This window comes from Paenibacillus nuruki (assembly GCF_963311185.1).
Lineage (GTDB): Bacteria > Bacillota > Bacilli > Paenibacillales > Paenibacillaceae > Saccharibacillus > Saccharibacillus nuruki.
Genome location: NZ_OY725677.1, coordinates 2,290,660 through 2,406,002, shown reverse-complemented (window position 1 = coordinate 2,406,002; position 115,343 = coordinate 2,290,660). Strand labels below are relative to the sequence as shown.

Genomic DNA, 115,343 nt, shown 5'->3' with positions numbered 1-115,343 from the left:
GGTCACACAGATGCAATATCGTCAGCAACCTGATTTGATACAACGATTCGGACCGAACGGCAGAATACGAACCAAACAAGATTCTTTATATACCCTTAGTTATTTAGCTGAAAGTGTATTGATGAAGAGTCCAAGTTTGTTTATGAATTATATTTCATGGCTTAAAGTGCTTTTAAATGGATATCGAGTATCCGAACAAGATTTATTAGTGAACTTGAATGCTATCAAAAAAGCGCTTCAAAAAAGTTTTGATCATCCCCATAAGTCCAATGTGATTGACTATTTGGATATGGGTATACAGCATGTTCAAACAACTGAATTTCAATCATCGTATATTGTGGAAACCTCGTTATTAGGAAAAGAAGCTAAGCAATATTTAGATTGCTTACTACGTACAGAACGCAAAGAAGCCTACACGCTGATCGTACACCTTCTTGAAAACGATACTCCTATCAAAGACATATACATTCATATATTCCAGACTGTACAATATGAGATCGGTCGTTTATGGCAGACTAGCCAAATCAATATTGCACAAGAACATTTCTGCACAGCTGCGACTCAAAGCATTATTTCGCGTCTGTATCCTTATTGGATCAGTGCGGGACAAGAGCGATATCGCCTGGTTGCGGCTTGTGTAGGAGAAGAACAACATGAGATCGGAATTCGCATGTTGGCTGATTTTTTTGAAATGGAAGGCTGGGATACTTACTATCTAGGTGCTAATGTTCCAGATCACAGTCTTTTACAATCGATAGTGCAACATCAAGCGGATATTATCGCTATCTCTGCAACAATGACCTTTCACGTTCATTTAGTGCAAGACTTGATCGAAAAAATTCGCGCTGAAGAATCAACCAGACATGTCAAAATCATTGTCGGCGGATTGCCGTTTAATATTGACAGGGAACTGTGGAAGCGAGTTGGGGCAGATGGTTTTGCACCTGATGCAAATAAAGCTGTTGAAGTAGCGACAAGCTTAGTAGCCCTGAACCAATCAGGCAGCCAGCCCTCGGTAAAAGGTTAAATAGCCTTTAGAAGGGAAGATGAACGCAATGACGAATGCTGAACAAGAAATCACGATTTTGCGTAAAACGATCGAAGATCTTTCCCATAAGATGATCAAAAGCAAATATCAAGAAGAACAAATTCTGTCTGAATTTTCGGCAATGAATAATGAAATGGTTACGTTACAACGTCAACTAGCCAAGACCAATGCTGAATTAAATGCAGCCAAAGAAGAAGCGATTCATGCGAATCAAGCTCGCTCTCGTTTTTTGGCAATTATGACTCATGAGATACGCACACCGATGAATGGAATGATAGGAATGTCAGAAATTTTGATGACTTCTGAATTATCGGATGAGCAAAAACAATCGGTGATGTTGATTCAAGAATCTGCCGAGTTACTGCTCAGTATGATTAACAATATGCTTGATCTTTCCAAAATGGAAGCAGGCAAAATGAGACTGCAAGAAGAGCCGATTGATCTACGATTGTTATTGGATCATATTATTCGACTAAGCCAGCCGAAAGCGCAAAAAAATCAAAACATCATTTCTGCTTTTATCGATTATCGAGTAGAAAATGAATTGATCGGTGATGGAGGTAGAATAAGACAAATTTTGCTTAATCTACTGAGTAACGCTAATAAATTTACCAATCAAGGAACCATCGAAGTGAGTATACAACTCAAACACAATAGTGCAAATTCACAGATTCTTCACATTGAAGTTACAGACACCGGAATCGGCATTTCAGAAGAGAATCAAAAAAATATGTTTCAGCCTTATGCACAAGCCGATCAACCTGGAAAAAATAATGTAGAAGGAACAGGGCTGGGGCTCTCCATATGCAAGTCATTTGTAGAGCTGATGGAAGGAACGATTGATTTGAAAAGTGAAGAAAATAAGGGATCAACTTTTTGGTTCGATATTCCGCTCAAAAAAGTTCAAACTTCTTCGGATACTCCAGAATTGATCTCTAATCATTTGGGTGGACAACAAAGCGAACATCTGAAATTGCCTTCAAGTCTGCATCACAAGCAGACAGATAAATCGATATTGATTGTAGAAGACAATCCGATCAATCGTCAGGTTATTCAATTGCAGTTGAAAAAAATGGGTATGGAACAGGTGCATACGGTAAGTAATGGACAAGAAGCGATATCCAAGTATTTGGGCCATACGTATCATCTGATCTTAATGGATAATCGTATGCCTATTATGGATGGTCTGCAAGCCACTCATAAGATACGTGAGTTGGAAACAGCAGAAATGCGTTCTCCTGTACCTATCATTGCGTTAACAGGAAATACAAGTCAGGAAGATCGTCAGAAATGCTTGGATGCAGGTATGAATGATATTTTGACAAAGCCTGTTAATCTGGAAAGTCTAACGATAATGATGCGTAAATGGCTGCCTGATATTGTTCATGAAAAAGCATTAGATATGAGTGTTATTCAGGAAATATTAGATCTCAATGATGATGGAGATCCAGAAATATTACGGACACTGATCGAAATGTACAAAAGTGAGACACCTAACAAGCTAGAACGATTACAAAAGTTAGTGCTTTGTAAAGATGCAACTGCACTGTCTGAAGCAGCACACGAATTGAAATCAGGTAGCTTGAGTATAGGTATTCAATATATGGCACAATTACTGCATGAGATTGAAAGTCTTGCTAAAGAAAACGACTTGCGAGGTGTTCAGGAGCTTGTACAGTTACTGGTACCTGCTTATGAGAAAGCATGTCGGGAACTAGAGCATCTAATCAAATAAAAACGATAGAACGGAGTCTGCACAAAGCAGGTTCCGTTTTTTGTTTTGATTGGAGGTTTTTCTTTTACATATATGTCTATACAAATAAATTGAATGCTTCCTTTAGAAAGGATAAATAATTGGGTAATGGTATATATACAAATTCGAAATAAGGGGCGATATGGATGTGCGCAGCATTTGATACAGCTAGAGAATCAGAGTCCGATTACCATGAAAAGTTTTACGAAGAAAATAAATTATTTGAACCGGGTACATGGATGGCAGGGCCTACACCGATTGTAATGGAGTTATTAGAGCGACTGCAAAAATATACACCGGCTCCTAAAGTGCTTGATATGGCTTGTGGGGTGGGTAGACATACGATTCCAGTAGCGCAACAACTCACTCAAGGCGGTGTGGTCGTTGGAGTCGATTTGTTAGATTCTGCGATAGATCAATTGAAAAAATATGCAGAAGAATATAAAGTGGCTGATCGAATTGAAGCGGTAACCAGTGATGTGGAAAGTTACGAGATTGCCAAAGAAGAATACGATTATATGATCGCTACTGGATGCTTAGAACATGTATCTTCTGAAGAATCTTTGCAAAAAGTGATTGCGAATATGCAAGCAGGTACTCGTACAGGTGGTATTCATCTGATTTCGATGACTTCTTCCGTCCAACAGGTCGATCAACAGACAGGAGAAGCAGAAGAAGGTAATATTGAATTGAATTTGACCACAGAGCAATTGGTAAGTCTATTACATCAATATTATGAAGGTTGGAATATTATCGAGCGCAAAGCGGTAGCACAAGCGATCGAAGAAACGAAAGACAATAAAGAAATCGAACTTCAAGGCAATTGGATCACATTTGCTGCTTGTAAAGAAGATCCACAACCTCACCCTGAAGTGTTAGAACAAGTCGGAAAAGATACAGATCTATAAGGATATGAAATGAAATCGTGTAGCGGTTTGACACATCATGTAAAATAGAGAAGTAGTCAAGCAAACCGTACAGGAGGAATACAGTGTGTTAGAACGGATCGATGGAAGATTAGAACAACCTCAATTACAAGAATTATTATCGTATGCAGTGTTTCCTGATCCTCAAGTGTTGGAAGCAGTGATACACCAATATAGTACACAGGATCATATGCATTTATACGGATACCAAGAAGAAGGCGAATGGATCGGTGTTATTGGTTGCGCAGAAGAAGGCGAAGCACCATACACATTGCGTGTACGTCATTTGGCGATTACACCAGCCGAACGTGGTAAAGGCTATGGACGTGGCATTTTACTAGAATTATTAGAAACAGCAGAGCCTGCTGTCCTATTGGCTGAAGCTGATGATGAAGGTGCAGAATTTTACCGCAATATTGGATTTACTGTTATTGGCAATGGTGAATTGAATGCAGCTTCAGAACGCTATATCTGTCGTTATGATGTTGAAGAGGACGATGAGTAAGTACAGTCGTTAAAGTCGTAATAAGGATCATCATATGATCTTGAACTGAACTAATATCGTTTGATTTATTTCACGCAATAGAAGATTATTGTATCTGAATACACTCTTTTGTCCTTATTAAGTTGGATCTTGCCCTATGCAGATCGAAGTTATAGTGGATAAAAGAGTGTATTTTTTGTTTAGATCGAGTCATAAGAGAAAAGGTATAAATAATCGTTATACTAATGCAAATGATTTGTATGTTATAATACATCACAATATTATTTGGAATTTCGTAGAGATGTTAGCGGAATAGGAGGTACTCGTATGCAATTAACAGTTCAAGAAGCGCTCGCAGTGTACCCTCTATCTGAAGCGCGCCTTGTTGCGGGTGCCCGGGGAACATCACGACTGATGAAGTCAGTGAATGTTATGGACGCGCCAGATATCGCCGACTGGATCAAAAGTGGAGAAATGTTATTTACAACTGCTTTTATTATGAAAGACAGTGAAGAAGAAGCGATCAAGCTGATGCGTAAATTGAATGAGCGTGGTTGTGCAGGTCTAGGAGTCAAGTTAGGACGATTCTGGGAAGTGATTCCACAAGCGATCATTGATGAAGCCGATCGTTTACAATTTCCACTGCTTGAGCTTCCTTTTCAATTTACCTTTTCTGATCAGATGAATGCTCTTTTTCAAGCGGAACATGAACGGAGTACGAAACTGTTGCAATCGGTTTTACATAAGCAAAAGCGTCTTATGCAGTTTGCGCTTAATCAGGATCAACAGGGAAATGTTTTTGCTGTACTGGAAGATATTTTGAAATATCCGATTGCGATTATTGGCTCCCGCGGACATATTCTCTATAATGGTGGCGAAGGCGGAGACAATGTACTGCAAGGATGGCCGTGGAAAATGTCACCTACCCGTGTGAAATGGAACCTTGGTAGCTGTTACCGTGTACCGATTATGAAGCGTAGTGAGCAATATGGATTTTTGCTTGTTTTCACAGATAGCTCGATGCCTCTGAAAGAAGAAGAGGAGTTATTTCAGCAAGCGGCAGAAGTGTTAGCCTTCCATATGGATACTACTTACCGTGAACATGTGAATCCAGGTGTGCAAGATAAGATGCGTACACTGATTACACAATATCTATCCAAGCGAATGTCTTTGGATGATCTTACCGAGGGTACAGGACGATTAGGTGTTCAGTTATTTACAGGTCCTTATCAATGTGTATTAACGACCCTTGAACCTCAAGCTTTTTCTTCTGAAAAGCGTCTTGCACAGATTCATCAAGAGTTACAATATAATCCGCTCATGCAGTTATTTCCTTCTCAGCATTTTCGGATTGAAGAAGGTATATTGTCGATCTATGCTTGTCCATCCGAGCGTGATTATGGTGAAGAGTTGTCTACGTTTTTGATGAATCGGTTTGAAGATATGGAATCACTTAGTCATGATGGAGGCAGTCCACGCTTTTGGATTAGTAAAATTAAGACGGAACCCAGTTCATTGCGTGAAGCGTATCAAGAAACATTGGAGACACGTAAGTTAGCGAAGCGCTTTGGGATGACGCATATTGCTTTGCAATTTCAGACATTAGAATTTGCGTATGTATTTCAACATGTACCGGAGAATATTATGGAGACGTATTGTCATAAGATACTCGAACCGTTACTGATCAAAGATAGCGATCCCAATCAGGTACTTATGAATACCCTTGAAGCTTTTGTTGAAAATGATGGATTGATTAATGAAGCGGCTAAGCAGTTGTATGTGCATCGCAATACAGTAACGTATCGAATGGATAAGATTGGTGGATTATTGCAGATGGATTTCAAAAAAACAAATGATCTACTCAAGCTTAAAATGGTATTTACGTTCCGCAAATTTTTGAAAGATAAACAGCAGTCTTAGCCGATAGCAGATTAGGGTAGTATTGGATAAAGGTTACCGATTTCTTTGGATGGCTATCTGGTTGCTATACGTAAAGAATAGACTTTTTCTGTTTGCTGATTATATCTAGGTTTGCTCATTATATGTAGATGAACCCTTGCCTTCTGGTAAGGGTTTTTTTATATTATTCACAAAACACCACTTCAATGTTATGTTATATAACAAATTTACAGGTGTTTAGTTGATATGTTCAATAACCTTACGTAAAATGATAAAAAAGAACGAACGAAAAGAGGAATAATAATGGAAATGACACAGAAACCATGGCAGTTATGGTCAAAAGAAGAATTTTTACAGCAATTTGGCGGATTATATGAACATTCTGCTTGGATTACAGAGCAAGCATGGGAGCATCAACCGTTCAATACTTTACAAGACATGTTAAATACGATGAAAAATATAGTGGCTGAATCCAGTCAAGAAACACAGTTAACGTTATTAAGACAGCATCCAGATCTGGGAACCAAAATAGAAATGAGTGAACATTCACAATCGGAACAAGCAGGAGCAGGATTGACTGGACTATCAGCAGAACAATTTGAACAGCTAGCTGAACTCAATCGCAATTATACCGAGCAATATCAATTTCCATTTATTTTAGCTGTCAAAGGAAAAAGTACAGATCAAATTCTAGAATCCATGCGTCAACGAACCGGTAGATCAGCTACAGAAGAATTTCAAACTGCTCTTGGACAAGTACATACGATAGCAGGATTAAGACTTCGAATGTGGGCAGAGGAGCAAGGATTAACTCTTTGATGGGAAATGTTCTTATAAGCATTATCATATCCCATAACGTAACCTCGTAAACAAAGCGTAATCTATACAGAAAGCAGGTGGAGTGAGTGAACGGTAAAATAACAACGCATGTATTAAATTTGGCACAAGGTATACCCGCACAAGGGGTCAAAGTGGAACTTTATGATAGTGCAAAGCAAATATTATTAGCTACCGCAATCACCAATGCAGACGGACGTGTCGATCAACCATTGTTATCAGGGGAAGATATACAAGCAGGAGTGTACGAATTAATTTTTTATGTAGGCGATTATCATCGAGATATCGGTATAAGCACAGAAGAAACATTACTGTGGGAACAGGTTCCTTTACGTTTCCATATTGTAGATACCGAACAAAATTATCATATTCCATTATTGGTCGCTCCCGGTGGATATAGTACATATCGCGGAAGTTGATCTATTTGAAATAAGCTGGATAGCAGAGACATACATGATGTTAGCCCATGGGAAGTGAAAAGGAGTGTAGAGCATGCAACCAGAACTGGATTTGATTATTGCTGGAGGAACAGTCGTATTATCAGATCGTGTAGCGAAGCTAGATATTGGTATTCGAAATGGAACTATACAATCGCTCACTCCTCCTATGACATATGGAAATGAGATTACTGTTATCCAAGCAGAAGGATTGCATATTTTACCAGGAACTGTTGATATTCATGTTCATTTTAATGAGCCCGGATTAGGTAGCTGGGAAGGATTCCAGACAGGTTCGGCTGCCCTTGCCGCAGGTGGAATGACAACTTATGTCGATATGCCACTGAATGGAGTACCTCCAACTGTAAATGCAGAACATCTTGCTACCAAAAAGACAGCGGCAGAACATCATTCTTATGTTGATTATGCGCTCTGGGGTGGTCTGGTCGAAGGCAATGTAGCGCAACTAGAAGAGCTATCTGTAGGCGGTATAGTCGGGTTCAAAGCATTTATGTCAGAACCGGGCGGCGAAGGGGAAGAGATTTTCACAAGAGCAGATGATGATACGTTATTAGCAGGGATGAAAGAAATCGCACGCTTAGGTCATGTGCTTGCATTACATGCAGAAGATGAATCGACGGTATCTACACTTGCACATCAAGCGATAGCCCAAGGGAAAACAGGGGTTAGAGATTATCTGGATTCCAGACCGATTGTTGCGGAAGTCATCGCTGTACAACGTGCGCTAGATTATAGCCGTCAGACAGGTTGTGCTTTGCATTTTGTGCATATCAGTAGTCGTGAAGCTGTTGATATCATTACAGCCGCTAAGCAAGAAGGACTGAATGTGACGGTAGAGATGTGCCCTCATTATTTAGTGTTAACAGATCAAGATATGGTGAATCAAGGTGTACTTGCGAAGTGTGCTCCACCTTTACGGAGTGCTGAAGAACAATCTGCTCTCTGGGATGCTGTATCTCTGGGACTAATTGATATTATTGCTTCTGATCATTCGCCTTGTCCTCCAGAAATGAAGCAATCCACTAATTTTTTTGAAGCATGGGGCGGTATTTCGGGAGCACAAAGCACATTATTATTAATGTTAGAAGAAGGATATCACCAGCGACAGATTCCTTTGCCAGCGATAACGAATATGTTGTCGAAGAATCCGGCACAACGGTTAGGCTTGGCACAGTCTAAAGGTCAGATTGAAATAGGTTTAGATGCTGATCTAGTGCTTGTTGATCTGAATCAACCGAATACGTTAGACAAAGAGGATCTTTATGATAAGCATCGTCAAAGTCCGTATATCGGATATTCTTTTTCTTCGACAGTGCAAAAAACCATTGTACGCGGACATATTGTTTATGACCAATCTTCAGGATTAACAGATACATGTGTAGGGCAGTTTGTCGCTTATCAGACAGGAGGAGTGATTCATGGCTAAGCAAGCAGCGCCTATGATCGAAAATTACAGTGTAAAGTTACACCATATGTTAGAGTGGCTGGCTCAATTCGGAGCTGACGAGCAAGGCGGAGTCACACGTTTACTTTATACTCCTGCATGGTTAGAAGCACAACAGTCTTTATTTACTTATATGGAAGCACAAGGATTAGAACCCTTTTACGATCAAGTCGGAAATCTAAGCGGTCGATTAGTAGGACAACAAGCTGAACAATTACCGATTGTAACGGGTTCTCATATCGATACGGTTGTTTTTGGAGGCAAATACGATGGTGCACTTGGCGTTGTAGCCGGTGTGCTGGCACTTTCTTATTTAAAAGAAACATATGGACAGCCTTTACGAACGATTGAAGTCATATCACTGGCAGAAGAAGAAGGTAGCCGATTTCCTTTAACCTATTGGGGTTCAGGTAATATAACAGGATCTTATCAAGCGGATCAAGTTCCTATGGTGCAAGATCGGGAAGGGATCAGTCTCGAACAAGCAATGAAACAAGCCGGATTTGGAGCTGATTCGAACTATCCAACGTGTAAACGAGAATTTGCTGCTTATATCGAACTTCATATTGAACAAGGATTTGTACTGGAGCGGACAGACCATCAGATCGGTGTGGTGACAGGCATTGTAGGACAACGCCGGATCGAAGTGAAGGTACTCGGTGAAAGCAATCATGCAGGAACAACACCAATGCAGTGGCGTAGAGATACTTTGGCAGGAGCAGCATTAATGATTAGTCATGTGAAACGTTCGGCACTGGAGTGGGGTGATCCTCTGGTAGCTACAGTAGGTAGTCTACATGTTTCACCAAATGTACCAAATGTGATTGCAGGCGAGACTACATTTACATTGGATATTCGTCATCTGGATCATCGTATATTGAATGATTATACAGATGCTTTATATGAAGAGATTTCCGCGATTGCTCAGCAAGAAGGATTAACATTATCGTGGAAAGAACATCTACGTGCTGAACCTGTGCCAATGCATCAAGCGATGATTGATGATTTGCAACATGTATGTGATCAAGCAGGCATATCATCGATGTTACTTCCGAGTGGGGCAGGGCATGATGCTCAGATTTTCGGCGTAGAATGTCCTTCTGCTATGATTTTTGTACCTAGTCGGGAAGGAATTAGTCATAATCCATTGGAATATACAGCCGAAGCTGATATCGTACAGGGCTTCAAAGTGCTAACCGAATTGCTATATCAATATGCTTATCGAGGTGAAGACCATGAAGCGTTATAAAGACTTATCTCCGCCCCCGCGCACCATTATGACACCCGGTCCTGTCGAAGTCGATCCGCGTGTATTGCGAGCAATGTCGATGCCTATTTTGGGACAATTTGACCCGGCTTTTACCGATATCATGAATGAGACAATGGAGATGTTACGTGAATTATATATAACGGATAATCAGTGGGCTTTTCCTGTAGATGGTACTTCACGCTCAGGTCTCGAAGCCGTTATGGTTAGTTTGATTGAACCGGGTGATAAAGTATTGGTTCCGATCTATGGACGATTTGGTCATTTATTAACGGAAATTGCTGAGCGTTGCGGTGCAGACGTTGTGACAATTGAGACCGAATGGGGAACGGTATTTAATCCTCAAACCGTACAGCAAGCCATTTTACAACATCGTCCTACAATTGTAGCGATGGTCCATGGGGAAACGTCTACAGGATGTATGCAACCTTTAGCAGAGATCGGTCACTTTTGCCGTGAGCATGATGTGTTATTTATTGTCGATGCGGTTGCAACCATCGGAGGTGTTCCTTTTTATACCGATGAGTGGAAAGTGGATGCGGTTATGGGGGGAACACAGAAGTGTCTGTCTGTCCCTTCAGGTATGGCACCGATTACGTACAATGATCGAGTGGAACGTAAGATTCAGAATCGTAAAAGTATTGAGCGTGGACTTCGTCCTGTAGGCGATATTCCTTCAGCCGTCCTATCCGGTCATCATCGTATTGCTAGCAATTACTTTGACCTTGCTCAACTGCAAGATTATTGGAGTCCTAAGCGACTTAATCATCATACTGAAGCGACTTCGATGTTGTACGGGTTACGTGAAGGATTACGGATTTTATTAGAAGAAGGGCTTGAAGCACGCTTTGCACGTCATGCGGAAAATGGAGCTGCGATCGTAGCCGGTATTCGTGGTATGGGCTTAGAATTATTCGGTGATGATGCTGCGCGATTGCCTGTAGTAACATGTATTTACATTCCAGCAGGTGTAGACGGAGAAAGTGTACGTTCGATGTTATTGCATGATTTTGGGATTGAGATCGCCAGTTCATTTGGCCCATTACAAGGTAAAATCTGGCGGATTGGGAGTATGGGATATAGCAGTAGTCGCAAAAATGTACTCCATGTCTTGGGCGCTCTAGAAGCAGTATTGATTCATCATGGTGTATCATTGCCAGCGGGACAAGGAGTACAAGCGGCGCTTGGTATCTATGCCGGTCAGAAAGAGGTGACGTACCAGTGAACATTATGCCCCAATCGCGTAGAGGAATGGTTGCAACACCGCATTATTTAGCAAGTCAGACAGGTGCATTTATTTTGCAGTCCGGTGGTAATGCATTCGATGCTGCGGTTGCGGTAAGTGCTGTACTGGGTGTCGTTTACCCACATATGACAGGACCTGGTGGAGATGCTTTTTTTCTGATTCATGATGGGCGTACAGGCAAGATTGAAGGGTATAATGGAAGTGGGCGTTCCGCCTCTAAAGCAACTCCTGAATGGTACACCAAGCAAGGGTATACTTCTATTCCAAGCCGTGGTCCTTTGGCTGCTGTAACGGTACCGGGTATGGTAGATGCTTGGGAGAATGTCTGGAAAAAGTATGGACGATTATCGTGGGCTGAGATTATGGCTCCTGCGGTACGTTATGCCGAAGAAGGCTTTCCTGCTTCACCTAGTCTAGCACGCTGGATTATACGTGATCTGGAATGGATACAACAAGATTCTCATCTTCAATCCGTATTTTGCCCTCAGGGTATTCCACTTGTAGAAGGCGATATTGTTGTTCAGTATAAGCTTGCTCAGACACTGCGATTGATTAGTGAGCAAGGAAGTGAATGCTTTTATCGTGGCAGTATCGGACAGATGATCGGGGAAGCGACAGAACGAGACGGTAGTGTGCTCACAACCGCTGATCTAGCAGCCCATCAAGGCGAATGGGTAGAACCTGTTTCGACCACTTATCGAGGGCATGAAGTCTATCAAATGCCACCGAACACACAGGGATTCTCGGTATTGATGATGCTCAATATTTTGGAAAATGTAGAACTATCGTCGATTGCTCGTTTTTCGCCTGAATTTTATCATCTTGTAGTTGAGACCGTCAAAAAAGCATTTCAAGATCGTGATCGTTATTTGACTGACCCTGCGTTTAGAGAGATTCCGCTAGAGCAATTACTTTCCAAAGACTATGCTCGTAAATTATGGTATGACATGCAGTATCGTCCACAAGCGTCTCCACATCTGTCTCCAGCGATGGGTCAAGATACAGCCTATGCGGCTGTCACAGATAATGAAGGAAATACCGTTTCGTTTATTCAAAGTCTTTATTTTGATTTTGGATCGGCTTATGTACCGGGAGATAGCGGAGTCATTTTACAAAATCGTGGATCATTCTTTTCACTGGATGATCGTGCGCCTAATGTCTTGGAGCCACGTAAACAAACGTTCCATACGTTAATGCCCGGGATGGTTACCAAAAATGGTAAGCCTTATCTGCTGTTAGGTACACAAGGTGGAGAAGGGCAACCACAGACACAGTTGTCTATTTTGACCGGGGTGATTGATTATCAGCTTAATATCCAACAAGCCATAGGATTACCTCGCTGGCTTTATGGACGAACATGGGGCGATATGAGCGATACGTTGAAGATCGAAAGTCGTTCGTATGAAGATATTTATTCACGTTTAGAAGCATATGGTCATATCGTTGAACCGATCCGTGATTATGATGCGGTAATGGGCGAAGCACAGGGGATTATGATTAGTGAACAAGGCGTATTTAGCGGTGCGGCTGACCCTCGTAGTGATGGGATCGCGATTGGCATATAACGTGGTATAGAGACAGAGAGGGGTAAGCAGCATGGGAAGCATCATGATAAGACAAGCACAGATGGTCACAATGAATGCCACTGAAGAAGTATTTATCGGAGATTTATTGATCGAAAATAATAAAATTGTCAAAATGGCTCCTCATTTGGACGATCATGCGGATCAAGAAATAGATGGACAAGGCAAAACATTGCTTCCCGGATTTATTCAGACTCATATTCATTTGTGTCAGACATTGTTCCGTGGACGAGCGGATGATATGGAGCTAATGGACTGGTTGCGTAAGCGTATCTGGCCACTGGAAGCGGCTCATGATGAAGAATCCATTTTCTATTCGGCTTTGCTTGGTATTGGAGAACTTATTTCCAGTGGAACGACTACCATTTGTGATATGGAAACCGTCCATCATACCGATTCGGCTTTTCAAGCGATGGCGCAGAGTGGTCTACGTGTGATCTCGGGCAAAGTGATGATGGATCATGGAACCGATGTACCTGAACCTTTACAAGAAGATACCGATGAATCTCTACAAAAAAGTGTAGATTTACTGGAAAAATGGAATGGATTCGGCGGTGGACGTATTCAATATGCATTTTGTCCACGATTCGTTGTTTCTTGTACTGAACGATTGTTGACCGAAGTTCGTGATCTTTCAGCACAATATCATGTTAAAGTGCATACCCATGCTTCTGAAAATCGTGGCGAAATTTCACTGGTTGAACAAGAGCGAGGCATGCGCAATATTGTCTATCTCGATCATATCGGTCTAGCGAATCCACGTCTCATTCTGGCACACTGTGTCTGGCTAAGCGAAGAAGAAAAGCAGATTTTATACAAGCGTGGAGTTAAAGTAACGCATTGTCCGGGTTCCAATCTGAAGTTATCTTCAGGAATTGCCGAGATTCCAGACTTAATGAATCGTCATATTCATGTCGGTCTTGGCGCTGATGGAGCACCTTGTAACAACAATCTAGATATGTTCCAAGAAATGCGACTGGCGGCTTTGATCCAAAAGGTTCCTCATGGGCCTACAGTGATGGATGCTAGAACGGTGCTACGTATGGCAACGATGGGTGGCGCAGAAGTACTCGGTATGGCCAAAGAAATCGGTAGTCTAGAAGTCGGTAAAAAAGCAGATATGGTACTACTGGATCTGGAAGATTATCATACATTTCCTTCATATGATGTGGATGTCTATTCCAGAGTGGTCTATTCTGCGACACGTAGCAATGTAGATACTGTGATTATCGATGGTAGCGTAGTATTAGCGAATCGCCGTGTCAAAACAATTGATCGTAGTATTGTATTACGTGAGTCTGATCGTTCGATTAAACGTTTAATGACACGGATTTAAAATTCATATTTACATTCAAAGGAGATGGAGACTCATGGATATGAAAGACCTGTGCACAATTGCATTATCGCAACATCAACAACACATACGTACAGTTCTGGCTACTGTTGTCCATGTAGAAGGACATGCGTACCGCAAAGAAGGAGTCTCCATGATTCTGACGGCTGATGGACAGCAATTTGGAAGTATTAGCCCGGGTTGCTTAGAGAGCGATCTTGTAGCTCGCGTCGATGCTGTCTGGAACAGTTTACAAGTCTGTGTTGTCGAATATGATATGCGACCAGCAGATGATCTATCCTGGGGCGAAAATATTGGCTGTGGCGGATTATTGAATATTTTGTTAGAGCCAGTCAGAGGTTCCTTTTTGAATGTGATTACTGAATTGCATACTCGCTTAGATCAAGGTGAGAACGTCGTATTAACTCGTTCTTTTCAAAACAATGGCGACCAGATTGATTACCAGTTATCTCATCAACCGTTGATGCTTGCTCATAATGCAGATTTGAGTACAGTACAAGTTCCTTCTTCGCAAAAAGAGCAGTATACATTCGTACGCACGTATCGACCTAAGCCACGTCTAATTCTGATCGGTGCTGGAGATGACAGTAAACTTGTTCATTCTTTGGCACAGGTAGCTGGATTTGACGTAGTGATTGGAGACTGGCGTGAAGGATTATGTACAAATGAACGTTTTCCCGGAGCGACCTGTGTTGTCGGATTTCCACAATCATTGTATGAACAAATCCAGCCAGGTGAACAAGATTATGTGATATTAATGAGTCATAATTTCCCACGTGAACGAGAATGGATTGAGTTAATGATAGACCAAGATTGTGCTTATCTAGGAATCATGGGTTCTAAAGAGCGGACACGTCGTCTGATGGATCAATTACCTGCTTATGCTAATCTCCATTCGCCTGTGGGCTTATCGATTGGAGCAGATGGCCCTGATGAAATAGCGATTAGTATTGTAGCCGAGTTGATTGCTGTCAAACGCGGGCGTGTGCTTGTACCGAGAAAGGAAGTTATGAATGAACATTACCGCATTAGTGCTTACGGCGGGTAAAAGCAGTCGTATGGGCAAAGACAAATTAAGTCTACCGTTAGAATCTATACCCTCTAATCAAAATGCAACGCCTGTCATGACGATTGGAGGGAAGGTACTGTCTACTGTGCTCCATACCGAGCAGATTCAGCAGGTTATCACTGTCACAGCACCTTATTCTTCATCACAATGGCAACAGGAGATTCAAGATTGGATACAGCAATACCCTTCTAAAATGCAAAATGTAGTATGTGAACAAGCACATTTAGGAATGTCGTATTCGATTCGTTGTGGAATGAAGCAAGTACGGTTATCTTCAGCAGATGCCGTACTTATTTTACTTGGTGATCAACCTTTAATTACATCGACTATGTTGACTGAACTAATGACTATTTATCAGCATCAGCCGGATGTAGATTTTATTGCTTGTGCCGATCATGAAGGAATAAAGCCTCCTGTTATTTTTCCTGAACATATGTGGATGTATCTAGAAGAACTGGAAGGTGATCAAGGCGCTCGTAAGTTACTAACAAATCCTTATTTTTATAGCAATATCGTGAGATATCCCGATCATTTCTTCTGGGATGCAGATACACCTGAAGCATGGCTACAGATCCAACAGCATCTAGCTCAATATTAATATTTTCATTTAATGTTATATTATATTACATATAAGATCGTATTTTATTTATTTAAAGGGCGTAAAGCACAAAATAATGCCTTTAATTTAGGTATAACACAAATATAGGTTAGAATAATTGACATAAATCTATGATTTCATTAAAATTTGTTCAACGGATAGATGATAAAGGCTCACATATCATCATCGAAAGTAAGGTTTGAACAAGTGGAGGTGACATCATGGAAATGAATATAGAGACAAGCAGGATTCCTGATCCTTTTCCATGTCAGGTGTGGGAACCGGCAGATATGGAAGAAGCCATGATGATCAAACGTCAATATGGAGCCAATGCCGCTTTTGTAGCAGGTGGAACCTTATTGCGTACTCAGTGGGAAGGCGGCATCGTAAGTAAACATGAGCATTTGATAAGGCTCGATACGATTGCCGATCTCCGTGGCATTGATGAGAGTGATCAGCATATACACATTGGAGCGTTAACAAGACTACGCGAATGCGGAGCAGATATGTATATAGCGAATCATGGAGCCACTCTATATGAAGCTTGTCGTCATATTGCCGCTCCTTCTATTCGTAATCAAGCAACAATCGGGGGCAATATAGCTTCAGCAGTGGGCGATGCTATTCCCGCTTTGTTAGTGCACAATGCTTCACTTCATTGGGCAGATATCGGAAGCAAAGTCGACTTGATCCAACAAGATATCGTCGATTGGTTAGATGTAGTGAAAAGCGGTCGTAGAAGTCTACATGCTATTTTAATCGGCATTGTATTAGAAAAACAGTCTACTGAACATCAACAAGAAATCACTTTTTTTCGCAAAATTGGACGGAGAGAAGCATTTACGCCATCGCTGGTTACGGTGGCTTTTCGTGCCATGGTCGATCCGTTAGGGTACTTCTCACAAGTTAGAATAGCCGCAGGTGGTGGTTCAGGTATTGCGATGCGATTATCAAGATGTGAACAGTTATTAGAAGGAAATCGGTATCATGCAGAAATGATCACTTCGATAGCTCTATTAGCAAGTGAAGACTTTGTAACGTACAGTGATCCTTTTGCTAGTGAACAGTATCGTCAACAAACAGCAGGAAATCTGCTAGCAGCTGGATTATGGGAAAGTATTCATTCACAGATCGAAAGGAGATGACAGAGTATGCTATTGAATCGGGAGAGTAGTGGGGAACGCTGGCGCAAACGACGGGATGGTAAAGAAAAAGTAACCGGTGAATTGCGATATTTAACCGATATGACCGCAGAAGGCATGTTATATGGACGTGTTCTACGCAGTATTCATCCGCATGCACGTATTTTGTCATTGGATGTGTCTGGAGCCGAAGCCTATGAAGGCGTTATCGCAGTGATTACTCATCAAGATGTCCCCGGACTGAATCGATTTGGTATAGCTACACCCGATCAACCTGCTTTATGTGAAGATACGGTTCGTTATATTGGAGATGCAATCGCAGCTGTAGCCGCAACGTCATTAGAGATTGCTGAACATGCGCTGTCTTTGATCCATGTAGAATATGAAGTGTTAGAGACGATTACCGATCCGACTAGAGCACTGGAAGAATCAGCTCCAAGGCTTCATCCCCAAGGCAATGTTCTTCATCGTACGCAAGTGAAGCGTGGAAGTACAGATACGGCTCTAGCGGATTGTGCGTATGTGGTGCATCAAGTCTACAGTACACCCAGACAAATGCATGCGTATATGGAAACAGAAGGCGGTTTATTTGTCCCTGAAAGCGATGGTCGTCTGACGGTCTATGCTCCAACGCAACATGGTTATAAAGATCGGATGCAAATTGCGCGTATTCTAGGTTGGGATGAAGAACGTATTCGTGTGATATCCAGTCCAATTGGGGGTTCATTTGGCGGTAAAGATGAATTAAATGTACAGCCGTATGGTTCATTATTAGCATTGAAAAGTGGTCGTCCGATCAAAATGCATAATTCACGTCAGGAATCGGTTCGGGCTGGACTCAAGCGTCATCCAATGAAGATTGAAATGAAAACAGGCATGGACGAACAAGGTCGCCTTATCGCTCATTATGTTCGTATTGTGGCAGATACAGGAGCATATGCGACACTGGGAGCACCTGTACTTAATTTTGCAACAGAACACTCTATGGGGCCTTATCGTATGGAGCATGTGGATGTAGAAGGCGTATCGGTCTATACCAACAACGGACTATCTGGTGAATTTCGTGGATTTGGTGGCAATCAGGCGATATTTGCAATGGAAGGGCAAATGGATCGGTTGGCTGAAATGATACATTTGGACCCGTGGGAATTCCGAATGATGAATCGTCGTCTACAACATGATCCTGGGCCATTAGAACAACGTATTTTACAGACCAATGGTCTTGAACAAGTGATGCAAGCATTGGCTGAATGCAAGCTATGGCAACGTAAGTTACAGTTAGCTAGCTCAGCAGATTCTGAATGGCATGATAACGTTGAAGTGATGAGCGGACTAAGTGAAGAGTCATCCACGTTCCAGCCTCCATGGATTAAGCGTGGGATAGGGGCGGCACTCGCTATGCATGGTGCAGGCTTAGGATATGGGATTGATGACCCCGCTGGCGGGCGTCTTGCACTCAATGAACAAGGCAAAATTGAAGTTTCATTTAGCTATGAAGAATTCGGACAAGGATTAATTGCTACATTAGAGATGATGTTGATGGATCTCTTCCAGTGTGAACCTGATGATCTTAGTATCGTTATAGGAGATACGGATCGTGTACCTCATAGCGGCTCAAGTACAGCTTCCCGTTCGACGACGATGGCATGGATGGCTTTGCAACGACTGAAGACTCCTTTTCTTCAAACGATCTTAAAAATAGCTACGCAAATCACAGGTGTACCGTCGGAGCAGTTAACCACAGGGATTAAAGGGATACGGTTATTGACTGATGACCCGATTCTTTTAGAAGAATCTGAACCTGTTATCACGTATCTTGAAATTGCAGAATATATGAGTCAATCCGGTCAACAAGAACAATTGATTTTTGATACCGAATTCGCTTATCCAACTACGCCAGATGCTGTAGTCGGTGGACATTATTTATATACGTATGCCGCTGTTGCCGCCGAAGTGGAAGTTAATACATTAACAGGACATGTGAAATTGTTAGCGAATTATCATACGGTTGCCGCAGGACCGGTCATTAATCCGATGGGATTTTTGGGACAAATTGAAGGCGGTAGTGTGATGGCATTAGGATTCACACTTACTGAAGATGCAGTGATGGATCAAGGGCATTATTTGACTAAAAATATGGATACGTATCTGATTCCTACAATCAAAGATATGCATACCTCTCTTGAAGTAGAAGCGATCGAAGATTTGCCAGAAGGAGACACCTTTGGTCCACGAGGAATAGGCGAGATAGGTTCAGTGGCGCTTGCACCAGCGATTACAGCTGCGATTCGGGATGCTGTCGGTGTATGGGTTCCTCATTTACCTGTTGCTCGTGAATTACTGATTCAACCAATCGAAACATGGCAAGAAGAAGGAGTGAGTCCACGATGAAAACAACAAATACAACCTGGCAAGCGACTGTGAATAGAGAACATCGTGAACTACAAATTGATCCTTCGCGTCGTCTATTAGATATCATCCGTGGTGACCTCGATCTGACTGGAACCAAAGTCTCTTGTGAAATCGGTCGTTGTGGTGCTTGTATGGTCTTGATTGATGGAGAACCTGTTAATTCGTGTCTCACAATGGCTTATCAATGTGCAGGCAAAGAAATTACGACTATTGAAGGATTACATGGTGAACACGAAGATCAATTACATCCGATTCAGGAAGCTTTTTTAGAAGAAGGTGGATTTCAATGTGGATATTGTACACCCGGTATGATTATTTCAACCAAAGCTTTACTGGATCAGAATCCTCTTCCGAGCGATCATGAGATCAAAGAAGGACTATGTGGTAATTTATGTCGATGCACTGGATACGGAGGAATTATGCGAGCTGTCCAAAGTGCCGCTACCAAATGCCAGCAACAAGATACCCAACTGCCGACTCAACAACAAATTATTCGTTAACGCTAACCATACCAACAATGATACTGACCCACTTCCTATCCTATAGAAGATCAATCCTTTTCTTGAAGCAGATCACTGCGAACAGGAAAAGGATTTTTGGTGTATACCCTTATATCTTTTACGCATACAAAGATAGGATATAGAAGCTACCTAGCTATTTATAAGGGAAGAATTACAAGAATCAGTGCTGTTTAAGTAAACGTATTCCTGAACTTTTGCAATCCGTTAAAATTTGGATTGGTAAGGACACCTGAATTGTTATATTATTAACAAACAGGTAAAAGGTTAGAGGTTAGCTTTCATCGAAAATAAGATGCAATAGGCTGATAAGATTGCTGAATAGTATACAGACAACGTAATAGATGAAGCATGGTCGTGTTGCATTTCTATTGCTCACATATTTTGGCTTGAAAAAAGTCAGTGTCTGCACCTAGAGTTTTCAACGATATGGACTCAATCAGCTTCTCCATTACCCGCATTATAAAAGGCAGCAAGGAGGGGAACCCTTGGAAAGCGAATATATAGATTCCATGGAACAACTGGCAGATCATTATTTTCCATCTGGAAATTGGCATATGGTTGAAGGTAAAGGCGGTATGAATAATACCACGATGTTTATCGATCACGCGTCTAGTCGTTATGTGCTAAGACGTTATGAGACACACAACGAACCTGAGAAAGTTCGTTATGAGCATGAAGTATTATCTGCACTTCCTGCTGTTTTGGTTGGGCTAAATACACCAAAGCCTGTCAAAGATACCAAAGGGCAGACAATCTATGTTACACAACCAGTCAATGAAGATGATTCTCGTAGCGCTGGTAGAATAGCAGCGTTATTTCATTATATGGATGGGCGTACACCTCAACTTAGAACAACAGAAGAGATTTTCCACTTTGGACAGGTCACCGGTCAATTATCAGCGGCATTGGCACAGATTGATATTGATCTGCATCCGGTGTATCCGCCTTATTATCGTTTAGGTCAATCGTATCCTTTGTGCAGTCCGGGTCGATTGGAAGCGTTCTGCGCTCATCCACCAGAAGATTTTAACAGTATTGCAGATATTCTTTATCGGATTGGAGAACGCCTTGGAGAGCAGTTGATGCGGATTACACGTCTGGTATCATTACCACATCAATTAATTCATGGTGATCTAAATGCATCGAATATGCTTGAATCCGCTGATGGAGAGATTACCGCTATATTGGATTTTGAATTTGTTACACGTGATCTACGGGCTATGGAGCCAGCGGTATGCTTATCAGATATGTTGCAGACTGTAGAATGGAATGGAGCAGACGAAAAGCAATGTACTGCTTTTTTACAAGGATATGCTACTCATGTTCAGTTATCAGATCAGGAGACTGAAGTGATCCCATTGCTTATTTTATTACGTCGTATTGATGTATTTATGCACTTTTTAAGCCGGTATTTCGAAGGGATCGACGATGCTGATGTAGTGATTGCTCAAGCCAAGCGTCTTGATGCTGGACTACAATGGTATGAGAAAAGTGGACCGCTTTTACAATTATTATGTCGTCGTATATTTAAGTAATGCATTGAGACTTGATGACTACTTCGTCCAAAGTGAACACAGAAATAACGAATGTTGAGAATACTCTCGATGTTCGTTATTTTTTTATAGCCAATGACTACAGAATACGTCCCGATCGTAGTTGAAATAAAAAAAGGATCATAATAAATATATTTTAGTTGACTATTTTTATAGATTTGATGCTACAATAGGAAGCAAATAAGAGTCATATTTTGTAAAATGTTAACGTGAACAATATTGATGCAATCATTTAATCGAAAATATAATCATCATATATAAATCAGGATGGAGGCGTATCATGTCGATCGGAAAATATATTGCACCTTTGCGGTTAGAAATGAATAGTCAGGATGAGCGTCGTAAAATCGAAACTATTCGTCAGCTTCCGATTAAAATATTGCAGATAGGCGGAGGTAACTTTTTAAGAGGATTTTTTGATTGGATGATCTATGAAAGTATTAATCAAGGGAAATACCATGGCAGTATTGCTCTGACTCCGCCTACACCAAATGGAGCTATCAAATTAAAACAATTAGCAGAGCAAGATGGGCTGTATACATTGATCACGCGGGGATTACAACAGGGAGAAGTGATTGAAGAAAAGTCTATTATTCCTGTGTTCAAAACGTTTATCGACCCTTATACCGAATGGGAACAATTTCTACAATTAGCGGAATTGGAGTCTTTGGATATCATTATCTCCAATACGACAGAAGCAGGATTAGCCTATGAACCGATCCACTATACAGAAGGAGAACCGTTACTTAATTATCCTGCACGATTAACCGTATTTTTGTATCGCAGATTTCAACATTTTGCAGGGAGCTTGGAACACGGGTTGTTAATTTTACCTTGCGAATTAATAGAACATAATGGTGATCTACTCAAGCAATATGTACTTCGTTATGCGAAAGAATTTGGATTGGGTGCTGATTTTGTGACATGGATCGAGCAGTCCCAGCGTTTTCTCAACAATCTGGTGGATCGAATTGTACCCGGTATGCCACCTGAAGAAGAATATCAACGTCTGGCAAATCAATATGGTTATGAAGATCCATTTATCAATACAGCAGAACCTTATCATCTATGGGCGATTCAAGGGGAGCCAGAATTGGATAAACGTTTACCATTGGCACAGATTGGACTGAATGTGCACTGGGTGAAAGACCTTCAACCTTTTCATGAACGCAAAGTACGTATTCTTAACGGAGCACATACTTTAATGACTCCTGTAGGATTATGGTATAGCAAAGTCACTGTTCGTGATGTGATGGAAGATACAAAGCTTAGCGATTGGGTGATGTCTACGATCACTGAAGAAGTGATTCCAGCATTAACATTAGATGAAAAAGAACTACATGCTTATGCAACAGCAACATTCGAGCGTTTCCGTAATCCGTATCTGGAACATCGTCTGCAAGATATTGCACTGAACAGTCTAAGCAAATTTAAGACTCGAATCTTACCAACATTGAAAGCGTATTCAGAAAAATATAACCAGTTGCCTGCTGAGATCGTGTACTCCTTTGCAGCTTTGATTTTATTGTATCGGACACAATCAGTGGAAGATGGACAAAGGTATCAGACGAAGATTCCATCAGGCACACTGATTACTATAAAAGATAATGAACGCTATCTACAGCGCCTTGCAGAACACTGGCAACAACCACAATTAGCAAATGTTGTTACGTCTATTCTGGCAGATCAACAGATCTGGGATGAAGATTTGACTGAAATTGAAGGATTAGCGAAAGCCATCGTATCGAATATCCAGTTATTGGAGGAACCACAGCTATGAATACTATAATCAAAGATTGCATCACTATCCAAAAGCAAGATGATGTCGTGATTGCGCTTCGAGATGTGTCTCCCGGCGAACTCATTATGCTGGAAAATGGAACCATCCTGTCTGTTAGCGATCATGTTCCACGTGGTCACAAAATAGCAGTACATGAGATTGCTCCTGATCAAGATGTAATGAAATACGGATTTTCAATCGGCAAAGCCAAAGAGCGAATTCAGCCGGGACAATGGATTCATACGCATAACCTACGTACAGGTCTATCAGGAACATTAGATTATCGTTATGAACCTACACCGACATGGATGCCTACAATTGTTCCTGAACATTTACAGACATTTGAAGGATATGTACGTGAGAATGGCGAAGTCGGTATTCGTAATGAAATCTGGATTATTAATACTGTAGGTTGTATTAATAAAGTCTGTGAAGCGCTCGCTCGTATTGCTCATGCAGATATGCAAGGACGGGTTGAAGGGGTCTATCATTTTCCGCATCCATTTGGCTGTTCCCAATTAGGTGATGATCTGGAATACACGAAGCAATTATTAGCTTCACTTGTACTTCATCCCAATGCAGCGGGTGTACTAGTTATCGGACTAGGTTGTGAAAATAATCAGATTGAACAATTTGCCGAAGCGATCCCATCAGAATATGCGCACAAAGTCCGTTATCTCAAAGCACAAGAAGAAGATGACGAGATGGAAGTAGGATTAAACTTACTGGAAGAACTGGTCATGCAGGCAGAGCAAGTACAGCGCCAGCCGGTTCCTTTATCCAAATTAAAAATAGGCTTAAAATGTGGTGGCTCAGATGGCTTATCAGGCATTACAGCTAATCCGTTAGTCGGTTCTATTGCAGATCTTATTGTCTCTGCTGGAGGAACAGCAATCCTAACAGAAGTACCGGAGATGTTTGGTGCAGAGACAATATTGATGAATCGTGCGCAGACACCGCAAGTGTTTGACGAACTGGTTGAATTGATCAACGGTTTTAAGCAATACTTTGTGAATCATGGGCAAAATATTTATGAAAATCCGTCGCCGGGAAACAAAGCAGGAGGCATCACTACACTGGAAGAAAAGTCTCTGGGTTGTACGCAAAAAGGTGGACATTCTCAAGTCATGGATGTACTCAGATACGGTATGCGTGTACAACAATCCGGACTAAATATTATCGAAGCACCCGGTAATGATCTGGTATCTGTCACAGCCCTATCTGCGGCAGGGGCACACATTGTGTTATTTACGACAGGAAGAGGAACGCCATTTGGTGGACCTGTACCTACACTCAAAATCGCTACACAATCAGATCTGGCTTATCGAAAAAAACATTGGATTGATTATAATGCAGGGCAACTATTAGAAGGTAAAACGATGGAAGAAGTATCTCTAGATCTATTAACATCGATTGTAGATATTGCTTCAGGACGGCAACAAACGAACAGTGAAAAACATGGTTTCCGCGAAATAGCTATTTTTAAAGATGGCGTTATTTTATAAGCAAATGACGGTTTAAATATAGATATAGCCTAGAAATACGAACGAAAAAAAGCGATACGTAAATGTAATTAAATACATTTTACGTATCGCTTCATTCGTGGTAAAATAAGGATGTTAATCGATTATCATGTCATATATTACCAATTGAGATTAATATTACACTGAAATGGATTTAACTGCTATAGGAAGCACTAAGAATAACAGAACCACGCGCAGGAATTTCGATAGAAGAACCTGTGTGATGAGGATCTAGCAAATTAGTCGTTTGTAGATCGTGTAGTTCTACTGTAGCAGCTTCCGCATTATGGTTGAGCAAGAAAATGAATTGTTCGCCGTTTTTAACACGTCGCCCAGCTTCAACACCTGCTGGAGTATCAAGCACAGGTTGAATGCCTTTTTGATCGGCAATAAATTTCATGAGACCATCAATAAAAGCTTCTTCTCCATCAGAAGCGATATACCATGCTTCACCTTTACCATACGTATTACGGGTAAGCACAGGCATTCCTTTGTAAAAGTCATCACCATAGTGGGCAAGAACTTCGGCACCTTCGGTATGAAGCAGATCGCAGAGCATACCACATTCATAATCGCCGTTAAGATCACCTAAAGGAGTATCCATTACGATTTGGTTACGCATCGTAGGAAGCAGAGCATCTGTTTCTTCTACCCAGATACCAAGCAACTTACGTAGTTCGCCAGGATAACCACCCAGAGCAACCAAATCAGTCTCGCCTACAATGCCGCTAAAGAATGTCGTGACAAATGTGCCACCATTTTGCGTAAATTGTTCTAATTTATCAGCTAGACCTGGTTTGACCATATAAAGAACAGGCGCGATAACTAATTCGTAGGCGCTAAGATCAGAATCTACACCCACTACATCGACCTGAACATTACGATCATAAAAGGCTTTGTAGTATTTATGTATCTGATCTACATATTTGAGCGCAATCGTAGGACCGCTTGATTTTTCGATGGCCCACCAGTTGTCCCAATCAAATAGTATAGCAACTTTGGATTCAATACGCGAATCAAGTAATGTGTCACCCAAAGTCTGTAATTCGCTTCCAAGTGATGCGGTTTCACGGAATACACGTGTATTGGAATGTCCAACATGTTCAATGACAGCACCATGGAATTTCTCACATGCGCCTGCTGAACGACGAAGTTGGAAAAACATAATCGTATCTGCACCATGAGCGACAGCTTGGTAACTCCATAAGCGCATCACACCCGGGCGTTTAAGTGAATTGTAAGCTTGCCAGTTCTGTTGACTAGGCGTCTGTTCCATCAGGATAAATGGATCACCATTTTTGATACCGCGCATCAGATCATGAGCTAAAGCGGTATAACTAACCGGTGTGTCCAATCCTGGATAGTTATCCCATGAGATAATGTCCATCTGTTTCGCCCATTTAAAATAATCTAAAGGTTTGAAAAAGCCCATAAGGTTCGTAGTAATTAATGCTTCTGGAACAATAGTTTTAATCGCATCATATTCCAATTGATAACACTCTAGCATGCTGTCCGAGTTGAAACGGGAATAGTCAAGAGACATACCTTGGAAGTTCGTATTATCGTCTCCCCATTCTTCGCTCAAATTACTTGGCAGCACAATTTCATCCCAGTCATAAAAAGTATGACCCCAGAATGAAGTGTTCCATGCGGTATTCAGTGCATCTAATGTCTCATAGCGCTTTTTGAGCCATACACGGAAAGCACGTTCACAATTGTCACAATAACAATCGCCACCATATTCATTAGAGACATGCCATACTACAATTGCAGGATGATCTTTATAACGTTCGGCAAGTCGACTAGCAATTTCTGTGGAGTATTTACGATACGTCGGGCTATTGGGGCAAGAGTTATGACGACCGCCGAATTTACGCTTACGACCATCTTTATCCGTACGAAGAACATCAGGATATTTTTTCGCCATCCATGCCGGATGCGCAGCAGTACTGGTTGCAAGACAAGTATAGATACCGCTTTCATAAAGGCTATCGATCAATTGGTCTAACCATTCAAATTGATAATGAACTTCATCGGGCTGATTACGTGCCCAAGAGAATACATTCACTGTAGCGATATCGATTCCAGCTTGTTTGAATAGTTGTAGATCTTCTTGGTGTGTCTGTTGATCCCATTGTTCAGGATTATAATCGCCACCGTAAAAAATTTTGGGAAGTTTACTGCTAATCATGACTGTCACTCCTTGTATAAGAATAACTCTATAGTAAAGCAACTCGTTCCCTTATAGAATATAATAAAATGTGCTTAGTGTATAATAATATGGAGATTGGAAGTGAAAAATATGTATGTAACTATACCGGATCGTCGCTTTTTTACAGAGCTTAGAGACTTGCAGTTACCTATTCATATGGAGAGTATCGGGTACAACGCCGATCAGGAATCTATTGATCGTCCAGATGGCTATCCTTGTTATCATTGGATTCAAGCTGTTAATGGAGAAGGCGAACTTTATTTTGGTGGAACTAGCTATACAGTCAAAGCAGGATCAGGTGTATTATTGGCACCCAGAGATGCTCATGGGTATCGTCCGATCAGCGGGGTATGGGAGACCGCGTATTTAACATTTGGAGGACCTCAGTCTCTCGCTATCGTATCGACGCTTGGATTATCACATTCGGCTTATTATGAATGGGATCGTGGATGTGAATTAGAGACATTTACCAGTGGACTACTGGGTCAGATTCGCAGTGATCGTGACTTATCAGGGCTAGATACCAGTTCGGATCTATACCGCTTTTTAACATTGCTCAAAAAGCATGGTCGTGTGAATAATCTGCCTTCGTTATCCCATACAGTAGAACGATTGAAGCCACTGATGTCCTTTATGGAATCCCATTATGACGATCCTAATATTGGTCTTGAAGATATGGCAGATCAAGTCGGTGTAAGTGCGAGACATTTGAATACCTTATTCCGCCAGACATTTGGTATGACGGCGTATGCTTATTTTATTTTACTCCGTATTCGCAAAGCCAAAGAATTGATGACACTGTATCCTCGCATGACGATTAAAGAAGTAGCAGGTCAAGTTGGATTTAGAGATTCCAGTCATTTTGTAGCTACATTCCGTCGATTAGAAGATGTTACACCGGAACAATTCCGTAATTTGTATTGAATAATACATTAGATTATCAATGAATCATGAAGCGGATAGGTCCGATCTGCTTCAATTATTGAGTTGATTTTATTAAGCGCTTACAATATATTGATAACCAGTGATAGTTCAGAAAGGGGATCAAAATGTGAGTGTAGAAAAGATATGGATCGATGGAAAAGAAGATACAGCTACCACAGAAGAAAGAGCTTATTTAGTACCGTTTATTGTAGAAAATTCGGATAAAGTGGTCATTGTATTGCCCGGCGGAGGGTATGAACATCGGGCAGACCATGAAGGTGCGCCTGTTGCAGAGTGGCTCAATCAAAATGGTATTTCTGCTTTTGTACTTCATTATCGTTTATCACCCAAACAGCAACGTATTCCATTAGAAGATGGTCAACGTGCTATTTGTTATGTACGCGCACATGCCGCGCATTATGGCATTCATCCGTCCAAAATCGCGATATTAGGATTTTCCGCAGGGGGTCATTTAGCAGCGATGACAGGTACTGTGTACGAAGAACAATCGGTGACGGTAGCAGGAGTTACTCAATCGATTAGTTCGAGACCGGATGCTATGATTTTGTGCTATCCAGTTATTACGATGGAGCTCTATGGACATGAGGGTTCTCGATTATCTTTATTGGGAGCAGAAGCATCTCCTGAACAGATTCGTGCTCATAGTGCAGAGCAATGTGTTACAGCACAGACACCGCCTACTTTTATCTGGCATAATACAGATGATGATGTTGTACCCGTCCAAAATAGCTTGCAGATGGCAATGGCTTTAGAGCAACATCATGTTCCATTTGAATTACATATTTATGAGAGTGGTGGACATGGACAGGGGCTTGCTTTGGAGCACCCAGTTATGGGAAACTGGACCAAGCAATGTATGATTTGGCTTCATCGTCAAGGATGGTAATAACTGTACTTGTAGATGACCCTATTTTTGTCAGTCTAGAGGAGATGGATAGAGATGAAAATTGAAAAAAATAGCACCTTATTGATGATTGGTGACTCGGTTACTGATTGTGGACGTGGACGACCTGTAGGACAATATTGGGAGATCGGTGATGGTTATGTTTCTTTAGTCGATTCTCTTTTGCAAACGGTTTATCCTGATTATAATATTCGTGTACTCAATACAGGTACAAGTGGAGATCAGGTCAAACATCTCAAAGCTCGCTGGGAAGAAGATGTGTTCAAACACAATCCAGATTGGGTATCTATTATGATCGGGATCAATGATGTATGGCGGCAGTTCAGCCATCCACTTGAAACGGATTGGCATGTATACTTAGAAGAATATGAACAGACATTGCGTGAATTGGTACAGCAGACGTTGCCTAAAGTCAAAGGGTTAATCTTAATGACACCTTATTACTTATCAACGACTACTGAAGATCCTATGCGTGCGACGATGGATATTTACGGAGAAGCTGTGAAACGTATTGCACAAGAAACAGGGGTGATCGTTGTAGATACTCAAGCGGCTTTTGACGCATTGTCTGCTTATGTGTATCCAGCTTCATTATCGAATGGATGGGATCATGTTCATCCGAATCAAAATGGACATTTAGTGCTTGCTCGTTCATTTTTGCAAGCTGTTCAATATGATTGGAGCCGTTCTACACCATAATTGAAAAGCAAGGAGGGTTACGTATCAAAACATATACAGCAAATATCGTTATCGATGCCAAAGCCAAATTAGGTGAAGGACCCAGCTGGGATCAACAATCTCAACGCTTACTCTGGGTGGATATTGAAGGTTATCAATTGCATATGTATTATCCTTCTACCCATGAAGATCGTACTATAGATATTGGAGAGCATGTTAGCGCAGTAGTTCCGTATCTGGAAAATGAAGTGATTGTCGCACTTATTAGTGGGCTATATCGCTTAAATCTGACCACAGGTGAGAAATTCATAATTCACGATCCTGAAGAAGGCAGACCGGGTAACCGATTCAATGATGGTAAATGCGATCCAGCAGGGCGTTTCCTTGCAGGAACAATGAGTTTGAATGGAGAATCCGAGCAAGGTGCTTTTTATAGCTTAAATACCGAAGGCAATGTTTCTTTGCTAATAGATGAAGTTTCTACATCGAATGGATTAGCATGGAGCGCAGATCATAGTACGTTGTATTATATTGATACGCCAACACTTGAAATTGTGTCTTTTGATTATGATATCAATGAAGGTACCATTTCGAATAAACAAGTCGTTGCTACGGTAGACAAAAGTGAAGGATATCCGGATGGAATGACGATCGATGCAGAAGGCATGTTGTGGGTCGCTCGCTGGGGAGGTCAACGTGTCTCACGTATTGATCCAACCAGTGGCAAAGTGATTGCAGAAGTCTCCTTGCCTGTTAACTGTGTCACGTCTTGTGCTTTTGGTGGTGAGCATCTGGATGAGCTTTATATCACAACAGCACAAGATGATGATAGTGCAGATCAACCGCTAGCAGGTGGTTTGTTTATGGTTAAGCCAGGAGTGAAAGGGATGCCAACCGCTTACTTTAATCAAGGGAAGCGTGCAGTAAATCTTGAGCAATCTGTGACTTCAAAAGAATAGAAGATATTTTATACAATAGAGCACAAATATAACGTAAAACAGAGCAAAAAGCTTCAATCGATCTAGATTGAAGCTTTTTGCTCTGTTCCCAAGTCTGCTGATGACAGACAAGGCTACATATTCGGCATTATAAAAGATAAGAAAAGTGATCTTATACAGAATTACGCGCGAATATCTAGTGATCCTCCCAAATTCGGGTGAGGTGCTTGTTTAAGCATTTCTGCCATTTGTTGACCTTGTTGCTCAGCCATGTCTTTAGATAACGAAAGTACTTTGATACCAACAGCTTGCGAAAGCGAACTTTGGCTCATTGCCGTGGATAATGAAGCGATATCCATGATAGGACCTCCTTTCGTTGCCTGTATTGGAAATGAAGGCATACCTAATCTATATCGGACAATCCCTATAAAATATAAATCCAAACAAAATAAAATTAATCTTATTTTCAGCTAATCATCAGATTAATTTCATATCAAGCGTTTAATATACAGACATACCCCTTTTGAAATAAATATAAATATAGACCCTGTCGATAATCGATGGGGTTATTTTTTTGGGATTTTATGTTAGGTATTTGTTAACTTTATATAAAATGTAATCGCAGATAAAGGCAATGATTAAATATTACTCACAATTTATGTTTGTTAAATTTACATAAACCTATTTTAAAAATCACAAATTGCAGTTAAAATAATCTCATATCCTATATTATTTAAATAAAAAATGGAAGGAAGTTGATGTATGAAAAAGATTTTGTTTACAGCTATGACGTTTATGATGTTAGTAACGGTGTCATTTTTAGTGCAAGGTGAGGGCAAAATACATAATACGATATACGCAGCAGCAGCCTATGATTACACACTTACTTTTCCAACCAGTCGTTACCCTGAGACAGCAGATCATATCAAAGACGCAATTGCAGATGGACATTCTGAAGTCTGTACGATTGATCGGGATGGCGCAGATCAAAGACGTGAAGATTCATTAAAAGGAGTACCTACCAAATCCGGTTATGATCGTGATGAGTGGCCGATGGCGATGTGTCTTGAAGGCGGTACAGGAGCTGATATCCGTTATGTCACACCTTCAGACAACCGCGGAGCAGGATCATGGGTGGGTAACCAATTGACTAAATATCCGGATGGAACCAAAGTGAAATTTATATTGCAATAATGAACTTTATAGCTCGTAGTTCAATCGATTTTAAAATACAGAAGGCCCCTACATTGCTTGTAGGGGCTTTTTGATATATACATCATCATATCTATATCTAGCATGCTAATCTAAGCTGAGGATACATTCCTTTTGAACCATAGACATGATATGATACGATAGCTTTGTACATCGTAGAACTGACATATGAAGCCAAATAGATGGTGATACGAAATATCATAAAGACAGGTGAACACAAGATGAGAGTCATATCAGGCAGTGCCAAAGGGCGTCCATTAAAAGCTGTACCCGGTAATGGAACACGTCCGACAACAGACAAAGTAAAAGAATCGATTTTTAGTATTATTGGACCTTATTTTGATGGTGGAAAAGTATTAGATCTTTTTGCAGGTACAGGCGGTCTGGGGATCGAAGCACTCAGTCGTGGTATCCAGCAAGGGGTATTTATAGATTTGGAACATAAAAGTATAGAAGTGATTCGTGGTAATCTACAAGTGGCTGGCTTGACCGAACAAGCTGAAGTGTACCGTAATGAAGCAGGACGTGCACTGAAAGTATTAGCCAAACGTGAAGCCCTATTTGATCTTGTATTTCTTGATCCTCCTTACAAAATGAAAAATGGGATCGAACTGATGAACGAAATGCATGAACGAGGATTGTTAGCTCCAGCAGCAACGATTGTTCTAGAGTATGAATCAGGACATGATTATCCAGAAGAACTAGAACATTTCGTGTGTATTCGTCATGTGGTTTATGGAGAAACAGCGATTAATGTATACGAATATGAACCACAACAACAGGGAGGACAATTATCCAATGAGTGAACATGGAACCAAATCACATCTAGCGGTTTATCCAGGGAGCTTTGACCCTGTAACGATGGGGCATATGGATATTATTCATCGTGCTGCCAAGCAGTTCGATCATCTGGTGGTGGCTGTTTTGAATAATATGAGCAAAAAGCCTTTATTTAGCGTGGAAGAACGGGTTGAATTGTTAAAAGAAGTCACCGCAGATTTGCCAAATGTAACCATTGAAAGTTTTCGCGATCTGTTAGCGAATTACATACGTGAACGCCAAGCGCAGGTGATTGTGCGTGGTATTCGTTCAGTGACTGATTTTGAGTATGAATTACAAATGGCTTCGATCAATCGTGAACTGAATCCAGATGCAGAGACTATTTTTATGATGACCAATCCGAAATATTCTTATTTAAGCTCGAGCGTGGTTAAAGAAATCGCTCGTTTTAATGGCAACGTATCTGAATTTGTACCACCTATTATAGAAAAACATTTAAAACAAAAGTTCAGTGAAGGTCCGGATAGCGAGTAGTAAGATCGCGAATATGGAATTGAGGACATAAGCGTGGGATAATAAGAGTAGCCGCCAAGTGAGGCTGTAAAAGAATCAAAGGAGAGAAAAACATGCCTGGCCGATTATTAAAATCCCCGATGAGCCGCAAACAATCTTTTTTGTATATTATTTGTGTTGTTATTCTGGTCTATGTACTGGTATATATGCCAACTCCTTATATGATCAATGGACCTGGTAGTGCCGATGAATTGAAGCCAATCGTAAGTGTGGCTGGTGGCCAGAAGGATGAAAAAGGAACATTTATGCTAACCACTATATCGGTCACTTACGCCAATACAGCCATGTTGATCGCTTCTTTATTTGATTCCAATGAAGAAATTGTTCGCAAAACAATTCAAAGTAATCGTGCTGAATATGAAGCAGAACAATTGTATTATATGAGCAGTTCACAATCGTATGCGATCGCTGCTGCTTACAAAAAAGCAGGTATTCCTTACGGTGTAGAACCTCAGTATGTATTTGTGGTTAGTGTACCGGATGCTCGTACTTCTATTCATGCCGGGGACAAATTTATTTCTATAGATCAGCAACCGATTACATCGTTTAAACAACTGGAACAAGTATTACAAAGCAAAAAAAATGGCGATCAAGTGCAAGTGGTGCTTGAACGTGCAGGTACTCAGATTACTCTGCCTGTAAGCTTAACTCAATTTAAAGATAGCAACGGACAAGAACGTGTCGGATTTGGCGTATCGATCGGTGAAGTCCAAAAAATCGCCCCTAAAGATGCGGATCATGAAGTTCATTTTGCCAATACTAATATTGGTGGCCCTTCGGCTGGATTGATGTTTACATTAGAAATCTATAATCAATTAACGTCAGGAGACTTAACCCGAGGACATCGTATTGCAGGTACAGGAACGATTAATCCTCAAGGTCAAGTTGGAGAAATTGGTGGTGTTCAGCACAAAGTGGTCGCAGCTCAGCAAGCAGGAGCAACTATTTTCTTAGTGCCTAAAGGCAATTATGCCGATGCCAAAGCACAATTAGCCAAAATGAAATCTTCGATGCAATTGATCTCGGTAAGTACGTTAGATGATGCACTTAACGCATTGAATACATTATCAACTTCGTAATGGTTTTGTTTATTTTGAAATCATTATATTCTAATCGGAGAGCGTCTATAATCCGAATATAAAGTAGAAGATTGCTGTACAGCAAAACAAGAAGCTTGAATAGCAGAAGCGCGAATATCTAGCTCCATATGAACATGATCGGTATCTGTCGGTTTGGTAATCACCGGTAGAGAAGCGGTCTTTTTCATTTGTCGTAATAATTCTCTGCCTGTGTCTGTAAAGCCAAGTACACGAATATACCCGGGACCTTGTTCCAACTGTTCGATACTCAATACCGACTTCGTATGACCTAATAATAGATGTGCAATAAGCCGTTGTAGACGTGTATAAGTATAACGTTTGGTTTTGAGTGCTGTCATCAGATCAGTAATACTGTAATTTTGTAAAGTAGGTAATATTTTTTTGAAACGATATTCCAACCCTTCACTCATATCATAATACTGTGCAAGTTGTTGTGGTGAATGCGTGGTAATCTGCTGAAATAAAGATTGCCATAACTGATCAAGCTTTACAGGGCCACGACCTGCGGCTATTTCGCGCTCAATAATAGACATCGTACTTGCGGGCAGATACGGTGTTGCTTGCTGAACATCGCTAAATAGAAGCCTGCGTACTGCTGTAGCGCTTGCAATCTGTTCATGAGTCGGTTGAAGATCATGATATTGCGATTGTTCTCGCTGGATCGTCTCCGGCAGTATAGAACTATTTAACCGATTCAGCGCAATCATATATTGAAGTCCAAGTGTATTATTAGGTTGATCTAACAAAGATGTGGCTTGATCTGGTATACTATAGAGACTGGCTACTGCTTGACCAAGGGCCGCAGGGTAGCTTATCCCTTCTTTAAGATGATTCTGGATAAGTAGACGCAGTTCAGGTGATTCGTTCGTTAGCAGGTCTGCTAAAGCTTTTAATGGGGACAGAGAACCAGACTCACTACCGAACACTAATGAATCTACAAGACCCGTCGCTTCAAGAAGTGAAACTGCGCCATAAGCGAACCACTCAGCAGGTTGTACAGTATAAGCAGAAGGTAACTCGATAACCAGATCACATCCAGCATGTAGTGCCATTTCAGTACGTGCCCATTTGCTAAAAATAGCCGGTTCGCCACGTTGTGTGAAGCCACCACTCATCACAGCAACGATAGCATCACATTCTGTTTTTTCGCGTGTCCGTTGTAAATGAAGTAGATGTCCATAGTGAAGTGGATTATATTCGACGATTATTCCTGCGACTTTCATAGATAGGCTCCTTTTTAAAACTCAAGCATTGATATTGAATATAGGTATCAGTATAAACGAAAATAGGTGTTAACCAAAATACCTTAACAAATATTCATTGACAAAGCTTGCGTATAATCGGTATAATAATTTTTGTTTGTTTGGAGTGATAATGATGCAATTTCAATTTAGAAAATTGGCGCAAAGCGATCAACCGATAGAGTTTCATGACACGCTTGACATGAGTTCCATTTTAAAGGAACATAGCGATGTTCTGTCTTATACACCTCTCCAAGTAGATGTGAAAGCGGCGCAAAGAGTCAATGAAGTGGTTGATGTACAAGGAACACTGAAACTTGACTTACAGATGGCGTGTGTACGTTGTCTGAAGCCTGTGGATTTGAACTTACAGTTCGAGATTCAGGAAGAATTCAAGCATGGTGAAGAACCAGAAGATGTAGCTGAAGATAATGATACACTGTATGTGAATACAGATACCGTTGATTTAGCTCCATATATGGAACAAGCTGCTGTACTTGAACTTCCGCCTGGAGTATTATGCAGTGAAGACTGCAAAGGTCTTTGCCCGACATGCGGAGTCAACCTGAACGAGCAGGATTGCGGTTGTGACAACACACCTATCGATCCGAGAATGGCAGGACTCAAAGATTTCTTTAAGTGATTTAATGATCATGTAATATGTTCATTGGATAAGATTGATTAGATGAAGGAGGTGGGAACAATGGCAGTACCTCAACGGAGAACTTCCAAAACACGTCGTGACAAACGTCGTACACATTTTAAATTGGCAGTACCTGGTTTGGTGAAATGCGAGCAATGCGGAGAAATGAAATTGGCTCACCGCGTTTGCAAAGTATGCGGAACATACAAATCAAGAGAGATTATCAAACAATAGTCTTTCACAAAGGTAGTACTTCATCATTTGGTGAAGTACTATTTTTTTGTATATTTATAATTTGGTATATCAAACACAATGTTCACAGAAAAATCGTGTTTAGCGGATAACCTAGACCAGACACTTTCTTTTTAGTTCAATATGCTTTATACTACATTCTTAGTACCAGGTTCTAAAAAATGAACGGCAACATGAAATCAAACTAAAACCGAATAGGTTTACATATATTTTTGAATACAGTAGTACCCGGATAGAACTTTTCAAGTTGTATCTTTAATTTTAAAATCTGTGTGCGATTTACGTAACACGAAGGAGGTGCGTAGCCATCGAACGTTTGCCCAAACGGCAGCGCCAACAACGGCTCGTGAAGATTATCGAAGAGAATCCGTTTGTGACTGATCAAGAATTAACCAGACAATTAAAAGTCAGTATTCAGACGATTCGTCTAGATCGAATGGAACTTGGAATACCGGAGTTGCGTGAGCGAATGAAATTGATGGCTGAGCGCTCCTACGATCAGGTGAAATCACTTCCTCTAGATGAAGTGATCGGAGATGTTGTTGATCTGCAACTCGACAAAAGTGGAATCTCTATTTTTGAGATTCGTGAAGAACATATATTTTCTCGTACACAGATTGCACGTGGACATCACATTTTTGCACAGGCGAATTCATTAGCGGTCGCTGTGATCAATGATGCGATTGCTTTGACAGCATCGGCAGATATCAGATTTGTCCGCTCGGTTCATCTGGGTGAGAAGTGTATTGCCAAAGCATATGTGCAGTCTAATCCTGCACGTAAAGGAAAAGCCAAAGTAGAAGTACTGACGTATGTTGGTGAAGAAATGGTATTCCAAGGAAACTTTACAATCTATCGTTCAGATGGTGAAGAACAGCATGAAGGAGGAGTAGATCATGATAATCGCCATTGATGCGATGGGCGGAGATCACGCTCCAGACAGCAATGTATTAGGTGGACTCGAAGCCGCTAAAGAATGGAAAGATACCGAGATCATTTTAGTTGGAGACGAGACTCGTATTCGAGCACTACTGACAGAGATTCCATCCAACTTAAAAATAGTACACACGACTGAAATTATTGAAGCAGAAGATGAGCCGGTCAAAGCTGTTCGTCGTAAAAAAGACGCTTCAATGGTTGTAGCAGGTCGCATGGTTAAAGAAGGCAATGCTCAAGCGATGATCTCAGCAGGGAATACAGGCGCACTGATGACAACAGGCTTACTCGTTGTTGGTCGTATCAAAGGCATTGAGCGCCCTGCGCTGGCGCCTATGATTCCAACGATTGACGATGGCGGAACACTTGCGCTTGATCTTGGAGCTAATATGGATGCAAAACCAGAACATCTAGCACAGTATGCACTGATGGGTAGCATTTATAGAGACAAAGTTCATGGTATTACTAACCCGCGTGTAGGATTATTGAATGTAGGTACAGAAGCCAACAAAGGCAATGAATTAACCAAAGAAGCTTACCCGTTACTAGAAGCATTGCCTATTAATTTTGTAGGAAATGTAGAAGCACGCGATGTACTTAATGGAGTCTGTGATGTGTTGGTCTGCGATGGTTTTGCAGGCAACATTATGTTAAAGTCACTTGAGGGTACAGCATCAGCGATGTTTTCACTGCTCAAACAACAATTTAGCAAATCGCTCAAGACCAAGATTGGGGCCGCATTATTAATGCCCGAACTTCGCAGTCTCAAAGGCAAGCTAGATTACAAAGAGCATGGAGGTGCTCCTTTACTTGGATTGAACGGACTTGTTCTCAAAAGTCATGGTTCATCTGACGCTGGAGCCATTAAGCATGCTGTTCGTCAGGCAAGAATAGCGATCAGCAATCAGTTGGTTGAAAATATATCTAAAGAAGTTATACAATAAGCATCTTGCGTCATGTTTTATCCATCCCCACCGTAATGACGTGGAACGAAAACGATGAGGAAATTAGTGGGAAGAGAGTGACACCAATGATTAATGTTTTACCTATCGGTATTATCGGAACAGGAAAATATGTTCCTGAAAAAATATTAACAAATGCAGATCTTGAAAAAATGGTTGAAACGAATGACGAATGGATTGTCAGTCGTACAGGTATTCGTGAGCGTCATATTGCAGCTCCAGAGCAAGCAACTTCTGATTTAGCCTATGAAGCAGCACTCAAAGCATTGGAATCAGCAGGTATGGATGCAACAGAATTGGATTTAATTGTAGTAGCTACGATTACACCAGATACCTTTTTCCCTTCAACCGCTTGTATTTTGCAAGATAAATTAGGTGCAAAAAATGCAGCGGCTTTCGATTTATCAGCAGCGTGTTCTGGATTTGTCTATTCACTAGCATCTGCAACAAGTATGTTGCAAATGGGTTTATATAAAAATGCTTTGGTTATTGGAGCAGATACGTTATCACGTATTACAGACTATACTGATCGTAACACTTGTGTGTTGTTCGGTGATGGTGCTGGAGCAGTAATTATCGGTGAAGTGGGCGAAGGTCGTGGATTTAAATCATTTGATCTTGGTGCTGAAGGTTCTGGTGGCGAATTATTAACAATGCCAGCAGGCGGTTCAAGATTGCCAGCTTCCGCAGAAACCCTAAGCAACAATCAACATTATATTCGTATGGGTGGACGTGAAGTTTTCAAATTTGCCGTTCGTGTGATGGGTTCAGCAACAGATGAAGTTCTTCGCAAAGCAGGAATGACTAAAGATGATATCGATATTTTGATTCCTCACCAAGCGAATATCCGTATTATTCAATCCGCAATGAACCGTCTAGAGTTGTCAGAAGATCGAGTGATGATCAATGTTGATCGATATGCGAATACTTCTGCGGCATCTATTCCACTAGCATTAGTAGAAGCTGTGGAACAAGGACGAATCAAAGAAGGCGATCGTGTCGTTATGGTTGGTTTTGGCGGCGGTCTAACTTGGGGCGCATCTGTATTAGTATGGTAATCCAACGAATCTGATTGGTAACAGATAATAGGGAGGAGATGATTCCTATGGGTAAAATAGCATTTGTATTTCCAGGTCAAGGCGCTCAAAAAGTAGGTATGGCAAAAGACGTTTACGATGCATTACCTCAAGCAGCAGAGTTGTTCAAAACAGCTGATGAAGTATTAGGTTTTAGCATCAGTGAACTTGCTTTTGAAGGGCCTGAAGAGCAATTGAAACAAACAGCGAATACACAGCCTGCTTTGTTAACGGCAAGTATCGCTTTGTTTGAAGCTTTAAAATCCAAAAATATTACACCTGATTATGTAGCAGGTCATAGTCTTGGAGAATATAGTGCTCTTGTAGCCGCTAATGCTTTGGATTTTGATCAAGCTGTAGCGATTGTACGTGCACGTGGTCAATATATGGAGCAAGCTGTCCCATCCGGTCAAGGAGCTATGGCTGCTGTACTTGGAGCAGAACGTGAACCTTTAGCGGCATTGTGTGCTGAGATTTCAGCTACAGGACATGCAGTGGAACTGGCTAATGTGAACTGTCCCGGACAGATTGTAGTATCAGGTTCGGTGGAAGGCGTAAATGCTGTAGCAGCAAGAGTGAAAGAAATCGGTGGCAAACGTGCGATTATGCTTGAAGTGAGTGGGCCTTTCCATTCTTCTTTGATGAAATCAGCAGCAGATCAATTATCTGAGCGTTTACAAACGGTATCTTTCCGTGATGCGACTGTACCGGTTGTGGCGAACGTAACAGCCAAAACAGTGACTCAGGGAAGCGATATTCAAGCGTTACTGGTAGAACAGGTATACTCTCCTGTATTATGGGAAGATAGTGTTCGTTTTCTGATTCATGAAGGTGTAGATACTTTTATCGAAATTGGCCCTGGTAATGTATTAACAGGATTAATTAAAAAAATAGATAAAAATGTACGCTTGATTAATATAAGCAGTCTGGAAAGTATAGAAGCACTTCAAGTGGAAGTTTAATCTTCCCTCCAGAAGCCGGATCAGATGATTCATTTGAAAAGGAGATGCGTATGTTATGAGTAAGCCACTTCAAGGACAAGCTGCTTTGGTTACAGGAGCTTCACGAGGCATAGGTCGTAGTATTGCGATTGCACTAGCAGAAGCTGGAGCAGATATCGCAGTTAACTATGCGGGTAGTGAAGATGCTGCTAACGAAACCGTACGTCTGATCGAAGAGTTAGGCGTCAAAGCTTTTGCTGTTCGTGCTAATGTAGGAATAGCTACAGAAGCCGAAGCTATGGTCAAACAAGTTAACGAAACTTTTGGTAAAATCGACATTTTGATTAATAATGCAGGAATTACCCGTGATAACCTGATCATGCGAATGAAAGAAGACGAATTTGATCAAGTCATTGAGACGAACCTCAAAGGTGTGTTTAATTGCCTCAAAGCGGTTACACGTCCGATGATGAAACAACGTTACGGTCGTATTATTAATATTTCTTCTGTAGTAGGTGTACTGGGTAACCCTGGACAAGCCAACTATGTCGCAGCCAAAGCAGGTGTAATTGGTTTAACCAAAGCATCCGCAAAAGAATTAGCTTCACGTGGCATCACAGTGAATTGTGTGGCGCCCGGATTTATTGCAACAGATATGACGGATGAACTGAGTGAAGAACTGCGTAACAAAATGCTAGAAGGTATTCCGCTTGCACGTCTCGGTCAACCCGAAGAAATTGCATCGGTTGTTTCTTTCTTAGTATCACCAGCAGCTTCTTACATGACAGGACAGACGCTTCATGTGGATGGCGGTATGTACATGTAAAAGAAGTACAATATCTCTTTTAGGGATATGTGGCTTTTTACGTGTGATTTTCGTATAATACTTTGGAAGAGGAGGTGAAACGGATGTCTGATGTTTTGGATCGTGTAAAACGCATCGTTATTGACCGTTTGGGAGCTGACGAAGCTGAAATTAAATTGGAATCATCTTTTAAAGATGATCTTGGCGCAGATTCGCTTGATGTAGTGGAACTTGTTATGGAATTGGAAGATGAGTTTGACTTGGAAATTTCTGACGAAGATGCGGAGAAAATTACGACCGTAGGTGAAGTTGTAACTTACATACAATCTCATACCTAAGGCTTAACTAAAGTCCCGTTACCTGCTTGTTAGCGGGCCGGGACTTCTCCTCATTTTGGCGTCTTTTGGATGGAACACAAAATATACACATGCAGTCGATATAGAGGTGAATGTGTTTGAAGCATAGAGTAGTAATTACAGGCTTGGGAGTTATGACTTCCCTTGGTAAAGACAAAGATACATTTTGGAATAATATCATTACCGGTCAATCCGGTGTAAGTACCATTGAAAGTTTTGATGTCAGTGGTTATCCTACGCAAATTGCTGCTGAAGTGAAAGACTTCAATGCAGAAGATTATATGGAACGTAAAGAAGCTCGCAAAATGGACCGTTTTGTTCAATTTGCAGAAGCAGCAACGGTTGAAGCTTTGAAAGACAGTAAGCTTAATATTGCAGAAGATACAGATCCTGAGCGTGTTGGGGTTATTATCGGATCAGGTATTGGTGGTCTGGGTACATTTGAAGATCAGCATGCTATTTTGATGCAAAAAGGACCAAAGCGAGTAAGTCCATTCTTTATTCCTATGATGATTGCGAATATGGCTTCTGGTCATGTATCTATTCTTCACGGCGCTAAAGGACCTAACTTGGCTCCTGTCAGTGCGTGTGCAAGTGGTAGTCATGCCATAGGAGATTCATTCAAATTTATCCGTGATGGTGAAGCAGACGTTATGATTACCGGTGGTGCTGAAGCAACGATTCGTCCTTCGGGATTGGGTGGTTTCTGTGCGATGCGTGCGATGTCTACACGTAACGATGATGCAACAACCGCAAGTCGTCCGTTTGATACCGGTCGTGATGGATTTGTAATGGGTGAAGGTTCAGGAATTATGATTCTTGAATCACTGGAACATGCTCAAAAACGTGGAGCTCATATTTACGCTGAAGTGATTGGTTATGGACTAAGCGCAGATGCTCACCATATGACAGAGCCTGATCCTGATGGTCCAGCTCGTTGTATGAAAATGGCGATTCGTAGTGCAGGTATTGCACCGGAAGATATTGATTATATCAATGCTCACGGTACATCGACTCCTGTAGGCGATAAGTCTGAAACCAAAGCAATCAAATTAGCATTAGGCGATCATGCGTATAACATTGCTGTAAGTTCGACCAAGTCGATGACAGGTCACCTTTTAGGAGCAGCTGGTGGTATTGAAGCTGTAATCTGTGCACTATCTTTAGAAAATCAGATTATCGCTCCTACGATCAATTTGCACAATCAAGATCCTGAATGTGATTTAGACTATGTGCCGAATGAAGCGCGCAAAGCAGATTTGAATGTAGTAATGTCCAACTCTTTTGGATTTGGGGGGCATAATGCCTCAGTCATCCTGAAGAAATTTGAAGTGTAAGGAGTCAGTTTCTTGAACGGAGATGTGAAACAGCTACAACAGCAAATTCAAATCCAATTTCAAAACCGTCAATTACTCAAACAGGCATTCACACATGCTTCGTATGTGAACGAACATCGTTTTAGTCAACATCAAGACAATGAACGTTTGGAATTTCTGGGTGATGCGGTTTTGGAATTGACAGTGTCGGAGTACCTGTACAATGCATATCCTGAGCGTCCTGAAGGTGAACTTACGAAGTTGCGTGCAGCGATTGTATGCGAGCCTTCGTTGGTGAAGTTTGCGGAAGCGCTCGACTTTGGCAGATACGTTTTGCTTGGCAAGGGAGAAGAATTGACAGGCGGACGTCAGCGTCCAGCACTGCTCGCTGATGTTTTTGAATCTTTTATTGGAGCATTATATCTGGACCAAGGCTTAGAAGCTGTGAAGTCTTTTCTAAACGCACATGTATTCTCAGGCATTTCTCCAGGTGGGCAGTTCCAGATGATGGACTTCAAGACCGAGCTTCAGGAGTTAACTCAGCATCACAATATGGGAGTACTGGAGTATCGCATTATTGAAGAGAAAGGCCCTGCACATGAGCGGGAGTTTGTCTCGGAAGTATGTATGGGAGAAGAGAGTTTAGGTCAGGGAGCCGGGCGTTCTAAAAAAGAAGCAGAGCAACGGGCAGCTGCCGCGGCATTGAATCGGTTGAAGTTGAAATAAACCGTTCTCTTTTCTGACAATTACAGGACAAACAAAGAGCAAAGAGCAGTCACAGCCAGCTTGCGTGAATCAAGAGGCATCGACCGCTTTTTGCTCTTTTTCCATTGATGAAGCAGCAGGTAATTATGCTACAATAGCAGTAGAGGTGAACAACGAACTATGTTCCTGAAAAGAATAGAATTAGCAGGATTTAAATCTTTTGCGGATAAGACAGAAATGGAATTTGTGAAAGGTATTACCGCCGTTGTCGGACCAAACGGTAGCGGTAAAAGCAATATATCTGACGGGATCCGCTGGGTGCTTGGTGAGCAAAGTGCCAAGTCTCTTCGTGGTGGCAAAATGGAAGATATTATTTTTGCAGGTAGTGATAGTCGGAAGGCAGTAAGTTATTCAGAAGTGTCGCTTACACTTGATAATGAAGATCAGACGCTACCACTCGATTTTGGCGAAGTTACGATTACGCGCCGTGTACACCGTAGTGGAGATAGCGAATATTTGATCAACAAACAATCTTGTCGTCTAAAAGATATTACTGAGCTGTTTATGGATACAGGGATAGGGAAAGAAGCTTATTCGATTATCGGGCAAGGACGTATCGAAGAAATACTAAGTACTCGTTCGGAAGATCGTCGGGGTATTTTTGAAGAAGCATCTGGAATTGTGAAATACAAGTCTCGTAAAAAAGATGCGGTTCGTAAATTAGATGATACCGAGCAGAATTTGTTACGTATCTATGATCTTGTACATGAATTAGAAGATCAGATTGAACCCCTAAAAGAACAATCTACCAAAGCGATTCATTTCAAAGAACTCAAAGAAGAGCTTAAACATAAAGAAATATCGCTCTATGTTCATGGTATCGAACGGATTCATACCGCATGGAGTACAGCAAGTGCCAAAATGGCTGAACTGGAAAAAGTACAGCAAAAGTTAGCAAGTGTTGTATCCGGTCATGATGAGAAGCTTGAAAGTGAACGTGGTGCTCTTCGTGAAGCAGAAGAAGCTGTAGAGCAACTACAAGGATTACTGCTTCAATATAGCGAGCAGACGGAGAAATCAGAAGGTCTGGGTGAATTACTCAAAGAACGCCGTCTAAATTTAGAGCAAAATCAAAAGCAATTAGGTGTAGCTTTAGAGCGTAGTGAAGAACGTACCAGTCAGCGTACAGGAGAAAGCCAACAATTACAGACCAAGTTCGCTACCTTAACGAAGCAATTGCAAGAGCTACAACAAAATATCACTCAAGAAGAAAATAGCCTGATCCAGATTAATGGTGGTATCGGACAACATCAGGAAGAAAGCTTGAAAGGCGAATTGCTAGAACTGATGAATACGATGGCACAAGCTCGTAATGAAATTCGGTACGCAGATCAGCAGACCGAGAATACACAACGCCGTATGGTACGAGCAGAAAGTGAATCTGGTAAATGGAAAGCCGAGAAAAAACGTCTCGAAGATAGCAAAGCTGCTTCTGCCCTACAGACTGATAAGTTAGCCAAAGAAATTGCTAAAGTGCGTGTTGATTATATTCAACATAGTGAGCAATTGCATAAGTTACAGAAGTCTGGCGAAGAAATGCAGACAGCTATTCGCAAATGGGAGCAACGTCGTGAAGCATTAGTGTCTCGCCGGGATACGATGCAGGAAATGCAAGAAGACTTTGAAGGCTTTATGCTGGGCGTTAAAGAAGTGCTCAAAGCTTCACGCAACTCACAACTGCACGGAGTACATGGGGCTGTAGCCGAACTCATCACCGTGCCTGAGAAATTAGAACTGGCAATGGAAACGGCGCTGGGTGCTTCAGTACAGCATGTGGTGATGGAAAATGAAGAAGTATCGCGTAAAGCGATAGCATTTTTGAAGCAACGTCAATTAGGTAGAGCTACATTTTTACCTCTTGATGTTATTCGTCCACGCAAAATGCAGGATAATGACAAACGACTTGCTGAAAGTGCAGAAGGTTTTGTCGGGATTGGTGCTGAACTGGTCGGCTATGATGAGCGTTATGCATCGATAGTCGGTAGTCTGATCGGCAGTGTAGTCATTGCAGAGACATTAGAGCAAGCCAACCGTATCGCAGGCAAATTAGGATACCGTTACCGGATCGTGACGCTTGAGGGCGATGTTGTCAACGCAGGTGGATCGATGACCGGGGGTAGTCAGCACAAAAAGAATAATAATTTACTTGGACGTAAACGCCAATTGGATCAGTTGGGGAATGAGATCACTGAAAGCGAGTCTCAAGTGAAACGTCTGCAAAAAGAAATTATTGATGTGCAGAAGCGTCTGCAAGATCATGAACATCGACTGGATCAATTGCGAGCGGATGGGGATCGTAAGCGTACAGAAGAACAACAGGTCGCAAGCGAACTCAAACAAATCGAGCATGAGTTACGTCATGTGAATGAACAATATGAATTGTATGGACAAGAGACAAGTAGCTATACTGAAGAACTTGCAGGGATTGCCAAAGCACGCAAAGATGCAGAACAGAAACTGATTGAATTGCAAAAGCAAGAGCAAGCGATTCAAGATAGTATCCAAAATGCAGAAAAAATGCGTAAATCGAATGAGTCTGCTAAAGAACAGTTGCAAGAAAAAGTAACTGATCTCAAAATTCGTGAAGGTAAACTGAGTCAAGAAATCTTCTCACTAGAAGAACAATTATCCCGTTCACAGGAAGAATCACAAGATTATGGTCAAGAGTTGGAGAGCAATCGAGAACAACTGGCTGTTATTCTTAAAGATTTGGAAAAAAATGAGCGTGAACAAACGAAGCAACGTACTGATTTGGAACGTCTACGCCGTAAACGTACAGAAACCAGTGAACAACTTGAATTGAAACGTGCAGAACGAATACGACTTCAACAAAAGTTAGAACTGGAAGAAAACGAAACACGCGAACAGCGTAACGAACTCAAAACCGTTGAAGATGAATTGCGCAAAATAGAAATTCAAGTCAATCGCTTGGATGTAGAACTTGAAAATATTTTAGCCAAATTGCGTGAAGATTACGAACTCACTTACGAAATGGCAAAAAGAGATTATGAATTACCAGAAGATATTGAAGTGGCTGAAAAAGAAGTGCGTCATCTGAAATCCAAAATCATGGATCTGGGTGAAGTAAATCTAGGAGCGATCGAAGAATATCAACGTGTAAATGAACGTTATGAATTTTTGACGCTTCAACAAAACGATCTGGTCGAAGCCAAAACAACACTATATCAAGTCATTCGCGAAATGGATGAAGAAATGTCCAAACGCTTCAAAGTCACATTTGATGCGATTCGTGGTCAATTTGGTACGGTATTTAGTAAGTTATTTGGTGGAGGTCGTGCAGACTTAGTATTGATCGATCCTGAACGTATGCTTGAAACAGGAATTGATATTGTCGCCCAACCACCGGGTAAAAAGTTGCAAAATCTACAATTACTTTCTGGTGGCGAACGAGCATTAACAGCGATGGCATTGTTATTTGCCATTTTACAAGTTAAACCTGTACCGTTCTGTGTACTCGATGAAGTAGAAGCGGCACTGGATGAAGCGAACGTAGTGCGGTTTGCACAGTATCTAAGAGAGTTTTCAGGATTAACACAGTTTATCGTAGTGACTCATCGCAAAGGCACTATGGAAGAAGCTGATGTGCTATATGGAGTCACGATGGAAGAAGGCGGCGTCTCGAAGCTGGTTTCTGTTAAATTGGACGATGAAGAAGCAGATATCGCTTAATCTATTTACATTTTGATAGGCTTATTATGGACTATATATAATTGATCATCTGGAGGAATCTCATGAGCTTTTTAAAAAGTTAAAAGACAGCATTTCTACAAAAACAGAAACAGTAACTAAACAGTTCCGCGATGGTTTAGAAAAAACACGTAAAGGGTTTGTTGAAAAAGTATCAGACCTTGTAATTCGTCGCAAAAAAATTGATGAAGAGTTCTATGAAGAATTAGAAGAAATTCTTATCGGCGCTGATGTAGGCGTAAATACAGTGATGGAGCTTATTGATGATCTTCGTGAAGAAGTTCGTATTCGCCGAATCGAAGATGCTGCTGAACTACAACCTGTATTATCTGAGAAGTTAACGGGCTTACTTCGTGGAAACGAAAATACAGGCTTAAATATGCAACCAGGTGGAATTACAGTTATTTTATTTGTAGGTGTCAATGGTGTAGGTAAAACAACAACAATTGGTAAAATGGCACACCGTTTCAAACAAGAAGGTAAAAAAGTGTTGCTTGCCGCAGGAGATACATTCCGTGCGGGAGCTATTGAGCAATTAGAAGTATGGGGCCAACGTGCAGGCGTAGAAGTGATTAAGCAACAATCAGGCTCCGACCCAGCAGCAGTGATGTATGATGCTGTACGCGCAGCTAAGCAGCGTGGAGCAGACGTATTGTTATGCGACACCGCAGGACGTTTACAGAATAAAAGCAATCTAATGGATGAGTTGAACAAAATCTTCCGTGTAATTCAACGTGAAATTCCAGATGCTCCGCACGAAGTACTGATGGTACTTGATGCGACAACAGGTCAAAATGCACTAAGCCAAGCCAAACTATTCGGTGAGAAAAGTGGCGTAACGGGTCTGGTATTGACCAAATTAGATGGAACCGCTAAAGGTGGAATCGTGGTAGCCATTCGTCAAGAATTAGACTTACCGGTTAAATTTGTAGGTCTAGGCGAGAAGATTGATGACTTACAACCGTTTGATAGTGAACAGTTTGTTCATGCTTTATTTGCAGGATTGATTCAAGAAGAGGAAGAAGCTGAAAAGACGGATTCCAAAGAGTAGAGCCAGATTGCCAAAGTAGCATCTTCATACAGAACTGAGTTATAATAGCAGTAGAAATCAAACGGAAATGAGATAACTCTTATCCGATTTCTACTGCTTTTTATTTTCGTTATCAGATACGATCTAGAGTTATTTACATAACATTTAAGCATCAAGTAGATCATATAGCATGGGGATAAGATTGGATCGAAGAAAGGAAGTGACTTATGGCTCTCACACATACGTATAGCCGTAAAGAAGAAGTAGCAAATGCAGTAACTCATGGTATAGGAGCTGCTCTTAGTATTGCTGCATTAGTTATTTTAATTGTTTTTGCTGTACTTAAAGGTACACCCTGGCATGTAGTAAGCTTTACGATTTATGGAGTCAGCATGCTGTTGTTGTATACCAGTTCTACCTTAGTACATGGATTCAGAGATGGCAAAGCCAAAGATTTATTTGAGATTTTTGATCATTCAGCCATTTACCTATTTATTGCAGGGACATATACACCTTTGATGTTAATTGTTGTTAAAGGGGCACTGGGTTGGAGTATATTTGGAATCGTATGGGGCATCGCCATTTTAGGATGTGCGTTTAAAGCATACTTCGTCAAACGTTTTCTATTTATGTCGACGATTTTCTATATCTTAATGGGATGGTTAATTGTTATCGCATGGGAACCATTGACAACGAATATGGCAAGCGGTGGAATTATTCTACTTGCTATTGGTGGATTAATGTATACTCTGGGTACGATCTTTTACGTCTGGCGTGGATTTCCTTTCCATCATGCGGTTTGGCATCTATTTGTACTAGCAGGTAGCATTTTGCATTTCTTTATGATTTTATTTTATGTGTTGCCGATTCATTTGTAATAGATAAATAGACGTAAAAAGTTCATATTTTGGGCTTGAATGATCGATATTTGAAGCTCATTTATAAAAGTAATAAGATGTTAAGTAATTATGCTTGACATCTTATTTTATTTTTTGCTATGATATAGAACGTTGATGAGGTGTAAAGTGTTTTTCCTTGACGGAGGGAGTGCCCCATATGAGTCAAGAGAATCGGCTCGATAAAACGACCCGAATTAATTCATTATTTGATTTCTACGAGCTTCTACTTACAGACAAACAGCAAATGTTCCTTAAATACTATTTTCATGATGATTACTCTCTAGGAGAGATCGCCGCAGAGTTCAGTATTAGTCGACAAGCGGTGTATGAGCATATTAAGCGTGCAGAGCAAGTATTAGAAATGTACGAAGAAAAGCTTGGTCTGATGGAAAAGCATTATCGCCGTGTGCGTGATTTAGAAGAGCTCAAATCGACATTGTCTTCAAGTGGAATGACACATGAATATCAATCGCAAATGATGGATATTGTAGAGCGCTTGGAAGCCAACGATTAATTCATATATACTTATACATGTAAAGAAGTACGATATAGATATACAGACCATATATTATTTAACGTGAAATAAACGGAGGTGAAGACACATGGCATTTGAAAGCTTAACAACACGACTGCAAAACGTATTTAGCAAACTTCGTGGTAAAGGTAAAGTATCTGAAGAAGATGTAAACGAAGCAATGCGCGAAGTGCGGTTAGCGTTACTTGAAGCAGACGTTAATTTCAAAGTCGTAAAAGAATTCATTTCCAAAGTGAAAGAAAAAGCGGTCGGTAAAGATGTGATGGAAAGCTTCACACCAGGCATGGTTATTATCGACATTGTTAATAAAGAGCTTACCGAGTTGATGGGTGGAACACAGTCCAAACTTGCCAAAGCAGCGAAGTCACCAACCGTTATTATGATGGTCGGTTTGCAAGGTGCTGGTAAAACAACAACCTCTGGTAAACTAGCCAAAATGCTTCAAAAGCAAAATCATCGTCCTTTACTGGTTGCAGGCGATATTTATCGTCCGGCAGCGATCAAACAGTTGCAAGTACTGGGAGAGCAAATCAATACACCGGTATTTACAATGGGAGATCAGACAAGTCCAGTTGAGATTGCTCGTCAAGCTTTGCAAGAAGCTAAAAATAACAATAATGATTACGTGATTATTGATACAGCAGGTCGCTTGCATATTGATGAAGAATTGATGGATGAATTGCGCCAGATTCATGAATTAGTGAATCCGGATGAAGTTCTGTTAGTTGTAGATGCGATGACAGGTCAGGATGCAGTCAATGTAGCCGAGAACTTTAACACTCAATTGCAATTAACAGGTGTAGTCTTAACTAAGCTTGATGGAGATACTCGTGGTGGTGCAGCATTGTCTGTCAAAGCCGTAACAGGGTGTCCGATCAAATTCACCACTCTTGGTGAAAAGCTAGATGCAATGGAAGCTTTCCATCCAGAGCGTATGGCTTCACGTATTCTAGGTATGGGTGATATGTTATCCTTGATCGAAAAAGCTCAAATGAATATCGATGAAGATAAGGCAAAAGAAATGGAACGCAAAATGCGTAATGCCGAATTTACATTCGAAGATTTCTTAGAGCAAATGGATCAAGTGAAAAAGCTTGGACCGCTTGATCAGATTATGGACATGATTCCGGGTATGGGAAAAATGAAAAACCAAAATCTTCAAGTTGATGATAAGCAAGTTGGACGTATTGAAGCAATTGTTCAGTCGATGACTGTTCAGGAGAAACAACATCCAGAAGTGATTAATCATAGTCGTCGTAAACGGATTGCTACAGGTAGCGGAACTTCTGTTGCAGAAGTAAACCGTCTGATCAAGCAGTTCGATGAAATGCGCCGTATGATGAAGCAGTTCTCGGATATGATGGATCCTAAGGGCGGCGGCAAGAACAATAAAATGATGAAACAAATGCAAAAAATGGGTGGCAAGGGAATGAAGTTTCCTTTCCGTTAAACTCAGGAAATGCAATGTATATATTATTGAATTAATTTGAAGGAGGTGAATTTTCGTGGCAGTACGTATTCGTCTAAAACGCATCGGTGCTCATAAAGCGCCTTTCTATCGTATCGTGGTTTCCGATTCTCGGTCCCCTCGTGATGGCCGTTTCATCGAAGAAATCGGTACTTATAATCCAGTTGCAGAACCTTCTGTAACTAAGATTGATGAGGAAAAAGCTCTTCAATGGCTTCAACAAGGAGCACAAGCTTCTGATACCGTTCGCAACTTGCTTAGCAAAGCGGGCGTTATGAAAAAGTTTCATGAGCTTAAACAGCAAAAATAATTGCTGATTCGGAGGAGTATCTATGGAACAATTAGTAATGGTTATTGCTAAAGCTCTCGTGGATCATCCCGATGATGTAAAAGTGAACGTTGTGGAAAAAGAGAACTTGATCGTATACGAACTTAGCGTCCATCCGGACGATGCTGGTAAAGTGATCGGCAAGCAAGGACGTATCGCCAAGGCTCTCCGCACGGTCGTTACATCAGCAGCAGTCAAGACTAATAAACGGGTGACCGTTGATATAATGTCTTAAAAATATACGAAAGAGGGTTAGGATGATGTCCTAGCCCTTTTTCGTACATTTTCAATCAAAATACGATCAAATATAGATTACAGGTTAGAGGAGAATAACATGACTGAACAATTTTTAACTGTAGGTAAAGTAGCAAATACACATGGTATCCGCGGAGAACTCAAAATATATCCGAATACCGATTTTGCTGAAATTCGTTTTGCTGAAGGCAAAAAGCTCTGGATGATTAATGAAGAAAACGGGAATAAACTTGAAGTTGAAATCGTAAGTTCTCGTTTGCAAAAAAATATGTATGTGGTTCGTTTTAAAGGATTTGGCAATATTAACGAAGTAGAGAAATATAAAGGCTGGACATTAAAAGTTTCTAAAGATGATATCATCGAGCTAGAAGAAGATGAATTTTATTTTCATGAAATTCTAGATTGTGAAGTCTTTACAGAAGAAGGCATCAAAATCGGTAAGATTGTAGATATTTTAAAACCGGGTGCTAATGATGTATGGGTCGTTCGTCCAGATAAAGGCGAAGAAGTATTGATTCCTTATATTCATGATGTGGTGCTTGATATTAATGTTGAAGAGAAAAAGGTACTGATTCATGTGATGGAAGGTCTTTTGGAATGATGAAGATCGATGTGCTAACCTTATTTCCGGAAATGTTTACCGGTGTATTTGGTTCTAGCATTCTGGGTAAAGCCGCAGCCAAAGGTATTGTAGAATTAAATGCGATTAATTTTCGTACGTATTCTAAAAGTAAACATGGTACGGTAGACGATACACCTTATGGTGGAGGCGGGGGAATGGTGCTCAAGCCTGAGCCTATTTTTGATGCTGTGGAAGATTTGGCACCTGCATCAACATTTGTATCTCCACGTATTATTTTGATGTGTCCACAGGGGGAGCCTTTTTCCCAACGCAAAGCTGAAGAATTGGCTGAGGAAGAACATTTGATATTGATCTGCGGTCATTATGAAGGATATGATGAACGTATTCGTGAGCATCTGGTAACCGATGAGATATCAATAGGTGATTATGTGCTTACTGGCGGTGAAATACCGGCTATGGCGGCTGTAGACAGCATTGTACGCCTTTTACCAGGGGTATTAGGGAATGCCAACAGTGCGGTAACCGATTCGTTTAGCACAGGCTTGCTAGAATATCCACATTATACACGTCCAGTCGAATATAGAGGGATGAAAGTACCTGATATTTTATTATCCGGTCACCATGCTAATGTAGAAAAGTGGCGCCGTGAACAATCCTTACTTCGTACATTAGAACGTCGTCCAGAATTGTTAGAACAAGCTGATTTGACAACCAAAGAACGCCAATGGCTTAACAATCAGCGTAGTTAACTGAATATACCTAAGAATTTCGCTGTATGAAGATCTGTAGAGGTCGATTATGGGGAAATTCTTTTTTGTATCTCTAGGTACATATTGGAATTGGATAAGCCTAAAGAATAGGAGTTTGGACACCATGAATGATTTGCAACAAGAATACGTGCAATGGTTGGATCGATTAAGTAGTGACTTGCGTAGTCAGGGATATGCTTCAGTTTTAAATAAAGAATTTGTAGAACAGGATGCTACGATTGTGATCAATCGTTTGCTACCGGAATTTGCCTATCTTATGTATATCGAAGTCGAATCGTACAAAAAGTATTTTATCGCTGATTACAGTGGACGTAATACAGTCGTGAAATTAATTGATCGTAGTATCGATCACAAAAAGACAGCAAGAATCCGAGCGTTAGAAAATAGTCGATTAACAGATCATCTTACTTTTGAAGAAGAAATCAATCGCTTGAAAAGTCTACAACATCTACTAGAACAAAGTGATTTTGAATAGTTAACCATATAGATAATGAATCAAAGATGATCTAAAGTGGATATATCTTTTAACTTTTTTTGAAAAAGTATTGTTATTCTATAAGGATCTATGATAATATTAGACTGTTGTGTGAATCTGATGGTCCTCTACGATCAATGATGAGGAATTATTCCCTGAGACGTATGAACATCTGTGTGGAAGGAGGAAGTTATTAATGAATATCATTCAAGAAATTACTCAAGATCAACTTCGTAAAGATATCCCTAATTTCCGTGCAGGCGACACTTTAAAAGTGCATGTTAAGGTAATCGAGGGTACTCGCGAACGTGTTCAGTTGTTCGAGGGAGTTGTAATCAAACGCCAAGGTGGCGGCATCGGTGAAACTTTTACAGTACGTAAAATTTCTTACGGTGTAGGTGTGGAAAGAACTTTCCCAGTAAATTCACCTAAAATCGATAAACTAGAAGTAGCTCGTCGTGGTAAAGTTCGCCGTGCGAAATTGTACTATCTTCGTGAGCTTCGCGGTAAAGCAGCTAGAATTAAAGAATTGCGTCGTTAATCCTTTTGGATACGCGATTGAGAAGGGCTTGGTGAAACAAGCCCTTTTCGTTATTTTTACGCTGTTATTTAAGATAATGATTCACATCCGATTCCGCCGGACAGCCTTTATACACGGCTGTAGACGGGATTTTTGTATTTCTTGACGAATAGAATCCTTCAAAATTTGGTTTTTACAAAATTGTGTGTAAAATAGATAGAGTGAAATCGTATAGGTACTTGGTATACGTAGCATAAGGATTAGTCCTAGTATGTTAGTCGGTACATATACAAAGCGCCAATTAAACCAGGAAAGAAGGCATGGCCTATGGAGCAAGACACAAAACCATCTAACAATGAAGTACATGCAGCAAATACGACAGAAGTACAAGAACCTCTCAACACAGGTAATCCAGATTCAGGAACGATACAACCTGAGAAGAAAAAGAAAAGCGAAACGAAAGAGTGGATTAAAGCGATTGTGGTTGCTTTGTTACTTGTTGTCGTTATCCGCTGGTTCTTGTTTGAACCGTTTATTGTAGACGGTCCATCCATGCAACCGAATTTTCATACGGGTGAACGTGTGATCGTGAACAAAATTCTATACGATATTCGTACTCCGCAACCTGGAGAAGTAGTTGTACTGAAAGTTCCTTCACAAAATCGTGACTTTATCAAACGTGTTATCGCTGTTGCTGGAGACACTGTTAAAGTTGAAGGTGATAAAGTTACTGTCAATGGTAAAGAAATCAGTGAGCCTTATATCCAATCGGCATTGGATAATGCACATGCACAAGGTAGCGATTATAATATTAACAATTTCCCAACAGAGAATTTCCCGGATGGAACTGTACCTGCGGGTCATGTATTCGTAATGGGAGATAATCGTTCCAACAGTCAAGACAGTCGTATGATCGGTTATATACCGCTTGGAGATATTATTGGACGTGCAGATGTTATTTTCTGGCCGTTTAGTGATGCGAAGTGGGTTGAACAATAAAGCTGCCTAACATATACGGACAGCTAATTTAAAGAAGTAAGGGGGAAAACCGATGGCTATTCAATGGTTTCCCGGACATATGACAAGAGCACGTCGCCAGATCGAGGCAAAGCTTAAATTAATCGATATGGTTATTGAACTCGTGGATGCACGTCTGCCACTCTCCAGTCGTAATCCAATGATTGATGAGATTTTGCAGGGCAAACCGAGAATGATTATTTTGAACAAATCCGATTTGGCTGATCCCAAAGTGACAGCAGAATGGGTTGAATATTTTAAAGAAGAAGGACATGCTGTTCTTCCTTTAGACTCTGCAAGTGGACAAGGGATCAAAGAGATCGCTGAACGTTCTAAAGTCTTGTTGAAAGACAAGCGTGACAAACGTGCTGCTAAAGGCATGAATCAACGTCCTATGCGCGGATTGATTGTAGGGATTCCAAACGTAGGTAAATCGACTTTGATCAACCGTCTTGCAGGAAAGAGTATTGCCTTGACTGGTGACCGTCCAGGTGTAACCAAAGGGCAACAGTGGATCAAAGTCGGTACAGAAATGGAACTGTTAGATACACCGGGTATTTTGTGGCCTAAATTTGAAGATCAAATTATCGGTTATAAGCTAGCAGTAACAGGCGCTATTCGTGAAGAAATTCTGAACGTAGAAGATGTAGCTTATTTCGGAATGAAATACATCTGCAAGCACTATTGGGATAATATCGCTGAACGTTTTGAATTATCTGAACAACCACAAGATTTCGAAAACCCGAATGAAATCGTAGAAATTATGGAAGAAATCGGTCGTAAACGTGGTTGCTTAATGAGTGGTGGACGCATTGATTTAGAAAAAGCGTCTAAAGTTATTTTGCGTGAGTTGCGTGCAGGTAAAATGGGACGAATCTCCATGGAGACTCCTTAAGTATTGGAGGAATCATCATGTCAGAATTGTTAAAATATGAACGTGAATGTATTACAGAAGGATATCACCATATTGCAGGTGTAGATGAAGTAGGACGAGGTTGTCTATTTGGAGATGTGATTGCGGCAGCTGTAATTATGCCTGAAGGTGTAATCATTGAAGGCGTGAATGACTCCAAAAAGCTGTCTGAGAAAAAGCGTGAGCAACTCTATGATCAGATTATGGAGCAAGCACTCGCTGTAGGTGTTGGTTATGTAGACGCAGCAACGATTGATGAGATTAATATCAAGCAAGCTGCCAGGCTAGCGATGAAGATCGCTTTGCAACAATTAAGCGTATCTCCTGATTACATTCTCGTTGATGCTGAAAAGGTAGATCTTGATATTCCGCAACGCTCGATTATCAAAGGTGATGCGAATAGTCATAGTATTGCGGCTGCGTCGATTATTGCCAAAGTCACTCGTGATCGTCTGTGTGTGGGTGAATGGGAAGAACAATATCCAGGCTATGGTATTGCTGGTCATAAAGGATACGCGACCAAAGTTCATCGTGCTCAGATTATTGCGCAGGGGATTACACCATTACATCGCAAAAGCTTTTTAGGCAATTTATTACTCGAACAACCCACTTTATTTTAGACATCAAGGTATTGAATTCTAAGATAGAATGATTTATTATGCATCTATATTACTTTATGTGAAGATATCAATAGATATGCTATGGGAAGAACCCGCATCTTACAATAAAGAGCGGGTTCTTTTTTGTATAGACATATCCTCATCATTAGACACTTTTTAACCGATAAATAAGATAACCAAGAGGACGAATCGTAAATCAAAATATACATAAGCATCGACTACAAATAGTCTTCATAATGTTGAAGTTATTTATAGTCTACTTGTTAGTGATACAAAAATAGAGATCATGATGAACTAGAAAAGATGATAGGAGGGATGACTATGAATATTGGATCACTATTCCGTGGGCTTATAGGCGATAGCAAGCCAGGTGAAGCACGGCAAATGGAGTTGAAAGAAGGTCAAGTCGTCCGCGGAGTGGTGACAAGCGTATCGGAAGATGGGCAAGAAGCAGTTGTCCAGATTCAAGGTGTGAAGGTCAGAGCCAAATTAGAGACACCTTTACAACAAGGAGCAACTACATTATTACAAGTACAAGCTCCTGATTCAGATGGGTTACCTGTTTTAAAACCTGTAACAGGCAATCCATCGAATCCTTTATCTAATGCGTCGATGGGAGAAGTATTAGAATCTTTTAATTTACCAGATACCAAAGAAAATCGTGAAATGATTACTCAGATGAGAGCGTCGGGTATAACGCTTAATGCCGATAACGTCAAAAATATACAATCAACACTGTCTCAAAAGCCAGCTGGTGTACCTGTAGGTGAATGGGTACAATCTGCGGCTGTAGCGGTTCAGCGGGGTCTACCTGTGACAGTACAGAGTGTGAGCGGTCTACAGCAAGCGATATTTGGACCTCCTCTTCATGATCTGTTAAGCAATCTGGATAATCTGGTTCGTGCTACCGTGACACAAGTACAAGAAAATGCAGCGAATCTAGGTAAAGGTACAACTAGCGATCAAGCGCCAGAGAATGTAGCATCGAATCCATCGACACCTAATCAGGCAGTTCAAGGAAATGCTAATCCAGCACAAAATAATAATCCCACATCTGTGTTACTGGGTAAATTACAAACGGTACTGGATCAATTGGGAAGTATCGTTGCACAATCTGCCAATCCAGATACAGATGTTAATAGTGGCAAAATGACTTTACCATCTGTACCTAATCCAAATGGTCCTCAATCGCCAACAGCACCTGTGACCACAACAGCCAATAATCCAACACAGCAAGCACAAGGGACAACGACAAATGCTTCTACAACGATTAGTCCGTCAAACACTGCGGAGGATGCTCCATCAGTTCTGGCTAATTCTACAAATACAGCAGCAACAGGTAGTCCCAAAGCTCAAGCAACAGAACCGTGGTTGGGTCGTGTGTTGAAATTGCTTGGAGCAGAGCATGAACAACAAGTAGCACGTGCAAGTGTAAATAATACAGCCCCTGAAGCTGTAGCTACACGCTCTGAGCAGACAACCACATCTTTGGGAGCTAATGGACTTACACAAGCATCAACAGACCCTGCAACGGCTCGTAATGCTAATCCAGCTCTTCAGTCTAATATGAATATGGTTAATGGTATGCCAAATCCTACATTAGAAGAACTATTGCCTGCACCTACAGCTCGTGTGGCTAATCCGAATGGACTCCAACAAATCGTAACAAATCCAGATCAGATAGCTCCAGATGCCGAATTGCAAAACACCATGAATCCGAAACAAGTGACTGCCAATGCACAGGCGCAAGCAGCAATTAATGCGCAGAATACACCAACAGAAGCAGATCCTTTACTGAATCCTGCACTTCTAAATAACCGTAATAGTGTAGATGCGACAAATCCAGCTCATATTGCACAACAAATGGCTTCGAATACAGATGATGCTGTCAGCAAAGTTCAAGATACATTAAAAGGAATCTTACTTCAATTGACAGCCGCAGATGATGTTCCTCCAGCGTTGAAAGAAGCCGCCCAACAGCTGGTTCAGCAATTAACAGGTCAGCAATTATTGCTAAATACAGATCGTACTGCTCCTTTTGCACAGGTCACGATGTTTGTTCCATTTAAAGGTCCAGATGGACAGGAAACAGCTTCTGTACAGATTCAATCTCGCCGTGGCCCTAAAGGGGAATTAGACGCTTCTAATTGCCGTCTATGGTTTGATCTAGATATGCATTCATTAGGACCTACTCTTGTCGATGTGCATGTCGTAGACAAAATCGTTACTCTTAAAGTGCATAATGATCTGGAACAACTCGCATCTCTTGTTGAAAGTAAACGTGAAGAAATGGCTACAGCGATGAGTGCATTAGGTTATCAATTGTTATCTCTTAAAGTAGATGCCATGCCTGTTCGATCCAGTGCTACTAATGAAAACAGTACAGGTATGTCAGATCATGATCTTTTACAACGTTATGCACCGCCTGATTACAAAGGGGTGGATATGAAAATATGAATAAACCCAAAGACGATATGGCAATGAGAGCCAAAAGAGCCGTTGCTCTTAAATACGATCCAAATCAAAATTCAGCTCCGATAGTAGTAGCCAAAGGTAAAGGAAGAATTGCCGAAAGTATTCTGGAAAAAGCGCAAGAAGCAGGAGTAGCTGTGCAACAAGATGCGGCGTTAGTCGAAGTATTGTCGAAGCTTGATCTTGATCAACAAATTCCGGGTGAATTATTTGAACTAGTTGCTGAAGTGCTTAGCTTTATTTATCGAGCAGATAAGAATTTGAATCGAGGCGGTCATGATTGGTGAAAACAGATGATCGCAAATACAAAGGACGTATTGCCGAAGATACCGCTGCTTATTATTTAGAACAACAAGGCTATCAGATTGGTTATCGCAACTGGAGCTGTCGTAGTGGTGAGTTGGATATTATTGCTTTTTACGAAGGCACGATTGTAATTGTAGAAGTACGAAGTCGTACAAGTGATGTGTACGGAACGCCCGCTGAATCTGTCGACTGGCGCAAACAAAAACAAATTCGGGAAACCGCAGAAGTATATGCTCATCACAAAGGGCAGTCACATTTTCCTTTTCGCTATGATGTGATAACGATTCAGATGAATCATTCCTATCAAGTGGTAGAGTTGGAGCATATCGTAGCTGCTTTTGTATAATGAGTTGTAAATAAAATCTATTGAAAATAGAGGAAGCACCCTTTTTCAATAAACCGGTAGTTCTATCCGCACTATAATCAGTTGCGAGATTAACAAGGTTTTTGGAGAAAGGGTGTTTTTTTATTATGTATGGTAAATTATTTAGTGCTTGTTTACATGGAATCAATGGAGTTATGGTGGAAGTCGAGACAGACTTATCGAATGGTCTGCCCATGGTTGCGATTATTGGATTACCCGATTCAGCGATTCGAGAATCGATCGAAAGAGTGCGTTCTGCGATTAAAAATTGCGGATTTACTTTTCCTAATCAACGAGTGACGATCAATCTGGCACCCGCAGATTTACGCAAAGAAGGTTCAGCCTTTGATCTTGCGATTGCGATGGGTATTTTGACAACAAGTGATCAGATTGTTTTGCCGGATCAAGATCAAATCTTGTTAATTGGAGAATTAGCATTAGATGGGACTTTGCGACCTGTTCCGGGGGTGTTGTCTATGGTCGATACCGCTCGTCAGCATGGGTTAAAAGCAGTATTGGTTCCTCAAGAAAATGCAACAGAAGCTGCGTTAGTAGAAGGTATAGAGGTATATGCTATTCATCATCTAAATGATTTGTTTGCTGGTTCACAACATGATTCCGATAGGAAAGCAAATCAGCCTGTATCGCAAGATCATATTGAATCTTTCCACATGTCTTTACCCGGTCAGCCTGAGATTAAAGTAAAACAGATTCATGCTCATTCTTCTCCCAATGAACAGAAACTTGCTACAGCGATAGATGATTCGATGAATGGATCGAAAAAGAAATCAGATCCACGCAAAGTGGTCATTCTGTCCCCATTACGTGTACAAAAGGTCAAAAAAGAACATATCCAGCATCTCACGTCATCGATGCAAGAAGATTATGGAGATGTATTCGGACAGCAACATGTGAAGCGAGCATTAATGATTGCTGCCGCAGGAATGCATAATATCTTATTATTAGGTCCTCCCGGTACAGGAAAGACGATGTTGATTAAACGTCTACCTACTATTTTGCCTGTCTTAACTGATGCTGAAGCACTGGAAGTGACTAAAATTTTTAGTGTATCAGGACGATTCAAAGACTCTAATGCTGGCTTAATCTCTGTGCGTCCTTTTCGCGCCCCTCATCACAGTACAACAGTTACAGGATTGATTGGAGGGGGAAGTATACCTAAGCCGGGAGAAGTCAGCCTGGCGCATCAAGGAATATTATTTTTAGATGAATTGCCAGAGTTTCCAAGATCGGTATTAGAAGTATTACGACAGCCGCTTGAAGATCATCAAGTAACAATCAGTAGAGCACGAGCTGTATTTTCATTTCCCGCTAATTTCTTATTAGCAGGTTCGATGAATCCTTGTCCTTGTGGATATCTAGGGAGTACACATGCTGCTCATCCTTGCACATGTAGTCATAGCCAGATTGCTCGCTATCGTTCCAAGATCTCAGGTCCATTATTGGATCGAATAGATCTACAAATAGAAGTGCCTCGTCCTACCGAACAAGATTGGCAACGAGCCAAAGAAGGAACAGAAGATACAGGCTATGATTCGGCAAGTATGCGTGCTATCGTAGAGCAAGCACACCAGATTCAATTGAATCGCTATCAGCATTTGGATATTCATTGGAATAGTGAATTATCAGGTAAATGGTTACGTGAATATACCTTCTTATCTGATTCTGCTAATCAACTATTAGAAACAGCTTTTGAACAATTAGGAATGAGTATGCGAGCGAGAGATCGAATTTTGAAATTAGCTCGAACGATTGCTGATCTGGAAAATATGGAGCAGATTGAAGCGGTTCATATTGCAGAAGCGATTCAATATCGTCAATTAGACCTGAGTAATCCGATGCATGGATAAGTAGTAACATATATTAATGTAAGATAGATAAAAAAAGTGAACAGGAGGAATGACTTATCTCATTCCTTCTGTTCACTTTCTTGTTAATTGGGATAAGACAGTCTATTTAACTTGAGTAATAGATAGCATTTAAATATTGTAAAATAGATCGTGACTCTTCTATAGAAGTACGTAGTGCAATATAGCCATCTGGACGAATCAATAGTAGTTCTTCATTTGATATATTGTAAATTCGATAAGCATTTCCTGCTTTATCAATGATATGATCTGTTCTCTCTGTGTGTGATGGAAGTATAGAATATAAGCGAAGCTGGTCATGAGTAAGGTTTTCCAATATAGAAGAATCGGTATGATTTACAAAAGCTAAAACTGTCCAGTGTGTACCACGTAGCAGATCAAGAATAGTTCCGGAAAATTTTTCACTTTGCAGAATATCAGCATTAGGAGCACGATCTCCAGGTAGTAAAAGAGGAGTGTTTTTTCCAGTAAATGAACGAGTAAGAGAACTGGAGCGATAGGAAATAGAAAGCCCGCTTGTTAGATCATCGGATATTGTACTTAGAGATTGAGATAATGACCCACTTTCAGTTACTGTTGCAGTAACTGCTTTTATTTTCTTAGAACTATCTTGAAGAACAGCTTGAGCAATTGGACGGCGCTCCTCATCATACGTATGGAGTAAATGAGTATCAGCTCCTTGAAGTACAGCGGCTAGTTTCCATCCAAGATTATACGCATCTTGCATCCCTGTGTTCATACCCTGACCTCCTGCTGGAGAATGAACATGTGCCGCATCACCAGCAAGGAAAACTCTATGGCTATGATAACATTCAACCATCCGCACATTGATTCGGTAAATAGAAAGCCAGGATGCATGAGTGAGCTTAACACGTCCAGTACCAGCTCGTTGATCCAACATAGTCTGATACAATTCTAAAGATGGTTCTGCTGGGTTTTGAATTTCTGCTGAAATAGTGGCTTGCAGTTGCCAAATATTCGATTTGGGTAGTGGAGTTATCCCTAACATTCCTTCTGAAGATGTCCAAATATGAATACGATCACGATCCAGACCTTCTAATTGTATATCTCCCAGATACCACCGCTCATCATCGTATGTCTCGCCAACTAATGGCAATTGAATAAACTTGCGAATATTACTTTTACCTCCATCTGCACCGACTACATAACGAGCATGAATTTGCTCTTCGCCTTGCGATGTCTTGACAGTTACTGTTACTCCATCCAAATCTTGAACAAGCTTTACAGCTTCTATCCCTAACTCGACTTGACCTCCAAGAATAGCATAGCAATCACGTAATGCTTTTTCTACATCAAATTGAGCAATCCAGACTGGATGACGATAGGGTGTCTCAAACTTGCTGCTAGCGGCAACAGTAATAGATGGCTTATCTATACTTTTACCATCAGCAGTATAATAACGAACAGGCAAATCGACAACACCTGTATCTAAAATGTAGTCAATAGCTTCCAAATCATCAACGACCTCAAGGGAACGAGGTTGAATAGCTTTGGATCGAGATGCTACGTTATATACAGTGTTTTTATCAATAATGCGATGGCTAATATTTCGACGGGCAAGATCGCAAGCAAGTGTAAGTCCTGTAGGTCCAGCTCCAACAATAAGAACATCAACAGAAGAAAAGATCGTTTCCATGTATAGAATCCTCCTTGGGATATAGCAGATAATAAATTATACTACACCGTGCAGTGTAATAAGTAAAGTGGAACTTTAATCAATTTTTGATAATATACTTATAAGGGGGAATTTGAGAATGAATACGATAGAAAATAAAAAAGTACGTAAAGGTTCTTTAGATAAACGAACTAAAATTATTGCAGCAGCACGAGAACTTTTTCTATCTGAGGGATTTAACCAATCCAGTGTTGATGCTGTTGCTCATAGAGCAGGAGTTTCTAAACGGACAGTGTATGATTATTATGGGGATAAACAACACTTATTACTTACGGTTATGGAAGAAACCAGTGCAACGGTTCTAAATATGATTGAACAAGGAATTTCAGATCATCTTTTGGAATTTGATGATTTGGAGCAAGCTCTTATTTTATTTTGTGAACAAATAGTTGTCTTTGCCAATGGTTCGTCTGATTATAAAGCTTTGATCCGTCTAGCTATGGTAGAGGTTGCTAATTTGCCAGAATCTTTTTATGAAGATATGGATCGTGCAACAGAAGAAGGCATTATCAAGAGGTTTATAGCGTTTGGAGAAAATAAGTTACTGAATATCCCTGATCCTCATATGGCTACCAAGCACTTTGCTGCGCTAACGATTCTGCTGGTATTTAATCAACCCAACCCTAAGGATTTGGATCAAAAGCAAGTGAAGCATATCATTACTGAAGGCGTACGCGTTTTTCTTCGCGCTTATGCACCGATGATGTAATGATGTCATAAAAAAGAGAAGTGGCTATTATAGCTACTTCTCTTTTTTTAAGCTTTTGTGATGTCTAGCATAAATACATCAAATGTATAATCACTAAAGTATTTTTTATTGAGATATTGTCTGAAGTAACCACCAGACATCAATTGTGGATCACGAACATCTGTGATAATAATTTCGATATCTTTGTCAGCTACACTATGTAACATCGCTTGAACTTCTATATTTAGCTGTTCTTCACTCATAGCAATAATGTACTGATTCAACTTTTCAGCAACAGTCGCATAATATTGTTGTTGTAACTGCGATTTTTGTTCTTTTTCTAATTTCAATGTGTGCTGTCGCTCTAACTCGATATCGAGTTCTGTTTTCTTTTTGCGATAGTCATTTTTCAGCGCAGCGACAGTATAAGCTGGAATATCATGTACACGTCCACTCAGTACATCGATTTTGACGATATCTAGAATTTCAGTAATATAGTCTTTTTCATAGGCTTTTAAAATCGTTTGGATCGTTATCGTCGTTAATCCAAATTCTTTTTTTAAACGATCGCTTAAACGATGAGCCGTGTGGGATTGTACTGAGGATAACGCTTCAGTAGCTGGAAGAATCGTGACATTTTGTTTAGCTTTTGTTTTGATCGTAAATACAATTTCATCTACTTTACGACCGCTTTTACGTTCCACATAACTGAATTCGATATCTGTACTTTTGTTGATTTCTTGCTGTGCTTTGGTGATCACACGCTTTTTAAAGTCCGAGTAAACGGGATATTGATCTTCGATACCTAGTAGTTCTTTTAAACGTTGAACTTTGAGAGTACGCTGACCTAGTTTCTCATATTGTTTTAAAAGCTCATAGATGCGCATAGAATAAGCACTTTTAAGCTTTAGAATATCGTTTAGACGAAATGAAGTGAATTTTTCCTTCAACTGAAGAAGATAAGGTTTTAACTTGGGCGAAAATTCGACTTCAATTATGCCCTCATTCGGAAAGTATTCCGCAGATGCCAACCAGTTTACTTGTAAGTTTTCATTTATGTAAAAAGGATGGGACATTAGATTTAGTGTGTATTCTTTTACTTGTGCATAAATATTTTTATTTTTCACACCTGCTAATTTGGCAAATTCACTAATCTTAAATCGGTAACGTTGAAATTCTTGATCTTCCGGCGAAATAATGCTGATCAGTACATAAATAATGCGTAGTTCAACTACACTCATTTTTAAAGGCATTTCAATAAGATCATTAGACTTTGTAACCAGATTATTTTTCTTCATATGTTATATAACCTCCAAGACGTTCCTTCATTATAATAGATAATCTATGATAAAAGTAGCTTAAGCAGCACAATATCTTGCTTTGAGTTGTTTATCTTATTTTACATATCTTGTTTTTATTGTTTTAAATATTTTACTTGTTTAGAGCCGATGATATCTGTTGATAGTCCTAGCTTGCCAGCCTTAATATCGGACAAAAATAGGGTGAATTATGGACAGTTTTAGGGTCATTTGTAGACGGAAATAGGGCAGAAGTCAGACAGATTTAGGTTCAAACTATAGACAACTTTAGGGTAGAGTGCGACAAAAATAGGACGAACTATAGACAATTGTAGGGCATACTATGGACAAAATTAGGGTCTGAATCAGCAATAATCACAGTGATTATTAGCGTTATTTTGAAATGAAATGCGACAAAAATAGGGTCATTGATCAAAAGTATTATTTTATTATGGACAAAAATAGGGCAAATAAATAGGAACCCAAGTATTGACCCTATTTTTGTCCATAGTAAAGCAAAATATGTACTGATTTTGCTCAATATAGTTAAAAGATAGACAATAACTCAAATATTCACCCTATATATGTCCGATTTCATCAAAGATTAAAGCGATAGTGAATAGTTACTGAAGTCTTTTATAAAGAGTTCATGATTGTAGTATAGATCTATGGATACTAGACTTTATTGAACCAGTACTCAGATGAATTGCTATAAATACGCAAAAATTAATGTTAAAATATAGAATATGAATACAAAAAGACAGGAGGGGCAATGATGCAGAATAAAGCAGATCGTCTAAAAGGCGCTAAAGTTCCGCAAACGCCTATATTAGAGCAAGATTTACAACGTCGCTTACCTCCGGGACAGACACTTACTGAAAGTTTTCCGATTTTGCATGAAGGTAGTGTACCTGAATATGATATGAATTTTTGGAATTTGCGTATTTTTGGCGAAGTTGAAGAAGAGCAATTATTTACATTTGAAGATTTGCAAAAGTTACCAGTCACTCGTACTGTCAGTGATATTCATTGTGTGACTCGCTGGTCTAAATTTGATACAGCATGGGAAGGTGTCAAATTTTCTGATCTAATGAATGTATTGAAAGTCAAATCAGAAGCAAAATATGTAATGATTCATGCAGATCCTGATTATGAAACCAATGTAGCTTTGAAAGATCTGATGGACGAAGATGTATTATTAGCTTGGAATTATGATGATCAACCGATTACTGCCAAACACGGGGGGCCATTACGGATGGTTGTTCCGAAATTTTATTTTTGGAAAAGTGCCAAATGGGTGCGTGGTATTGAATTTATGAAAGAAGATCGACGTGGATTCTGGGAAGATCATGGCTTTCATAATGTAGCTGATCCTTTCCAAGAACAACGTTTTTCTTCCGACGAATATGAAATGCCAGAAGATGAATGGAAATATTGTGAAGCTGACTAATATTTAGGAGCTGATAAATATGGTTATAGTATGGTATTTGTTATTTATGGTATTGCTTTCTGCCCCAGGAATTTGGTATCACATAGCGATTGGTAAACGTATAGCGCATGAAGAAAAAAAAGCAGGTCGAGATCTGACGTATGAGATCAATCCTTTTACAGGTGGAAGAGAGTAATTATCCGGATAAGGGTGAGCAGCAAAACAGAGCACTCTTAGAATGCTGGTAATACTAAGTACAGCAAAAAGAACCGTTTATAAAAAACGGTTCTTTTTGTTTAGCTCATTTAATATTATAGTCTGTTTTTAAACAGTATAATAAAGATTTTGGATCAAATACTCAAAAGGAACTAGGTTCAAAAGGCTGAATCTAACTTACAAGCTATCTACAGCTTTTTGAAGTTTAGCGTCTAACATTCCTTTTTCTTTGCTACCTTTGTTTAAAGAAGGCTCAAACCAGTATACCACTACAGCATTACCTTTAGTGTAAGTGGATTTGTTAAGCAAATCGTAAGGGGTTTTGCTTGTTTGAGTTTTCAAATCTTCCAATCCTTTTTTAGCATCGTCAGCTGATTTGAAGCTATAAATAGAAACAGTTTCCTGTTTATTCAAGTCTTTATCTGTTACATAACGAGTAGCTTTTACATCATTCAATACCCAGCTATTTTGCTCATCTGGAGCAGAGATCAAATCGATCTTTTGCGCTTTGATGGCACTTGCTACTTTCTCAGCAGAAACATCTGTTGCAGTGCTATCAGTAGTAGCATCTGTAGTTGCTTTGTCTGTGCTTTCTGTAGCAGGGTCTGTCGTAGTTGCGTCTTCAGTTGTAGCCATTTCATTGTCAGTTACAGCGGAACCTTCATCTGTTGTTGCTGTAGAATCAGTGGCTGTAGATTCATTGGTTGTTGTTGGGGTTGTCGTGCTAGCTGGTGTTTCTGTGTTGCCATTAGAACAGCCGGCGGTCGCAGCTACGACGGTGAGTGCAAGTAGAAAAGTACTGATTTTGAGTTTCATAAATTGGACCTCCTGTGTGTTAAGTTCATCTGTAAGGCGATGAATCTTTTGAATATGAAAAATAAATAACGTTTTTCACTATAACATACATACACACAACAGTCGATTTTGACACGAATCTTACATTTTGTAAGAACTGTGAATCCATAATCATAATTAGAAAGTATCAGTCATAGCAACGTTTTGGAAGGTTTGTAATAACATCATATTTTCTGAAAATAAATCAAAATAGAACAAAAATGTTTTATTTGCATAGAAAAAAGAAGCAGTTAGGGGACTGCTTCTTTTGTAATATTCTCAAAATCGATATTCTAAACTCTATATTAAGGGGGTAGAGTTAGAAAGGGTTTATAGGGATAAAGTACAAGTTGGACAATCTAATATTAGATAACGTTTAATTCTACAGCGATATTACCACGTGTTGCGCGAGAGTAAGGACATACGTTATGAGCTTCTTCTACTAATTTCATAGCTACATCACGCTCTACACCTTTAACCAAAACATCCATTTTAACAGCAAGCGCAAATCCGCCATCTTCAGCTTTACCGAAGCTTACAGTAGCATTTACTTCTGTACCTTCGTGTTTGATTTTTTGCATACGAGCAACCATATTTAGAGCACTATCAAAACAAGCAGAATATCCTGCTGCAAATAATTGTTCAGGGTTAGTACCAGCACCGCCAGCGCCGCCCATTTCTTTTGGTGTTGCAATATCTAAACGAAGTTCAGGGCTAGAAGATTCAACATAACCTGCACGACCTCCAACTGCTTTTACTGTAGTTTCATACATTTTTTGTTGGATAGTTAACATGAATAACTCCACCTTTTTATATAATTTATTTTACAAAATTAAATTTAACACAATTAATATGAAAAGTAAAATATTTTTCGCTATCTTTATGTAAATCAGTAGATTTTATGATATAATCATATCTATAAAGTAGATTTCGCACACTCTTGTTAGTCGTTCATTTTTTTGTATTTGGGTAAAATATTAGTTAAAGAAAAATATATTTTATAATAATTATAGGTAGGTGATATAGCATGACTACAGATTCTAATGAGTATCCACATCCGCAGTTAAAGCTTGAAAATCAACTTTGTTTTGCTATTTATGCTTCTTCTCGTGAAATGACTAAAATGTATCAACCGCTATTGGATCGCTTGGGAGTAACTTATTCTCAATATCTCGTAATGATCGTGTTATGGGAGCAACAAGAGTGTACAGTTAAAGAATTAGGAAATGCTTTGTATTTGGATTCAGGTACATTGACTCCTTTGCTTAAACGTTTAGAAGCCGCTGGCTTAATTATTCGTAAACGTTCTACAGAAGACGAGCGTAAAGTGCATATTACATTGACTGAAGCAGGGCAGCAGTTGCAGGAACAAGCAGTTAATATTCCACAAGATGTTATGGATGGAACATGTATGAATACGAAGAAACTCGAAGAATTGCTAGGTGAATTTAAACAGTTGCTTCATAATGTGCACCAAACGAATATCGAAATGGCGAATAACAAGTCTTAATGTATACAAAATACAGGTATCTTGTGTAACAACATATCGGTCGAAATAAAGCCCTTTTATCGAATTTTGGTAAAAGGGCTTTTGTTTTTTTACTTTGATAGCGTATACATGATATATTAAGTAAGAGCTAGCTTACTCAAGATAACTTCCAGTAAATGGAGTAAATTGGCGAAATTTTTAAGGAAAGCGTTTTAAAAACATGTTACAATATTGAAGGTTATTGATTTGCCGGGGGCTCTTGCCGGAATGCATTCATGTTGATAGGAGGATTTATTGAATGAATATCCATGAATATCAGGGAAAACAAGTACTTAAACAGTACGGAGTAGTTGTACCGGAAGGTAAAGTTGCTTTCACGGTAGAAGAAGCTGTAGAAGCAGCTCAATCACTGGGCAGCCCAGTGTGTGTGGTCAAAGCTCAAATTCATGCTGGTGGTCGTGGTAAAGCTGGCGGAGTTAAAGTAGCTAAAAGTCTGGACGAAGTACGTACTTATGCTCAAGAGATTTTGGGTAAAGTGCTTGTAACACATCAGACAGGTCCTGAAGGAAAAGAAGTTAAACGACTTCTAATCGAAGAAGGCTGTGATATTCAAAAAGAATATTACATAGGTGTTGTTATCGACCGTGCTACAGGTAGAGTCGTGATCATGGCATCTGAAGAAGGCGGCACTGAAATTGAAGAAGTCGCTGAGAAAACACCTGAAAAGATTTTCCGTGAAACCGTAGACCCGGCTATTGGTCTACAAATGTTCCAAGCTCGTAAACTAGCATACGCAATCAATATTCCGACAAAACAAGTGAACAAAGCAGCTAAATTTATGACTGCATTGTATACTGCTTTTATCGAAAAAGATTGCTCTATCGCAGAAATCAACCCGCTAGTTGTTACTGGTGACGGTGAAGTTATTGCTTTGGATGCAAAATTGAATTTTGATTCGAATGCGATCTTTAGACATCCTGATATTCTTGAACTTCGTGATCTGGATGAAGAAGATGCAAAAGAAATTGAAGCTTCCAAATACGATCTAAGTTATATCGCTCTTGATGGTAATATCGGTTGTATGGTTAATGGTGCAGGTCTGGCTATGGCTACGATGGATATTATCAAATATTATGGCGGCGAACCGGCTAACTTCCTTGACGTAGGGGGCGGTGCAACAACGGAGAAAGTAACAGAAGCATTCAAAATTATTTTGTCCGATAGTAGTGTAAAAGGTATTTTCATTAATATATTTGGTGGTATTATGCGTTGTGATGTTATCGCTAACGGCGTAGTTGAAGCTGCCAAACAAATCGGTCTGGATCGTCCTTTAGTTGTAAGACTTGAAGGTACGAACGTAGATTTAGGTAAACAAATTCTCGCCGAATCAGGGCTAAACATCGTTGCCGCGGATTCTATGGCGGACGGAGCACAGAAGATCGTAGCTCTCGTATAAAATCCAGGACCTAAATTAAGTGATAGGAGCTGTGTCTAAACAATGAGTATTTTGGTAGATAAGCATACAAAAGTCATCACTCAGGGTATTACCGGGGCAACAGGACTCTTTCATACTAAGGGTGCGCTAGATTACGGTACTCAAATGGTTGGCGGCGTAACACCTGGTAAAGGTGGAACTGATGTTGAGATTACACTGGAAGATGGCAAAACAGTTAAATTGCCAGTCTTTAATACGGTTGTAGAAGCTAAGGAAAAAACAGGCGCTACAGCAAGTGTTATCTATGTACCTCCTGCATTTGCAGCTGATTCTATTCTTGAAGCAATCGATGCTGAACTAGATCTGGTTATCTGTATTACAGAAGGTATTCCAGTGTTGGATATGGTTAAAGTATCCCGTTATCTAGAAGGCAAAAAAACAGTCTTAATCGGACCTAACTGCCCGGGTGTTATTACACCAGGCGAATGTAAAATTGGTATTATGCCAGGTTATATTCACAAGCCAGGTTATGTAGGTGTTGTATCACGTAGTGGTACATTAACGTATGAAGCTGTTCATCAATTGTCTACTCGTGGAATCGGTCAATCATCTGCTGTAGGTATCGGTGGAGATCCAGTTAAAGGTTCAGAATTTATTGATATTCTGAAAATGTTTAACGAAGATCCGAATACTCGCGCAGTCATTATGATTGGTGAGATCGGTGGTACAGCAGAAGAAGAAGCGGCAGAGTGGATTGAAGCGAATATGACGAAGCCTGTAGTAGGCTTTATCGGCGGCGCTACAGCTCCTCCGGGCAAACGTATGGGACATGCAGGCGCAATCATTTCCGGTGGTAAAGGTACTGCTGCTGAAAAAATTGCTAAGCTAGAATCTTGCGGTATTAAAGTAGCACCTACTCCTTCTGAAATGGGTTCAACATTAGTTGAAGTTTTAGAAGAAAAAGGTCTTTTAAGTGAGTGTACTACGCACTAAAAAGGGACTTTAATACTCCTATATAGACTTTTTACAGTCTGTTCTTTATAATGAATGTAATTAGATAGTAACGGACGTATAAGGTAAGCAACCTTTGTATTCTCTTGAGGAGACAAAGGTTGCTTTTTTTGCGTTCATTTAGCTTTTTTTACCTCAAAATGACTTGGAATAATGGAAGAAAATACCTAAAAATGAAGTAAACGCTTGCAAAATAGTTAGGTTTACGATTAAATGGAGAAGGACGATTTGTTCCTGCTCCTGAAAAGGAGATCATTACAATGGATGATAAATGGATATGGCTTGGACTATGTGAAGCTTCTGGTATAGGTTGGAAAAGAATGAAGGATATATTGCAGAATCATGTAGATCTGCGCGAACTGCCGGAATGGGATGCCGGAAGCTGGCGTGGATTAGGCATGCCTGAGAAAGTAGCTCAATCTTTACCTGAACAGCTACAACCAGAGTATCTCCAAACCAAAATAAAGAAGTATGAGGAGCAAGGAATTCATATTATCACGATGCTTGATGAGGAGTATCCTACTTTAATGAAGGAAACTTTTCAACCGCCATGGATCTTATATGCTAAAGGACGGGTAGAACTGCTATCTAGCTTCTGTATCGGTATGGTAGGGACAAGGATTCCGACCGCTTATGGACGCAAAGTTGGTGAGTTACTTGCTGGTGAAATGGCAGAGCGTGGTGTTACGATAGTCAGTGGAATGGCGAGAGGTATTGATAGTGTATGTCACGAAGCAGCGCTTCGAGCGAATGGACAGACTATTGCTGTTCTAGGCACAGCGATTGATACTATTTATCCTGCGGAAAATCGCTCATTGTATCATCGAATTGCTGATCAAGGACTTGTATTATCTGAGTATCCGATAGGTACCAAATCCTCACCCGGGCTATTTCCACAACGTAATCGTATTATATCAGGGCTCTCTTACGGGTCTGTGGTTGTTGAAGCTGATGCTAGAAGTGGTTCTTTGATTACCGCTGATTTTGCCATGGAACAGAATCGTGATGTTTTTGCTGTACCGGGGCCAATCACTTCTCCCAAAAGTCAGGGGACGCTTTCTCTACTGAAGCAAGGAGCCATTCTGGTTACCTCTACAGAAGATATAATGAAGGAATATGATTCAAGTTTAATCAAACGGTGTGATAATCCGTACGAAATGAAAGAAAAATCCAGTCAAATGAGTGCTTCAAAACCTCCAATTTCAGACTTTTCTGCAAAATTCGATTTGACAACAGACGAAAAAACGATATACCTTATATTGGAGCAGGGTGATACAACGATTGATGAATTACATATTCAATCGAAGTTTGATTTTGGACTTTTGCATACCGTTCTGTTATCTTTAATCATAAAAAAACAGATCAGTCAACGCTCTGGTGCGCTATATACCTTAATATAAATAATATAAAAGATAGAAATGATGAAAGGGGGACGAACCTAATGGCAGCAGATACACTGGTTATTGTAGAATCACCGGCAAAAGCAAAAACAATCGGTAAGTACCTGGGTAGTAAATATATTGTTAAAGCATCTATGGGTCATGTTCGCGATTTGCCTAAAAGCCAAATAGGTGTTGATGTAGAACATAATTTTGATCCTAGATATATTACGATTCGAGGCAAAGGTTCTATCCTCAAAGAATTAAAAGATGCCCGTAAAAAAGTGAAAAAAGTCTATCTCGCAGCCGATCCGGATCGCGAAGGTGAAGCAATAGCATGGCATTTGGCTCATGCGCTTGACGTTGGCGAAACCGAAATGTGTCGTGTTGTATTTAATGAAATCACCAAACAAGCAGTAAAAGACGCTTTCAAAACACCGCGTCAAATTAATATGGATCTTGTAAACGCTCAACAAGCACGTCGTATACTGGATCGATTAGTAGGGTACAAAATCAGTCCATTGTTATGGAAAAAAGTAAAAAAAGGTTTGTCCGCAGGTCGTGTTCAATCTGTAGCTGTTAAAATTATTATTGATCGTGAAAATGAAATCTCTGATTTCGTAGCTGAAGAGTACTGGAGTATTACTGCGAAATTAACGATTAATGATACAACGTTTGAAGCGAAGTTCAACCGCTTAAATGGCGAGAAAAAAGAACTTCATAATGAAGCCGAAGTGAAAGAAATTCTAGCGGCGATTGGAGATTCTTCTTTTGAAGTATCCAATGTCAAAGAACGTGAACGTTTGCGTCATCCATCTGCACCATTTACAACATCTTCTTTACAGCAGGAAGCCGCTCGTAAATTAAACTTCCGTGCAGCCAAAACGATGTCAGTAGCTCAACAATTATACGAAGGTATCGATCTAGGTAAAGAAGGAACTGTTGGTTTGATTACCTATATGCGTACCGATTCAACCCGTGTAGCTGCATCAGCACAAGAAGAAGTGAAAGAATTTATTTTAGAAAAATACGGTAAAGAGTTCGTTCCTGATGAACCACGCCAGTATTCTAAAAAAGCAGCAAATTCACAAGATGCGCATGAAGCGATTCGTCCAACTTCTGCAATCCGTGAACCGGATACATTGAAGCCATTAATGAGTCGTGATCAATTCCGCTTATACAAATTGATCTGGGAACGTTTTGCAGCCAGTCAAATGTCTTCAGCTGTTTTGGATACATTATCTGTTGATATCACAGCAGGTCCTACAACCTTCCGTGCAGTAGGTTCCAAAGTGCGTTTTCAAGGGTTTATGAAATTGTATGTGGAAGGTAATGATGATGGTAAAGAAGAAGGCGACAAATTCTTACCACCACTTGCTCAAGGCGATCAACTTCAAAAAGAAGAGATCGAACCCAAACAGCATTTCACTCAACCGCCTCCGCGTTATACAGAAGCACGTTTAGTGAAAACGTTGGAAGAGCTAGGTATAGGGCGACCAAGTACGTATGCACCAACACTCGAAACGATTCAAAAGCGTGGTTATGTAGCGATTGAAGAAAAGAAATTTATGCCTACAGAACTGGGTGAATTGGTTATTCAGTTGATGGAAGAATTTTTCCCTGAAATATTGAATGCTGAGTTTACTGCGAATATGGAACAGAATTTGGACCATGTTGAAGAAGGTGAAGAGAACTGGGTTCATGTTTTGAGCGAGTTTTACGAGTCTTTTGAAAAGCGCTTAGAATTTGCAGAAGAAGAAATGAAAGAAATCGAAATTGAAGACGAAGTGTCTGATGAAATTTGTGATAAATGTGGATTACCACTTGTATATAAATTAGGACGTTTCGGTAAATTCTTAGCTTGCTCAGGCTTCCCAGATTGTCGTAACACGAAGCCTATTATCAAAGACATCGGTGTAACCTGTCCAACATGTAAAGAAGGACATGTCGTTGAACGTCGCAGTAAAAAAGGCAGAGTCTTTTATGGTTGCGATCGTTACCCTGATTGTGATTTTGTATCATGGGATCGTCCATCGCCTAAACCTTGTCCAGTCTGCGAATCGATGATGGTCGAAAAACGCAACAAACAAGGTGTGAAGTTGCAATGTACTCATTGTGATCATACGGAGATGGTTGAAGAACAAGAAGATGAGGCATTAGAGGTGGATTGACGTTTAGTTGCTAAGAAGTAGGATTTTGAGACTTTTTCACGTATAATACGTATCATTAAATAAAGTGTGGATCATTGTATCCATTTTACCTATAACTTGTATCTTATTTATTCATTTAAATAGGGTACAAGTTATAACTATTTAGATTAAGTGCATTATGCAGGAGGTTTTTTATTGTGTCAGATATTCAAAAAGTAACGGTTATTGGGGCAGGACTTGCAGGTAGTGAAGCGGCTTGGCAAATCGCAAGTCAAGGTGTGCCTGTCACTTTATATGAAATGCGTCCTGTTGTAAAAACACCAGCGCATCATACGAATCAATTTGCAGAATTGGTATGCAGTAATTCATTACGTTCGAATACATTAGCAAATGCAGTAGGGGTAATGAAAGAAGAAATGCGTATGCTGAACTCTTTGGTACTTGGAGCAGCAGATCGTCATGCCGTTCCAGCAGGAGGAGCTCTTGCTGTAGACCGTGATGGGTTCTCCGGTGAAATTACATCTACTCTTCATAACCATCCGTTGGTGACTGTAGTCAATGAAGAATTACAACAAATTCCTACAGACGGTATTGTAGTTATTGCTACAGGCCCGCTAACTTCACCTGCATTGTCACAGCAAATTCAAGCTTTATTAGGTGAAGAATATTTCTATTTCTATGATGCTGCGGCACCTATCGTTGAAAAAGATTCTATTGATATGAATAAAGTCTACTTAGCTTCACGTTATGATAAAGGTGAAGCCGCTTACCTGAACTGTCCGATGAATGAAGAAGAGTTTAATGCGTTTTATGAAGCACTGATCGAAGCAGAAACCGCTCAATTAAAAGATTTTGAAAAAGAAATCTATTTTGAAGGTTGTATGCCTATTGAAGTGATGATGAAACGTGGTAGACAAACTGCTTTATTTGGACCGATGAAACCTGTAGGTTTAATTAATCCTCATACAGGTGAATTACCTTATGCGGTTGTTCAATTGCGTCAAGATAATGCAGCAGGTACGTTATATAATCTAGTTGGATTCCAGACGCATTTGAAATGGGGCGAGCAGCGTCGTGTATTTTCAATGATTCCTGGTCTTGAAAATGCGGAATACGTTCGTTTTGGAGTAATGCACCGTAATACATTTATCAATTCGCCTAGACTGTTAGAAGATACGTATCAGCTCAAAAATGATCATCGTATTTTCTTTGCTGGACAAATGACAGGTGTAGAAGGATATGTAGAATCTGCGGCATCTGGATTGATAGCAGGTATGAACGCAGCACGTCTAGCTAAAGGGCAAGAATTGCTTCATTTACCTTTGGAGAGTACACTAGGAAGTATGGCTCACTATATTACACATGCTGATCCAGATCATTTCCAACCGATGAATGCGAACTTTGGTCTGCTACCTAAACCAGAAAAACGTATTCGTAATAAAAAAGAGAAAAACGAAATGCTGGCGCATCAAGCTTTAGAAAGTATTAAAACATTTTTTGAGCTAGAGCCATCAGAAGTTACACAATAATTAACGTTTGACTATGTAAAGGAGGGGAAGTATAAATGGATCTCTCATTTCACGCTACAACGATATGTGCTGTTCGTCACAATGGTAAAGCAGCTATCGCGGGTGACGGTCAAGTTACATTCGGACAAAATGTTATTATGAAGCAACATGCCAAAAAAATACGTCGCCTCTATCGCGGACAAGTACTAGCTGGATTTGCAGGTTCTGTAGCTGATGCGATTACGTTGTTTGAAAAGTTTGAAGAAAAGCTTGAAGAACATCATGGTAATTTGCAACGTGCTGCTGTAGAGCTAGCAAAAGAATGGCGTTCTGATCGTGTACTTCGCAAACTAGAAGCTTTATTGATCGTTATGGATCAAAGTGGAATTTTATTGATTTCAGGTGGCGGAGAAATTATTGAACCTGACGATGATGTGATTGCTATCGGTTCTGGAGGCAATTTTGCATTGTCTGCGGCTCGTGCACTTAAACGTCATAGCAAAGATATGGAAGCTAAAGATATCGTAGAAGCCTCTTTGCATATTGCTGCGGAGATTTGTGTATATACGAATGATAATATTATTGTAGAAGAATTGTAAGAGGGACCGGTGCTACTGCGTACTTTAGTAACAGGTGCGACGAAGCACCGGTTTTTATATAATCGTATCTTTGTTTAATAATGGTCATTAATATCAGTTCACTACTTTTATCGATATGGAGGTAAGATCATGACAACCACTGCTTTGACCCCTAGAGAAATAGTTACCGAATTGGATAAGTATATTGTTGGACAAAAAAATGCTAAAAAATCAGTTGCGGTCGCACTTCGTAATCGTTATCGTCGTAGCCTATTACCGGAAAATATGCAGGATGAGATCGTACCTAAAAATATTTTAATGATCGGTCCAACAGGTGTAGGTAAAACAGAAATTGCTCGTCGCTTAGCGAAGTTGGTTCATGCTCCGTTTATTAAAGTAGAAGCAACCAAGTTTACTGAAGTAGGTTATGTAGGACGAGATGTTGAATCTATGGTACGTGACCTAGTAGAAACAGCTATTCGTATGGTGAAATTAGAGCGTACTGAAAAAGTAAAAGATCAAGCAGAAGAAATGGCGAATGAGCGTATCGTCGAAATCCTAGTACCTTCTGGTTTTAAAAATAAATCACAACGTAATCCGCTTGAAATGCTATTTGGTAATCAAAGTCAGCCTGAAGAACCTCAGACGAATTTTGAACAAGAGGGTTCGATTCAAGATAAAAGACGTAGAGTACGTTTTGATCTGTTGGCAGGTAAGTTAGAAAATGATGTGATTGAAGTTGAAGTTGAAGATTCTATGCCTTCTTTAATGGATATGTTTGCAGGTCAAGGCAATGATCAAATGGGCATGAATATGCAAGAAATGTTAGGTAGCTTTTTACCTAAAAAAACAAAAAAACGTAAACTCCCGATTAAAGATGCTCGTAAAATATTAACGCAACAAGAAGCGAATAAATTGATGGACATGGACGATGTGAATCAAGAGTCGCTACGTCGTGCAGAACAGACTGGTATTATTTTTATCGATGAGATTGATAAAGTAACCAGTTCTGGGCGTGGTACAGGACCTGACGTTTCGAGAGAAGGGGTACAACGCGATATCCTTCCAATCGTTGAAGGTTCTACCATTATGACCAAATATGGTCCGGTCAAAACCGATTATATTTTATTTATCGCAGCTGGAGCTTTCCATACGTCCAAGCCTTCAGATTTGATTCCTGAATTACAAGGACGCTTCCCGATTCGGGTAGAATTGGATAGTTTAACTTTAGAAGACTTTGTAAATATTTTAACAGAGCCTGAAAATGCGTTAACAAAACAATACATTTATCTTTTACGTTCAGAAAATATAGAGTTAGAATTTTCTGCTGAAGCGATCCGTGAGATTGCTTCGATCGCCGCAGCTGTTAATCAGAATACTGAAAATATTGGTGCACGTCGATTGCATACGATTTTGGAAAAACTGCTTGAAGATTTATCTTTTGAAGCACCTGAATTGACGTTAGAAAAAATGATTATTACACCTCAATATGTTCAAGAGAAATTAAGAGAAATTGCTCAAAACAGAGATTTGAGTCAGTATATTCTGTAAATTCTATGGCTATAGTACTTGTACTAGTCGCTAAAGACTAAAATTGAATAGGAAATCATCTTTTTAGGAAAAAGGTGGGGTACTGTTTCTCAAAGTTCCCCGCCTTTTTCCTATATTTTCATACTCGCGAAAGTTGTATGATGAGTACAGAAAGAAAAACACAGTACAAGAACAGTTGAGATGATCCGATATAGTAAAGAACACGTATATATTATACTAGCCAATTTACAATGAATACGTTATGATTGATTCATTTTCGCAAACATGCAAATTCTTTTTCCCCAGCATGCACTATTCTCTAAAAAGCACATTTAGTCAAAAATAAAATGGATAAATGAAATAAAATTCACAAAACCTTAAAAAATTATTTTTCAGTAAGTAATATGCACTAGGCTATATGTCGCTAAATCGTGCTAAAAGTTGTTCAATTAACTAATCTTCTTAATTTTTATCAGGACGCTATAGATGATAAAAGACCTAAAATATTTAAAATTAAATAAAACCTTTAAAAGTTAAGTTAGTTAATTTCGTGCATAATCGACAAAAATTACATGGTTTAATTCATCTTAAATGGTATTTTCTTCATGTAATTTGGAAGAATTTTTTAAAACAAGACAAAAAGACTCAGTTTTTGTCAAAAGATAGGGCTTTATTCTCATTGTGTTATGTCCAATTCTCTAGGAAACTTATGGTATAAGATTTTAGGAAGAATGACGCACAAAACAACTTCAACTACGAACATGATTTGCAATGATTTTGTCGAAAAAAAGGAATTATGATAAAAATATGGAATTTACTTTCCAGATCAGCATGGATATTGAAAGGAGTGATGTCAATGAACCTTTTAAATGATGTTGGATTTAAAAGATTAGAAGGAGCAATGGGAGCAGCTACACTCAGACAGCAAGTTATTTCAAATAACATTGCCAATGCAGATACTCCTTATTTTAAAAGATCAGATGTATCTTTTGAAAATATGCTCAAAAGCCAAATGGATGATTCTCAGATGCCATTTAGTGGTAAAGTTGAAGATAAAAGACATTTTCAATTAGGTAATACAAATTCTATTCCTCAAGCAATGGTCACTAGCAACGAGAGCACAGTCATGAATAACAACTTAAACAATGTGGACATGGATGTAGAAATGAGCAATCTTGCTGAAAACCAACTTCGTTACAATGCTTATATTGAACAAATTAATCATCAGATTAAAATGATGCGAACCGCTATTCAGGGAGGAAGCTAATCCATGAGAATTAGTAGCAGTTTTGATATTAGCGCTTCTGCTTTAACCGCACAACGACTTCGGATGGATGTCGTCTCCTCTAATATTGCGAATGCAGAGACAACAAGAGCTCAAGTCGTCAATGGTGAAGCTGTTCCTTACCGTCGTAAAGAAGTTGTGTTGTCAACAAACAAACCTTCTTTCTCAGATACACTTGATTCCGCAATGAATGGAAGCCGCAACGGAATTAACGGTGTTAAAGCTTCAGCGATTCAAGAAGATCCAGAACCTTTCAAACTTGTATATAACCCGACTCATCCAGACGCAGACAAAGACGGCTATGTGAAAATGCCAAACGTCGATAATTTAAAAGAAATGGTGGACATGATATCAGCTTCGCGTTCATATGAAGCTAACGTAACTGCACTCAATGCTTCTAAAGCAATGATTACCAAAGCACTACAAATTGGTAAATAAACGATCAAAGATAGAAAGGCGGGGTAAATAATGATAGAGAACACAATGTTCAATGCTGCATCCCCTTTAAAGATGACAACGGGAATGACGACGCAAGCCAAAGCAACACCTGGTGAAGCGATGGAACAATTTGGTTCTTACTTAGAAGATGCTATGAATCAAGTTGGACAACAGGAGAAAACAGTTCACCAGATGAACGACAAATTCATTTTAGGACAAGTGGATGTTGATCAAGTCATGGTCGCTGCCGAGAAATCGCTACTGAGTCTACAAATGGTTTCTCAAGTTCGTAACAAAGCGCTTGAAGCGTATCAAGAAATCATGCGTACGCAATTGTAATCAATTATATGTTTCATAGCATAGTTTCGAGTGGGGTGACAGTGTGAATGAGAGAGTTGCCCAGTATAGAGATAAACTTGTCCAATACTGGAAGAATTTTAATAAAAACCAAAAAATATTACTAATCTCAACGCTGGCGTTTATTATTCTAGCTATTGTTGTACTAACAATTCAGTTTTCTAAAGTGCAATATGAAGTAGCATTTCAGAATTTAGATTCTACAGACTCGGCTGCGATTATGGAATACTTAGATGGACAAGGTATTCCTTACCAGTTAAATCAAGATGGTACGAGTATTTCCGTAGCGAGTGAAAGTGCTGCTAAAGCAAAAGTAGCTGTAGGATCGCAAGGGTTGATGCAGAACGGAACGATCGGATTTAGCGAATTTAACGCTAGTTCTTCTGCTATTGGTATGACAGATAATGAGTTTAACGTAAAATATAATAACGCTTTGAATGGTGAAGTATCGCAATTGCTTAAACAAATGAACGGAGTAAGCAATGCAAAAGTATTAGTGAATTTGCCACAAGAAAGTCTATTTGCTAGCACAGAAGATGAAGACACAGGTACAGCTTCCGTAGTGATGCAGTTCAAGCCAGGTTTTCGTGTGACGCAAGAAGCTATCGACGGGTACTATAACTTAGTAAGTACAGCTGTTCCTCACTTACCGATTGTGAATATTACTATCACAAATGGTACAGACGGTAGCGAATTAGTATCCACTGTTAAAGGTGGCGGTCCTTCTGGACTTGCAGGTGCAGTACAAGAAAACATGGCTTTACAGAAAAAGTATGAAGCTGATATTGAAAATAATGTAAGACAGTTTTTGGGAAGATTGCTAGGACCTGAACGAGTAAATGTATTGGTTGCTTCGAACTTGAATTTTGATCAAAAAAATTCAAAAGAAGATCGTGTAGAGCCTGTCGATGTTGAGAATATGAAAGGCATCGAGATCAGTGCTCAACAGATCCAAGAAAGCAGTACCGGTTCTTCCACTCCTGATAGCGGTGTTGCTGGCACAGGCGGTACAGATACTCCAACTTATCCAGGTGGCTCATCATCAGGTAGTAATGAATCAGAAAAATCTCAAAGTACAATCAATTATGATGTCAACAAAATTCATAATGAAATTGTATCCAGTCCTTATTTTGTAAAAGATCTAACAATCAACGTTGCTATTGATCCTTTACCTGGACAACCAGCAGACCAAGCAACTTTGGATAATGTCAAAGGTATGCTGGAAAGTATCGTTAGAACTTCGTTGTCAGAAAACGGAGTGACCTATGCAGCAAATGATGCTGCTTTAACATCTAAAGTAAATGTGTTCTCACAAGCATTCGTTACAGACACAACAGATGAAGGATTTTTCGCTAACAATATGACTTGGATTATTGCAGCACTTGCAGCACTTGTAATCGCAGCAGTGGTGTTCGTAATCTACCGTCGTCGTAAGCAACAACAAACAGGAAACTATGAAGAAGATATGCTGTTACCGGTAGTAACTGAGCTTCCTTCGATTAGTTTGGATAACTTGACGAATGATAGTCAAGTACGTAAACAACTTGAATCACTTGCCAAAAAGAAACCAGATGAATTTGTTAACTTATTACGTACATGGCTTGCTGATGAATAAGAGGTGAATCGATGGCAAAGGGAAGTACTCAGGCGCTTAACGGAAGACAGAAAGCAGCCATATTATTAATCTCACTCGGACCGGAAGTATCGGCTCAAATATTTAAACATCTACGTGATGAAGAAATAGAACAATTAACACTCGAAATTGCTAACGTACGCAAAGTAGAAAGTAGTGAAAAAGACTCGGTAGTTTCCGAATTTCACCAAATTTGCTTAGCACAAGAATATATTTCTCAAGGCGGTATCAATTACGCCAAAGAAATTCTTGAAAAAGCGTTAGGTGAAAATAAAGCGCTTGAAGTGATTAACAGACTAACAGCTACTTTACAAGTAAGACCATTTGATTTTGCTCGTAAAGCAGATCCTAGTCAGATTTTGAACTTTATCCAAAATGAAAATCCACAAACGATTGCTCTGGTATTGTCTTATCTGCAATTCGAACAAGCAGCAGCTATTCTTTCTTCGTTACCTCAAGAAAAGCAAGCTGAAGTTGCAAGAAGAGTTGCGATGATGGACAGTACATCACCAGAAGTTATTTCACAAATTGAACGTGTACTAGAACAGAAACTATCAGCAACAGTTACACAAGATTATACAAATGCTGGTGGTATCGAATCGATTGTTCAAATCTTGAATGGTGTTGACCGAGGAACAGAAAGAACGATCCTGGATTCACTAGAAATTCAAGATCCTGAACTTGCTGAAGAAATCAAAAAACGGATGTTTGTTTTCGAAGATATTGTCAATATCGACGATCGTTCGATTCAGCGGATTGTACGGGATGTGGAAAACGCCGATCTTCAATTGGCGCTCAAAGTGGCAAGCGAAGATGTACGCGAATCCGTATTCAAAAATATGTCCAAACGTATGGCTGAGACATTCAAAGAAGAAATGGAATTCATGGGTCCTGTACGTTTGAAAGATGTAGAAGAAGCTCAGACTCGTATTGTAGGTATTATCAGAAGACTTGAAGAGTCTGGTGAAATTATCATAGCGCGCGGTGGAGGAGATGATATCATTGTCTAATTTGATCAAATCATCCCAGTACACTCCGGTGGAAGTGCTTAAAAAGCTCGACTTTAGCCGTGATTATTACAAACAATCAGATCTAAATCATCAAGAATCCTATATTGTTCCTCATTCACATGCTTATGATCAACCGCATGTGGATGAGCATACGGTTCGCTTGAAAGAAGAAATGTTAACAGATGCCAAAGAATTTGCAGAACGTCAAGTACGCGAAGCGGCTGAAGAAGCAGAACGTATTCTCCAAAATGCACAAGAAATGATTGCAGCTTGGTGGGAAGAGCGTCGTCAGCAAGATGAGCACTTGATTGAAGCGATTAAAGTACAAGCTTTTCAAGAAGGTTTTGAAGAAGGAAGAGAACGTGTCGAAGCTGAAATGCAAATTCACATGACTGAAGTGATGCAAGAAGCACAGACAGTTCTCGGTCAAGCTTATGAAGCCAAAGAGCAAATTATTCAAGAAGCAGAACCATTCTTAGTTAACTTGAGTTGTGGCATAGCTGAAAAAGTAATTAATAAAAAGCTTGAAGAACAAGAAGATTATGTGATTGATTTGATTAAAAGAACACTCGCTCGTAAGAGAGAGCAAGGTGTCATTACATTGTGTATTAGTCCAAGTCAATTCGATTTTGTACATGCTGCTAGAGAAGAGTTAACACTGTCAATCGACTCTCAAGCAGAACTTCAAATCTTACCGGATTCGACGGTAACCGATCGCGGCTGTGTCATTCGATCAGCATTTGGTAGTGTGGATGCTCGTATTGATACTCAACTAAGCGAAATTAAAAAAGAATTGGTTCGCTTAGCGCTTCATGATGAAGAGCGGGGGAATGGAAATGCAGGATCTTAATTCTTCACGATATTTAGAATATTTAAAGCAACTTGATCCGGTTCGTATCAACGGTAAAGTGACTCAGGTGATAGGATTAATGGTTGAGTCTGAAGGGCCGGACGCAAGCATTGGAGATGTATGTTATATCTATCCAACAAAAGGTATTGCTCCATTACGAGCTGAAGTAGTTGGTTTCCGGGATAACAAAGTTCTGTTAATGCCACTCGGTGAATTACAATCGATTGGTCCAGGATGTGATGTTGTCGGTACAGGGAAGCCGCTTACTGTTCAAGTAGGTTCAGAATTACTAGGTAAAGTGCTAGATGGATTAGGACAACCTTTAGATGGTTCATTGATTCCAGCAAGAATGACCCATTATTCTACCTTTAACACACCACCTAATCCACTTTCAAGACCCAGAGTTCAAGATCCTATCAGTATAGGAGTAAGAGCGATTGACGGACTGTTAACCATAGGTAAAGGTCAGCGTGTAGGTATCTTCGCTGGTTCTGGTGTTGGTAAAAGTACGTTAATGGGAATGATTGCTCGTAATACAGAAGCAGATGTGAATGTAATTGCACTTATTGGAGAACGTGGACGTGAAGTACGCGATTTTATCGAACGCGATCTAGGTCCAGAAGGGTTACAACGTTCTGTCGTTATCGTGGCTACATCTGATCAACCTGCACTCATTCGTATCAAAGGTGCTTTGATTGCTACAACGATAGCTGAATATTTCAGAGATCGCGGAATGAACGTGATGTTTATGATGGATTCAGTTACTCGTTATGCTATGGCTCAACGTGAGGTAGGATTGGCTGTCGGCGAACCACCTGCAATGAGAGGATATACACCATCTGTATTTGCTGGATTACCCAAGTTGTTAGAAAGAGCGGGTACAGGACCTACAGGCTCTATCACTGCTTTCTATACTGTACTGGTAGATGGTGATGATATGAATGAACCGATAGCCGATGCTGTCAGAGGGATCTTGGATGGTCATATCGTGCTGAATCGCTCTATTGCTAACAAAGGACAGTTTCCAGCGATTGATGTATTAGCCAGTATCAGCCGGGTAATGAAAGACATTGTAGAAGAAGAACAGACAGATGCAGCAGATAATATCAAGCGACTGATGTCTGTATTTAAAGAATCAGAAGATTTAATTAATATCGGTGCTTATCAAAAAGGATCCAGTCCTGATATTGATGAAGCGATTGAGCGTATACAAGATATCTGGAGATTCACCAAACAAAAAGTACATGAAAAAACGACACTTTCTGGAGCACAAGAACAGATGATTGCCGAATTTGCGAGGAGCTGATAATTTATGAAATTCCAGTATACTTTTCAAAAAGTTGTTGATATCAAATCGAGTGCAAAGAACCAGGCAGAATGGCTATTATCTTCAGCACTGGGAGAACTACAAGCACAGGAACAAACATTAGATCAACTGCTGGAAGATCAAGGCCGCACGTTGGAAATGATTAATCAAGCGATTGAAAATAGAGCGCCTATTTCTGAATTGCAAGATTTACAACGTTATGTCGTTTATCTCGATCAATGTATCTCACGCAAAATTATCGATATTCGTGAAGCTCAGGTAGAAGTGGAGCACAAAAAACTTCATTTAACTGAAAAAATGGTTGATGAAAAAGTGTGGTTACAAGCCAAAGATAAAGCAAAGACTAAATTTACTCATGAACATATGGTTCGTGAGCAAAATGATCTCGACGAAATGGCTACAGTGCGTTATGTAATGAACTCCAAGTAATATATACACCAATTGATACCAGTATGACGCTAATTAGAATTAAGTATGTTTGGCTCAAGGAGGTTTACCGTGGCGAAGAAAAGTCCAGAAATGGAAGTGGAAAAGGAATCAGGTGGAATGGGAAGATTCCTTTTTATTGCAACTCCAATTCTGTTTACCCTTGTATTAGTAGGCGTAATCGTTATGTTATTCAACGTAGATTTACGTAATAGTATGTTTAATACACTAGACAAAATTCCTATAGTGAAAAATTGGGTGCCTTCTGCCGATAAAGAAAGTAGTACAACAGCAAGTGCGACTCAAACTGAAAGCAACGATGCAACCGTCAAAGCATTAAAAGAAAAATTGGATGCAGCAAATGTGGTAAATACAAAACAACAAACAACTATCGACACACTAGAAGAAGAGAAAAAAACTAAAGAATTGGCGGATGCTACTGCGGCAGCCGCGGGTACAGCTCCACCTACTGGATATCAAAAACAGATCAAAAATCTTTCTAAAGTCTATGCTGAGATGAGCTCTTCTAAAGCAGCAGCGATTATGCAAGTCATGACTACAGATGAACAGGTTTTGATTTTAAATGAAATGAATGCTACGGATCAAGCAGGTATCTTGCAAAAAATGGATCCTAAAATAGCAGCAGAAACATCTTTGGCTTTGAGAAATGCCAAACCAACACCAGCGAATGCGCCTACTGTAGCGACGACACCAGCGTCTACTTCTAGTACAAAATTAGATGCAGAAGCGATGGCTCAGACATTTACAAGTATGCCAGCAAGTAGTGCAGCAACATTGTTATTACAAACAGCTAAAGTGAGTCAGACTAAAGTGCTTCAAATTTTGAACACGATGGATGATTCTACACGTTCTAGTATTTTGGCTGCAATGTCTACAACAGATCCTACAGGCACTGCACAGATTGTCAATAAATTATTAGGTAACTAATGATGAATAGAGTCGGAAGCATTTCCTATTGTGTCGATATAGGTCACAGTTGGGAAGTCTGTCTTATTAACCTTTTCCTTAAAGGAGGTGATAATAAATGAGTATGATACTTCAAAACTTATTAGGTAATGCGGGCGCAACGACGGCAACCAAAGCATCAGGTACGAATGTTACTTCGGCTCCAGGCTTTAATCAAGCTCTTGTACAGGTAATGGGAGTAAATGGTACACCAACTAATCCATTAGTAGAAACGGCTTCTGGAATTATGGGTACTGCTGCTTCTTTATTAGAAACACTACAGGCGATGATTTCTGGTGGACAACAATCTACTGATGTCACAGGTGATGGAACAAATGGGGAACAAGTTGAGAAAGTAGGTAAGCTTCTAGACGATCTACTGGACAAACTTCAAGATATGGATCAAGCCATTACAACAGATCCTGCTCTTGTTCAATCTTTACAAGGTTGGTTGACACAAGTTCAACAAGTTTTATCAGGTTCTTCAGAATCAACATCTCCAACAGAAGGAACAGATGCACAAGACGTAACAGCTTCTAACGTTTTGGATACAGCACAATCCGCTATGAACAATCTGGCTAAAAACCCAGAAACACTTCGATTTGCAGTAGCAGATGCTGTGACACAAATTGTAGATACTTTACAAGCTGTCAAAAATGGTACACAAGCAGCTAATCCTGAACTAGAACAATTGCTTACAGGACTACAAACGATGTTGCAAAAAGCGAGTACTCAAACACCTGATGCAGTGACAACTTCTGTAAATAATCAAGGAGCTATCATTACAGCCCCTAAAGATGAAGCGAAAGCAAATACAGCGGCACAGATCACAGTAGTAGATGAAACGAAGAAAGCTGCTGAACAAGGTGCAGTACAAAGCATTATTCAAAATGCTGCAAAAGATGCTAGTGGTGAGCAAGGAGCTGCGTCTGATCAAGCGGATGAGCAACCTGAACCAGTTGTAATGACAGTAGGACAATTTGCAATGCGTGCGGAAGCCGTACCTAATGCAAAAGTTGTAGTACCCACAACAACTGTGAATATTCAGAACTTTCCAGATGAAATGAGTAAATTTATCGTTAATAAATTAGATGTCCAACAATTCAAAGATATCTCTGAAGCAACCATTTCATTGAATCCTGAAAACTTAGGTAAAGTGGATGTCAAAATTACAATACAAAACGGTCAAGTCTTAGCTCAATTTATTACTGAAAAGCATATGGCAAAAGATATGTTGGATCAACAAATGTCTCAATTACGCTCAGCGCTTCAATCTCAAGGACTTCAAGTTGAAAAGCTAGAGGTAACACAAAGTTCTTCATTGCAATCTCAAATGTATAACGGCGGACAAGGATTTGGTTCGAGTGCAGGTCAACAACAGTCTGGACGACGTTCCAATGGACGAGAAGAACAGAATGATGATGCAATCCTTGCAGCTGAATTGAATGGTGAGTTAAAAGAATGGCGTGAAGAAACAAAAGCCGCTACAGCATCGAGCACAGTCAACTATGGTAGCACTTATGTAGCTAAGGCATAAACGAACGGAGGTGAATTTAATTGGCAGATGCAATTTCAACATCCAATATGTGGCCTAATTACTCTGCAAGTAATGTAAAGAAAGCAGCCGAAACAAACAAAAGCGAGTTAGGTAAAGATCAGTTTCTAACGATTCTAGTCGCTCAATTAAAAAACCAGGATCCAATGTCTCCAATGGAAAACACTGAATTTATCGGACAGATGGCTCAGTTCTCCTCATTAGAACAGTTGATCAACATCGGTAAAAAAATTGATTCTGTAGGTTCATCTGTAGATAGTTCACTAGGAGCTTCTTCCCAATTGATCGGTAAAAAAATCACTTGGCCTGAAGAAAAAACAGATAGTGCAACAGGTGAGAAAACAACAACATATCAATCCGGAGTTGTAGGATCGATTGTTATGAAAGCTGGCGTGCAATATGCGCAGGTAGGAGAAAATGCTGTTCCGCTTAGTATTATTGCTATGGTAGAAGCAGCTAATGCAACGACAACACCAGCCAAACCTGATACGGCTACACCGACACCGGCGCCAACAACACCATCAGGCGTAACAGAGACACCAACAGCACCAGTAGAAACAACAACACCGGCAACAACGACTGAACCAGCTGCAACAGTGCCTACGCCTACCACTGAAGAAACGTCTACTGAATCTTCAGGAGAACAAGCAGCTACACCTACAGGAGCAACACAGACAACACCAGAACCTGTAACGGATACACCAACACCGGCTAGTGAAGAAGGTTCATCATGAGTGGTCCTATCCAAGTAGGTCAGTTATATCCGACTAATCTCAATTCCGGTCTACTGGGACGTACCAAAAATGTAAATAATGAAACGTCAACATCTGACTTTCAAAATATTTTAGATAACAAATTACTAAAGTTCAGCAATCATGCTTCTAAACGATTAGAGCAACGAGGAATCGAACTTAGTGCCGATCAGTTAAAAAGTGTTAATCAGGCTATAGATAAAGCCGCTGCAAAAGGGTCCAAAGAATCACTGATTCTGATGCAAAACAATGTCGCTTTAATAGTGAATGTACCCAATCGGACCGTTGTTACCGCCATGGATGGCAAATCAATGAAAGATAACGTTTTTACTCAAATCGACAGTGCTGTAATTATTTGATTGCTGACTTGGACCATTATTGGAAAGTCAGGAGACTAGCCGACCGACTGAAGCAGTCTCATCCCACTAATTGAACATCCATAGGAGGAAACACAATGTTAAGATCTTTATATTCAGGAATTTCAGGTATGAAAGGCTTTCAAACTAAATTAGATGTTATTGGTAATAATATTGCCAATGTAAATACAGTAGGTTTTAAACAATCTCGCGTAATGTTCCAAGATATTTTGAGTCAAACGGTTAAAGGAACTTCAGCGCCTACAGATACAGCTGGTGGTGTAAATGCTCAACAGATCGGTTTAGGTTCATCCGTATCTTCTATCGATACTCTTCACTTAGCAGGTAGTGCACAAACAACAAATAACCCTACAGACTTACGTCTAGATGGTGATGGATTCTTCGCTGTTAAATTGACTGAAGAGCAAGAAGTACCTTATCTAACACGTGCTGGTGACTTCCATGTAGATGCTAACCGTAACCTTGTAACTTCTGATGGAGCTTTTGTGGTCGATAGTGACGGCGCTCCTGTAGTTGTTGGAGAAGAAGCAACTTCATTTACGATTCAGCAAAATGGTCAATTATTATACACATTGGCAGATGGCACAACAGCTACAGGTCAGACTTTAGCAGTTGCTAAAGTAACTAACCCTGAAGGTTTGGAAAAAATTGGAGGTAGCTTGTATCGTGTAACACCAAATGCGATTTTAGATGGAGAAATTACTCTAACTACAGCAAATAATGCTGAAACAGGTACTGGTGCAATCGTAGCAGGTCAGCTTGAAATGTCTAACGTTGATTTAACAAGTGAATTTACAGAAATGATCGTCGCTCAACGTGGTTTCCAAGCAAACTCTCGTATTATTACAACTTCTGATTCTATTCTTGAAGAAATTGTTAACTTGAAACGATAATTAATGAAAGGTTCGAGAAGGATGATATTATCCTTCTCATCCTTTTGCTGTATAAGGACATTTTTTGAGGAGGGGCAAAATGATCCCTGTAACAAGACTAAATGGTTCGCCAATGTGGCTTAATTCACTCTTAATCGAGATGATCGAAGAAACACCTGATACGTATGTCACATTAACTACAGGCAAACGAATTATCGTTTTAGAGAAAGCAGATCAATTAAACAAACTCATCCACGAATACAACAAAAGTATAGGCACATTAACAGGAACTATTAAAGTGCAGCATATGGAGGAATTATCATGAAAAAGTTACTACCTTGGCTCGTTAGCGGGGTATTGGCAGTAGGATTAATCGGTGTAGTAGCCTATTTCTTAATGGGAAATATGTTCGGAGAGAAAGAACCCGTAAGTGCTGCCGCAGCAGCAGCTGCTGAAAAAGAAGCCTTATCTAAAATGACAGCTTCTGAAATAGCCGAGGTCTCTTCAACAATAGACGATATCAAAACAAACTTGGGTGATCCTTCATACGTAGTTAATATGAGTTTCTCCTTCCAACTTCAAGATGGTAAAACAAAAGAGGCTTTTGAATTGATCAAAGATTTGAAAGTAAAACCATTGATCATCAAAACACTTGCTGATACGAACCCTGATGCGTTAAATGGAGCAAAAGGAAAAGATGCTCTAAATGACAAGTTACTCAAATTAATTAACAGTTCTCTTCCAGAAGATGGAGGTAAAGTCGTAGATATTGAGATCACTAATTTTATTGTAAGTGCGATTTAATCTTGGAATAAGATGATCCTCATTACAAATAAACTAGCAAGGGGGGTGAGATTATGGTAGATGTATTATCCCAAAATGAGATAGATGCTCTTTTAGCAGCACTTTCTTCTGGTGAGATGGATGCAGAAGAACTGAAAAAAGAGGATACACAGAAAAAGGTTAGAGCATATGATTTTAAACGGGCTGTCCGTTTTTCTAAAGATCATATTCGAAGTTTGACAAGGATTCACGAGAACTTTGCCAGATATCTGACAACCTATTTTTCTGCTCAACTTCGTACTTTTGTTCAAATTAGTGTGGTACAGGTAGAACAACTTCCGTATGATGAGTTTATTCGTTCTATTCCTAAAATGACGATACTTAATATATTTGAAGCTGAACCGCTTGAAGGTCGAATGGTCATGGAAGTTCATCCTAATATTGCTTATGCAATGCTAGATCGTTTGCTTGGTGGTGTAGGTAATGCTCCTTCTAAAATAAACGCGTTGACAGAGATCGAGACGACAATTATTGAGCGAGTATTTAGCCGTACATTCGATAGTTTGCAAGAAGCTTGGAAAACGGTGATCGATCTTACACCGCGAATGGAAGCATTAGAGACGAATCCACAATTTATGCAGATTGTCTCACCCAATGAAACGATAGCCTTGATCTCACTAAGTACCAAAATCGGTGACACGACAGGGATGATCAACTTATGTATTCCTCACGTGGTTATTGAGCCGATTATGACGAAGTTATCTGCGCATCACTGGTTCGTTTCTCAGAAGAAAGAGCCTGCTCCAGAAGAAGTAGAAGCTCTACAACATCGTGTGAATCGTGCTACATTGCCTGTTATTGCTGAATTAGGAGAATCTAATTTATCAATTCAGGAGTTTATCGGCTTATCTATAGGTGATGTGATTTCACTGAACAAGCCTGTACATGATGCACTATCGATCAAAATAGGAAATAAAGTTAAATTTATTGGCAGTCCGGGAACAGTAAAAGACCGGGTAGCTATTCAGATTGATGAAATTGTGAGTGAAGGAGTGGAAGAATTTGACGAGTAAGGATTATTTGTCACAAGAAGAAATCGACGCTTTGCTTAAGCAATCTGCAAGCGATGAAGATACTTCTTCGTCATCGTCTGTCAAAACGGTGGACGACTTTTTGACTCCTATGGAGCAGGATGCTCTTGGTGAGATTGGTAATATTACTTTCGGTAGTGCAGCAACAGCATTATCTACACTACTTGGACAAAAAGTAGATATTACAACTCCTCAAGTAGGAATTATTACACGTCCTGAGTTTGAAAATGAGTTCCCTAAACCTCATGTTGCTGTTCATGTTGAATATGTAGATGGATTTCAAGGGATAAATTCATTAGTGATTCAAAAAAGAGATGCACAAGTAATCGCCGATCTGATGTTAGGTGGCGAAGGAGAACCAAAAGACGAAGAGTTGAATGAGATTCATATCAGTGCGGTTCAAGAAGCGATGAATCAAATGATGGGTTCCTCAGCAACATCGATGTCGACTATTTTTAACCGTTTTGTTAATATTTCACCACCAGGAATTGATATCCTTGATGTAAGCAATGATCAAGGGGTAACGATGTTGCCTAATGATGAGACCTTAATCAAAATTTCATTCCGACTTTTGATTGGTGATTTGATTGATTCTACAATTATGCAATTGTTAACAGTCGAATTTGCTAAATATATGGTAGATATATTAATTAATGGAGGTGCTGAAGAAACAGTAGCCGAACCAGAAGTTCCAGTCGCACCACCAGCACCTACGGCTGCCGTACCACCTCAACAGGCTCCACAGCAACCTATGGCACCGCCTAATATGCCACAACCAGGTATGCCGGGTATGCAACCGGATTATAGCCAACAGCCTCCATACGGAGCGCCAGAACAGCCGTATCCGCCTTACCCACCGTATCCGCAATATCCACCAGGGTATGCGATGCCACCACAGGCTTACCCGCCTCAGGCTTATCCACCACAGGCTCCACAGCATTATGGTGGTATGGCTGGAAGAGAGGTTAATGTTCAACCTGTTCAGTTTGCAAACTTCCAATCACCGTCTGTGACGAACATGGATGAAAATAATTTGAACTTATTGATGGACATACCGCTCAAAGTAACCGTAGAATTAGGTAGGACCCAAAAGCAAATTAAAGATATCCTCGAATTGTCTCAGGGCGCAATCATTGAACTAGACAAATTGGCAGGTGAACCGGTAGACATCCTTGTAAATAACAAACTGATTGCTAAAGGCGAAGTTGTTGTTATTGATGAAAACTTTGGTGTTCGTGTTACGGATATCATCAGCCAATGGGACCGCATTCAAAAAATACAATAATGATCATTTAGGGAGGATTTTAAATCAATGGCAAACCGAATTCTTATCGTGGACGATGCAGCTTTTATGAGAATGATGATTCGCGACATTTTGAGTAAAAACGGATATGAAGTAGTGGGGGAAGCACAAGATGGCTCACAAGCTATCGAGAAATTTAAAGAATTGCGTCCTGATTTAATTACTATGGATATCACAATGCCTGAAATGGACGGTATCGCTGCTCTTAAAGAAATCAAAAAGCTGGATGCAGCTGCAAAAGTAATTATGTGCTCTGCGATGGGTCAACAAGCAATGGTTATTGATGCAATTCAAGCGGGAGCTAAAGATTTTATCGTTAAACCCTTCCAAGCTGACCGTGTTATCGAAGCAATTAGCAAAACGCTTGGCGTGTAGGAGATTATTCCCATGTCAGGTGAAACAGCCACAATGGGAGGAACAGGCGATTATTTCCTAAGCATAGTCTGGGTTATAATCGTCTTGGCTGTAATTATAGCCCTTATCATTTTACTACTTAAATTTCTTGGTCGTAAAAGTCAAACCTGGTTATCACGTCGTGCGATACGCACGATCGGCGGGGTAGCGATGGGGCCAAATAAATCATTACAAGTTATAGAAATTGGTAGCAGCATATATTTGGTAGGTGTTGGAGATGATATCACATTAGTGGATAAAATTTCTGATCCTGAAGAAGCTATGCTGATTATCCGTTCATTTCAAACAGAAGCAGTGGAGCAGAAAAATATTCTTTCTCCACTAATCTCCAAAATCAGTGCAAGATTTCGTCCAAAATCGGATGTACAAGAAGAGGAACTAGGAGAAACTAAAGCTTTTCAAGAAGTATTTGAAAGCAAGCTTCGCCAAATTCCTAATCGTAAACAGAAGATGGAAGAGCTGATGAAGGAGGAAAACTCTACAGATCGGTCGAGGGATTCATGAAAAAAAAGCTGATTATAACGCTCGTACTGCTTTTTATCGTTAGTCTGACATCTGTAAGTTCAGCATTTGCCACTGCCGATCCGATACCTAATATTGATATTCAGATCGGCAATGATAGTGGCTCAGGAGATGCAGCACCAGCAACTAGCTCGTTATCTATCCTGTTGCTGCTTACCGTTATAAGTGTTGCGCCAGCATTCTTAGTCTTAATGACTAGCTTTACCCGTATTGTTATTGTGCTCAGCTTTGTCCGGACTTCGCTCGGGACTAACCAGATGCCTCCTAACCAGGTATTGGTGGGGCTGGCTTTATTTTTAACTATTTTTATAATGTCGCCGGTACTATCCACTATGAACCAAACAGCGCTTCAACCTTATTTGAAAGGTAGTATTACACAGACTGAGGCTTTGAAAGCTGCTGAAATACCGATTAAAGAATTTATGTTTAAACATACACGTGAAAAAGATTTACTTCTTTTCCTCAATTACACTGGTGCAGAAAAACCAAGCAATATCCAAGATATTCCGCTTACGGTTATGGTGCCTTCTTACGCAATCAGTGAATTGAAAACAGCTTTTCAAATGGGCTTTATGATTTTCATACCGTTCTTAGTTATTGATATTGTAGTCGCCAGTGTACTTATGGCGATGGGTATGATGATGCTACCGCCGATTATGATCTCATTACCGTTTAAAATTTTACTGTTCGTTCTTGTAGACGGATGGTATTTGGTCGTTAAGTCCCTCTTACTCAGCTTCAATTAGCGAAGTTAGAGATGTTCCTAATTAAGGGAGGTTAATCATGAGTTCGGAGTTTATCATCGGTATGGCGGGACAGGCAGTGTATACAGTACTCAAAGTCAGCGCACCGATGCTTGTACTTGGACTTGTAGTGGGTCTGTTAGTCAGTATTTTTCAGGCTACTACGCAAATTCAGGAGCAAACGCTTGCCTTTGTACCTAAGATTGTGGCTGTTATGCTTGCACTTCTGCTATTCGGTCCATGGATACTGAGTGTTCTAGTAGATTACACGTATAATATTCTCGACAATTTATACAAATATGTCGGTTAGGCTGATTGCTTATGGAGATGTTACAGCAAAGTTTTCCTGTTTTTTTGCTTGTTTTTTGTCGAATGATTGCTTTTTTTGTAGTTTCACCCGTTTTTTCATCAAAAGGAGTGCCCAACACATTTAAAGTAGGCATTGCCTTTTTTATATCCCTTTTAATTTTTTTGATCAAAAGTACAACAGTAACCGTATCAGAAAGTCCAGAAATTTATGTTCTACTGGTTATCAGAGAAGTCATGATTGGATTGATGCTTGGTTATGTTGCTTATTTAATGTTTGCTGTTATACAAATGGCTGGTGCGTTTATTGATATTCAAACGGGTTTTGGTATCGCTAGTGTACTTGATCCGTTAACAGGCGCATCTTCACCATTGTTTGGTAATTTGAAGTACATGATAGCAATGCTGCTGTTTTTGAGCATGAATGGTCATCATTATTTGATTCAGTCTGTACTTTATAGTTATGACTGGATTCCAATTGATTCTGAGATCATGAGTAAAATGATGGATGGATCGATTAGTGAATTTCTTATTCGAACATTCAGTAATTCATTTTTAATTGCTTTTCAAATGGCCGCACCTATTGTAGTAGCTATGTTTCTAACAGATGTAGGACTTGGATTTCTAGCACGTAGTGCACCGCAATTTAACATTTTTGTTATCGGTGTGCCGGTGAAGATTATTCTGGGACTATTTATGTTAATGCTGTTAACTCCAAGCTTTGGCTATCTGTTCGAACATGTTTTTGCTCAACTATTTCAAGCGATGCAATCGTTGTTAAAAGTAGTAGGTAATAGACCACAATAAACTTCGTATGGAAGGAGGTTGTGAATTGGCATTCAGATTACGGATCAATCTGCAATTATTTTCTGGAGAAAAAACAGAAGAAGCAACATCTCAGAAAAAGCAAGAAACGCGTAAAAAAGGTCAAGTAGCTAAAAGTATGGATATACCCGGTTCTGCGGTATTGCTAGGTGGAATATTTTCTTTGATGATGTTCAGCAGTTTTTTTATGAAACGAATTGAATGGCTATTCACAGATTCTTTTCTACATCGTTTAACGATGGATGTTACCGTAGCTAATATTATGCAGATGCTTGGTCAATATGCGATACAGATTATGATGTTGGTTTCACCTGTATTCGGGGTTGTTGTAGTACTTGCATTAGTCGCTAACTATGCGCAGGTTGGCTTTTTGCTAGTCGGAGAGCCTATACAACCTAAGTTCAGCAAGCTTGATCCGATTAAAGGATTTAAAAATATTGCTTCTATGCGTTCAGTCGTAGAATTTTTGAAATCAATACTCAAACTCTCGGTCATCGGGTATCTAGTTTATCAGACATTGTCTGGTGCTTCTCATGAATTATCCAAAACAGCTTATATGTCTGTTGAAGCCATTCTTCACTATACGGCTGGATTAACAATGAGCTTGGGCATAAAAGTAGGTGTTGCTTTACTTGTACTTGCTATCTTTGATTATATGTATCAGCGATATGAGCATAATAAAGGAATACGGATGTCCAAACAAGATATTAAAGATGAATATAAAAAGGTGGAAGGGGATCCGTTGATAAAAGGGAAAATTCGTGAAAGACAGCGCCGTATGGCGATGCAGCGAATGATGCAGGACGTTCCCAATGCTGACGTTATTATTACCAACCCTACTCACTTTGCAGTAGCTTTGAAATATGACAATGGTCAGATGGCTGCTCCACAAGTGGTAGCGAAAGGTCAAGATTACGTCGCCCTGCGAATAAGAGAACTTGCCAAGCAACATGGTGTTGTCGTGATGGAAAACAAACCGCTCGCAAGAGCATTGTTTGCTAGATCAGAAATAGGAGATTCTATTCCGGGTGATCTTTTTCAAGCGGTAGCAGAAGTTCTTGCTTATGTGTACAAGATGAAAGGTAAAAACAAGTAAACCAGGGGATCGGAGGGCTGGATAGCATTGAAAACTAAAGATTTGGTTGTGCTTGCGGGTGTCATAGGAATTATTATGATGATGATTCTTCCGATCCCGACATGGCTACTCGATGTATTGCTGATTGTAAATATTTCCCTGGCAATGATTATTCTTTTGATTGCAATGAATACAAAAGAAGCACTGGAATTTTCTATCTTCCCGGCTATGTTGCTCATAACCACATTATTCCGGCTAGCTTTGAATATATCTACAACAAAATTGATTTTGGGACAAGGGGATGCAGGTTCAGTTGTTGCTACATTTGGTAGCTGGATTGCAGGTGGACAAATCGCTATTGGATTTGTTGTTTTCCTTATTCTCGTCGTTGTACAATTTATCGTTATCACTAAAGGTTCTGAACGGGTAGCAGAGGTTGGAGCACGTTTTACGCTCGATGCTATGCCTGGTAAGCAAATGAGTATTGATGCGGATCTAAATGCAGGTCTAATCAATGAACATCAAGCTAGAGAACGTCGTAGCAAAATCGAACGTGAAGCCGATTTCTACGGAGCGATGGATGGTGCAAGTAAATTTGTAAAAGGGGATGCTATTGCGAGTATTATCATCCTCTTAATTAATCTAATTGGTGGATTTATTATTGGGATGACTGTTCACGGAATGCCATTCGCTGAAGCACTTTCAACGTATTCTGTTTTAACTATTGGTGATGGTCTAGTCAGTCAGATTCCAGCATTGCTGATTTCAACAGCTGCGGGTCTAATTGTTACAAGAGCTTCTTCTGAAGGTAACTTGGCAGACGATATTACAGCACAACTATTCTCCTATCCAAAATTGTTATATATCGTAGCAGGCGTAATTACACTGTTAGGTATTTTTACACCGATTCACTTTTTAACTACCTTCCCTCTAGCGATTCTGTTAGTATTCGCTGCTCGGAAGATGCAGTCTAATCTTGATTTAAAAGTAGTCGAAGCCGAACAGCAACAAGAAGAACAACAGATCGAAGAAGTACGTAGTCCTGAAAGTGTTATCAACTTATTGCAGATCGATCCGATTGAATTCGAATTTGGATATGGTCTGATTCCTCTGGCTGATACACAGCAAGGTGGCGATTTACTAGATCGTATTATTATGATTCGTCGTCAATGCGCACTTGAACTAGGTCTTGTGGTACCTGTTATCCGTATTCGGGATAATATTCAATTAAAACCAAATGAATATGTCATCAAAATTAAAGGGAATGTGGTAGGTGGTGGTGAATTACTACTAAATCACTATCTCGCTATGAGTCCTGGGTTTGATGATGATTCAATTACAGGAATAGAGACTTTAGAACCAGCCTTTGGTTTGCCAGCTTTGTGGATTGATGAATTAACCAAAGAACGTGCTGAATTATCTGGATACACTGTGGTTGATCCACCTTCAGTTGTTGCTACACATTTAACTGAACTGATCAAAAAACATTGTCATGAGCTACTAGGTCGTCAAGAAACAAGAGCATTGATTGACAACTTGCGCGAGAATTATCCTGTGCTTGTAGATGACTTGATTCCTTCGGTGTTAGCAGTAGGAGATATCCAAAAAGTATTTGTGAAATTACTAAGAGAAAAAATTTCTATACGGGATATGGTTACAATATTCGAGACACTTGCCGATTATGGAACATATACCAAAGATCCAGATGTATTAACTGAATATGTACGTCAAGCTCTATCCCGACAAATTACGCAGCAATTTACAAGCCAGGGTGAAACACTACGTGTGATTACAGTAGGACCTAATCTGGAGAAAAAGATTGCCGAAAGTGTACAGCAATCTGAACAAGGAAGTTATCTGGCACTTGATCCGGTATCGACCCAGTCGATGTATCAGAAGATGAATGAGCAAGTGAATCGTCTTTTACAAATGGGACAACAACCGATCGTTTTGACTTCGCCAGCTATACGCATGTATCTGCGTCAAGTGATTGAACGCACGATGCAGGATATTCCAGTTCTTTCTTACAGTGAACTTGAACCTAACGTTGAAATTCAAAGTGTCGGGGTGGTGAACTTATGAGGGTAAAACGATATATCGTTGATACAATGCCCGATGCGATGTTAAAAATTCGAACTGATCTTGGTAGCGATGCAGTTATTTTAAGTACCAAAGAACTTAAAACAGGCGGCTTTCTAGGGATGTTTCAGAAAAAGAAGATTGAAGTGATTGCAGCCGTAGAGAAAGAACAAGCTGCTGAACCAGTAAAAGCACAGCCGGAGATTAATATTCCGGCTGCGGTGCCTAAACGTGTAGTGCCAGACGCCTATCGTAAATCAAGTGAAGCTTTTGCTGAATCGATGCGACAAGCATTAGCAGGAGAACCAACCGATTCAGCTGAAGGTAACTCGGTAGCTTCAACACCATTCTCGGCTCCACTGGAACCAAGCATTTCAGACCAAGCCCAATCTTCTTTACGTCATGTTCCATTCGTTGCTGAACAGCCAGTGTATAAGGCTTCAGAATCTAATGGTGCAAGTCAATCGGATCAACAAGACAAATTGTTTGAAGAATTACGTGAAATGAAAAAAATGATGGCTGACTTAAGTCGTGAAAAAGAAATGGCGACCTTACCAACATCATTGGTTGAAATCGCAGACCATCTTAAAAAGCAAGGATTAGATCAAGAATTGCTTGATTCATGGTTAAGTGAAGCCATGGGACAATTTCCAGCTCCAGAATTAATTACCAATGTCGATGCCAAAGCAGCTATGAAGTTTCAGATCGAACAGTTTACGCAATCACGCATCGGTGGTGGGATTGATCCGGCTACCAAAATTGTATATGTCGCAGGTCCTACGGGTGTAGGGAAGACTACTACAATCGCTAAGCTGGCTGCTGAACAGTTATTTAAGTATAAACGTAAAGTAGGTCTTATTACTTCGGATACGTACCGTATATCGGCAGTAGAGCAGCTTAGAACGTATGCCTCTATTTTGGGAGTACCTTTAGAAGTGGTTCAATCTCCTGGAGATTTGCAGCGCTCACTACAACGTTTAGCTGAATGTGATCTGATTTTGATGGATACAGCGGGTCGTAATTACCGTAATGAATTACTGGTATCTGAATTACAAAGCTTATTAGCTCCATTGGAAAATAGTGAAACGTATCTGGTTTTATCTTTTACTTCCAAAACAGAAGACATGAGAACGATCACAGAACATTTTAGTAAGTATCCATTGGACAAAGTCATTTTTACTAAAGCAGACGAGACAGGAAGTTATGGTGCTCTGTTCAATCTTCTTCAGGAATATCCATTGCGACTCTCTTATATGACCAATGGACAGAATGTACCTGACGATCTATTGATGCCAAGTCCAGACTTTCTTGCCAATCTATTGCTTGGAGACATATTGCCATGATGGATCAAGCCCAATCACTAAGAAATTTGATGTCGTCCAAAACGGTGCAGGCTCCTAAATCAGAACCACGTAGTGCGAAGTTTATCACGATCACTAGCGGTAAAGGTGGAGTAGGCAAATCCAATTTCACTCTTAATTTTGCACTTGCTCTTCAACGGCTCGGGCGAAAAGTGTTGGTATTTGATGCAGATATTGGAATGGCGAATATCGATGTACTGATGGGTGTACGATCTAAGTTTAACTTGTCTCATCTACTTAGTGGAGAGAAACAGATCAATGAGATTATTGAAAAGGGAGCAGGATCATTACCTTATATCGCTGGTGGATCCGGGCTAACCTCATTGTTCTCTTTATCCGATAAAGATTTAATCTACTTTACAGACCAGATTCAAAAAGTAGCAACAGATATGGATTATATTCTGTTTGACACTGGAGCAGGTTTGTCGAAAGAAACACTACAATTTATCATGTCAGCTGACGAATGTATTGTAGTAACGACACCAGAACCAACTTCGATTACAGATGCGTATGCATTGATCAAAGTGGTTCACGGAATGGAAGAAGATGTTTCTTTCAAATTAGTCGTGAATCGAGCTGAAAGTGAAAAAGAAGCAGTACAGACTTCAGATAAAATTAGATTGGTTACCAGTCGCTTTCTGAACTTAGAAATTCCTCTCTTGGGATTTGTAAGCGATGATTCTCATGTGAGTCAATCCGTAAAAAAACAAGTTCCTTTTTCAATCTATTCTCCTGGATGTATTGCATCCAAAGACATTCAAAATTTGGCTCAACGTTATATGGTTGCACCAAACGCAAGTCCAGAAGGAACCTTAACAGGAATCAAAGGATTTATGCAAAAATGGCTTAAACGTACTAAATGATTCTGTAGGGAACAGAGGTGCTGATATGACAACTTATAAAATATTAGTTGTTGACGATTCTCCTTTTATGAGAAAAATCATTTCGGATTTAATTGAGACAGATCCTCTGTTTCACGTGATAGATACTGCAAATAACGGGCGTGAAGCTGCTAAGAAAGTAGTCGAACTTAAACCCGATGTTGTTACAATGGATGTAGAAATGCCAGAAATGAATGGGCTAGAAGCACTAAAAATTATAATGTCTCAGCGTCCTCTGCCGATAATTATGTTATCAGGCATTAATGAGCAGGGTATGCGTGAAACAATTATGGCTTTGGAAAATGGTGCTTTTGACTTTATTCGTAAGCCTTCGGTCAGTAATTCGCAGGATATTGAAGAGGTTGGGCAACAGCTACGAAGACAACTTCATACCGCTGTTCATGCACTGGAAAGAAACCGCAAAAGAGCTGAACAAAAAAACATGGCGGCTGACGTTGCTCCGTCGCCATATCTGCAAGACAGTCAAGAGCTGCAAGAAGAAGGCAAACAACCTTCAACAGAACCTCAGGCAGCCCCTTCTGAGAAAAAAACATCTAAACGTGACATTGATAAACGTCTGGAACAAGGTCGTCCAGAACGGTTTCAGGTCAAACCAGCATCGCCAACACCGAATACAACTGCACGTCCTTCACGTCCAGAAGTAACAACAGACAAGCAAGCACAAGACAAACGTCCTGTAGCACCTAAGCCTGCGGATCCGCGTCATGTGTCTAAGCCTTCCTTTGTTACTGGAACACCGGTTAAAAAACAACCGGAGATACCGACTAAGCCTGTTCGTGAAGAAGAACCGAAACGCACCAAACCAGTGGTTACTCCACCGGCGGCGGCTTCTTTCAAAAAAGAAATCGAAAAACCAGTAGCACCTGTTTCACCATCAATGTCTACTCCGGCTGTAAATCGCCCAGCAGGCGTTGAACGCAATACAGCTCCTTGGCGTCAGTTGGTAGCAGTTGGATGCTCTACCGGCGGTCCTAGAGCGCTTAAAAGCTTATTAGAAAATATCCCGGCTAACTTTCCTGCTCCGATTGTGATTGTTCAGCATATGCCGCCGAATTTTACACGATCTCTGGCACAGCGTTTGAACAGTTTAAGTCGTATTACTGTCGTTGAAGCAGAACAGGGAATGGTTCTTCAAGCAGGTACAGCTTATATTGCTCCTGGCGGTTATCATATGACTGTCGCTCGCAATCAAGGAAGTTACCGGATACAGCTTACACAAGAACCACCACGTAATGGACATCGCCCTTCAGTGGATACGCTTTTTGCCTCTATCCAACCTTTTACCGAGCTACAGCGTCATGCTGTATTAATGACAGGTATGGGAAGCGATGGCGCAAGAGAAATGAAAAATTTATATGATAGCGGTATAAACTCTACAATCGCAGAAAACGAAGATACCTGTGTAGTGTACGGAATGCCGCGGTCGGCCGTAGAGCTTGGATGTGTCAATCACCTCCTGCCATTGCCGGAAATTGCGCCTAAACTTATACAAATCGTTAAATAGTTTACAACAAGCTATATGCTATCTTATGGAGGAGGTGTCTCACGGTGGACATGAATCAATATCTAAACATGTTTATTGATGAGTCGAACGATCATCTACAATCGTTGAACGAAAAAATGCTGGAATTGGAAAGCAGCCCGGCTGACCTTGGGATCGTCCAAGTTATTTTCCGCTCAGCACATACACTTAAAGGTATGGCAGCAACAATGGGTTTTGAAGATTTAGCAGCACTAACTCACCAAATGGAAAATGTACTTGATTTGGTACGTAATGAAAAATTAGCAATGCAAGAATTTATTTTTGATACATTGTTTAAAAGTTTGGACGCTTTGGAATCAATGGTTCAAGATATTACACAAGGCGGAGAAGGTAAAGCAGATGTAACCGCAATCGTAGAATCTTTACAAGCGATTGTACGTGGAGACATGGCACCAGCTGCATCTAAAGCAGTATCTGCTACACCAACATCATCAACACCAGCTGAAATTGTTCAAGAGAGCAAAGGAATCCAATTGGATGAGTTCCAACAATCTGTTATTGAACAATCGATGTCTGAAGGTCATCAAGCGCTTTATCTTGAAGTCTTTATTCGTGAAGATTGTCAACTAAAAGCGGTTCGTGCCTATATGGTGTTTGATATGTTAGAGCGTTTCGGCGAAGTTATCAAATCCGAACCTTCTACACAAGATATCGAACAGGATAAATTTGATCGTAGCTTCTCTCTCTATTACATCACGCAAAAAGATGAAGCTGAACTCAAAACGATGATCCTGGGCGTATCTGAGATTGAAAATGTAACGATGACACGCTTGGATGCAGAATCGTTGCGAGAAATGTCTGCTACAGCAGCTAAATCATCTCCAATTTCTTCTGAAATCTTGCCTGTAGAAACAGCATCTGTTGCTTCAGCTCCAGTCGTTGAAGAAGCTAAAGTCGCAGCAGCGCCACCAGCTGCACCGAAAGCGGCTGCCAAAGCAGCGGTTGCTGCTCCATCTCGTACAATCCGTGTAGATATCGATCGCTTGGATGTTCTTATGAACTTGTTCAGCGAATTGCTTATTGACCGTGTACGTCTAGAACAGCTTGCAAGTGAAGTGAAAGTACCTGCACTAACAGATGCTGTAGAGCATATGGGTCGTGTAAGTAGTGATTTGCAAAATATCGTACTCAAATTGAGAATGGTTCCGGTAGATACTGTATTTAACCGTTTCCCTCGTATGGTACGTGATTTGGCTAAATCATTAGACAAAAAATTAGACTTAATTATCACAGGTGCTGAAACAGAGCTAGACCGCACAGTTATTGATGAAATCGGTGATCCACTGGTTCATTTACTGCGTAACTCAGTTGACCACGGTGTTGAGCCTATTGCAGATCGTATTGCAGCAGGTAAAGATGAGACCGGCGTTGTCAAACTAAGCGCATTTCATAGTGGTAATCATGTATTTATTGAGATTGAGGATGATGGACGTGGAATCTACCGCGACAAAATTCTTCAAAGTGCAATCAAAAAAGGCGTCGTAACTCAAGAGCAATCTGTTACGATGAAAGATGAAGAAGTATATCAACTTCTTTTCGCACCAGGATTCAGTACAGCTGAAGTGATCTCTGATATTTCTGGACGTGGTGTTGGTCTAGACGTGGTTAAATCCAAAATTTCATCACTTGGCGGACATGTAACTGTGTACTCCACACCAGGTAAAGGAACCAAGTTCTCTGTACAACTTCCATTGACATTGTCTATTATTTCAGCGATGTTGATTCGTGTAGGTTCAGAGAAATATGCGATTCCATTAACTTCAATTGTGGAAACAGGTATTATCAAATCCAAACAGGTACGTGATTTGCATGGTAGTCAATTAATTCCTTATCGTGAAACGCATATTCCGTTACTTTCATTGAGCCGTGTATTCGAAGTTCCAGACTTTGATGAGCGTGAAGAAGAAGAAACAGAAATTGTCGTAATCCGTAAAGGTGACAAACTAGCAGCACTAGCTGTTGAGAACTTTATTGGTCAAAACGAAATCGTACTGAAAAGCTTGGGCAAATATCTTCCAGATATTCAAGGGGTTTCAGGAGCAACGATTCTTGGGGATGGCCAAGTGGCTTTGATTATTGATCCGAACGCATTTATCAAGTGATGTAGTTTATAACAAGGAGGATTTACCCATGGCAGAAGATATAAAAGTTATCGTTTTTAAGCTTGCAAAAGAAGAATACGGTATTGAAGTAGATAAAGTACAAACGATTGAACGTATGTTACCAATTACACGTGTACCGAAAACATTTGATTTTGTAAAAGGTGTTATCAATTTACGTGGTGTTGTTATTCCGGTTATTGACCTTCGTGGACGTTTTAACCTTCCGGAAAATGAATATAACGATCAAACACGTATTATCATTGTAGACGTAGATACCACTCAAGTTGGATTTATCGTTGATTCTGCTAATGATGTAGTGGATCTAGATCGTGGTCGTATTGAGAAACCGCCTGAAGTTGTAGGTGGAGTGAAAGCTAGATATCTTGATGGAGTTGCTAAGCTGGACGAAGAACGGCTGCTGATTATGCTTAACCTTGCTGAAGTCTTGAACCGAAGCGAAGTCAGTCAACTAGAAAATATCGAGGACTAAACTTATGAACCTTTTTGATGATCTTGAAGGGTTCAAAATGGATGTTCTAAAAGAAGTGGGAAACATAGGGGCAGGCAATGCAGCCACTGCCCTTTCCCAACTTTTAGATAAACCGATTGATATGGCAGTGCCTAAAGTGCAGATTTTACCTTTTGAAAAGATTGCGGATAAAGTTGGAGGACCTGAACAAATCGTACTTGCTGTTTTCTTTCGTGTAGAAGGTGAAGCACCAGGGAATTTGTTCTTTATTCTAACTCCTGAAGCGGGTAAAGGATTACTTCATCGTTTAGCAGGAATTGAAGCAAGTGAAGAAGAGTTTTTCAACGAAATGGAACAATCTGCATTATCTGAGATTGGAAATATTTTGGCAGGCTCGTATCTATCTTCATTAGCTGATTTCACACAACTTTCAATGACACCGACTGTTCCTGGCTTAGCAATGGATATGGCGGGCGCTATTTTAAATTATGGTCTGATCCAATTCGGCGAAATGGGCGACGATGCACTGTTGATCGATACGACTTTCTTAGAAGGAAAAGAAGAAGTGGAAGGGCAGTTTTTCTTGATTCCGGACCCTGAATCTTTTGATAAAATTTTTAAATCATTAGGAGTTCCATTGACTGATGATTGAAGAGCAAAACATTGTTAAAGTGGGTATGGCGGATTTAAACGTCGTGAAAACATCCGGAATTATTCGAACGACGGGACTTGGTTCTTGTGTGGGCCTAACGCTATATGACAAAAACATTCAACTTGCAGGGATGGCTCATGTGATGCTTCCTTCATCGGATATTGCTAGAGACGGACAATTGAATATAGCCAAATATGCAGATACAGCACTTCCAGAACTTGTTCGCAAAATGACAGCGTTGGGTGCTTCGCGCTCACGAATCGTTGCTAAAATGGCTGGCGGTGCTCAAATGTTTAACTTTTCTAGTGGTGGTGATCACATGCGAATTGGTCCTCGCAATGTGGAAGCGTGTAAATTGTTTTTAGAAGAATACAAAATTCCATTGTTAGCTGAGGATACTGGCGCTAATTACGGACGAACGATAGAAATGGATTGTATTTCTGGGATTTTGTTCATAAGAAGCGTACAAATGGGTAAGAAGGAATTATAGCCTATGGTAGGGAATATTAAAATTAATCTCTGGTTAGGCTTAATCGGTTTTTTGATTACCTTTTTTGCTTCTATCGAAAACAATTTATGGACCACTAGCTTATTTAGAGGCGTTTTAGGATTTGCATTATGGTTTTTTCTGGCATTCGTGCTGCGCTTTGTTCTTGGGATTCTAGCCAATCCTGCAGGTGCAGCCACGAATAAGCCTTCTACTCCAACTTCTTCGGAAAATGGACAACCTGATTCTTCCGTAGATGATCCAAGCAGAGGGGGCCAATTTGATGTAGTAACGCCTGATCAAGATCAGGAGTTAAGCGATTTGCTAACACCGAAACCAACAGACACAGTGGACAAGGGTGGCTTTGCACCTCTTAATCCGCCAAAACTGGTTTCAAATAAGCAACAAGATCCGGAGGAAATGGCGAAGGCTGTTCGTCACCTGACACAAAAGTAAGGAGGGTGAAAGCAATTGAGCGAGCAAAAGGCAGCACATCTAAATCACTCAGAATTGTGGGTACAATGGAAGGAGTATGGAAACGTAGAAGCCAAAAAGAAGCTGATTGAAAACTACTATGGCACCGTTGAATATGTTTCCAGCCGCCTTGCAATTGGATTACCCAAAAATGTTTCTAAAGATGATCTAATGAGTAATGGGGTCATGGGTTTAATTGATGCTATTGAAAAGTTTGATTATAAACGTGGACTTCAATTTGAAACGTATGCTTCTTGGAGAGTACGTGGTGCCATATTGGATGGTCTTCGTCAAGGAGATTGGGTTCCAAGATCGGTACGTGAGAAAGCACGCAAAATTGAAGACGCTTATCAGCAACTAGAGCAAAAATACTTGCGTTCCGTATCCGATGCAGAGATTAGTAACTATTTGGATATTACGGAAAAAGATTTTCAAAATATGCTTCAAGATGTAGCTGTAATGACGATTACTTCTTTGGAAGATCCTATTCGTGAAGAAGAATCAGAAACAAGAATGTCTTTGATTGTAGATGAGAAAGCCAAAAATCCAGATCGCGCTGTAAACGATTTTGTACTTAAAGAATCGCTTATGAAAGGGATCGAAAAGCTTACCGAGAAAGAGAGAACGGTTGTATCACTGCTCTATTATGAAGACCTATCACTCAGTGAGATTGCTGAAGTCATGTCATTATCACCATCACGAATCTCTCAACTTCATTCCAAAGCTATTCTACGTTTGCGTGGAGCACTGGATAAGCAAAAAGGTCTATTAATGCAAGACATGTGAGACGCCGCTACTTGTATGAAAGGGTGAATTAGGCGTGACCTCTCAATTAGCAATAGACCCATATTTAAAAGTTATCTTTTCTGAAGACAAATCTATCGCTTATCTTGAATTTACAAAGTTTGATGAAGAATTTGAATGCACAGCCGAACAACTGGAGGGATTTTTGCGTACGCAAGGTTTGAGTCATGGGATCGATTCAATGATTTTACAACAAATTTCTAGTCAGCCTGAAGCTTATACTTTGGACAAAGCAATCGTTGCTCAAGGGCAAAAGCCGGTGAATGGAATAGATGGAAGAATTGAATATACCGTATCATTTGATGATGTAGGTAGAAGACCACTTGAAACTCAAGATGGTAAAGTAGATTACAAAGAATTAGTCCAACTTAACAATGTTCGTAAAGGGCAAATGATCGGTAAGAAAATCGATCCATTACCTGGAGAAGACGGAATATCGGTTACAGGTGAACCTATTCCTTACAAACCGGGCAAAGAAGCTCGATTCAAAGTTGGTAAAAATATTGTATTAAATCCAGAACATACCGTTATTTATGCTGCTTTAGATGGTATGATATCATTGACCGAAAAAAGTAAAATTAACGTATTTCCTGTCTATGAAGTTAACGGAGATATTGATTATCATACAGGCAATATCGACTTTGTAGGTACGGTCGTTATACGTGGTAATGTGTTATCTAATTTTCGTGTCAAAGCATCGGGTGATATTCGTATCGTTGGTGGTGTAGAAGGTGCAGAACTCGAAGCAGGGGGTTCGATCGAAATCACAGGCGGAGTTATCGGTTATCATAAAGGGTTAGTCAAAGCTGCGGTAAATGTGAAAAGCTCATTTATTCAAGATGGAAATGTAGAAGCGGGCGAAGCGGTTATCGTATCTCAAAGTATTATGCATTCCAATGTACGTGCAGGTAAAACGATTGTATGTAATGGACCTAAAGGATTAATAGTAGGTGGACAATTACAAGCAGGTGAAACAGTTGTTGCGCGAACAATCGGAAATAGCAGCTTTACGGTGACTGATATTGAAGTGGGTGTTCTTCCTGAATTACGCAATCAACTGGGTGTACTACGTAAAGAATTAAAAACCCATGTAGAGAATTTGGAAAAAACAGAAAAAGCACTTCATTTATTAGATCAACTTGCTTCTGCTGGACAACTTGGTTCAGATAAATTGGCTTTGCGTATTAAATTATCAGCGACTAAAAAAAGCCAACTGCGTGAACATGATGAAATCAAAGAAAGTATTTGGGAAATCGAAAGAACACTGGAAGAATCGGCGAAAGCTAAAGTTGAAGTCATTCATACTATCTTCGGTGGTTCTAAAGTGGTTATCGGTAGATATACTAAATATATTAAGGATACTTCAGAACGAGTTAGCTTCACATATGATGATGGTGATATTGTGATGGTTTCTAACCATTAATTAACCATAAGGTGGGGTGTTTGAGATGAGCTTACGAAATATTGAATTGCAAATTGCTATTCCTAGAACCAGTGAAGTGGGTAAAATTCAACAAGCACACTTGTTACGTCCGGCGATTGATCAGACTTTACTGGCTGAGCAAATCAATGAGCATACAGAACGTATGCGTAACCGTAGCGGAGAAGTGAACGAGTCGTCCTCTAACTTTATCCATGATGGAGAACCCGGAGAACATCACCATACGGCTAGTGAGCATCATTCTGACGAACACCCTCATCCAGAAGTGAAGCCAGCGGAACATCCTTACAAAGGTAAAAATATCGATTTGTCTTTCTAAAATTTAAACCACACAAAAGGTGAGTTGAATGAATTTGCCAGGATGGATATATATTGTTCTGATCGGAGCAGTCGCGATTGTATATGGATTTTTGTTACCCAAAGCTCGTAATGTAGCAGCAACCGCTCAGTCTATGGCTACAGTAGATAAAGTCGAGGATACATTAGAACATTACATGGCTGAGATCGAGAAGGAAAATGAAGAAATTATTGATCTAGTCTCTAAAATCAAGCAAGAGTCTACTGCCAAGCAGTTAGCTCTTCAAGAACAATTAACAGAGATGAGACAACGCTTGATCCAGCTGGAGCAAAAGCCTGATCCTGTTATCATGCCATCTGCTGTTCCACCTGTAGCTACCATGCAGAATCCTGCATATACGCAAACACAGGGTACAGGAACACAAGGAGACGCGTTGCGGGAATCAGCTGCACGAATGGCGCAACAGTACAGTGAACCGGTTGTAGAAGAGCAACCAGACACGACAGAACGTATTCAGGATCGTTATCAAGAACTGTTTGCCCTTTATGAAAATGGGAAATCTATTGATACTATTGCCAAAACTGTAGGTTTACAGCGAGGCGAAGTGCAATTGATTTTGCAGTTGGCTAAACAGGAGGATCATAAGTGATTAAAAATCGTTCTTTAATAATGGGTATAGGTATAGGAATTATTATCGGTGCTGTTTTGCTTCAGCTTTTTAATATTGGTAATGGTCAGACCATGTTAGATGGTACCCAGTTAACCGCTGAACAGATCAGAGAAGCAGCACAGACTCAAAATATGCAGGTGTATGATTCGACAGAAAAAGTGTATAGCAGTGATGAATGGAAACAGTTGCAGCAAGAAGAGAAGCAAAAAGAAGAAGCCGCTAAAGCTCAAAAGGCAGAAGCGAGCAAGACAACAACCAAAGAGCCGACTAGCGAGCAACCAACAACTCCAGAAAATCCAGCCACACCAGAGTCGACAGAAACCAAAAGTACAACGCAGTCTACAACGCCAAAAACAAGCACTCCAAGTTCTCCAACGCAACCGAATACACCGACTACGTTTAAGATTACAAGTGGAGAAATGCTAAATGATATCGCTTATAATTTAAAAACAAAAGGTGTTATTGATAGCCAAAAAGAATTTGTGAATCGGGTCTCTGAACTTAAAGCCAATACGAAATTACAAATCGGCACATTCAATTTGAGTGCAGGTGAAGATTTGGATTCAATTATTGATAAGATCACGCATGAGCCGTCTCAATAATGTGATTGCTGCATTATAAGGCGGCTTCACGTCTGAATATGATGACTACTACATATCAATCAATTTGGGTGTTGCACAATATGTATTTGATATGATATATTAACTAATGGTGTTAAAACACACGCATTCTGATTTCAGGTAAAGGTGCTTTTCAGACGAAAAGTTTTACCGAAAGTTGACGTTTGCGGAGGCACACAAAAAACCAAAATAATAGGAGGTACATGGATATGGCAGTTATTTCCATGAAACAGCTTTTAGAAGCTGGCGTACACTTCGGTCACCAAACACGTCGTTGGAACCCGAAAATGGATCGTTACATTTTTACAGAAAGAAACGGAATTTACATCATTGATTTGCAAAAAACAGTGAAAAAAGTTGATGAAGCTTACAACTTTGTAAAATCCATCGCTGCTGACGGCGGTACAGTATTGTTCGTTGGTACGAAAAAACAAGCTCAAGATTCTGTTAAAGAAGAAGCTGAGCGTTCTGGTCAATTCTACATCAACCAACGTTGGTTGGGTGGAACTCTAACTAACTTTGAAACGATCAAAAAACGTATCAATCGTTTGAAAGAGTTGGAAAAATGGGAAGAAGACGGTACTTTTGAAGTTCTTCCTAAAAAAGAAGTAATCTTGCTTCGCAAAGAAAAAGATCGTCTTGAGAAATTCTTGGGCGGTATCAAAAACATGAAAGGTTTACCTAGCGCATTGTTCATCATCGATCCTCGTAAAGAGCGTATCGCTGTTGCAGAAGCACGCAAATTGGGTATTCCAATCGTAGGTATCGTTGATACTAACTGTGATCCAGACGAGATCGATTATGTTATTCCTGGTAATGATGACGCGATTCGCGCTGTTAAATTGTTGACTGGAAAAATGGCTGATGCTGTGGTTGAAGCTAACCAAGGCGAGCAAACTGCATAATTGTTTCTATTCATATGTCTTTAAATGAATGACAAAATAAAAAGGGTGGTTGGCAGGTGGATAACCTCTCACTGCCCTTTTTTTAAGATGATGTATAAAAAACTAAATTTCTAATTATATGGAGGTTACAACAATGGCAGTTAATGCTAGCGCAGTAAAAGAGCTTCGTGAAAAAACAGGCGCAGGAATGTTAGATTGTAAAAAAGCGCTTGAAGAAACAAACGGTGATATCTCTAAAGCAGTAGACGTACTTCGTGAAAAAGGTCTTTCTGCAGCAGCTGGTAAAGCTGGACGCGCTGCAACAGAAGGCGTAGTTGAATCTTACATCCACGCTGGCGGTCGTATCGGCGTATTGGTAGAAATCAACTGTGAAACTGACTTTGTTGGTAAAACAGACCAATTTAAAGAGTTTGCACGCGATATCGCTATGCAAATCGCAGCAGCTAGCCCATTGTATGTTCGTCGTGAAGAAGTTCCAACAGAAGCACTTGAGAAAGAAAAAGAGATTTTGAAAGCTCAAGCGTTGAACGAAGGCAAACCAGAAAAAATCGTTGAAAAAATGGTTGAAGGCCGCATCGGTAAATACTATGAAGAGTATTGCTTGATGGAGCAAACTTTCGTTAAAAACCCTGATAAAACAATCGATCAATTGTTGAACGAAAAAATCAGCACAATTGGTGAAAATATTTCTATCCGTCGCTTCGTTCGTTATGAACTAGGTGAAGGTCTTGAGAAAAAACAAGACAACTTTGTTGAAGAAGTTATGGCACAAGTAAATCAATAATCGCTACTAGCGAACTAAAGATTTACAATAACCGGAACACGATTTAAGAATAGAACAGAAGGAAGGGACACAGACTGTGTTCCTTCTTTTGTAAAATCTTATCATTCCGAGAACCTCATGGCAGAGCCGGAACAGGCAGTATCAGCGCCCTATCCGGCTTTATCACCATCAGGACTAATTTTCACAAAGTGGAGGGTATACAATTGAATAAACCTGTATTTAAAAGAGTTGTCTTGAAAGTCAGCGGTGAATCATTATCGGGTCAAAACGGATACGGTATTGATGCCGATACAATCGTCTCAATTGCCAATCAGATCAAAGAAGTTGTCGCATTGGGTGTAGAAGTTGCGATTGTATGTGGAGGAGGCAACATCTGGCGTGGAATCGCGGGCAGCGCAAACGGTATTGACCGCGCAACAGCCGATTATATGGGTATGCTTGCCACTGTAATGAATTCTTTAGCTTTGCAAGATGCATTAGAGCAGATTGAAGTGCCTACTCGTGTGCAGACTTCTATTGCAATGCAACAAATCGCAGAACCTTATATCCGCAGAAGAGCTATTCGTCATTTAGAAAAAGGTCGAGTTGTTATTTTCGCAGCAGGTACGGGTAATCCTTTCTTCTCTACAGATACAACAGCTGCTTTACGTGCTGCTGAAATCGAAGCAGAAGTTATTTTGATGGCTAAAAATAAAGTGGATGGCGTATACTCAGCAGATCCATTTAAAGACGAAAATGCTCAAAAATTCGAACAACTTACATACCTGGATATCTTGAATCAAAATCTAGGTGTAATGGATTCTACAGCTTCATCGTTGTGTATGGATAACAATATTCCACTCATCGTGTTTGCGATTACCGAAGAAGGAAACATCAAACGGGTCGTGCTCGGCGAGAAGATCGGGACGATCGTTAAAGGGAGTGTAGATTAATGCCACAATCAATCAAAACAAGTGCAGAAGAGCGCATGGAGAAAGCTATTCAAGCTTTAAGCCGCGATCTGTCCACGCTTCGTGCTGGACGTGCTTCATCTTCTATTTTAGATCGTGTACAAGTTGAATATTACGGTGCTTTGACACCTCTTAATCAGTTGGCAAATATCAGTACACCGGATTCACGTACATTGATTATTCAGCCTTGGGATAAATCTTCTTTAGCTGAGATTGAACGCGCAATTATGAAATCAGACTTGGGTCTTACCCCGGCTAACGATGGTAACATTGTTCGTCTAAGTATTCCAGCTCTAACAGAAGAGCGTCGTTCTGAATTGGTTAAATTAACTAAAAAGTTTGGCGAAGAATCCAAAGTAGCGATTCGTAATATTCGTCGCGATGCTAATGAAGATATTAAAAAGCTTGAAAAAACAGACATTTCTGAGGATGAATCACGTCGTCATCAAGAAGATGTGCAGAAACTTACAGACAAATTCATTGCAGAAGTTGATAATGTACTAGCTTCAAAAGAAAAAGAGATTATGGAAGTGTAAGAGACTTACGACCCCTCCGAATAGGTGGGGTTTGTCTCTTTTCACTACTCGCATGGAGGAAAAGTGATGCTCAAGCGTGTTCGCTCGTGGTGGAAAAAGGAAGAGATACAGGTTTCCTCCGAGCTTTCGCAAGATAATATTCCAAAGCATATCGCTATCATTATGGATGGCAATGGACGATGGGCGAAAAGTTTGGGATTACCGCGTGTAATGGGTCATCAGAATGGTATGAAGGCTGTAAAGCGTGCCACAATTGCTGCGGATGACTTGGGAGTTCAATATTTAACCATGTATGCCTTCTCTACTGAAAATTGGAAAAGACCCAAAGAGGAAGTCGATTTTTTGATGAAACTTCCTGGTGAATTTATAGCATCTGAATTGGATGAATTGATTGCAAAAAATGTACAGATTCGTTTGATGGGACACAAAGATGT

The 115,343-nt window shown here is 40.1% G+C and carries 116 protein-coding genes (2 of these 116 only partly in view); 109 read left to right on the top strand and 7 right to left on the bottom strand.

Going from position 1 to position 115,343, the window contains the following annotated elements; translation table 11 throughout:
• The 20 genes from RCP16_RS10485 to RCP16_RS10390 all read left to right on the top strand — a co-directional run.
• Window positions 1-1,027, top strand: the 3' portion of a protein-coding gene (locus RCP16_RS10485) for a cobalamin B12-binding domain-containing protein (protein WP_273593689.1). Its footprint begins 68 nt before the window's first position; only the last 1,027 of its 1,095 coding nucleotides appear in the window; its start codon lies beyond the left edge, outside the window; it ends in the stop codon at window positions 1,025-1,027.
• 28 nt (window positions 1,028-1,055) lie between these two features.
• The gene (locus RCP16_RS10480) at window positions 1,056-2,783 is read left to right on the top strand and encodes an ATP-binding protein (protein ID WP_308642353.1); all 1,728 of its coding nucleotides are present in this window, start codon (window positions 1,056-1,058) and stop codon (window positions 2,781-2,783) included.
• A gap of 164 nt (window positions 2,784-2,947) precedes the next feature.
• Entirely contained in the window at window positions 2,948-3,709 is a 762-nt protein-coding gene (locus RCP16_RS10475) for a class I SAM-dependent methyltransferase (RefSeq protein WP_137222622.1), read from the top strand.
• Window positions 3,710-3,794: 85 nt separating this feature from the next.
• A complete protein-coding gene (locus tag RCP16_RS10470; protein WP_069326349.1) occupies window positions 3,795-4,232 on the top strand; it encodes a GNAT family N-acetyltransferase in 438 nt (145 codons plus the stop codon).
• A 306-nt stretch (window positions 4,233-4,538) separates the two neighbouring features.
• Window positions 4,539-6,131, top strand: coding sequence for a PucR family transcriptional regulator (locus RCP16_RS10465; RefSeq protein ID WP_069326350.1), 1,593 nt, complete (start codon window positions 4,539-4,541; stop codon window positions 6,129-6,131).
• 282 nt (window positions 6,132-6,413) lie between these two features.
• Window positions 6,414-6,929 (top strand): 2-oxo-4-hydroxy-4-carboxy-5-ureidoimidazoline decarboxylase, encoded by a 516-nt coding sequence (gene uraD / locus RCP16_RS10460; protein WP_308642352.1) that lies wholly within the window; start codon window positions 6,414-6,416, stop codon window positions 6,927-6,929.
• Between the two features lie 86 nt (window positions 6,930-7,015).
• Window positions 7,016-7,366: a hydroxyisourate hydrolase gene (gene uraH, locus RCP16_RS10455; RefSeq protein WP_308642351.1), complete on the top strand. Its 351-nt coding sequence runs from the start codon at window positions 7,016-7,018 to the stop codon at window positions 7,364-7,366.
• A 73-nt stretch (window positions 7,367-7,439) separates the two neighbouring features.
• A complete protein-coding gene (locus RCP16_RS10450) occupies window positions 7,440-8,831 on the top strand; it encodes an allantoinase (protein ID WP_308642350.1) in 1,392 nt (463 codons plus the stop codon).
• Window positions 8,824-10,098, top strand: a complete 1,275-nt coding sequence (allC, locus tag RCP16_RS10445; protein WP_137222634.1) for an allantoate deiminase — start codon at window positions 8,824-8,826, stop codon at window positions 10,096-10,098. Before RCP16_RS10450 ends, allC begins: the two co-directional genes overlap by 8 nt.
• Window positions 10,085-11,341, top strand: a complete 1,257-nt coding sequence (locus RCP16_RS10440) for a pyridoxal-phosphate-dependent aminotransferase family protein (protein WP_308642349.1) — start codon at window positions 10,085-10,087, stop codon at window positions 11,339-11,341. The genes allC and RCP16_RS10440 overlap by 14 nt, the downstream gene beginning before the upstream one ends.
• The gene (gene ggt / locus RCP16_RS10435; RefSeq protein ID WP_442789688.1) at window positions 11,338-12,927 is read left to right on the top strand and encodes a gamma-glutamyltransferase; all 1,590 of its coding nucleotides are present in this window, start codon (window positions 11,338-11,340) and stop codon (window positions 12,925-12,927) included. The genes RCP16_RS10440 and ggt overlap by 4 nt, the downstream gene beginning before the upstream one ends.
• 31 nt (window positions 12,928-12,958) lie before the next feature.
• Window positions 12,959-14,281, top strand: coding sequence for a 5'-deoxyadenosine deaminase (locus RCP16_RS10430; protein ID WP_308642348.1), 1,323 nt, complete (start codon window positions 12,959-12,961; stop codon window positions 14,279-14,281).
• A gap of 34 nt (window positions 14,282-14,315) precedes the next feature.
• The gene (locus tag RCP16_RS10425) at window positions 14,316-15,347 is read left to right on the top strand and encodes an XdhC family protein (protein ID WP_308642347.1); all 1,032 of its coding nucleotides are present in this window, start codon (window positions 14,316-14,318) and stop codon (window positions 15,345-15,347) included.
• A complete protein-coding gene (locus RCP16_RS10420; RefSeq protein ID WP_308642346.1) occupies window positions 15,313-15,966 on the top strand; it encodes a nucleotidyltransferase family protein in 654 nt (217 codons plus the stop codon). The genes RCP16_RS10425 and RCP16_RS10420 overlap by 35 nt, the downstream gene beginning before the upstream one ends.
• Before the next feature lie 221 nt (window positions 15,967-16,187).
• Window positions 16,188-17,111: an FAD binding domain-containing protein gene (locus tag RCP16_RS10415; RefSeq protein ID WP_308642345.1), complete on the top strand. Its 924-nt coding sequence runs from the start codon at window positions 16,188-16,190 to the stop codon at window positions 17,109-17,111.
• Window positions 17,112-17,117: 6 nt separating this feature from the next.
• Window positions 17,118-19,499, top strand: a complete 2,382-nt coding sequence (gene pucD, locus RCP16_RS10410) for a xanthine dehydrogenase subunit D (protein WP_308642344.1) — start codon at window positions 17,118-17,120, stop codon at window positions 19,497-19,499.
• Window positions 19,496-20,020: a (2Fe-2S)-binding protein gene (locus RCP16_RS10405; protein WP_308642343.1), complete on the top strand. Its 525-nt coding sequence runs from the start codon at window positions 19,496-19,498 to the stop codon at window positions 20,018-20,020. Before pucD ends, RCP16_RS10405 begins: the two co-directional genes overlap by 4 nt.
• 506 nt (window positions 20,021-20,526) lie before the next feature.
• Window positions 20,527-21,576, top strand: a complete 1,050-nt coding sequence (locus tag RCP16_RS10400; protein WP_083243450.1) for a phosphotransferase — start codon at window positions 20,527-20,529, stop codon at window positions 21,574-21,576.
• Window positions 21,577-21,874: 298 nt separating this feature from the next.
• Entirely contained in the window at window positions 21,875-23,374 is a 1,500-nt protein-coding gene (locus RCP16_RS10395) for a tagaturonate reductase (protein ID WP_308642342.1), read from the top strand.
• Window positions 23,371-24,879, top strand: a complete 1,509-nt coding sequence (locus RCP16_RS10390; protein WP_308642341.1) for a UxaA family hydrolase — start codon at window positions 23,371-23,373, stop codon at window positions 24,877-24,879. The genes RCP16_RS10395 and RCP16_RS10390 overlap by 4 nt, the downstream gene beginning before the upstream one ends.
• 172 nt (window positions 24,880-25,051) lie before the next feature.
• Here the strand turns inward: RCP16_RS10390 and RCP16_RS10385 are convergent, their stop codons facing one another.
• Window positions 25,052-27,088, bottom strand: coding sequence for a beta-galactosidase (locus RCP16_RS10385; protein WP_308642340.1), 2,037 nt, complete (start codon window positions 27,086-27,088; stop codon window positions 25,052-25,054).
• A gap of 111 nt (window positions 27,089-27,199) precedes the next feature.
• Here RCP16_RS10385 and RCP16_RS10380 point away from each other — a divergent pair, with 111 nt between their 5' ends.
• From RCP16_RS10380 to RCP16_RS10365, 4 genes are all read left to right on the top strand, one after another.
• Window positions 27,200-28,033, top strand: a complete 834-nt coding sequence (locus RCP16_RS10380) for an AraC family transcriptional regulator (protein WP_069327437.1) — start codon at window positions 27,200-27,202, stop codon at window positions 28,031-28,033.
• A 127-nt stretch (window positions 28,034-28,160) separates the two neighbouring features.
• Entirely contained in the window at window positions 28,161-28,940 is a 780-nt protein-coding gene (locus RCP16_RS10375; RefSeq protein ID WP_308642339.1) for an alpha/beta hydrolase, read from the top strand.
• Window positions 28,941-28,994: 54 nt separating this feature from the next.
• Window positions 28,995-29,657: an SGNH/GDSL hydrolase family protein gene (locus RCP16_RS10370; protein ID WP_308642338.1), complete on the top strand. Its 663-nt coding sequence runs from the start codon at window positions 28,995-28,997 to the stop codon at window positions 29,655-29,657.
• Between the two features lie 23 nt (window positions 29,658-29,680).
• Window positions 29,681-30,595, top strand: a complete 915-nt coding sequence (locus RCP16_RS10365; RefSeq protein ID WP_308642474.1) for an SMP-30/gluconolactonase/LRE family protein — start codon at window positions 29,681-29,683, stop codon at window positions 30,593-30,595.
• Between the two features lie 161 nt (window positions 30,596-30,756).
• Here RCP16_RS10365 and RCP16_RS10360 read toward each other — a convergent pair whose 3' ends face one another.
• On the bottom strand, window positions 30,757-30,933 hold the full coding sequence (locus RCP16_RS10360) for a YjfB family protein (RefSeq protein ID WP_069327434.1): 177 nt from the start codon (window positions 30,931-30,933) through the stop codon (window positions 30,757-30,759).
• A 439-nt stretch (window positions 30,934-31,372) separates the two neighbouring features.
• On the opposite strand from RCP16_RS10360, the gene RCP16_RS10355 reads away from it, so the two are divergent.
• The 4 genes from RCP16_RS10355 to RCP16_RS10340 all read left to right on the top strand — a co-directional run bounded on the left by RCP16_RS10355 (window position 31,373) and on the right by RCP16_RS10340 (window position 34,218).
• Window positions 31,373-31,768 carry a NucA/NucB deoxyribonuclease domain-containing protein gene (locus RCP16_RS10355; RefSeq protein WP_371748229.1) on the top strand — a complete coding sequence of 132 codons (396 nt, stop codon included), beginning with the start codon at window positions 31,373-31,375 and terminating at the stop codon, window positions 31,766-31,768.
• 200 nt (window positions 31,769-31,968) lie between these two features.
• Window positions 31,969-32,592, top strand: coding sequence for a 16S rRNA (guanine(966)-N(2))-methyltransferase RsmD (gene rsmD / locus RCP16_RS10350; protein WP_371748217.1), 624 nt, complete (start codon window positions 31,969-31,971; stop codon window positions 32,590-32,592).
• Window positions 32,585-33,100: a pantetheine-phosphate adenylyltransferase gene (gene coaD, locus RCP16_RS10345; RefSeq protein WP_069327432.1), complete on the top strand. Its 516-nt coding sequence runs from the start codon at window positions 32,585-32,587 to the stop codon at window positions 33,098-33,100. The genes rsmD and coaD overlap by 8 nt, the downstream gene beginning before the upstream one ends.
• Window positions 33,101-33,219: 119 nt before the next feature.
• Entirely contained in the window at window positions 33,220-34,218 is a 999-nt protein-coding gene (locus RCP16_RS10340) for a YlbL family protein (protein ID WP_308642336.1), read from the top strand.
• 23 nt (window positions 34,219-34,241) lie between these two features.
• On the opposite strand, the gene RCP16_RS10335 is transcribed toward RCP16_RS10340, so the two are convergent.
• The gene (locus RCP16_RS10335; protein WP_137222659.1) at window positions 34,242-35,462 is read right to left on the bottom strand and encodes a nucleotidyltransferase; all 1,221 of its coding nucleotides are present in this window, start codon (window positions 35,460-35,462) and stop codon (window positions 34,242-34,244) included.
• Window positions 35,463-35,682: 220 nt separating this feature from the next.
• Here RCP16_RS10335 and RCP16_RS10330 point away from each other — a divergent pair, with 220 nt between their 5' ends.
• The 28 genes from RCP16_RS10330 (at window position 35,683) to RCP16_RS10195 (ending at window position 61,663) form a co-directional block, all read left to right on the top strand.
• Window positions 35,683-36,123, top strand: a complete 441-nt coding sequence (locus tag RCP16_RS10330; protein WP_241669335.1) for a YceD family protein — start codon at window positions 35,683-35,685, stop codon at window positions 36,121-36,123.
• A gap of 60 nt (window positions 36,124-36,183) precedes the next feature.
• On the top strand, window positions 36,184-36,357 hold the full coding sequence (gene rpmF, locus RCP16_RS10325) for a 50S ribosomal protein L32 (protein WP_069327428.1): 174 nt from the start codon (window positions 36,184-36,186) through the stop codon (window positions 36,355-36,357).
• 334 nt (window positions 36,358-36,691) lie between these two features.
• On the top strand, window positions 36,692-37,288 hold the full coding sequence (fapR, locus tag RCP16_RS10320; protein ID WP_069327427.1) for a transcription factor FapR: 597 nt from the start codon (window positions 36,692-36,694) through the stop codon (window positions 37,286-37,288).
• On the top strand, window positions 37,272-38,255 hold the full coding sequence (gene plsX / locus RCP16_RS10315; protein ID WP_069327426.1) for a phosphate acyltransferase PlsX: 984 nt from the start codon (window positions 37,272-37,274) through the stop codon (window positions 38,253-38,255). Before fapR ends, plsX begins: the two co-directional genes overlap by 17 nt.
• An 86-nt stretch (window positions 38,256-38,341) precedes the next feature.
• Window positions 38,342-39,331 (top strand): beta-ketoacyl-ACP synthase III, encoded by a 990-nt coding sequence (locus RCP16_RS10310; RefSeq protein WP_069327425.1) that lies wholly within the window; start codon window positions 38,342-38,344, stop codon window positions 39,329-39,331.
• A 47-nt stretch (window positions 39,332-39,378) separates the two neighbouring features.
• Window positions 39,379-40,311 carry an ACP S-malonyltransferase gene (gene fabD, locus RCP16_RS10305; RefSeq protein WP_308642335.1) on the top strand — a complete coding sequence of 311 codons (933 nt, stop codon included), beginning with the start codon at window positions 39,379-39,381 and terminating at the stop codon, window positions 40,309-40,311.
• A gap of 55 nt (window positions 40,312-40,366) precedes the next feature.
• The gene (gene fabG, locus RCP16_RS10300) at window positions 40,367-41,116 is read left to right on the top strand and encodes a 3-oxoacyl-[acyl-carrier-protein] reductase (RefSeq protein WP_069327423.1); all 750 of its coding nucleotides are present in this window, start codon (window positions 40,367-40,369) and stop codon (window positions 41,114-41,116) included.
• A gap of 83 nt (window positions 41,117-41,199) precedes the next feature.
• Entirely contained in the window at window positions 41,200-41,433 is a 234-nt protein-coding gene (gene acpP / locus RCP16_RS10295) for an acyl carrier protein (protein ID WP_069327422.1), read from the top strand.
• Window positions 41,434-41,549: 116 nt separating this feature from the next.
• Window positions 41,550-42,788, top strand: coding sequence for a beta-ketoacyl-ACP synthase II (gene fabF / locus RCP16_RS10290; RefSeq protein ID WP_161594245.1), 1,239 nt, complete (start codon window positions 41,550-41,552; stop codon window positions 42,786-42,788).
• A gap of 12 nt (window positions 42,789-42,800) precedes the next feature.
• Window positions 42,801-43,493, top strand: a complete 693-nt coding sequence (gene rnc / locus RCP16_RS10285) for a ribonuclease III (RefSeq protein WP_069327420.1) — start codon at window positions 42,801-42,803, stop codon at window positions 43,491-43,493.
• Between the two features lie 159 nt (window positions 43,494-43,652).
• Window positions 43,653-47,222, top strand: coding sequence for a chromosome segregation protein SMC (gene smc, locus RCP16_RS10280; RefSeq protein WP_069327419.1), 3,570 nt, complete (start codon window positions 43,653-43,655; stop codon window positions 47,220-47,222).
• 49 nt (window positions 47,223-47,271) lie between these two features.
• On the top strand, window positions 47,272-48,291 hold the full coding sequence (gene ftsY, locus RCP16_RS10275) for a signal recognition particle-docking protein FtsY (protein ID WP_308642473.1): 1,020 nt from the start codon (window positions 47,272-47,274) through the stop codon (window positions 48,289-48,291).
• Window positions 48,292-48,497: 206 nt separating this feature from the next.
• Entirely contained in the window at window positions 48,498-49,148 is a 651-nt protein-coding gene (gene trhA, locus RCP16_RS10270) for a PAQR family membrane homeostasis protein TrhA (RefSeq protein ID WP_069327417.1), read from the top strand.
• A 178-nt stretch (window positions 49,149-49,326) separates the two neighbouring features.
• Window positions 49,327-49,683, top strand: a complete 357-nt coding sequence (locus RCP16_RS10265; RefSeq protein WP_308642334.1) for a putative DNA-binding protein — start codon at window positions 49,327-49,329, stop codon at window positions 49,681-49,683.
• 88 nt (window positions 49,684-49,771) lie between these two features.
• A complete protein-coding gene (gene ffh, locus RCP16_RS10260; RefSeq protein WP_069327415.1) occupies window positions 49,772-51,154 on the top strand; it encodes a signal recognition particle protein in 1,383 nt (460 codons plus the stop codon).
• A gap of 55 nt (window positions 51,155-51,209) precedes the next feature.
• Entirely contained in the window at window positions 51,210-51,482 is a 273-nt protein-coding gene (gene rpsP / locus RCP16_RS10255; RefSeq protein ID WP_069327414.1) for a 30S ribosomal protein S16, read from the top strand.
• Window positions 51,483-51,504: 22 nt separating this feature from the next.
• Window positions 51,505-51,735: a KH domain-containing protein gene (locus tag RCP16_RS10250; RefSeq protein ID WP_069327413.1), complete on the top strand. Its 231-nt coding sequence runs from the start codon at window positions 51,505-51,507 to the stop codon at window positions 51,733-51,735.
• 99 nt (window positions 51,736-51,834) lie between these two features.
• Complete coding sequence (rimM, locus tag RCP16_RS10245; RefSeq protein ID WP_308642333.1) at window positions 51,835-52,356, top strand: ribosome maturation factor RimM; 522 nt, start codon at window positions 51,835-51,837, stop codon at window positions 52,354-52,356.
• Entirely contained in the window at window positions 52,356-53,087 is a 732-nt protein-coding gene (gene trmD / locus RCP16_RS10240; protein ID WP_308642472.1) for a tRNA (guanosine(37)-N1)-methyltransferase TrmD, read from the top strand. Before rimM ends, trmD begins: the two co-directional genes overlap by 1 nt.
• 124 nt (window positions 53,088-53,211) lie before the next feature.
• Window positions 53,212-53,583, top strand: a complete 372-nt coding sequence (locus RCP16_RS10235) for a hypothetical protein (RefSeq protein ID WP_069327411.1) — start codon at window positions 53,212-53,214, stop codon at window positions 53,581-53,583.
• A gap of 196 nt (window positions 53,584-53,779) precedes the next feature.
• The gene (gene rplS, locus RCP16_RS10230) at window positions 53,780-54,124 is read left to right on the top strand and encodes a 50S ribosomal protein L19 (protein WP_069327410.1); all 345 of its coding nucleotides are present in this window, start codon (window positions 53,780-53,782) and stop codon (window positions 54,122-54,124) included.
• 306 nt (window positions 54,125-54,430) lie between these two features.
• Window positions 54,431-55,102 (top strand): signal peptidase I, encoded by a 672-nt coding sequence (lepB, locus tag RCP16_RS10225; RefSeq protein WP_083243447.1) that lies wholly within the window; start codon window positions 54,431-54,433, stop codon window positions 55,100-55,102.
• Window positions 55,103-55,154: 52 nt separating this feature from the next.
• Complete coding sequence (gene ylqF / locus RCP16_RS10220; RefSeq protein ID WP_069327409.1) at window positions 55,155-56,015, top strand: ribosome biogenesis GTPase YlqF; 861 nt, start codon at window positions 55,155-55,157, stop codon at window positions 56,013-56,015.
• Between the two features lie 17 nt (window positions 56,016-56,032).
• Entirely contained in the window at window positions 56,033-56,653 is a 621-nt protein-coding gene (rnhB, locus tag RCP16_RS10215) for a ribonuclease HII (RefSeq protein ID WP_137222674.1), read from the top strand.
• Between the two features lie 321 nt (window positions 56,654-56,974).
• Window positions 56,975-59,110, top strand: coding sequence for a TP0910 N-terminal domain-containing protein (locus tag RCP16_RS10210; protein WP_308642332.1), 2,136 nt, complete (start codon window positions 56,975-56,977; stop codon window positions 59,108-59,110).
• Window positions 59,107-59,412 carry an EscU/YscU/HrcU family type III secretion system export apparatus switch protein gene (locus RCP16_RS10205; protein ID WP_069327406.1) on the top strand — a complete coding sequence of 102 codons (306 nt, stop codon included), beginning with the start codon at window positions 59,107-59,109 and terminating at the stop codon, window positions 59,410-59,412. The genes RCP16_RS10210 and RCP16_RS10205 overlap by 4 nt, the downstream gene beginning before the upstream one ends.
• Complete coding sequence (locus RCP16_RS10200; protein ID WP_241669336.1) at window positions 59,409-59,777, top strand: YraN family protein; 369 nt, start codon at window positions 59,409-59,411, stop codon at window positions 59,775-59,777. The genes RCP16_RS10205 and RCP16_RS10200 overlap by 4 nt, the downstream gene beginning before the upstream one ends.
• A gap of 125 nt (window positions 59,778-59,902) precedes the next feature.
• Window positions 59,903-61,663 carry a YifB family Mg chelatase-like AAA ATPase gene (locus RCP16_RS10195; RefSeq protein WP_308642331.1) on the top strand — a complete coding sequence of 587 codons (1,761 nt, stop codon included), beginning with the start codon at window positions 59,903-59,905 and terminating at the stop codon, window positions 61,661-61,663.
• A gap of 106 nt (window positions 61,664-61,769) precedes the next feature.
• Here the strand turns inward: RCP16_RS10195 and RCP16_RS10190 are convergent, their stop codons facing one another.
• Window positions 61,770-63,338: an FAD-dependent monooxygenase gene (locus RCP16_RS10190; RefSeq protein ID WP_308642330.1), complete on the bottom strand. Its 1,569-nt coding sequence runs from the start codon at window positions 63,336-63,338 to the stop codon at window positions 61,770-61,772.
• Window positions 63,339-63,456: 118 nt separating this feature from the next.
• Here RCP16_RS10190 and RCP16_RS10185 point away from each other — a divergent pair, with 118 nt between their 5' ends.
• Window positions 63,457-64,086, top strand: a complete 630-nt coding sequence (locus RCP16_RS10185; RefSeq protein WP_069327402.1) for a TetR/AcrR family transcriptional regulator — start codon at window positions 63,457-63,459, stop codon at window positions 64,084-64,086.
• Window positions 64,087-64,133: 47 nt separating this feature from the next.
• Here RCP16_RS10185 and RCP16_RS10180 read toward each other — a convergent pair whose 3' ends face one another.
• Window positions 64,134-65,363 (bottom strand): replication initiation protein, encoded by a 1,230-nt coding sequence (locus tag RCP16_RS10180; protein ID WP_308642329.1) that lies wholly within the window; start codon window positions 65,361-65,363, stop codon window positions 64,134-64,136.
• 775 nt (window positions 65,364-66,138) lie between these two features.
• Here RCP16_RS10180 and RCP16_RS10175 point away from each other — a divergent pair.
• Together RCP16_RS10175 and RCP16_RS10170 are read left to right on the top strand one after the other, a co-directional pair.
• Window positions 66,139-66,813 carry a sulfite oxidase-like oxidoreductase gene (locus tag RCP16_RS10175; protein WP_137222686.1) on the top strand — a complete coding sequence of 225 codons (675 nt, stop codon included), beginning with the start codon at window positions 66,139-66,141 and terminating at the stop codon, window positions 66,811-66,813.
• Between the two features lie 19 nt (window positions 66,814-66,832).
• A complete protein-coding gene (locus RCP16_RS10170; protein ID WP_175425160.1) occupies window positions 66,833-66,988 on the top strand; it encodes a hypothetical protein in 156 nt (51 codons plus the stop codon).
• 197 nt (window positions 66,989-67,185) lie between these two features.
• Here RCP16_RS10170 and RCP16_RS10165 read toward each other — a convergent pair whose 3' ends face one another.
• The gene (locus RCP16_RS10165) at window positions 67,186-67,824 is read right to left on the bottom strand and encodes a hypothetical protein (RefSeq protein ID WP_308642328.1); all 639 of its coding nucleotides are present in this window, start codon (window positions 67,822-67,824) and stop codon (window positions 67,186-67,188) included.
• 383 nt (window positions 67,825-68,207) lie between these two features.
• On the bottom strand, window positions 68,208-68,636 hold the full coding sequence (locus tag RCP16_RS10160) for an organic hydroperoxide resistance protein (RefSeq protein WP_069327398.1): 429 nt from the start codon (window positions 68,634-68,636) through the stop codon (window positions 68,208-68,210).
• 233 nt (window positions 68,637-68,869) lie between these two features.
• On the opposite strand from RCP16_RS10160, the gene RCP16_RS10155 reads away from it, so the two are divergent.
• The 50 genes from RCP16_RS10155 to uppS all read left to right on the top strand — a co-directional run.
• On the top strand, window positions 68,870-69,352 hold the full coding sequence (locus RCP16_RS10155; protein WP_069327397.1) for a MarR family winged helix-turn-helix transcriptional regulator: 483 nt from the start codon (window positions 68,870-68,872) through the stop codon (window positions 69,350-69,352).
• Window positions 69,353-69,629: 277 nt separating this feature from the next.
• Window positions 69,630-70,787, top strand: coding sequence for an ADP-forming succinate--CoA ligase subunit beta (gene sucC, locus RCP16_RS10150; RefSeq protein ID WP_069327396.1), 1,158 nt, complete (start codon window positions 69,630-69,632; stop codon window positions 70,785-70,787).
• Between the two features lie 42 nt (window positions 70,788-70,829).
• Entirely contained in the window at window positions 70,830-71,759 is a 930-nt protein-coding gene (sucD, locus tag RCP16_RS10145; RefSeq protein ID WP_069327395.1) for a succinate--CoA ligase subunit alpha, read from the top strand.
• 278 nt (window positions 71,760-72,037) lie between these two features.
• A complete protein-coding gene (gene dprA, locus RCP16_RS10140; protein WP_308642327.1) occupies window positions 72,038-73,177 on the top strand; it encodes a DNA-processing protein DprA in 1,140 nt (379 codons plus the stop codon).
• A 41-nt stretch (window positions 73,178-73,218) separates the two neighbouring features.
• On the top strand, window positions 73,219-75,327 hold the full coding sequence (gene topA / locus RCP16_RS10135) for a type I DNA topoisomerase (RefSeq protein ID WP_069327393.1): 2,109 nt from the start codon (window positions 73,219-73,221) through the stop codon (window positions 75,325-75,327).
• Window positions 75,328-75,503: 176 nt separating this feature from the next.
• Entirely contained in the window at window positions 75,504-76,835 is a 1,332-nt protein-coding gene (gene trmFO / locus RCP16_RS10130; protein ID WP_069327392.1) for an FADH(2)-oxidizing methylenetetrahydrofolate--tRNA-(uracil(54)-C(5))-methyltransferase TrmFO, read from the top strand.
• A gap of 35 nt (window positions 76,836-76,870) precedes the next feature.
• Window positions 76,871-77,413, top strand: a complete 543-nt coding sequence (hslV, locus tag RCP16_RS10125) for an ATP-dependent protease subunit HslV (RefSeq protein ID WP_069327391.1) — start codon at window positions 76,871-76,873, stop codon at window positions 77,411-77,413.
• A gap of 129 nt (window positions 77,414-77,542) precedes the next feature.
• A complete protein-coding gene (gene hslU / locus RCP16_RS10120) occupies window positions 77,543-78,943 on the top strand; it encodes an ATP-dependent protease ATPase subunit HslU (protein WP_069327390.1) in 1,401 nt (466 codons plus the stop codon).
• Window positions 78,944-79,778: 835 nt separating this feature from the next.
• On the top strand, window positions 79,779-80,189 hold the full coding sequence (gene flgB, locus RCP16_RS10115; protein ID WP_069327389.1) for a flagellar basal body rod protein FlgB: 411 nt from the start codon (window positions 79,779-79,781) through the stop codon (window positions 80,187-80,189).
• Between the two features lie 3 nt (window positions 80,190-80,192).
• A complete protein-coding gene (gene flgC, locus RCP16_RS10110) occupies window positions 80,193-80,645 on the top strand; it encodes a flagellar basal body rod protein FlgC (protein WP_137222694.1) in 453 nt (150 codons plus the stop codon).
• 30 nt (window positions 80,646-80,675) lie between these two features.
• Window positions 80,676-80,984, top strand: a complete 309-nt coding sequence (fliE, locus tag RCP16_RS10105; RefSeq protein WP_137222696.1) for a flagellar hook-basal body complex protein FliE — start codon at window positions 80,676-80,678, stop codon at window positions 80,982-80,984.
• 43 nt (window positions 80,985-81,027) lie between these two features.
• Complete coding sequence (gene fliF / locus RCP16_RS10100; RefSeq protein WP_273593725.1) at window positions 81,028-82,617, top strand: flagellar basal-body MS-ring/collar protein FliF; 1,590 nt, start codon at window positions 81,028-81,030, stop codon at window positions 82,615-82,617.
• An 11-nt stretch (window positions 82,618-82,628) separates the two neighbouring features.
• On the top strand, window positions 82,629-83,645 hold the full coding sequence (gene fliG, locus RCP16_RS10095) for a flagellar motor switch protein FliG (RefSeq protein WP_137222700.1): 1,017 nt from the start codon (window positions 82,629-82,631) through the stop codon (window positions 83,643-83,645).
• Entirely contained in the window at window positions 83,638-84,495 is an 858-nt protein-coding gene (locus RCP16_RS10090; RefSeq protein WP_137222702.1) for a FliH/SctL family protein, read from the top strand. The genes fliG and RCP16_RS10090 overlap by 8 nt, the downstream gene beginning before the upstream one ends.
• Window positions 84,482-85,801, top strand: coding sequence for a flagellar protein export ATPase FliI (gene fliI, locus RCP16_RS10085; RefSeq protein ID WP_069327383.1), 1,320 nt, complete (start codon window positions 84,482-84,484; stop codon window positions 85,799-85,801). The genes RCP16_RS10090 and fliI overlap by 14 nt, the downstream gene beginning before the upstream one ends.
• Window positions 85,802-85,807: 6 nt before the next feature.
• Entirely contained in the window at window positions 85,808-86,251 is a 444-nt protein-coding gene (fliJ, locus tag RCP16_RS10080; RefSeq protein ID WP_069327382.1) for a flagellar export protein FliJ, read from the top strand.
• Between the two features lie 69 nt (window positions 86,252-86,320).
• Window positions 86,321-87,196: a MotE family protein gene (locus RCP16_RS10075; RefSeq protein ID WP_308642326.1), complete on the top strand. Its 876-nt coding sequence runs from the start codon at window positions 86,321-86,323 to the stop codon at window positions 87,194-87,196.
• Between the two features lie 97 nt (window positions 87,197-87,293).
• Window positions 87,294-88,751, top strand: a complete 1,458-nt coding sequence (locus tag RCP16_RS10070) for a flagellar hook-length control protein FliK (RefSeq protein WP_273593727.1) — start codon at window positions 87,294-87,296, stop codon at window positions 88,749-88,751.
• 20 nt (window positions 88,752-88,771) lie between these two features.
• Window positions 88,772-89,503, top strand: coding sequence for a flagellar hook capping FlgD N-terminal domain-containing protein (locus RCP16_RS10065; protein WP_308642325.1), 732 nt, complete (start codon window positions 88,772-88,774; stop codon window positions 89,501-89,503).
• Window positions 89,500-89,880 carry a TIGR02530 family flagellar biosynthesis protein gene (locus RCP16_RS10060; RefSeq protein WP_137222708.1) on the top strand — a complete coding sequence of 127 codons (381 nt, stop codon included), beginning with the start codon at window positions 89,500-89,502 and terminating at the stop codon, window positions 89,878-89,880. Before RCP16_RS10065 ends, RCP16_RS10060 begins: the two co-directional genes overlap by 4 nt.
• Before the next feature lie 95 nt (window positions 89,881-89,975).
• Window positions 89,976-90,791 carry a flagellar basal body rod protein FlgG gene (gene flgG / locus RCP16_RS10055; RefSeq protein WP_137222710.1) on the top strand — a complete coding sequence of 272 codons (816 nt, stop codon included), beginning with the start codon at window positions 89,976-89,978 and terminating at the stop codon, window positions 90,789-90,791.
• Window positions 90,792-90,870: 79 nt separating this feature from the next.
• Window positions 90,871-91,095, top strand: a complete 225-nt coding sequence (locus RCP16_RS10050; protein ID WP_069327376.1) for a flagellar FlbD family protein — start codon at window positions 90,871-90,873, stop codon at window positions 91,093-91,095.
• Window positions 91,092-91,574: a flagellar basal body-associated FliL family protein gene (locus tag RCP16_RS10045; protein ID WP_069327375.1), complete on the top strand. Its 483-nt coding sequence runs from the start codon at window positions 91,092-91,094 to the stop codon at window positions 91,572-91,574. Before RCP16_RS10050 ends, RCP16_RS10045 begins: the two co-directional genes overlap by 4 nt.
• A 53-nt stretch (window positions 91,575-91,627) precedes the next feature.
• Window positions 91,628-92,626 carry a flagellar motor switch protein FliM gene (fliM, locus tag RCP16_RS10040; RefSeq protein WP_069327374.1) on the top strand — a complete coding sequence of 333 codons (999 nt, stop codon included), beginning with the start codon at window positions 91,628-91,630 and terminating at the stop codon, window positions 92,624-92,626.
• A complete protein-coding gene (gene fliY, locus RCP16_RS10035; RefSeq protein ID WP_069327373.1) occupies window positions 92,616-93,929 on the top strand; it encodes a flagellar motor switch phosphatase FliY in 1,314 nt (437 codons plus the stop codon). Before fliM ends, fliY begins: the two co-directional genes overlap by 11 nt.
• Window positions 93,930-93,956: 27 nt before the next feature.
• Window positions 93,957-94,322, top strand: a complete 366-nt coding sequence (locus RCP16_RS10030; RefSeq protein WP_069327372.1) for a response regulator — start codon at window positions 93,957-93,959, stop codon at window positions 94,320-94,322.
• Between the two features lie 12 nt (window positions 94,323-94,334).
• A complete protein-coding gene (locus tag RCP16_RS10025; RefSeq protein WP_308642324.1) occupies window positions 94,335-94,865 on the top strand; it encodes a flagellar biosynthetic protein FliO in 531 nt (176 codons plus the stop codon).
• On the top strand, window positions 94,862-95,629 hold the full coding sequence (gene fliP, locus RCP16_RS10020; RefSeq protein ID WP_069327370.1) for a flagellar type III secretion system pore protein FliP: 768 nt from the start codon (window positions 94,862-94,864) through the stop codon (window positions 95,627-95,629). The genes RCP16_RS10025 and fliP overlap by 4 nt, the downstream gene beginning before the upstream one ends.
• Before the next feature lie 37 nt (window positions 95,630-95,666).
• The gene (gene fliQ / locus RCP16_RS10015) at window positions 95,667-95,936 is read left to right on the top strand and encodes a flagellar biosynthesis protein FliQ (protein ID WP_069327369.1); all 270 of its coding nucleotides are present in this window, start codon (window positions 95,667-95,669) and stop codon (window positions 95,934-95,936) included.
• 11 nt (window positions 95,937-95,947) lie between these two features.
• Window positions 95,948-96,739 carry a flagellar biosynthetic protein FliR gene (gene fliR, locus RCP16_RS10010; RefSeq protein ID WP_069327368.1) on the top strand — a complete coding sequence of 264 codons (792 nt, stop codon included), beginning with the start codon at window positions 95,948-95,950 and terminating at the stop codon, window positions 96,737-96,739.
• Window positions 96,740-96,764: 25 nt separating this feature from the next.
• Entirely contained in the window at window positions 96,765-97,853 is a 1,089-nt protein-coding gene (gene flhB / locus RCP16_RS10005; protein WP_371748216.1) for a flagellar biosynthesis protein FlhB, read from the top strand.
• A 27-nt stretch (window positions 97,854-97,880) separates the two neighbouring features.
• Window positions 97,881-99,914, top strand: coding sequence for a flagellar biosynthesis protein FlhA (flhA, locus tag RCP16_RS10000; protein WP_069327366.1), 2,034 nt, complete (start codon window positions 97,881-97,883; stop codon window positions 99,912-99,914).
• Window positions 99,911-101,254 (top strand): flagellar biosynthesis GTPase FlhF, encoded by a 1,344-nt coding sequence (flhF, locus tag RCP16_RS09995; protein ID WP_308642323.1) that lies wholly within the window; start codon window positions 99,911-99,913, stop codon window positions 101,252-101,254. Before flhA ends, flhF begins: the two co-directional genes overlap by 4 nt.
• Window positions 101,251-102,135: a MinD/ParA family protein gene (locus RCP16_RS09990; protein ID WP_069327364.1), complete on the top strand. Its 885-nt coding sequence runs from the start codon at window positions 101,251-101,253 to the stop codon at window positions 102,133-102,135. Before flhF ends, RCP16_RS09990 begins: the two co-directional genes overlap by 4 nt.
• Window positions 102,136-102,160: 25 nt before the next feature.
• Entirely contained in the window at window positions 102,161-103,678 is a 1,518-nt protein-coding gene (locus RCP16_RS09985; protein ID WP_308642322.1) for a chemotaxis protein CheB, read from the top strand.
• 44 nt (window positions 103,679-103,722) lie between these two features.
• Window positions 103,723-105,819, top strand: coding sequence for a chemotaxis protein CheA (locus tag RCP16_RS09980; RefSeq protein WP_308642321.1), 2,097 nt, complete (start codon window positions 103,723-103,725; stop codon window positions 105,817-105,819).
• A 28-nt stretch (window positions 105,820-105,847) separates the two neighbouring features.
• Complete coding sequence (locus tag RCP16_RS09975) at window positions 105,848-106,309, top strand: chemotaxis protein CheW (protein ID WP_069327361.1); 462 nt, start codon at window positions 105,848-105,850, stop codon at window positions 106,307-106,309.
• Window positions 106,310-106,313: 4 nt separating this feature from the next.
• On the top strand, window positions 106,314-106,940 hold the full coding sequence (locus RCP16_RS09970) for a chemotaxis protein CheC (RefSeq protein ID WP_069327360.1): 627 nt from the start codon (window positions 106,314-106,316) through the stop codon (window positions 106,938-106,940).
• Complete coding sequence (locus RCP16_RS09965; protein WP_069327359.1) at window positions 106,933-107,430, top strand: chemotaxis protein CheD; 498 nt, start codon at window positions 106,933-106,935, stop codon at window positions 107,428-107,430. Before RCP16_RS09970 ends, RCP16_RS09965 begins: the two co-directional genes overlap by 8 nt.
• Before the next feature lie 3 nt (window positions 107,431-107,433).
• Window positions 107,434-107,883, top strand: coding sequence for a hypothetical protein (locus tag RCP16_RS09960; RefSeq protein ID WP_069327358.1), 450 nt, complete (start codon window positions 107,434-107,436; stop codon window positions 107,881-107,883).
• A 15-nt stretch (window positions 107,884-107,898) separates the two neighbouring features.
• A complete protein-coding gene (locus RCP16_RS09955) occupies window positions 107,899-108,687 on the top strand; it encodes a FliA/WhiG family RNA polymerase sigma factor (protein ID WP_069327357.1) in 789 nt (262 codons plus the stop codon).
• A 34-nt stretch (window positions 108,688-108,721) separates the two neighbouring features.
• Window positions 108,722-110,128, top strand: a complete 1,407-nt coding sequence (locus RCP16_RS09950; RefSeq protein WP_069327356.1) for a flagellar assembly protein A — start codon at window positions 108,722-108,724, stop codon at window positions 110,126-110,128.
• Between the two features lie 25 nt (window positions 110,129-110,153).
• Window positions 110,154-110,465: a hypothetical protein gene (locus RCP16_RS09945; protein ID WP_069327355.1), complete on the top strand. Its 312-nt coding sequence runs from the start codon at window positions 110,154-110,156 to the stop codon at window positions 110,463-110,465.
• Between the two features lie 28 nt (window positions 110,466-110,493).
• Complete coding sequence (locus RCP16_RS09940; RefSeq protein WP_069327354.1) at window positions 110,494-111,093, top strand: DUF6115 domain-containing protein; 600 nt, start codon at window positions 110,494-110,496, stop codon at window positions 111,091-111,093.
• On the top strand, window positions 111,090-111,716 hold the full coding sequence (locus RCP16_RS09935; RefSeq protein ID WP_069327353.1) for a hypothetical protein: 627 nt from the start codon (window positions 111,090-111,092) through the stop codon (window positions 111,714-111,716). The genes RCP16_RS09940 and RCP16_RS09935 overlap by 4 nt, the downstream gene beginning before the upstream one ends.
• A 227-nt stretch (window positions 111,717-111,943) precedes the next feature.
• A complete protein-coding gene (rpsB, locus tag RCP16_RS09930; RefSeq protein WP_069327352.1) occupies window positions 111,944-112,639 on the top strand; it encodes a 30S ribosomal protein S2 in 696 nt (231 codons plus the stop codon).
• A gap of 133 nt (window positions 112,640-112,772) precedes the next feature.
• Entirely contained in the window at window positions 112,773-113,423 is a 651-nt protein-coding gene (gene tsf / locus RCP16_RS09925; protein WP_069327351.1) for a translation elongation factor Ts, read from the top strand.
• Between the two features lie 203 nt (window positions 113,424-113,626).
• Window positions 113,627-114,355, top strand: coding sequence for a UMP kinase (gene pyrH, locus RCP16_RS09920; protein ID WP_069327350.1), 729 nt, complete (start codon window positions 113,627-113,629; stop codon window positions 114,353-114,355).
• Window positions 114,355-114,909: a ribosome recycling factor gene (frr, locus tag RCP16_RS09915; RefSeq protein ID WP_069327349.1), complete on the top strand. Its 555-nt coding sequence runs from the start codon at window positions 114,355-114,357 to the stop codon at window positions 114,907-114,909. Before pyrH ends, frr begins: the two co-directional genes overlap by 1 nt.
• Window positions 114,910-114,975: 66 nt before the next feature.
• Window positions 114,976-115,343: the 5' portion of an undecaprenyl pyrophosphate synthase gene (uppS, locus tag RCP16_RS09910; protein ID WP_069327348.1), read on the top strand. 400 nt of this gene lie beyond the right edge of the window; only the first 368 of its 768 coding nucleotides appear in the window; its start codon is at window positions 114,976-114,978; the stop codon falls past the right edge of the window.

What these genes read in the sequence shown, in the direction of transcription:
- RCP16_RS10480 (WP_308642353.1), top strand. Translation starts at nt 1,056, where the DNA reads ATGACGAATGCTGAACAAGAAATCACGATTTTGCGTAAAACGATCGAA.
- RCP16_RS10475 (WP_137222622.1), top strand. Translation starts at nt 2,948, where the DNA reads ATGTGCGCAGCATTTGATACAGCTAGAGAATCAGAGTCCGATTACCAT.
- RCP16_RS10465 (WP_069326350.1), top strand. Translation starts at nt 4,539, where the DNA reads ATGCAATTAACAGTTCAAGAAGCGCTCGCAGTGTACCCTCTATCTGAA.
- uraD (WP_308642352.1), top strand. Translation starts at nt 6,414, where the DNA reads ATGGAAATGACACAGAAACCATGGCAGTTATGGTCAAAAGAAGAATTT.
- RCP16_RS10450 (WP_308642350.1), top strand. Translation starts at nt 7,440, where the DNA reads ATGCAACCAGAACTGGATTTGATTATTGCTGGAGGAACAGTCGTATTA.
- allC (WP_137222634.1), top strand. Translation starts at nt 8,824, where the DNA reads ATGGCTAAGCAAGCAGCGCCTATGATCGAAAATTACAGTGTAAAGTTA.
- RCP16_RS10440 (WP_308642349.1), top strand. Translation starts at nt 10,085, where the DNA reads ATGAAGCGTTATAAAGACTTATCTCCGCCCCCGCGCACCATTATGACA.
- RCP16_RS10430 (WP_308642348.1), top strand. Translation starts at nt 12,959, where the DNA reads ATGGGAAGCATCATGATAAGACAAGCACAGATGGTCACAATGAATGCC.
- RCP16_RS10425 (WP_308642347.1), top strand. Translation starts at nt 14,316, where the DNA reads ATGGATATGAAAGACCTGTGCACAATTGCATTATCGCAACATCAACAA.
- RCP16_RS10420 (WP_308642346.1), top strand. Translation starts at nt 15,313, where the DNA reads ATGAACATTACCGCATTAGTGCTTACGGCGGGTAAAAGCAGTCGTATG.
- RCP16_RS10415 (WP_308642345.1), top strand. Translation starts at nt 16,188, where the DNA reads ATGGAAATGAATATAGAGACAAGCAGGATTCCTGATCCTTTTCCATGT.
- pucD (WP_308642344.1), top strand. Translation starts at nt 17,118, where the DNA reads ATGCTATTGAATCGGGAGAGTAGTGGGGAACGCTGGCGCAAACGACGG.
- RCP16_RS10405 (WP_308642343.1), top strand. Translation starts at nt 19,496, where the DNA reads ATGAAAACAACAAATACAACCTGGCAAGCGACTGTGAATAGAGAACAT.
- RCP16_RS10395 (WP_308642342.1), top strand. Translation starts at nt 21,875, where the DNA reads ATGTCGATCGGAAAATATATTGCACCTTTGCGGTTAGAAATGAATAGT.
- RCP16_RS10390 (WP_308642341.1), top strand. Translation starts at nt 23,371, where the DNA reads ATGAATACTATAATCAAAGATTGCATCACTATCCAAAAGCAAGATGAT.
- RCP16_RS10385 (WP_308642340.1), bottom strand. Translation starts at nt 27,088, where the DNA reads ATGATTAGCAGTAAACTTCCCAAAATTTTTTACGGTGGCGATTATAAT.
- RCP16_RS10380 (WP_069327437.1), top strand. Translation starts at nt 27,200, where the DNA reads ATGTATGTAACTATACCGGATCGTCGCTTTTTTACAGAGCTTAGAGAC.
- RCP16_RS10370 (WP_308642338.1), top strand. Translation starts at nt 28,995, where the DNA reads ATGAAAATTGAAAAAAATAGCACCTTATTGATGATTGGTGACTCGGTT.
- RCP16_RS10360 (WP_069327434.1), bottom strand. Translation starts at nt 30,933, where the DNA reads ATGGATATCGCTTCATTATCCACGGCAATGAGCCAAAGTTCGCTTTCG.
- RCP16_RS10355 (WP_371748229.1), top strand. Translation starts at nt 31,373, where the DNA reads ATGTTAGTAACGGTGTCATTTTTAGTGCAAGGTGAGGGCAAAATACAT.
- rsmD (WP_371748217.1), top strand. Translation starts at nt 31,969, where the DNA reads ATGGTGATACGAAATATCATAAAGACAGGTGAACACAAGATGAGAGTC.
- coaD (WP_069327432.1), top strand. Translation starts at nt 32,585, where the DNA reads ATGAGTGAACATGGAACCAAATCACATCTAGCGGTTTATCCAGGGAGC.
- RCP16_RS10340 (WP_308642336.1), top strand. Translation starts at nt 33,220, where the DNA reads ATGAGCCGCAAACAATCTTTTTTGTATATTATTTGTGTTGTTATTCTG.
- RCP16_RS10335 (WP_137222659.1), bottom strand. Translation starts at nt 35,462, where the DNA reads ATGAAAGTCGCAGGAATAATCGTCGAATATAATCCACTTCACTATGGA.
- RCP16_RS10330 (WP_241669335.1), top strand. Translation starts at nt 35,683, where the DNA reads ATGAGTTCCATTTTAAAGGAACATAGCGATGTTCTGTCTTATACACCT.
- rpmF (WP_069327428.1), top strand. Translation starts at nt 36,184, where the DNA reads ATGGCAGTACCTCAACGGAGAACTTCCAAAACACGTCGTGACAAACGT.
- plsX (WP_069327426.1), top strand. Translation starts at nt 37,272, where the DNA reads ATGATAATCGCCATTGATGCGATGGGCGGAGATCACGCTCCAGACAGC.
- RCP16_RS10310 (WP_069327425.1), top strand. Translation starts at nt 38,342, where the DNA reads ATGATTAATGTTTTACCTATCGGTATTATCGGAACAGGAAAATATGTT.
- fabD (WP_308642335.1), top strand. Translation starts at nt 39,379, where the DNA reads ATGGGTAAAATAGCATTTGTATTTCCAGGTCAAGGCGCTCAAAAAGTA.
- fabG (WP_069327423.1), top strand. Translation starts at nt 40,367, where the DNA reads ATGAGTAAGCCACTTCAAGGACAAGCTGCTTTGGTTACAGGAGCTTCA.
- acpP (WP_069327422.1), top strand. Translation starts at nt 41,200, where the DNA reads ATGTCTGATGTTTTGGATCGTGTAAAACGCATCGTTATTGACCGTTTG.
- smc (WP_069327419.1), top strand. Translation starts at nt 43,653, where the DNA reads ATGTTCCTGAAAAGAATAGAATTAGCAGGATTTAAATCTTTTGCGGAT.
- trhA (WP_069327417.1), top strand. Translation starts at nt 48,498, where the DNA reads ATGGCTCTCACACATACGTATAGCCGTAAAGAAGAAGTAGCAAATGCA.
- RCP16_RS10265 (WP_308642334.1), top strand. Translation starts at nt 49,327, where the DNA reads ATGAGTCAAGAGAATCGGCTCGATAAAACGACCCGAATTAATTCATTA.
- ffh (WP_069327415.1), top strand. Translation starts at nt 49,772, where the DNA reads ATGGCATTTGAAAGCTTAACAACACGACTGCAAAACGTATTTAGCAAA.
- RCP16_RS10250 (WP_069327413.1), top strand. Translation starts at nt 51,505, where the DNA reads ATGGAACAATTAGTAATGGTTATTGCTAAAGCTCTCGTGGATCATCCC.
- rimM (WP_308642333.1), top strand. Translation starts at nt 51,835, where the DNA reads ATGACTGAACAATTTTTAACTGTAGGTAAAGTAGCAAATACACATGGT.
- trmD (WP_308642472.1), top strand. Translation starts at nt 52,356, where the DNA reads ATGAAGATCGATGTGCTAACCTTATTTCCGGAAATGTTTACCGGTGTA.
- RCP16_RS10235 (WP_069327411.1), top strand. Translation starts at nt 53,212, where the DNA reads ATGAATGATTTGCAACAAGAATACGTGCAATGGTTGGATCGATTAAGT.
- rplS (WP_069327410.1), top strand. Translation starts at nt 53,780, where the DNA reads ATGAATATCATTCAAGAAATTACTCAAGATCAACTTCGTAAAGATATC.
- lepB (WP_083243447.1), top strand. Translation starts at nt 54,431, where the DNA reads ATGGAGCAAGACACAAAACCATCTAACAATGAAGTACATGCAGCAAAT.
- ylqF (WP_069327409.1), top strand. Translation starts at nt 55,155, where the DNA reads ATGGCTATTCAATGGTTTCCCGGACATATGACAAGAGCACGTCGCCAG.
- rnhB (WP_137222674.1), top strand. Translation starts at nt 56,033, where the DNA reads ATGTCAGAATTGTTAAAATATGAACGTGAATGTATTACAGAAGGATAT.
- RCP16_RS10210 (WP_308642332.1), top strand. Translation starts at nt 56,975, where the DNA reads ATGAATATTGGATCACTATTCCGTGGGCTTATAGGCGATAGCAAGCCA.
- RCP16_RS10205 (WP_069327406.1), top strand. Translation starts at nt 59,107, where the DNA reads ATGAATAAACCCAAAGACGATATGGCAATGAGAGCCAAAAGAGCCGTT.
- RCP16_RS10195 (WP_308642331.1), top strand. Translation starts at nt 59,903, where the DNA reads ATGTATGGTAAATTATTTAGTGCTTGTTTACATGGAATCAATGGAGTT.
- RCP16_RS10190 (WP_308642330.1), bottom strand. Translation starts at nt 63,338, where the DNA reads ATGGAAACGATCTTTTCTTCTGTTGATGTTCTTATTGTTGGAGCTGGA.
- RCP16_RS10185 (WP_069327402.1), top strand. Translation starts at nt 63,457, where the DNA reads ATGAATACGATAGAAAATAAAAAAGTACGTAAAGGTTCTTTAGATAAA.
- RCP16_RS10180 (WP_308642329.1), bottom strand. Translation starts at nt 65,363, where the DNA reads ATGAAGAAAAATAATCTGGTTACAAAGTCTAATGATCTTATTGAAATG.
- RCP16_RS10175 (WP_137222686.1), top strand. Translation starts at nt 66,139, where the DNA reads ATGCAGAATAAAGCAGATCGTCTAAAAGGCGCTAAAGTTCCGCAAACG.
- RCP16_RS10170 (WP_175425160.1), top strand. Translation starts at nt 66,833, where the DNA reads ATGGTTATAGTATGGTATTTGTTATTTATGGTATTGCTTTCTGCCCCA.
- RCP16_RS10165 (WP_308642328.1), bottom strand. Translation starts at nt 67,824, where the DNA reads ATGAAACTCAAAATCAGTACTTTTCTACTTGCACTCACCGTCGTAGCT.
- RCP16_RS10160 (WP_069327398.1), bottom strand. Translation starts at nt 68,636, where the DNA reads ATGTTAACTATCCAACAAAAAATGTATGAAACTACAGTAAAAGCAGTT.
- RCP16_RS10155 (WP_069327397.1), top strand. Translation starts at nt 68,870, where the DNA reads ATGACTACAGATTCTAATGAGTATCCACATCCGCAGTTAAAGCTTGAA.
- sucC (WP_069327396.1), top strand. Translation starts at nt 69,630, where the DNA reads ATGAATATCCATGAATATCAGGGAAAACAAGTACTTAAACAGTACGGA.
- sucD (WP_069327395.1), top strand. Translation starts at nt 70,830, where the DNA reads ATGAGTATTTTGGTAGATAAGCATACAAAAGTCATCACTCAGGGTATT.
- dprA (WP_308642327.1), top strand. Translation starts at nt 72,038, where the DNA reads ATGGATGATAAATGGATATGGCTTGGACTATGTGAAGCTTCTGGTATA.
- topA (WP_069327393.1), top strand. Translation starts at nt 73,219, where the DNA reads ATGGCAGCAGATACACTGGTTATTGTAGAATCACCGGCAAAAGCAAAA.
- hslV (WP_069327391.1), top strand. Translation starts at nt 76,871, where the DNA reads ATGGATCTCTCATTTCACGCTACAACGATATGTGCTGTTCGTCACAAT.
- hslU (WP_069327390.1), top strand. Translation starts at nt 77,543, where the DNA reads ATGACAACCACTGCTTTGACCCCTAGAGAAATAGTTACCGAATTGGAT.
- flgB (WP_069327389.1), top strand. Translation starts at nt 79,779, where the DNA reads ATGAACCTTTTAAATGATGTTGGATTTAAAAGATTAGAAGGAGCAATG.
- flgC (WP_137222694.1), top strand. Translation starts at nt 80,193, where the DNA reads ATGAGAATTAGTAGCAGTTTTGATATTAGCGCTTCTGCTTTAACCGCA.
- fliE (WP_137222696.1), top strand. Translation starts at nt 80,676, where the DNA reads ATGATAGAGAACACAATGTTCAATGCTGCATCCCCTTTAAAGATGACA.
- fliG (WP_137222700.1), top strand. Translation starts at nt 82,629, where the DNA reads ATGGCAAAGGGAAGTACTCAGGCGCTTAACGGAAGACAGAAAGCAGCC.
- fliI (WP_069327383.1), top strand. Translation starts at nt 84,482, where the DNA reads ATGCAGGATCTTAATTCTTCACGATATTTAGAATATTTAAAGCAACTT.
- fliJ (WP_069327382.1), top strand. Translation starts at nt 85,808, where the DNA reads ATGAAATTCCAGTATACTTTTCAAAAAGTTGTTGATATCAAATCGAGT.
- RCP16_RS10070 (WP_273593727.1), top strand. Translation starts at nt 87,294, where the DNA reads ATGAGTATGATACTTCAAAACTTATTAGGTAATGCGGGCGCAACGACG.
- RCP16_RS10060 (WP_137222708.1), top strand. Translation starts at nt 89,500, where the DNA reads ATGAGTGGTCCTATCCAAGTAGGTCAGTTATATCCGACTAATCTCAAT.
- flgG (WP_137222710.1), top strand. Translation starts at nt 89,976, where the DNA reads ATGTTAAGATCTTTATATTCAGGAATTTCAGGTATGAAAGGCTTTCAA.
- RCP16_RS10050 (WP_069327376.1), top strand. Translation starts at nt 90,871, where the DNA reads ATGATCCCTGTAACAAGACTAAATGGTTCGCCAATGTGGCTTAATTCA.
- RCP16_RS10045 (WP_069327375.1), top strand. Translation starts at nt 91,092, where the DNA reads ATGAAAAAGTTACTACCTTGGCTCGTTAGCGGGGTATTGGCAGTAGGA.
- fliM (WP_069327374.1), top strand. Translation starts at nt 91,628, where the DNA reads ATGGTAGATGTATTATCCCAAAATGAGATAGATGCTCTTTTAGCAGCA.
- RCP16_RS10030 (WP_069327372.1), top strand. Translation starts at nt 93,957, where the DNA reads ATGGCAAACCGAATTCTTATCGTGGACGATGCAGCTTTTATGAGAATG.
- RCP16_RS10025 (WP_308642324.1), top strand. Translation starts at nt 94,335, where the DNA reads ATGTCAGGTGAAACAGCCACAATGGGAGGAACAGGCGATTATTTCCTA.
- fliP (WP_069327370.1), top strand. Translation starts at nt 94,862, where the DNA reads ATGAAAAAAAAGCTGATTATAACGCTCGTACTGCTTTTTATCGTTAGT.
- fliQ (WP_069327369.1), top strand. Translation starts at nt 95,667, where the DNA reads ATGAGTTCGGAGTTTATCATCGGTATGGCGGGACAGGCAGTGTATACA.
- fliR (WP_069327368.1), top strand. Translation starts at nt 95,948, where the DNA reads ATGGAGATGTTACAGCAAAGTTTTCCTGTTTTTTTGCTTGTTTTTTGT.
- flhF (WP_308642323.1), top strand. Translation starts at nt 99,911, where the DNA reads ATGAGGGTAAAACGATATATCGTTGATACAATGCCCGATGCGATGTTA.
- RCP16_RS09990 (WP_069327364.1), top strand. Translation starts at nt 101,251, where the DNA reads ATGATGGATCAAGCCCAATCACTAAGAAATTTGATGTCGTCCAAAACG.
- RCP16_RS09985 (WP_308642322.1), top strand. Translation starts at nt 102,161, where the DNA reads ATGACAACTTATAAAATATTAGTTGTTGACGATTCTCCTTTTATGAGA.
- RCP16_RS09975 (WP_069327361.1), top strand. Translation starts at nt 105,848, where the DNA reads ATGGCAGAAGATATAAAAGTTATCGTTTTTAAGCTTGCAAAAGAAGAA.
- RCP16_RS09970 (WP_069327360.1), top strand. Translation starts at nt 106,314, where the DNA reads ATGAACCTTTTTGATGATCTTGAAGGGTTCAAAATGGATGTTCTAAAA.
- RCP16_RS09965 (WP_069327359.1), top strand. Translation starts at nt 106,933, where the DNA reads ATGATTGAAGAGCAAAACATTGTTAAAGTGGGTATGGCGGATTTAAAC.
- RCP16_RS09960 (WP_069327358.1), top strand. Translation starts at nt 107,434, where the DNA reads ATGGTAGGGAATATTAAAATTAATCTCTGGTTAGGCTTAATCGGTTTT.
- RCP16_RS09945 (WP_069327355.1), top strand. Translation starts at nt 110,154, where the DNA reads ATGAGCTTACGAAATATTGAATTGCAAATTGCTATTCCTAGAACCAGT.
- RCP16_RS09940 (WP_069327354.1), top strand. Translation starts at nt 110,494, where the DNA reads ATGAATTTGCCAGGATGGATATATATTGTTCTGATCGGAGCAGTCGCG.
- rpsB (WP_069327352.1), top strand. Translation starts at nt 111,944, where the DNA reads ATGGCAGTTATTTCCATGAAACAGCTTTTAGAAGCTGGCGTACACTTC.
- tsf (WP_069327351.1), top strand. Translation starts at nt 112,773, where the DNA reads ATGGCAGTTAATGCTAGCGCAGTAAAAGAGCTTCGTGAAAAAACAGGC.
- frr (WP_069327349.1), top strand. Translation starts at nt 114,355, where the DNA reads ATGCCACAATCAATCAAAACAAGTGCAGAAGAGCGCATGGAGAAAGCT.